Genomic DNA, 115,343 nt, shown 5'->3' with positions numbered 1-115,343 from the left:
TTATTTTGGAGGATCAGAAGGTAGAGCTGGAGACGGCGAAGCCACTGGATGTGTACTTCGTAGCTCTCGGTGAGGAAGCTGATATCGAAATCTCTAAGCAGCTATATATTCTGCGCAGCCAAGGGTTCTCAGCAGAACGTGACTACCTGGGCCGGAAAATGAAGGCACAGATGAAATCCGCAGACCGTATGTCGGCACGTTATACTGCGATTCTTGGCGAAGATGAGCTGAAGAATGGTGTAATTACCGTGAAGTCGATGAATACAGGGGAGCAGCGCACTGTGAAGCTGGATGAGCTGGGTCAGGCACTAGTTTAGACCATCTGACTAACGTCTTATGGTGACTGTATAGAGAAAGATTAAAATTGTATTTTTAACCATGAAGGGGAATGATAAATTATGCAAAGAAGTCATCAGTGTGGACAATTAACACCAGAACATATTGGACAGACGGTAACCTTGAACGGATGGGTGCAGACTCGCCGTGACCTTGGGGGCGTACTATTTATTGATCTGCGTGACAGAAGCGGTATTGTACAAGTTGTATTTAACCCAGACTACTCTGGCGAAGCCTTACAAATTGCTGATAAGGTTCGTAGTGAATACGTCCTGGCTGTTAAAGGTAAAGTTGTTAAACGTGATGAGGAAACCATTAACCGCAACCTGCCAACAGGTGAAATTGAAGTGCAAATTACGGATATTGAAGTGCTGAATGCAGCTAAGACACCTCCGTTCTTCATCGAAGATGGTGTGGAAGTAGACGAGTCTCTGCGTCTCAAATATCGCTATTTGGACCTTCGTCGTCCGGAGATGCAAAGAACCTTGCTGCTTCGCTCGAAAGCTTCTAAGATTTTCCGTGATTTCCTTGACAGTGAAGGATTCATCGACGTAGAAACACCGATCCTAACTAAGAGCTCACCAGAAGGCGCGCGTGATTATCTGGTACCAAGCCGTGTGCATGAAGGCGAATTCTTCGCATTGCCGCAATCTCCACAAATCTACAAGCAATTGTTGATGGTCGGCGGCGTTGAGCGCTATTACCAAATTGCTCGTTGTTTCCGTGATGAAGATTTGCGTGCTGACCGTCAGCCTGAATTCACTCAAGTCGACATTGAGACTTCATTCCTGTCACAAGATGAATTGCTTGGTATGATGGAGAAGCTGATGCAGCGTCTGTTCAAGGAAACTGTAGGAGCAGATATTGAGCTTCCGTTCCAACGGTTGACTTATGCTGATGCTATGGGCAAATACGGTTCTGACAAACCTGATCTGCGTTTTGGATTAGAGCTTGTAGAAATGAACGATATTGTTGCTACTAGCGGTGTTAAGGTATTCGCTTCTGTAATCGAAAAAGGCGGCGAAGTGAAATGTCTAAATGCTAAAGGCTGTGGCACTTGGACTCGTAAAGAAATCGATGACCTTGGACCATATGCTGCTCGCTATGGCGCGAAAGGCTTGGCATGGATTCAAGTGAAAGACGGCGAATTCAAAGGGCCGATTGTGAAATTCTTCTCCGAAGAAGAAATTGCGGCTGTGAAGGACCGTACAGGCGCTGAAGAAGGCGACCTTCTCCTCTTCTCCGCTGATAATAAAAAGGTTGTAGCAGACGTTCTAGGCGCCCTTCGTGTTAAAATTGGACGTCAGCTCGGTCTGATTGACGATAACGTGTTCAAGTTCGCTTGGGTTACAGACTTCCCACTCCTTGGATATGACGAAGATCAGAAACGTTATGTAGCAGAACACCATCCGTTCACTCGTCCACGTGAAGAGGATCTGCATCTATTTGACACTGATCCAGGTGCGATCCGTGCACAAGCTTATGACATCGTTCTGAACGGTTATGAAGTAGGCGGAGGCTCCATGCGGATTTACAAACGCGAAGTACAGGAGAAAATGTTCGAAGCCCTTGGATTTACGAAAGAGGTTGCTTATGAGAAGTTCGGCTACCTGATGGATGCGTTCGAATATGGTACACCTCCACACGGTGGTATCGCTTTTGGTTTAGATCGTCTAGTTATGCTACTGTCCGGTCGTACAAATCTGCGTGAAACCATCGCTTTCCCGAAAACGGCAAGTGCAACAGACCTACTTATGGACGCACCTTCGCCAGTAGATGGTTCACAATTGGAGCAGCTGCACATTAAGCTGGCACTTAAACCGAAGAAAGAAAAAGAATAATTAACTAATCGAAGCGGGCGAGGCAGATTTCTGCTTCGCCAAAGCTTTTGAAGGAGGCTGAACCTCATGCTACATCAGTTCTCACGCACGGAACTGGCGATCGGACCGGAAGGTCTGGAAATAATGAAGAACAGCACGGTAGCGGTGCTTGGCATCGGCGGTGTTGGCGGTATAGCAGTTGAGGCTTTGGCGCGTACCGGCATCGGCAGACTGATTCTGATAGATAAGGACACTGTAGACATCACCAATGTAAACCGCCAGATTCATGCACTCACAACTACGGTTGGGCAGAAGAAGGCTGAACTGATGGTAGACCGTGTGAAGCTGATCAATCCGGAATGCGAAGCGATTGCGCTCAACATGTTCTATACGGAAGAAACCTATGAGGAATTGTTCAAATTAAAACCTGATTATGTACTTGATGCTTCGGATACGATTATTTATAAGGTTCACATAATCAAAGAATGTCTGTCCCGTGGAATTCCAATGATCTCAAGCATGGGCGCTGCCAACAAAATGGATCCTACAAGATTCCAGGTAGCGGACATCTCCAAGACAACTTATGATCCTATTGCGCGTGTCATTCGTCAGAAGCTGCGTAAGGAAGGAATTAAGAAAGGCGTGAAGGTGGTTTTCTCTACGGAGCCGCCAATGAAGCCACGTCAGGATGTTACGGATAAGATCGTTCCGGAGAATGCGCCGGATCGACGTAAAGCGAAACAACCACCAGCTAGTAACGCCTTCGTTCCGCCGGTAGCAGGCCTGATCATGGTCAGTGTTGCCGTGCGTGATTTGCTTGAGGCTGGAGGCGTCAGCGTGTAAGTAAATCGCTGAGCTGAAGCTGTTTCAATTATAGCGATAGTAGTAGTAAAATGGACCAAAAGGGCGACCAGCTGAAATCCAGTTGCGTACGCCCTTTTGTTGTGGTTAACAGGCGGGTCTGAAAGATGCAGACCACAAATAGGCATAATAGTTGAACCGGGATGAACCGTTGATTATAAGCCTTATTATCCGGGTAATATCCGCCTGCGGAACTTAATATCAGTGGAGGTTTTTGTACATGAAATCAAATTTTTGGCGAAATAGTGTAGGGCTTGCACCTGAGAATGACTGGAAACGAGAGTGGGCTGCAGGGATCCTTTCGTATTTTGCTTCGGTATACATTGTAATGGTGAATGCGACCATTCTTCATGACGCGGGTATGCCGCTTAGACCAGCAATGGTGGCTACACTATTGACTGCTATTACAGGCTGTCTACTGATGGCCTTCGGTGGGAAGACACCAATCATCGTGGTACCAGGGATGGGGATAAACGCATTTTTCACATACACACTTGTACATTCAATGAATTTAGGTTGGAGAGAGGCGCTTACTGTAGTTGTAATAACCGGTGTGTTATTCGCTATCGTGGCCTTCACATCGCTCTATCGTATTCTAAGTGAGGCGATTCCTCAAAACCTACAGCATGCCATTACAGTCGGGATAGGGCTTTTTCTGACCTTTATAGGACTGCAAAAAAGCGGGATTGTGATTGCGCATCAGACCACGTTTGTTGCTATAGGACATTTTAGCGATCCAGCAGTTATCACTTCCTGTGTAACCTTGTTACTCGCTTTAGTACTGTTTATCCGCGGGACCAACGGTGGTTTGCTTATAAGTATGCTGGTTGGTACAGGTCTAGCCTACTTGCTGGGAGCGGCTCACGCGCCTGAGAAGCAGGCATCCGGTCATGTATTTACGGGTTATGAAAGCTTATTTCTGGGAATGGACTGGAGCGGCATAGTGAGCCTTGTGTTCTGGATTGCTGTTTTCTTACTGCTCTTAATTGTTGTGTTTGAAAATATTGGGCTAGTCGCCTCACAGACTATGATGGCAGGGCGTCCTGAGCGCTTCAAGAGTAGCTTACGAGCACTCTCTATTGCGAATATCGCTGCAGGTCTCTTCGGAAGCAGTCCTGTAGTAGCCGCTGCGGAATCTAATGCAGGTATTGCTGCAGGTGGACGTTCGGGACTGACCTCACTCGTGGCAGGGCTGCTGTTCGGGGCGACATTCCTGTTCCTCCCTCTTCTCTCCTACATTCCAGACAGTGCTATCGCTCCGATCTTGATTGTAATCGGTGGGCTTATGGTACAGAATGTGCGTGAAATGGACTTGGGAGATTTAACAGAGCTCTTTCCTTCTTTCCTAATCATGGTCATGATTCCATTCACCTATAGCATCGTAGATGGTATGGCTTTTGGATTTATTACTTATCCGATCGTGAAGCTTGCGGTGGGCAAAGGCAAGGAAGTACCTCCTGCGCTGTATGGGATTGCGGGCTTATTTGTAGCTAACTTTATTTTGCAAGCTGTGCTGTAGTCATATGTTCGCTTGAAAGATTTGGTATTTTAGTGCTGATTATGCTACAATGGGTATCCTTTTTGCGTGAGAAGAGGGAATGAGGAGAATGAAAATTTAAGCTCGATAAACTTTTAGGAGGTAACTGAAATTGGAAGACAACTTTCAAAGTGCCTATCAAGAGGAAGAAGACAGGCTGAATCAAGCGCTTACTGAGATTGACACCTTACTGGAGAAACTTAACCAGACTCCGGTGTACACGGGACATGATTATACGGAACAGGTGTTAGAAGCGAACCGTGATCAGAAGCGCAAAGATCTTGCCAAGCTTCGGCAGGAGCCTTATTTCGGACGGCTTGATTTTCAGGGCAATGATGAGAAGCAGCGGAAGGCACTCTATATAGGCAAAATCGGCGTAGACCGCGAGCAGGTAAGCGACCGTCCGCTAGTCATCGACTGGCGCGCACCGGTAGCAAGCCTGTTCTATTCGTTTACCGGTGGTACGGAGCCTGCCTCCTATGAAGCTCCCGAGGGGCTGATAGAAGGACTAGTATACCTCAAGCGCAACGTGGTGATCCGGAAGCAGATTCTGGAGCGGGTCGCAGATACGTACAACCGGGAGAGTGACGCACCTGTGGTGTCAGATGAGTTTCTCGTCTATCGCCTGGGTGAGAACAAAGATAATCGTCTCCGCGATATCGTATCGACCATTCAGGAGGAACAGGACAAGATTATCCGGGCCGCCAAAAATACAGCATTGATCATACAGGGCGTAGCGGGAAGTGGTAAAACTACAGTTGCACTACACCGTTTAGCTTTTCTGCTGTATCAATACAAAGATCAGGTCTCTGCAGAAAAAATGATTATTTTTGCACCGAACCGAATGTTTCTGGATTATATTTCGGATGTGCTGCCTGAACTTGGTGTAGGAAATATTGCTCAGAGCACCTTCCCGGATTGGGCTGCAAATGTACTAGGTCTGGAGCTTCCAGAGCAAGATGCTACGGAGACGATGAACCGTTGGTTCGAAACTCCGGGCGGTATGCCTGTGATTACAGAAGAGACACCTGGACGCTTCAAGGGTTCTACGGTGTTGATGGGAATAATAGAGTCCAGCATCAAGCTATTGGAAAGCAGCTCGGTACCTGAGGGTGATTTTATCCCATGGGAAGGTGCTGTACTGCGCCGCTCCATGATCTTGCGCTGGCATAATGAGGAGTACGCTCCTTATCCGCCAGCGAAGCGTAAGGAACGTGTAATGGCACGGATACATCGCTGGATTGAGATGGAGCTGAAGAAAAGTCCTTCAGCTGCAGCTATGAAGGATCGCAAGAAAAAAGGTGCTGCACGAGAAAAAGCATACAGTGCAAAATGGCCTAAGTATGATCCGCTGACGATCTACAAGCAAATCTTTCGTGCGGCTAAAGTCCCGGAAGATTGGCCGGTGGATCCACCTGAGAATATTCCAGCAGCTGTGCTGAAGGAAACGGCAAAAGAGCTGAAAAAAGGGATTATACGTGAAGAGGATTTACCACCTCTGTTATATATTTATTATCTTTTGAATGGGAACGAAGGCGGCGCTCGTTTTGATCATGTGGTGATCGATGAAGCCCAGGATTTCTCCCCCTTCCAAATTGCCGTGCTGGATTTATACGTGCGTGGACATTCCTTTACCATTCTAGGCGATCTGTCGCAGGGTATACACGCTTATAAAGGCGTACACGCATGGGAAGAGATGCAGACCTTATTTGCCCCTGAGAACACGGCTTACCATGCGTTGACACGCAGCTATCGTTCAACCATGGAAATTATAGACTTCGCTAATGGAATTCTATCCTCGGGAGTAGAAAGTTCGTTGTTGGCTGTTCCTGTCTTTCGTAGTGGGGACCCTGTTCGGATGATCGCCTACGGAGAAATAGTAGGAGAACGGGAAGCTGAAGGAAATGCTCGTTTGAGCACTATACAATCGGCACTGAAGTCCCTGTCTGGAAGGGAATATCGTACGGTGGCTGTGCTGACACGTAGTCTACGTGAAGCCACAGAGCTGTACGCTGAACTGGAGCGGCATTTTGAAGATATTCATCTGATCGACGGTAGCATGACGCAATATCAGGGTGGATTATCGGTACTACCTGTGTATTTATCTAAAGGTTTGGAATTTGATGCGGTCATCTTAGCAGATGCCGATCAAGACCATTACGGAGCAACAGCATGGGATGCGAAGCTGATGTATGTAGGCTGTACACGAGCGCTTCACGAGCTGTGGTTACTCCATAATGGGGAAATGCCTTCCTATGTGCAAACGGCGGCTGAAAGCGATTCTGAGGGGAACTAAGACTGGTGGAGAACAGTTATAACTGTTTTTGAACTTGTAACTCCCCTACGGATATGGCTTAATAATAAGTGTCCGGCCGGGCAAGAACACTTCTGGAAGGAGGCTGAGTGAAATGATTTCAGTATACGAGGTGGTTTCCGTCTAAGACGGAAACCCGCTTAAAGCGAGGAGGCCGTAAGGCCTCCTTATTTCAAAACATGAGATATATGTACCGATTATCCATTAGGATTACGAAATGTGAATTAGAATGTAGACGCTACCAAGAGGTTTTTATATAATGAAATTACGGATTTTTCCAAATATGAGGAGAAGAAAGGAGGCAGGTGACGTGGAAATTACTTTATCAGTAGTTGACGGACGCATAGGAACACACCTGTTGAAGGAGGAAATGCAAGTTGAGTTATGTAAATGGGAAGGATGTGCTCCCCCCTGGCTTGCTCAAAGAGCTTCAGGGATACATCCAAGGTGAACTGCTCTACATCCCGAAGAAAACGGAAGAGCGGGTTAGATGGGGCGAGAACAGCGGTTCGAGGAAAGAGATAGCAAACCGCAATGAGGAAATTTTCAGTTGTCATCGAAAAGGCGATTCCGTAGCAGAGCTTCAGAAGAAGTATCATCTGTCGGAAGAGAGCATTCGAAAAATCATATCAAAAATGCGGCTGGCAATAAATTGCTAGCGTACAATTCAAGCATAAACGCCTTTGGCGTCCCTATAAGGACGGTAAGCGTTTATGCGAGAAATAATAAGGATAAAGTATAGCGTGGAACCTATACTTTCGTATATTTTGAAAAAAGAGCATGGCTCCCGCCTTTCTAAGACGAGATCATGCTCTTTTTATTTTTTTGTGAAAAATAAGTCTATGGTATGATAATGGGAGATGTACATTGGCTTTTATAAGAATATAGCAAGGAAGTGGAGTTATGGATTTATTTTCTATGGGAGAGGACAACGGGAGCGGACGGTTGCTTGCGGACCGAATGAGACCGGAGAATCTGGATGAATATATTGGTCAAGAACATATCATAGGCCGGGGAAAGCTGTTGCGAAGAGCGATCGAGGCAGACCAGGTCTCTTCGATTTTGCTCTATGGACCTCCTGGATGTGGCAAAACAACATTAGCTCATATCATTTCTCATCACACACAAGGTGAATTCGTACGCCTGAATGCGGTGGAGGCTTCTGTGAAGGATGTACGGGAGGTCATTGAACGAGCTCAAAATAATAAAACACTTTACGGTTCTAAGACGATTCTTTTTCTGGACGAGGTGCATCGGTTTAACAGTTCACGTCAGGACGCGCTATTGCCAGCAGTAGAAAAAGGTACCATTACATTTATTGGCGCAACTACGGAGAATCCGTTCCATTACGTTAACGGAGCACTTATGAGCCGTTCTACCTTGTTTCAGCTAGAGGCGCTAACGAGTGAACACAGTCTGGTCGCGATGCGCAGAGCTTTAGCAGACAAGGATAGAGGGCTTGGATTCATGGAGCTTCAGGTCGATGAAGAAGCATTGCTGCATATTGCTACCATGGCTAATGGAGATATCAGGCGGGCTTTAAATGCTCTGGAACTAGCAGCGTTAACTACTGCTCCGGAGGTAGACGGGAGTGTGCATATCACGCTGGAGGTGGCGGAAGAGTCGATTCGGCGCCCCATTGTGAAGGCAGATGAATCGACGCAGTATGATGTTCTATCTGCTTTTCACAAAAGCATTCGAGGTTCTAGTGATGCTGCCTTGTTCTGGTTTCTGTATGCGGTAGAGAAATTGGGGATGGACCCGATGACTTTTATTCGTCGACTAATTGCAGCGAGCAGTGAGGATATTGGCTTAGCTAATCCCCAGGCTATGGTCCAAGCGGTGAGTGCGCTTGAAGCCTATAGAAATAACGGTTGGCCAGAAGCGAAGCTGAACATTGCGCAAGCCATTCTTTTCGCGGTGGAGAGTCCGAAGTCTAATGCCGTCTATACTGCTATTTCAAATGCAATGGCGAGTATGGATGAGATTAAATCCGCTGAGGTACCGCTACATTTACGTGATACACACTATAAAGGTGCTACTGCACTAGGGCATGAAGGGTATCAATATCCGCACAATTTTCCTGGGCATTATGTGAAGCAGGAGTATCTGCCTAAGGAGATTTCTCAGCGTGTCTTTTATCAAGCGACCGAGCAAGGGAATGAAATTAAAATCCGTCACAACCAACGACTCCGACGAGAACAATAGTCCACCAGTGACTGTAGTATCTTCCATTTTAATGCTAATAAGCAAATAAATCTAATGTAACACAAAAAAATATTTTTTCCAAAAAAAGGCGGCCTAGAGCCGTTTTTTTTGTTGTCTGCGTTACTTTTAATCACATGAACGAATTTTTTTATAGGAAAAGATTGATAATTTACCATAAGTTAATTAAAATGAACTACAAAGTTACGGAGAAACAAGTTTTAATTCCGATGGAAGTACTTGTACTATTCTTAATGGTGTTAATAATCATAACAGTCAATGTTTGATATGTTTCATGAAAAGAATGCTGTTATATCAAAATTTACATAATATTTCATTGGGTAAATTTTGAAACTTTTGCCGTTAGGGGGATTAATTTGAGCGAAGAATTACTAGAAATCAAGAATTTGTCCACATCGTTCAGAATCGTAGATGACTATTATGCTGCAGTAGACGATGTTACCCTGTCCGTTCGCAAAAATGAGATTCTTGCCATTGTTGGAGAATCCGGCTCAGGAAAAAGTGCGCTCGCCTTTTCAATTATGGGATTGCACACAAGGGCCAAAATAGACGGACAAATCAAATACAAAGGTCAGGATATCGTTACTATGTCTCCTGCTGCACTCAACAAGCTGCGCGGTCAAGAAATGTCTATGATTTTTCAAGATCCTTTATCCGCATTAAATCCACTCATGATTATCGGTTCACAGATTGAAGAAGTACTCATCCTACATGATTCCAAGCTTTCGAAGAAGCAAAGAAAAGAGAAGGTCATTGATCTTTTGACCAAGGTTGGAATCTCCCGTCCCGAACATACATATCAGCAGTATCCCCACGAATTATCTGGTGGAATGAGGCAGAGGGTTGTGATTGCTATTGCGATTGCCAACGGCCCCAAGCTTTTGATCGCCGATGAGCCGACTACGGCACTAGATGTAACCATCCAATTGCAAATTCTTGAACTTATAAAAAAATTAAAAAACGATATGCAAGCAGGCATTATCTTAATTACCCATGATCTAGGGGTTGTGAGTGAAATGGCTGACCGGGTTGCGGTAATGTACGCCGGGCAAATCGTAGAAATCGCAGATATTTATACATTAACGTCTAATCCAAAGCATCCGTATACAAGATCCTTGTTGAACTCCATTCCAACCGTTAAAGAAGAGAAGTCTAGACTTCATGTGATTCAGGGAATTGTCCCACCATTACAGAATCTTCCGCGTAAAGGATGCCGTTTCGCGGCCCGAACACCTTGGATTCCGGAATGGGAGCATGAGGAAAATCCGCAGCTGCATGAAGTAGCCCCAGGGCATTTTGTTCGCTGCACCTGCCATAATAACTTTCATTTCCCGGATACTAACGAGGAGGCAATCTACAATGGGACTTCTTGAGGTTAAAAATTTAGCAGTTCATTTTCCAATCCACGGCGGCGTTTTTCGAAGGGAAATTGGCGTAGTCAAGGCAGTTGATAATGTTAGTTTTACTATTGAAGCAGGCAAAACTTACGGTTTGGTTGGTGAATCCGGATCAGGTAAGACGACTACTGGTCGTGGAATCATTGGACTCAATTCTATTACTAGCGGCAGTGTGATTTTTGAAGGACAGGATTTGGCTTCAAAGGGTGTACGTAAGCAAAAAAATATCCGCAAGGACATTCAGATGATCTTTCAGGATCCGTACTCTTCCTTGAATCCAAAGAAACGTGTGCTGGATATTATTGCTGAACCCTTACGTAATTTCGAAAAGATGTCTCCGGGCGAAGAAAAAAGACGTGTGCAGGAATTGCTTTTGCAGGTTGGATTAAGTCCTGAAAATATTCTTAAATATCCGCATGAATTCTCAGGCGGTCAGCGGCAGCGGATCGGTATTGCAAGAGCTATTGCGCTCAAACCGAAGTTGATTATTGCGGATGAACCTGTCTCTGCGCTGGATGTTTCCGTACAGGCACAGGTGCTCAATTTTATGCAGGATATTCAAAAAGAACTGAATCTTACGTTTCTGTTCATCAGTCATGATCTCGGAATCATTAGGCATATGTGTGATCACATTGGGATTATGTATAAAGGACGTCATGTGGAGCAAGGGACTGCTAAAGATATTTTTGACAATCCTCGCCATATTTATACCAAACGTCTAATTGCTGCCATTCCTGATATTGATCCTAAGCAAAGAGAGAAGCAGACGGAGTTTAGAAAATCAGTAAGTCTGGAATATGAACAAGCGCACCGGAATTATTTTGATGAACAAGGCATGCCTTATCCATTGAAATCCATTTCCGAGACTCATCTGGTAGCCTTGCCTGAGAAAGGTTGAGAATATGTGGAAGATTATTGTTCGTAGAATTCTTATTATGATTCCTCAAATATTTCTATTAAGTATTCTTGTTTTTCTAATGGCGAAGGCGATGCCGGGAGATGCGTTATCAGGGATGCTTGATCCAAATATTGATCCTGCGGCCATCGATGCGATGAGAGAAAAGCTAGGCTTAAATGATCCGTGGTACATCCAGTACTGGGATTGGATCACTAAAGCGATTCAAGGTGATTTTGGTCAATCCTTCCGTTTCAAAATGCCTGTATCAGAGCTTATCGGTCAACGCCTCATGAATACACTTTGGCTGGCGATTGTCACGCTGATCCTTACATACCTTATTGCTATTCCACTTGGTATTACTAGCGGTCGTTATAACGATTCATGGCTGGATCGCCTCATTACTGGATACACCTATATTGGCTTTGCCGCACCATTGTTTATTTTCGCTCTCTTAATGGTATGGCTCTTCGGATTTCATCTTCATTGGTTTCCTACTAGCGGTAGTGTTAGTCCTGGAGAAGTTCCGGGTACGCTAAGCCACTTCTGGAGTAAGTTATACCATTTGCTACTCCCTGCTTTATCAATGGCGCTGATTGCAACGGTAGGAACGGTACAATATTTGCGAAATGAGATTATTGATACGAAGCAAAAGGATTTCATCCTCACCGCAAGAGCAAAAGGTGCTTCAGAGTCGCGCGTCTATAATCGACATATATTGAGAAATTCCTTACTGCCAATTGCTGCATTTTTCGGATATGAGATTACTGGACTGATCGGCGGAACGGTGTTCGTTGAAAGTATCTTTAGTTATCCGGGTATGGGTATGTTGTTCCTCAGCTCGATAACGATCCGGGATTTCAGCGTAGTAACGGCCCTAGTTCTTCTGTATGGGGTTGCTGCCATCGTCGGTGCGTTGTTATCAGACATTATCTTAAGTATCGTAGATCCGCGTATCCGGATTAAATAAGAAGATGAACACTTTGAGGTGAATGAAATGGCAAAGACAAGCGCAGAGATAGCTCTGCTGCAGGAAACAGATAAAAGTCCATCAGGCTTCAGAATTGTTTGGCGAGAGATTATCCGGGATAAATTGGCTTTGGTCTCACTGGTTTTCCTATTTGCGATTATCGCCGCTGTTTATGGGATTTCCTTATTTTTAGATCAAAAAGAAATTGTTACGGTTGACTTGTTCGCCCTTTATGAGAAGCCTTCGGCTGTACACTGGCTAGGGACCGATTATGGAGGACGGGATGTATTCGGTCAATTAATTATAGGCACACGAAATTCCATGTCGATTGCTTTTATGGTTACTTTTTTTACGGGAGTCATCGGTATTCTAGTAGGTTTGATCTCAGGTTACTTTGGTGGAACGATAGATAATATTTCGATGCGTGTTGTAGATTTCTTCATGATTTTGCCTTTTATAATGATTGTTATAGCTTTTGTGAGTGCAGTTCCTAAATACAATACGTTAACCTTCTCCTTTATCATGACTGCCTTTCTATGGATGGGGATTGCCAGGTTAATTCGTTCCAAGACGTTACAAGAGAAGGAACTGGATTACGTTCAGGCATCTAAGACCCTAGGTTCCTCCAATCTTAAAATAATGTTCACACAAGTGCTGCCGAACTTAAGCTCAATCATTATCGTCACGATGACTTTAAATTTGGCAGCTAATATTGGATTGGAATCAGGCCTATCCTTTCTAGGTTTTGGTTTTCCAGAAAGTACACCCAGTCTGGGTACTCTTGTAAGCTATGCGAGAAATCCGCAAACGCTTGAGTTCAGATGGTGGATCTGGTTACCCGCATCACTGCTGATCTTGGTACTGATGTTGAGTATAAATAATGTGGGTCAAGCGCTCAAACGTGCGACCGACGCAAGACAAAGAAAAGGATAATAAGGGAGGAAATGATTAAATGAGAAAAGCCATTCGTTCAAAAGCTTTACTAGTTTCATTAATGTTAGTAATGTTGTTCGCTCTTGCGGCTTGCGGCTCCAAGAACAACAACGGAGCGGCTGAGTCAACAGCAGCACCAAGTGCCAGTGCTCCTGCGGAAACCGCAGAAGCGACGGCAGCACCTGAAGCAGAAGACGGACTTTATAACATTAAGGATTTCAGTAACATTAAGACTAATCAAGGTGAAGCTATTGATGGCGGAACAATTACTTTTGGACTCGTTTCCGACAGTCCGTTTGAAGGTACCTTGAACTTGAACTTCTATTCTGGAGCTCCAGATTCTGAAGTGCTGAATTGGTTCGATGAAGGCTTGTTAACTTGGGACAAAGACTATGTGTACACGAATGATGGTGCAGCAACTTATGAAGTAGCAGAAGATGGACGGACCTTTACCTTTACAATTCGCGACAATGTGAACTGGCAGGATGGAAAGCCAGTGACAGCAGAAGATTGGCTGTTCGCGCATGAGGTTATTGGTAATCCGAAATATGATGGTCCACGTTACGGCTCTGACTTTACGAATATTGAAGGTATGGAAGAATACCACTCCGGAAAAGCAAAGACCATTTCTGGTATTAAAGTTCTGGGTGAGAAGAAGCTGCAAATTACTTATCTTAAATCTTCCCCTTCCCTGTTAACGGGTGGCATATGGATTTATCCATTAGCTAAACATATCTTTGGTGGTATGGATGTTGCCAAAATCTCCTCATCCCCTGAAGTTCGTCAAAAGCCAATTGGCTTCGGAGCTTTTAAAGTGGAAAGTATCGTTCCTGGTGAGTCTGTAGTATTCGTTAAGAATGAAGATTACTGGCGCGGCGCACCTAAATTGGATAAAGTAATTTTGAAGGTAATCAACCCTACGACTGTTGTGCAAGAACTGAAGTCTGGTGGAGTTGACTTGGTGGATGCCTTCCCTATCGATCAATTCCCAGATAATGCAAAAATGTCAAATGTCGAGTATCTCGGTGCTGTTGACCGTGCATATACGTATATTGGATTTAAGCTAGGTAAATGGGATGCAGAGAAAAAAGTCGTTGCTACCGATCCTAAAGCTAAAATGGCGGATGTGAACCTGCGTAAAGCTATGTGGGCTGCTGTAGACAATGATACAGTGGGTAAGAAATTCTATAGTGGTCTTCGCTGGAATGCAACAACTTTAATTCCACCTTCCCATCCGGAATTCCATGATGCTTCTAATCCAGGTGTACCTTATGATCCAGAAGCTGCTAAGAAGATCTTGGATGACGCTGGTTACAAACTTAACGGTGAATTTAGAACGAATCCGGATGGCAGTGAGCTGAAGATTAATTTCATCTCGATGACAGGATCGGACATTGCAGAACCATTGGCTCAATATTATGTACAATCCTGGAAAGCGATTGGTCTGAATGTGAATTTGGAGATGGTAGAATTTAATACGTTCTATGATCGTGTTGGACAAAATGGTGAGGATGATCCTTCTGTGGATGTTTACCAAGGTGCTTGGACTGTAGGGATTGATGTTGACCCAACAGGTCTTTATGGTAAAGACGCGATCTTTAACTTCCCGCGTTACTCGAGTGCAGAGAATGATCGTTTGCTCACCGAAGGAGTCTCCGAGGATGCATTCGATGTAAATAAACGTAAAGAGATCTATAAAGAATGGCAACAGTTTATGGTTAACGAGATTCCTGTATTCCCTACGCTTTATCGTGCGGCCCTAGTTCCGGTCAACAACCGTATACTGAATTATGGAATTGGTGATGGAACTGGACTTTACTATAATGACATTGCAGTTTCTGCGGATAAAGCTGCAGTAGCTCAGTAAATAGAAACAACACAGAACAGCAGTTCAGGGAGAGTTTCCTGAACTGCTATTTGTTTGATTCTATTTGAATCGCTCATTTGGTTATTATTCGCTTCAAAGTGGTTAGTTGTATTTCATGCAACTAAAACCTAAATTTTAGAGCTAAGAATGTAATATAACTGTACTTCATACATCTATTTTCCGGATGTGAAGATAAATAAGGGTTATCGGGGATTTTAACTGTACATACTACAACTAAATCGAAAAGGGATTCTGAACACAAGAAATAGCTGTATAAAATACAGCTATTTCTTGTGTTTTCGTATATTAGAGTTAATGTTGTAAGTTATAGAATACACTTAAACTTGCGCTGAAGGAACAACCTTCTCGGCATATTCTATCGTTCCGCCACCGAGACATTGCTCACCGAGATAGAAGACAACGGCTTGGCCAGGTGTTATCGCTTTTTGTGGAACATCAAAGTCTACGTTTATCGTTCCGTCTTCCCGTGCTGTAAGGGTCACGCCCTGATCAGGCTGGCGATAGCGGAATTTGGCGGTGCATTTTAGCGGCTCAAGACCTAGCTCTTGCCCGTTAATCCAGTTTACACCGGAGGCAATCAGACTAGTGGAGTACAGGCTGTGGTGCTTGTCTCCTTGAACTACATAAAGAATGTTGCGGCTAAGATCTTTTTCGGCTACAAACCAAGGTTCACCGTTACCGGAGCCACCAATGCCAAGGCCTTGGCGTTGACCCAATGTATAGTACATAAGTCCATCGTGGCGGCCTTTGATTTCTCCAGTTGTTATATCTACCATATCACCCGATTGTGCTGGAAGATACTGGCTGAGGAATTCGCGGAAGTTACGCTCACCGATGAAGCAAACGCCTGTGCTATCTTTTTTCTTGGCAGTATAGAGTCCGGCTTCTTCGGCAATTCTCCGAACTTCCGGTTTCGGAAGATGACCAATCGGGAACATTGCTTTAGAGAGTTGATACTGTCCCAGCGCATTCAAGAAATAGGTCTGGTCTTTATTGTTATCTACACCGCGGAGTAGCTTATACACACCATCTTCTTCTATAACACGTGCATAATGTCCAGTCGCTACATAATCGGCGCCAAGCTGAAGGGCTTTGTTCAGGAACTCTCCGAACTTGATCTCTCGGTTGCACATGACGTCTGGATTCGGCGTCCGGCCGGCCTTATATTCATCGAGGAAATAAGAAAATACTTTGTCGAAGTATTCCTTCTCGAAATTAACGGTATAGTAAGGAATATCAATCTGCTCGCATACGCGGCGAACATCCTCTGCATCGCTTTCGGCCGTACATACTCCGAATTCGTCGGTATCGTCCCAATTTTTCATGAAGATGCCGATGACGTCATAGCCCTGCTGCTTGAGCAGAAGCGCCGTGACGGAGGAATCGACCCCTCCGGACATGCCGACGACGACACGGGTGTCTTGTTTTGCTTTTGTCATCGTAATCACCATTTCTGTACCCAAAATACCGGTCATTCATGGAACACCCGGCTCAAAATGTATTATAACATACCTGTCTACTGTAAAGCCTAAAATAAGAGGCTGAGAATAGAAAAATGTCCACCAGGGGTGAACATTCTTGCAAAATGTTTCGTTTGCCATTTCATTTGTGACTTCGAATATGATAACATAAACTAAGAGTAATCATCGGAATACCTTGATATGACAAACGCATGACTTACCGAATCAATAGTATACAATAACTAGACACTAAACCGAAAGAGGTGCCCCTTTGAAAATATCAACCAAAGGACGTTACGGACTAACAATTATGATGGAGCTTGCACTGAAATTTGGTGAAGGACCGACCTCACTTAAGAGTATCGCTGAGAAAAATGGACTTTCTGAACACTATCTGGAGCAGCTAATTGCTCCTCTGCGTAACGCAGGACTGGTAAAAAGTATTCGTGGTGCATACGGTGGATACATTTTATCACGTGAGGCTAGTGCTATCACAGCGGGTGACATCATTCGTGTGCTAGAGGGCCCAATTTCTCCAGTAGATTTTACTGAAGAAGATGATGCAGCAAAACGCGATTTATGGCTGCGTATTCGCGATAGCATCGCCGACGTACTAGATTCCACGACTCTTCATGACTTGATTAATTATAAAGAAGAGAGCTTGGCGGACAACTATATGTTCTACATATAGTTAATGTATTTGGAATAAAAAACTTAAAGTTATAGCATTATCGATGTTTAAGCCCCCTTTTTGGGGGCTTTTTTAATGGGAAAATCACATTCAGAGTAATCAATGAAGCTTGGCTTCTTGATTACCGGGAGAATGGTCAAGGTTAGTCTCGCTACGCAAAAAAAGGATGCCCTATATTCGCTCGGCATCCTTTTAATTAATCATCAGAAGTTTATTAATAGCTTATTGATTATCACCAAACCAGATGTTCTCTGTACCGGTCCGCGTGTCCGTCCATACGCTCACTAGACGGCCTGTTTGGGGGACAATGGCATTGCCGATGTAGTCCCCAATTAGGGGAATACCGGTGACGTCAAAGGAAGTTGTCGTTATACGGGTGTTTGTAAACGTCATCCCCCCATCTCTAGATGTAGCTAGATAAACATCAAGGTTGAGGGGATTGACTCGATTAGTGTAATAGGTAACGAATATTGCACCATCCGCAGGGGATACGGTGATGGCTGGGAAAAAGTTTTGGGAGCCCACCGGACTACCTGTAATGGATATTGGTGCCCCCCAATCCACACCGAAATTGGTGGAAGTGGCAAGAAAAATATCGGAATAACCTTCTCGAAAATCTTGCCATACAGCATAGACATTACCTCGCGTCGTCGGTGCATTAGAAATATCTGCTGCGAGGGAAGGGTATGTCAGACATCTAAATGTATATCCCGGCAATGGATCTGGTGGGACTACAACGCTGGCGACCATGGTTTCAGGAGTAAAAGTGACCCCACCGTCTGAGGATGTGCGAATTTTAAGATCAGTATTACCGGGAGGCTGATTGATCCATCCCACGATAACAATCCCATTTAATGTAATCGCTATACCGGGGAATTCTTCGAATTCTTCGACCGAAGACAGCAGGGAGGGGCTGGAATAGGTATTACCGTTATCTAGGGAACGATTGAAGAATATCGTATTTCCCGGTATGAATTGTGTGTTGTAATCATGCGTATAACCAGTATATACATTTCCAAAAAAAGGACTTGATCCAGCTTTGTCGGTGACAACGACCACCTGATCATCATTTACAAACTGCCCAAACCCTTGATTCACGATGACTGGCGGTCCGAATGAAGAAGCATTGTCGGCAGATGTATAGGATACGATCGACCCGCTGAGACCGTCTGAATCGAAGGCGTGGGCTAATACTACGAAAGTGGTCGGAAAAATATAATCAATATGTGGTGCTTCGATGCCTGCAAATCCTGTCGGTAACGGCAATAACGTTGTTGTCCAAGTGGCACCTGCGTCAATAGATTTGTATAAACCTATATTAGGAGGGCCTGATCGAAGATCTACAGCTACGGCAACCATAACTGAAGGATTAAGCCAATTTACCGCGATAGTGGGCTCAAACTGAACGCTTGCGCTCGGCGAAATTTGAATATTAGCCATGCTAAGCTCCTTTCGTCATAGAGTTTTCGTTACTTACGGGTTCAGCTGAGCTATGAAAGTAAGTTCGGATTGCAGCACTCTTTGATGGGGGATGACGTTTCCTGACGAATCCGTTCCGAACACCGTGATAATCGTGTCTGCCGGTGCGTTTCCAGTTACGAGAAATTGGACTTCATAAGCTGAATTGCCTGCGATATTAAAACTGAGAAACTGGCTGGTGTTCGCATTAACATTTAATGAGTTGGAGTAGACTAAACCTTTACTAACCAAGGTATTCCATACGTAAACGTGATAGACTACGTTAGATGAAAAACTAAGGTTGTCATTATCGATATTAATGACCACGTTGGATGCTGGGGTAGTACCTGTGTTCGTAATGATGCCTGTTGTTGTTGCCATGAGCTTCACCTCTTTATTAGTTTGCTATATATATATGAATTGAGATTCATTGTGTTTGGACAAGGGAATCAGAAAAATCGCGGAAATTGGAAATATGAGAGGTATGCTATTATTCCATGAATCTCCCCTTCCTCTTGCCTCGCAACTTACAAATTAATCCTGAATAAATTGATAGAAAATGAGGGGAGGAGTGATGGAAATGGCTTTTACAACAGGTCTTATTACTAATACGAGAGCTACTGGTACTGCAGCAAGTAATGTAGTGGTCAGCGTTCGCAACACAAGTAACGCGAGTGCAATGATGATCGTCGAAGTTTTCGGCGTTCCATATTCAACGCTTGCACTAACACCACTGTATGTCACAGGTTATTATGTTCCAGCAATGAGTTCTGATGTCAGAGAGTTCTTCATTGCAGGGAATGTCGCTTACGAGGTTCAGGTAAGTAGTCCTTATCCATTGGCTAATGTGGTGTGCTCCATGTACGGATTGGATGAGTTCGGAAATCTTGTTACAGAACAGAGAGTGCTTCAATCTGAATTAACGGAGATTACCGCACTTTCTTTACCTGTATAACAGTATTTTGGGGAAATCAAGAAGCAACCACCGATGAGAATTGGGTGGTTGCTTCTTTTTTAGGCGCAATAAATCCTCTTAGAGGCATTCACACAGGCACAAAGGTGGAATTTAAATATACTAATTTTATACTCCAATGTAGAGAGAGGTAAAAATCATGGCGGATGTAGGAGTAGTTATGCCTTTGTATACCCAAAAGCCGGAATTCCTCCGGCAAGCTCTGGAGTCTGTTCTGCGCCAAACCTTCACCGAATTTCGACTGATCATTGTAATTGATGGTGCACCAGATATGGAACCGCTTGTGAGATCAATAATTGCTGAGGATCCAAGGGTAACTATTATCTCTTATGTACAGAACAGGGGTATTGCACATGCGCTGAATACGGGCTTTGATCTTTTATTTAGCGAACCGAGTATTCAGTATTTGAGCTGGGTCTCCAGCGATAATGTTTATGAACCCCGTTTTCTCGAAATCCTTCGAGGGGCACTTGTGAAGGGGCCGCAGGAGCTAGGAATCGTGTACAGTTCTTTTCAAAGTATAGATAACGAGGGAAACCTACTTCATAACGAGCATCAGCTAGCTACTCAGCGAAATTACCAGTCACAGCCCAAAGAGAGATTGCTGGATTACTCGCTTATTGGTGTTTCTTTCATGTACAAATCGCAGGTTGCGAAGCTTGTTGGGGGGTACGGAATGGAGCCGGTGGAGGATTATGATTACTGGCTGAGACTTGCTGAACATTGTGATATTCGCTTTATCCCCGTGGAGCTGGTGAATTATCGTGTGGACTCTACCTTTAGTGTATCTGCACAGTTACATTCCACTGAAAATCATCGGAGATGGAGATATACGTACCACTTGACCCGCCATCAGGCGCGATTCCGTAGAGGGATTCGTCCTATGATTACCGTTTTATATCCTGTAGTAAATGCTGGTGCGGAGGAAATAGCGAGGATAGAGAATTTGTATGAACAGACGTATAGCAATTATGAGTGTCGGGTGCTGGATTTATCACTTACGGGTCAACCATCTGTTCTAATAGGTTCAATCCCTCATCCTGCAACAGAGTTTGTTTACATGCCAGGAGTTGTGGAGTCGCACGCGATTTGTGGAGCGCTAGAGCACTTGGCCACTCCCTACACGATAGTTTTAGGTCCCAAGATTTTCATTGGAGCACTCGATATTGAATACATGCTGGAGGCTTTGATTACTACCGGTGGAGACACGATCTCCAATTATTATACAGATGATCATAGCTTGATTGGATTCCGGCATAGACATGTCCCATCGACTAAAAATCACTACTATAATGAGCTGTTTCGAAGCACAGACTTGTATGATTTGTTGAAGATCTATTTTTCCTAAAATAATATGTGAATGAGTGATCGTAATGAAGATTTTGTTCACCTTCTTCAACCCGAGCGGCGGCATGCAGACCCTGAACCGAGTGCGCTGCCAAGCATTACATGATCGCGGTGTAGAGTGTCATTTGTTGTACACACACCCTGGAAAAGGGCAGCAAAATATCCCTAATATTCAAACCTATATTACCAATAATGATGACGAGATCAGGGGACTGCTCACTCGGGAAGCTTTTGACTTGATTGTAGTGTGTACGGATATTTACTTAGCGGAGAGGTTTAGAGGGTTTGGTTACAAGGGGCCGCTTGTTTTTGAGGTGCAGGGATTGGGGACCTTAGATGAAGCGGAGCAAGTTATTAGTAATTTTAATGAGCGGATTCACAAGCTAACCGATGCACTGCTCTATCCAGAAACCACTCATTTGCAGACGCTTTTTAAAGGTGGATTTCCATCTGTTAGTCAATATTGCTTTGACAATCCGATCGATTGCGATCAGTTTGGATATACCAATTATCCCGCAAAAAGCTTTCCCATCCTCGGCTGGGTGGGACGAATTCAAACGAATAAGAACTGGAGAGAATTTCTACAAATCGGACAACGGCTGCTGGCGATCCATCCCGAGTTTTATTTATGGATTTTTCAGGACGATACTTTGTTTGAGCCGGAGCAAAAAGAGAGCTTCGAACAATTTGTAGCCGAGACAGGGATTTCCTCACGTTTGATTTCGCATTCCAATGTTCCTCACGGGCAAATGGCAGATTATATGAGCATTATTGGTGACTCGGGTGGACTGCTATGTTCAACCTCTATTCTCGAGGGGTTTGGGTACGCAGTAGCCGAGGCGATGTTGTGTCGTTGTCCTGTTCTTACTACGGATTCGGATGGCATTCGGAGACTTGTCATTAATAATCATACTGGAAAAATATACACAAGAGGGCAGCTGGATGAAGCTGTGAATGCTGCTTTATCTTTAATGCATGATCCAGCACTGCGGGACAGAATTAGGATGAATGGCGAATGGCATATCCGAAACAATCTTTCCTCCAGGCTGTATGCGGATAGATTTCTCCAGATGTCTCATCAATTGATGAGACGCCGGTCTAAGATCGAGCGTCGATGGTCTTAACTCTGCGGTTATGCCGCAGGGTTAAGATGTTTTTTTAAATATAAGAATTTATATGCTTACGTTATAAATTATCCTTCTATTTCTGCGCCTCTTCAATTAATTCCTTTGCATCATTCCTAACATTTCCGACAGCCATGGAAACTGGATAGGCTCGCATTAGTTGTTGATCATACGGTTTCAGGAGCTTTATTAGAGAGGTAGTGTCCTGATTGCCCCGATCCAGCCACTCTGTCTCATCCTCAGGCTTCAAAATAACCGGCATGCGATTATGGATTTCAGCCATAAGCTCGTTCGGAGTAGTCGTTATAATCGTGCAGGTACTTAGTTTATTACCCTCAGGGTCCATCCAAATATCATATAATCCGGCCATAGAGAAAATACCTCCATCGCGCATCACGATCCGCATGGGTTGTTTGCTGCTGCCCTGCACCTTCCATTCGTAGAAGCCGTCAGATGGGATGATGCAGCGGCGTGAGCTTACTAAGCGCTTGAAAGAAGGTTTCTCCAGCAGCGATTCTGCCCGGGCATTGATCATTTTATTGCCGATTTTGTCATCCTTTGCCCATGAAGGAACAAGGCCCCAACGCAGATCCCCAAGCTTATTGCTGGAACCTGTATTAATGACTGCCGGAATTTGCTGCATGGGCGCGGCGTTATATTTAGGGGCATAGTGGATAATGGTTGAATCATTCGCAAAATATCTGACCATCAACTCTTCCATAGTGACGGTTATTGTATAGCGTCCGCACATTATTTACACTCCCCAGTCAGTAGATTAGAAGTTCACTCCGTTTACAGCTTAATTTCATCATGTTATGCTCGGAATATTTCTTATTATAAACGAAGCGGAATGAATGAAGAAAGAGGTGCTCATTGGTGATTTTGGTAAGCTCTTGTCTAGCTGGCATGAAGGTGAGATATAATGGTACGGATTGTTTGGATGAGAAAATTCAGAAGCTTTTGAATGATAATCAAGCTATTGCTGTGTGTCCAGAGTTGCTGGGAGGATTCTCAACGCCTAGAGAACCAGCCGAAATCATTGGTGGGAATGGCGAGGATGTGCTGGCAGGGACGGCTAAAGTAGTGGATCGATCAGGTACAGATGTTACAGATATGTATTTAAAGGGTGCTTATATCACGCTTGCAAAAGCCCAAGAGGTATCAGCTACGATGGTAGTGCTTAAAGAAAACAGTCCTTCTTGCGGCAGCAGTATGATTTATAATGGGGAATTCAAAGGGAAGAAAATAGCCGGAAATGGCGTTACTACAGCTTTACTTAGAAAAAATGGCATTGAGGTAACCTCTGAAGAGAACTGGCTACTATAATCCTAGCTTCATAGGGAAATGATTACAATATTGTGTTCTTTCGCTTGTGGAAAACTCACTTCTCGCGCGGTATAATTTAATAGTTCCAAGTATAAACGCCTTCGGCGTCCTTTTTAGGACGGTTAGCGTTTAAGCGAGAAATATAAGGATAATGTATAATGTGAAACTTATACCTTCTTATATTTTTAGAAGAACTAGTTTCCTATACTCTAGAAGCGGAGAAATGAATATGAAATCCATCTATTTGGACCACGCCGCATCAACCCCGGTTCATCCCGAGGTGGCTAAGGTCATGCTGAATATAATGACAGAACAATACGGAAATGCATCGAGTGTACATCAGTTCGGGCGTTCAGCTAAAAGAATATTGAACGAGGCGCGCGATAATATCGCCGCCTTTTTGGGCTGTTCACCTGACGAGTGGGTGTTCACTGGAGGCGGCACCGAGAGCGACAATTTAGCGCTCTATGGAGCAGCAGCTGCAGTTTCCCATAAAGGAAAACATATTATCACCACCCAGATCGAGCATCATGCAGTGTTACATACCTGCGAAGAGCTAGAGAAGGAAGGCTTCAAAGTTACCTATCTCCCTGTGGATTCGACGGGCAGGGTATCTGTTACAGACGTAGAGGCTGCATTGCAGGAAGACACGGTGTTGATCAGCGTAATGTATGCCAATAATGAAGTCGGCACCGTTCAGCCTATCCAGGAGATTGGTCAGCTTGCTAGAGAACGGGGAATTCTGTTCCATGTAGATGCTGTACAAGCTCTAGGTGCACTCCCTATTACACTCCGAGAGCTTCCAGTAGATTACATGAGCTTTACTGCTCATAAGATCAATGGGCCTCAAGGGATCGGTGGTTTATACGTTCGAAGCGGAGCGCCACTGCATCCAAGACTTCATGGCGGCCTTCAGGAGCGCGGCAGACGTGCCGGAACAGAGAATCTAGCCGGAGCAGCTGGGTTTGCCAAAGCCGTTGAAATAGCGGTTAATGGGCTGTCAGAACGTCAACAGAATATGAAGCTCCTACGCAGTAGACTGCTCGAGGAGCTGGATACTCTGATTGGACGGGAGCGTTACTCGCTTAACGGTAATACCGAGGAGTTTTTGCCTAGTATTCTGAATTTGAGCTTCCCAGGGGCTGGGACAGATGTTATGCTGATGAACCTGGATATGGAGGGGATTGCGGCAGCAAGTGGTTCGGCTTGCACCTCAGGATCCCTGGAAATATCTCATGTTCTGAAAGCAATGGGACTTCCCCAAAATATTTTAGAGTCTGCGATTCGATTTAGTATCGGTTTGGGTAATACTACTGAAGAAATCGAGTACGTTGCTCGAAAAGTTGAAACCATTTTGAATCGCCTACGTAAATGAGACTAGTTACTCTAGGTTTCGATCTGTATCGGGGCGATTCGGGCTTTTGGCTTTCTGAGAACTCGTAAGTACACTCAAAGTGAGGGGACCGAGGCAGCCATGAGACTACAAGATCTGATCGGCTTGGCTGTATTTGAAGTTGAAGAGGGGAATGAAATCGGCAAGATTGTCGATATTCTACTCGATTCAAACTGGAATATTACGGGTATTGAACTGGAAAGCAAATCTTTTTTTGGTGGCCATGTGAAATTTGTGGCATGGAAAGATATTGTGGCCTACGGCGAGGATGCTGTCATGATTCGTAGTAAAGAGTCGATTGATAAGACAGATGCCGATCATATACCTTGTACTTTTCTATTAGGAAAGAACAAACTTAAGGATTTGAAAGTACTGACTACAACTGGAACTATACTTGGACGAATATCGGATGTTTATTTTGACCAAAAGTTGGGAAACACAATAGGAGCGCTGGAAATCAGTGACGGGCTTGTGACTGATTTGATCGAAGGCCGCAAATGGCTGCCTTGTTCTGATGAGATGTCCATTGGTGAGAATGCTTTAATGGTTCCTGCAATGAGCGAAGAACGGCTACAAAAAGCCATTAATATTGTTAACGGATAGGTGGAATGTATTATATGAAGTGTCCAAATTGTAACTCCAAAGATATCGGAAAGATTGGTTCCCACCAGTTCTATTGCTGGGGCTGTTTCATTGAATTGACGGTAAACGGCGAGAAAATGTCGGTGTATCAAGTTGAAGAAGATGGCACACTCAGCTCGCTGGACGATCTCTTCTCCGGGGATGATATGACTCAGGATTTCCCGCAAATTCATGCGTCGTCTTAACTATGAATCTTGCTTTGTAAGCAAGAATGATCTATGTACTTAAAGCGTCAATCTCCTTTCAGTTGAAATCAGCTGCAGGGTTATTGGCGCTTTTTTTGGGGCTCCCCGCAAAGTACCTGATTCAGCATCGAAGCAAAAGCCTTACTTTGTGGGGTTATTTTGGGGGTTCCCCGGAAAGCATCGAAGCAAAGGCCTCACTTTGTGGGGTTATTTTGTGTGCTTGATGGTTATTTTGCTGCGGCCATACATATACTTATTTACGAAGCTAGTCCAGGCTACAGTCGCAGGAGGGTACACTCATGGAGCAATGGTCCCAAAGTAAGTGGTTCCGCTGGATGATCGGAGTGCTGCTCTCCCTGATCATTTTGTATTTTGTTTGGTTGCTTCGTCCGATGCTGCAGGGGATATTTGTATTTTTGAAGGCAATCCTCGCTCCATTTCTGGCAGCTATGATTATTTCCTACGTATTGAATCCCGTCGTTAGTATGCTGGCCGGACGGAAGATGCCGCGTAGTGTAGCTGTTCTACTAATATATGCAGTATTCCTAACGGCGATTGCAGTGATCGCAATTAACCTTATCCCAATGTTTATCGAGCAGCTTGAAGAGTTGAATGAACATTTGCCAGAGATGACGCTGCAAGCCCAGGGGCTGATGCGACATATGAATTCTAGACTAATCCCGCCCGGGGTCGAGATGGGGATGAACAACTGGTTTTTCCAATTGGAAAGTCGTCTCGCCGAAGGGATTTCTAATTTTCTCGATAATATAGGGACAACGATTAATGTGCTATTCAATGCTTTCATCGTACCGTTTCTAGTGTTCTATATTCTGAAGGATTTTGATGTGTTTGAGCGGACGGTGGTGTCTTGTCTGCCCCGCGCACGCCGTAAGTCTATTGTAACTTTGTTAAAAGATATCGATGATGCACTCGGCAACTACATTCGTGGACAGTTTCTGGTCTGCATTATTATAGGTGTGCTTGCTTATATCGGTTATGCCATCATCGGAATGCCGTATGCTTTACTGTTTGCGAGTGTTGTGGCAGTGTTCAATATTGTTCCGTATATGGGTCCCTTTTTGGGGGCTGCACCAGCCATTGTAATGGCTTCGACTGTTTCTTTTCGTTTAGTGCTGTTGGTTGCAGTGGTTAACACAGTGTGCCAAATCGTGGAAAGTAACATTATTTCACCACAGGTGGTGGGAAAGAAGCTGCATTTGCATCCGCTGCTCATTATTTTTGCGCTTCTGGTTGGCGGTGAATTGGCGGGAATGATCGGACTTATCCTTGCTGTACCGTTCTTCGCGGCTGCAAAAGTCGTTATTCAACACTTTATGACGTATTTAATCAAACGAAAGCCCGTGTAAATAGGGTAAAACATTGACTATAGTCAACAGTTTTGTATATAATGTTGGGGAATATTACTGATGAACAGTCGGTATATATAGTTGATCGATGATGAGGAGTATTAATTCTATACCGTTATTGCAGAGAGCCGGCACTAAGGTGCGAGCCGGTTAACGGAACGGAGTGAACTCACCTCGGAGTAACGGCGCAAGTTTCAGGATATCCACTAGACATAATGGATGTCCTAGGTGAACCGCCGTCGCCTCACCCCCGCTAAAGGGTGCAAAGTGAGTGGCAGAATAAAGTATATTCAGCCGCTAACTAGGGTGGTACCACGGGAATTATAACCTCTCGTCCCTAGCGATAATACGCTAGGGATGGGAGGTTTTTTTGTAAATATAAGAGGGTATAGGTTTCACGAAATACTTCATGTCTTATATTTCTCGCATAAACGCTTGTCGTCCTTATAAGGATGCCGATGGCAGTTTATGCTTGGTTAAGAAATCTAAGTAGTAACACTCCAAGGAGGAGCAGACAATGAGCGACAATCAAACAAACAGTATACCTGCCGGCGGTTACCGGGCGCAGGCTATTGAGCCCAAGTGGCAAAAGTTCTGGGATGAGAACAAAAGTTTTAAGACAGGTGAAGATCCAACCAAACCGAATTTCTATGCACTGGATATGTTCCCGTACCCTTCAGGTGCAGGACTGCACGTAGGTCATCCAGAAGGCTACACAGCAACGGATATCGTATCCCGTTACAAACGGATGCGTGGTTTTAACGTGCTGCACCCAATGGGCTGGGATGCTTTTGGACTTCCTGCAGAGCAGTATGCAATGGATACAGGTCAGCATCCACGTGATTTTACAGATAAGAACATCGATAATTTCCGTCGTCAGATCAAATCGCTGGGTTTCTCCTACGACTGGGATCGCGAGATCAGCACTACAGATCCAGATTATTACAAATGGACGCAGTGGATTTTCATCCAGTTGTACAACAAAGGCTTGGCTTATGTAGCAGAAGTACCTGTTAACTGGTGTGAAGCCTTGGGTACAGTGCTTGCCAACGAAGAAGTTATCGATGGTAAAAGTGAGCGCGGAGGACATCCGGTTGTTCGCAAACCGATGCGTCAGTGGATTCTGAGAATTACTGAGTACGCTGAGCGTCTGCTTGAAGATCTGGAAGAGCTGGATTGGTCTGAGAGCATCAAGGATATGCAGCGTAACTGGATCGGCAAATCCACAGGTGCAGAAGTGAACTTTGAAATTGAAGGTCACGACGCTAGCCTGACAGTGTTTACAACACGTCCAGATACATTGTTCGGAGCAAGCTACTGCGTATTGGCACCAGAGCATGAATTGGTTGATGTTATTACAACAGAAGCACAACGTGCAGCGATTGCAGAATATCGTGTGAAAGCTTCTCATAAGAGTGATCTGGAGCGTACAGATTTGGCTAAAGAAAAGAGCGGTGTATTCACGGGTGCGTATGCAATTAATCCTGTGAATGGCGCCAAGGCACCGATCTGGATAGCAGATTATGTACTTGCCGGATATGGAACGGGTGCGATCATGGCGGTTCCAGGTCACGATACGCGCGACTGGGAATTTGCTAAACAATTCGGCCTGAATATCGTGGAAGTCGTACAAGGTGGCAACGTTGAAGAAGAGGCGTATTCCGGAGACGGACCGCATGTCAATTCTGATTTCTTGAATGGACTTAAGAATGAAGAAGCGATTGCGAAGATGATTGCTTGGCTGGAAGAGAAGGGCGTAGGTAAAGGTAAAGTAACCTATCGTCTGCGTGATTGGCTGTTCAGCCGTCAACGCTACTGGGGAGAGCCGATTCCAATTCTGCATTTGGAAGACGGTACAATGAAGACTGTTCCGGTTGATCAGCTGCCGCTGGTACTGCCTGATGTAGATGCGATTAAACCATCGGGTACTGGGGAGTCTCCACTTGCGAATGTAACAGAGTGGGTGGAAACGATCGATCCTGAGACTGGTATGAAGGCTCGCCGTGAAACCAACACCATGCCGCAATGGGCGGGCAGCTGCTGGTACTACCTGCGTTATATTGATCCGAAAAACGATCAAGAGCTGTGCTCCCCTGAGAAGCAAAAAGCATGGCTTCCAGTGGATCTGTACATTGGCGGAGCGGAGCATGCCGTACTTCACTTGCTCTATGCACGTTTCTGGCACAAGGTGCTTTATGATATCGGCGTAGTGGAAACGAAAGAACCGTTCCATAAGCTGGTTAACCAAGGCATGATTCTTGGAAATAATAATGAAAAAATGAGTAAATCACGCGGAAATGTCATCAACCCAGATGAAATTGTTGAAGCTTTCGGTGCAGATACACTGCGTGTCTATGAAATGTTTATGGGCCCTCTGGAAGCAACCAAACCTTGGAATGAAAAGGGTGTTGAAGGGGTTCACCGGTTCTTGTCCCGTGTATGGCGCCTGTTCGTGAATGAGGAAGGTAAGCTCAATGCTAAAATCACAGCAGATGGCGGTACGGAAGAGTTCAAACGTACTTGGCACAAAACGATTAAGAAAGTCACTGAGGATTTCGAACATCTGCGTTTCAATACGGCGATTAGCCAGTTGATGATTTTCATTAACGATGCCTACAAGCAAGAAACCTTGTCCCATGAAGCTGCCGAACACTTTGTGCAAATGTTGTCACCACTGGCGCCGCATATTGCTGAAGAGCTGTGGCAACTGCTTGGTCATGAAGGAAGCATCAGCTACGTGGCTTGGCCAACTTATGATGAAGCATGGACAGTCGATGCTGAGGTTGAAATCGTTATTCAAGTTAATGGTAAAATCGTACAACGCGCCCTGATTCCGCTGGATATGGGTCAGGAAGAAATGCAAGCTCATGCGCTGTCACTTCCTAATGTGAGTGCAGCTGTAGAAGGTAAAACCGTACGCAAGATTATTGCGGTTCCTGGCAAACTTGTAAATATTGTAGTGGGTTAAGCGAAGAACGCAATTCTGCCCGCAGCATCGGAGAAATCCGTGCTGCGGGCTTTGTTGTTCTAACGTTCTTTAGGACCCTGATTAATAGTGTCGTGTCCGAATAGCTCATCAAGCTTAATAACATCCTCATCATATTTATCATGCGTTGTCGTGATGAGGCGTTCAAATACACCATCTAGACTGGTACGTAAGTGGTTTAACGCTTCTGCGGTAATGCCACCGCGAACAGCGACCCGTTCTTGAAGCTCTTGCGGGGTAAACTCCCCTTCTGTCAGTAATTTGCCTGTTCCAAGCAGCATTTCACCAGCGAGTCGGCTGATTAATGTCTCTTCAATTCCAGTGGCCTCAACGGCTGCTTCTATCCAGCGCTCAATGAAATAGCTTAAGAACGCAGGTCCACAGCTGGAGAAATCAGAAGCGATTCGGGTATGTGCTTCTTGGATTTCTAAGGGAACACCTATGAAAGACAATAGCTGTAGCAGTACAAGCCTGTCTTCTTTATTAAGCCTGCTGCCAAATATGCACAGTGAAGTCCCACTCTTGACGCAGTGCGTAATGCTTGGGATGATCTTGGCAATTTTGGACGGCAAAGCGGATTCCAGATGATGCAATTGAACTGGACTTGTAATGGATACGACAATTTGCTCACTCCGGAGACATGAGCCGATCTCATCTGTTAATGTTTTAAATTCAAGTGGCTTTACGCATAAAAAAACGATATCACTTCCTAACGCTGTCTCCCTATTGCTTCCGCAAATGGAAATGCCGGGGTGACGCTTCTCAAGCTCCAGCAGCTTATTCAGGCTGCGGTTGCTGGCAAGCACATCACACGGTTCTAGCGCTCCGGAAGAAAGAAAGGCGTCGATCAGCAGGCTGCCCATGCTGCCTGTTCCGATAAATCCTACTTTCACCTGTGGTTCCTCCTTTCTAGCATTGCTTTTTACTAACTGACATGAATTCTCTTCGTTATATGTATGCAGGATAGCCTTGGACAAATGACAGGTTTTGTATGAATTATTAAAGGGAATTCCAATTAAAGGAATGTATGAAGATTCACAAAAAAGTATAGGACGAATTTTCGTGAGGGGGAGCGCATTTTGAATAAAGGGAATATAGTGCTCGGAGTGGTTGTAGCTCTACTGGGTGGTGGGTTGCTATGGTCTGCAGGGAGCAAGGGGGATTCCGGCATTGCCGGATGGGAAACCTTGAATGGAAGCATGGAACAAGCGATTGGAGTCGCTGAGCCAGATGAAGCTTCGGCTACAGAGGGCAAAGTGGGAGGCCAGCAGACGAAGGTAAATAAGCAAAGTGCTGGGAAAGTTACAGTGGGAGCCGAAGCTACTGGGAAGACTGATGCTTCTGGGAAAAATGATAGTGCTGGAAAGGCTGAAGTTAGTGATAAGTCTGATGCTGCTCAGAAGGTGAAGGATACTGCACAAGTAGATCATACTGTCCCGACTCCAGTAGATGAAAAAGGGACAACAGTTACTGGAGAGAATGCTTTGGAGGCGCTTGAAGTTACCACGTCAGTCGTTTCACAGGATGGTAAAATAAATGTGAACACTGCGGGTGCTAAGGAGCTGATGGATCTTCCGGGCATCGGAGAGAAGAAGGCCCAGACTATAATCGAATACCGCAACCGTGAAGGGGCTTTTCGTAGTCTGTCAGATTTGGGGAAGGTGAAGGGGATCGGGCCCAAAATGCTGGAAAAGCTAAAGCCTTTAGTAATATTTTGAAGATAAAAGGGTATTGAAGGTACTGTTGAATGTGCTACAACCGTTGTCCTAGTGAATACTTGCGGGGATGTGCTACAATAGTTAACAACTATTTAGAAGGATATGGAGATTGATTATGACTGCTGCTTATCGTAAAGACTGGGATACTTATTTCATGGACATTGCCTGCATGGTCTCAACTCGTTCACGCTGTAATCGCCGGCATGTGGGTGCTGTGCTGGTACAAGGCAAGAAGTTGCTAGGAACAGCGTACAACGGGGCGCCAATGGGCGTACCTGATTGTTCAGAGGCAGGCTGTATGCTCTCGGAGCAATATGAAATGGAAATCGTGGATGGCGTAGAGACAATGGTGAAGAAACAGCGCTGTATTCGCACGATTCATGCGGAACAGAATCTTTTGCTATTTACAGACCGAATCGATCGGGAAGGTAGTACCGTCTATGTGACAGATGAGCCTTGCTGGACCTGCGCCAATATGCTGGCGAACAGTGGTATCGTGGAAATCGTGTATTACCGACCTTACCGTAAGGATATGGAAAAGGTTGAAGCGATGATGGCTGCCAAGGGTATCATATTTCGTCAATTGGAGAACTATGAGCCGCCAAGTGAAACGATGATCAAAGTATCGGAATAGCTGATCTGTATAACACCAATTTAATAAGATGGCTTGAGGAAGAACCTCTCGTGCGCTTTTATGGCGTATGCAGAGGTTCTTTTTTTGTATCCAGTATTGTGAAAGGGGGATGGGCACGTGAAGGAAAGACCCTTGTTAAGCTTTACGGTATGTTGGGTGGCTGGAAGCGCAGCGGCTTGCTTAAGCTCAGTGAACGGACTGCTGTTAGCATGGGCTGGATTAATACTTTTATTGGTGAGTCTGAGGGTGTGGGGAACAGTAAGTTGGAAATACATAGCCGTGTTGTGTTTATCCATTTCTTTAGCGGCTGGATATTGGGAGTGGAACGAAGCTCGCAATATTAGCGGAATGCCTGAAGCGCTGGGTAGCACGATTGCAGAGCTGAATGGGAGCCCCGTGGAAGCTAGAGGCACGATCATTTCTGTCGTGGAACGGGATGGGGATCGGGTTGATTTTACAATGAAGCTCTCATTTATGAACTTGCTTGCAGTAGGGGATGAAAAAGCATCTGATCCTGTGGAAGAGCAGGGTGAAAAGGTGGAGGGTGAGTTAATAGCGGTGCAGATCAAACTTCTGGCTGAGCAAGAAATTGCTGTCGCTGCGGAGTGGCGAAGAGGGGATGAGGTGCTGCTTAATGGCGTGCTGGAAGAGCCGGCAGTAGCGCGTAATTTTGGAGGCTTCGATTATCGTGCTTATTTACATACGAAGAAGATTCATTGGCTATTGAAGGGGCAGGGAGCGGAAAATGTAAGGGTAACCGTGCCAGATTCATGGAGTCCGTTAACGATTTTTCGCTTAAATGACAGCGCGCGAACGGCCCTTGGGGCGGAGCTGGACCATCTTTTTCAAGGACGCCACTCTGGGTACATGAAGGGCTTAATCATTGGGATGCAGGATGATCTCGATCCGGATACCTTTAAGCAGTTCTCCCAGCTCGGTTTGACGCATATTCTCGCTATTTCAGGTATGCATGTAGCGGTGTATGTAGGCGTTCTTTTATTTCTGTTCAGACGCTTACGCCTGACAAAAGAGACCGCACTAACGCTCACTTTCATACTCGTTCCGGTATACGTCCTCTTGTCTGGTGCGGGTCCGTCCATTGTGCGTGCGGGGTTGATGAGTATGATTGCCTTGCTCGCTGCAAGAGTTGGAATGTTGAAGGATGGACTGAATATTTTGGCGGCATCGGCACTGGTTATGTTGATCTGGAATCCTTATATGCTGCTCAGTGTCAGCTTCCAGCTGTCTTTTCTGGTGACCCTGGGTTTGATGGTCTACGTTCCGCTTATGAATCCTCTTTTGAGCATACTGCCACGCTGGCTTAAAGGTGCGGTCTCGGTGACGTTAGTGGCCCAAATAGTTTCTTTCCCGCTCACGATTTATTATTTTAATCAGTTTTCGCTACTGTCCTTTGTCGCCAATTTGGTCTTTGTACCTTTTATTACCTTTGTAGTATTGCCGCTAGGGACGCTTGCGCTACTGCTTGGACGACTGTGGGAAGATGCTGCAAAAGTACTGGCACATGTTACGGAGCTGTTGAATAACTTTACTTTTTACGCTGTGGAGTGGATCAATGAATTTACTGGTGGAGTACTGATTTGGGGCTCGCCTTCACTGCTGTGGATCGGGGTGTACTATGTTTTGTTGTATGGTCTGCTGTATGTTGCCAAGCTAGGAAAGGAAGCTCGTTCTGCACCTCAATATATGGAGGATGAGACGAGACCTTTAGCGGAGGCTGGTTTATCTGTGAACAGTCACGGTGGGTTTGGGAGAGTGGGGAATGCACAGCTTGCTGTTGGTGCTTCTAAGGTTGGACGCTGGAGCGGAGCGATTGTTCTACTATTGGCGGTTGGACTGGGGATGTTGCTGTATAGGGGTTATCAGTCGGATGGTCAAGCTGGTAGAGGTACAATTAGTTATCTGGATATTGGACAAGGCGACAGCATTCTCATCACTACACCGAGCGGAGCACATATTCTAGTGGACGGTGGTGGAACCTTAAACTTTGGTCAAAAAGAAGAGTGGCGCGTTCGCCGAAGTCCGTTCGAGGTTGGCGCTAAAGTGCTGGTGCCTCTGCTGAAAAAACGTGGTATCCACCGTTTAGATGCGATTATTTTGACACATGGAGATCAGGATCATGCCGGAGGACTCCAAGCCGTGTTGGAAGAGATTCCGGTTTCGGCGTTGCTTTTTAATGGAACGTTAGTTGATCGCGAGTTTTATATGGGGATGATGAGGACTGCGCTAGAGAGGGATGTTCAGTTGTATGCTGTGCATCAAGGAATGACCCTTTCCCCGGATGATCAGACGGAGCTGTCCTTTTTATGGCCGGAGGGAAGGGATGGAGAAGCGTCGGGTACTCCTTATCAGAATGGCATTCCTCTACTGGAAGACCAGAACCACGATTCGGTAGCTTTTCGCTTAGAGATGAATGGTAGAAACTTTCTATTCACCGGAGATATGGATCTGGAAGCCGAGGAGGAGATTGTAGAGCAGGCCAAGCAAAAGGGGATCAGCGCTGGACCTTTCATTGATGTGCTGAAGGTGGCTCATCATGGGAGCAAGACATCCTCTGGCGAAGCTTGGCTTGACTTCTGGCAGCCTGCAGCAGCGGTGATTTCTGCGGGTGTCAATAATCTGTATGGTCACCCGAAAGCTGAGGTGTTGGAGCGATTGGAAGATCACCATGCAACTATATTCCGGACGGATCAGCAGGGGGAGATACAAATGCGGGTGCGGGCTGAGGGGATTGAAGTGCGATATAAGTTGGTGGAGGCATTGCAATTTGTGCAATAGAACGCAATCCAAGATAGCTGGATCTTCATTTTGTTGCACTTTGTACACTCAAAATGAGGGAAAACGCCTATTTCTCTGAATTTTAATAGTATCTATTGCATGAAGTGCAACAGAATCTCTTTATGGGGTTGGAAAATCAAGTTCTATTGCACGAAATGCAATAGAAAGCTATTTACAGATATATTCAGCTCTCCAATCCGACACGCGAGCACCACTGATGACGTTTAAGCGTTCATCGGTGGTGCTTTTTAAAAGACAGATATAGAGATTATGCTGTTAAGTAATATATGACCTAATTATTTATTTTAAAGGGAACTTTTTCAAGTTTGGAAAGTCTTATTAGGCAAGGGGTGAGACGAAACATGCTAAGCGAAGATATGCCATATGCAGAAGCGTATGCGTCCGAAATGACCTTGCGGGAAATGATGGAGGAGTATGGCTCGGATGTGTGGAATTATGCTTTTTTCTTAACTAGAAGCCGTGAGCAAGCGAATGATATTAGCCAAGAAGTGTTTTTGAAGGCATATAAAAATGTGGGGAAGTACCGGGGACAATCGTCGATGAAAACTTGGCTACTCACGATTACTAGAAATACAGCCTTTAGTTGGAGTAAAAATAGCTTTTGGCGCAGATTCATACCATTTGGAGATCAACCTGTTACTGTAAATGCTCCGTCTGCGGAAAGAGAAGCGCTCGGAAATCAGTATGCGAACCGAATCTGGGAAATGATTATGAACCTACCAGATAAGAACAGAGAGGTGCTTGTACTGGATATTCAGCATGGACTATCGATTGCCGAAATGTCTGATTTGCTGAATATAGCTCAGGGGACTGTGAAATCTCGACTCGCGCGAGCGAGGGAGAAGGTTAAGCAAGCCATCCAGAAGGAGGAGAGAGAATGAGAGGCAAAGCTGATGACAGTAACCCGGTGATGATCGGACAGAATGATTGGTATGCGCAAGCAGGCAAAAAACCTTTTATTGAAGATGGCTTTACACCTGAGCTGATGATTCAGATCGAACAGGCTGCTACGCTTAAAAATAAAAATCACAGACGTTATCGAATAAACAAAAGTTTGCTACTGACCAGTGTGGCTATGATTTTGTTGATAGGTGCACTTAACTTGCCTATAGGTGCATGGAAGAGTCATGGTCCAGTCCAATCTTCATCGGTGCAGTCACAAGCCGCAGCGATACTGCCTTCTTCTACTCCTGTTACTAATGACAAAGCGTCAGAGCCTCCGACAAGCCCAGCAGAGTTTGAGATTAGCGGTAAGAAATACTACATGCCTTTGCCAATGAGCAGAGATAAGACTAAAGCATATGCCGTGGAGACAACAGCGGGAATCCTTTGGTCGCCGCCACCCCCGATGGTTGACTACAAGAAGCCAAAGTACACACATCCTACAGAGCCGTTCACCCTTTACCTGAGCTCGAAGGACCAGACGGAGCTATCGGCTTCTTCGGCTACTAGGATATATACTTTTCCTCTTTATGCGGGAGGGGCAAGTACCTATCAATATTTGAGTGGGGTTTTTGGAGCGGGAGAATATGTCCTGTTAACTTCTTACAAAAAGACTCTTGGTGTAGGTATGTATGAGGATGGTGAATTTTCAATGCTTAATGTTAAAAAAGCAGCGGCAGGGGAAACTGTGGTACCGATCACGCTTAAATCCTTTGATGATACACTATTAGATTACAAGTCAATCATTGCTGTTGATAAGGAGCATGAGCAGCTCGTACTTAGTTACTTAGAATATGCAGGGGATAAAAAGTACAAAGAGAAAACCGTACTTTATGATATGGAGACCATGAGCATTCCAACATCTGCTATAGCAATTGGGTTTAAAGAGATTAAGGGAGAAACACTAATCATGGATTATAAAGTGGGCGGGGAACAACGTAAAGCGGATATTCTTATGAAAGCTGGATTGGGGTGGCTGGATGAGAATTGGGCTTTTTTATCGGAAGAGCGACAAAATAAGCTTTATATGGATTTTATGAACAATACTCCTTAGTAGATAATTCACCCAATAAAAGCTATACTTTTTGATAAAGTAATTTTCTTTTGAGAAGAGTGGAGCCGAAGTGATGAAGAAGTTAACAATTGATGATGTGGCTCAAAAAGCGGGAGTGTCGAAGAGTACGGTCTCCCAATTTTTGAACAAACGTTTTAAATATATGAGTGAAGCGACGAAGAATCGGATTGAGGCTGTGATTGAGGAGCTCAATTATCAACCGAATGGACTTGCGCGCAGTTTGAAACAGAATCGGACGCATATGGTCGGAATCATCGTTGCTAATATCGATTATTCGCTGTCTATTCAATGTATCCGGGCGATCGAGAACGAGCTGCAGCAACACGGAATCCAAGTAATCATATGCAATGCCGATGAGAATGCGGAAAAAGAAAGCAAGTACGTCGAAACCTTAGTTGCCCGCCAGGTGGACGGTTTGATTATTTTTCCTACGGGGAACGATTCATCTGCTTACAGCCGACTGGTTGAGGCCGATTTTCCGCTAGTGTTTATGGATCGTCTGGTAGATGGAATCACTACGCAGAGCTTGTTGCTCGACAATGAAATGGCGGCCAAGATAGGTGTGGGACAGCTGACACAGCAGGGCCATGAGCGAATTGCTCTGGTCACCCTGCCGCTAGGGGAACATGCTATTACCCCTCGTAAAGAGCGGATCAGTGGTTATAAAAAGGCGATGGAAGAAGCGGGCCTAACGCTGAGTGAGGAGTATATTTGTAGTGTGCCAAAAGAAGAATTAGCTGCAGGACTGAAGCGCCTTTTAGCGTTGCCGCACCCTCCGACAGCGCTATTGGCTACGAATGATATCACGCTAGCGGAGATCCTGAAATATGCGAATCGAAATGCCATCGCTATTCCGGAACAATTGTCTGTCATCGGTATAGATGATGCGGAGTTCGCGCAAATTTATAATCCGGTCATTACAACGATTCGTCAGCCTGCTTACGAAATGGGCATGCAAGCTGCTAAGATTATACTCTCTTCTATCGAGGATAAAGGCGCTTCTGTTCCTATCACTTATCGTTTTCCGCCGACCCTGCAACAAGGACAGTCTGTGAAGTCTTATAAATAAGTATAGGCTATAAAAATACAAAGAAATGCCGTTCCACAGTTCAACTGTGAGACGGCATTTTTTAATGAATATACTCAAATCTATGTGCTTAAACCTCCTGCTGCATAAACTTTGCAAGCTCCTCACGGGTCGGGAGTCCATCCATATCGCCAGGTGACATGACGGCTAACGCACCGATCGCATTGCCACGTTTGACGGCCTCAGCAATCGGAAGCTTTTCCAGCATCGCACTGATTACACCAACGGCAAACCCATCACCTGCACCTACGGTATCAACGACCTGCTCTACCTTAAACCCGTCTACATAATCTTCTCCTTCAGCGGATTTATAGTAAGCGCCTTCAGGCCCGAGCTTGATGACGACTAAGCTGACGCCACGCGCCAGATAATAGTCCGCAATCTCTTCTGGCGTACTTAGACCTGTAAGAATCTTGCCTTCACCGAGTCCTGGAAGGAACCAATCACAGCGTGTAGCCAGATCATTGATCGTCTTCACCATTGTTTCTGTATCCGGCCATAAGCTAGGGCGCAGATTTGGATCGAGAGAGACCGTCTTTCCTTGTCGCTTCATAAACTCCATAGCATGAACAGAGAATTCATGACAGCTCTTGGATAAGGCGGCGGAGATACTTGTTACGTGTAAATGTCCTGCAGCATTAAAGTATGCCTCGTCAAAATCAACCAGACTAAGCTTGGAGGCTGCGGAATTTTTGCGGAAGTATTCGACTTTAGGATCGCCTGTAAAAACCTTTGATTTGATTAACATACCCGTTGAATTTTCTTTAGTAAAAGTAATGTTGGTGGTATCAATGTTCTCTTTCTTCATTGCTTGAGCAATGAAATGACCAAAGTTATCTTCGCCAAGCTTCGTAACATAACCTGTAGGATGATTTAAGCGCGATAAGCCTGTAGCAACATTGCTCTCGGCACCTGCCAACGCTTTGGAGAACGAAAATACTTCATGCAGGGGACCCGTTTCATTCGCATAAAACATCGCCATCGGCTCCCCGAAAGTGACGGCATCCAACTGTTTACTCATTTGAGTTCCTCCTAGGGTAATGAATTTATCCCAGTATAATGATGTATAATTTGAAATTATCACATAAATCGGTTTTGTACAATAAAAGAATGATTTTTAATCCAAAAGGTGTTTTGGATAAAAGAAAACAAATGACTAATAATTCCTTATAAAACAAGGGTTTATTGGTCATTTCGATAAATTTATATCTCTAAATCCATAAAAAAGTATTGACTGTTAACTGTATTGTTATTACTATCTGATTATAGATTATATCGTTTTGATTAGTAAATTTAATAAAAAAGTTTATCTAAATTAGTATTTCATATTCATCTATGATCGTACCAAGAGAAAGGGAGTCTACTGATGAAGAAAATGAAAGTATTGCAGAATGTGGCGTCGGTTGGAGTTGTAGCCGTTATTCGTGCTGATAGTGCTGAGGAAGCTTTTAAAATGTCCGTTGCTTGTATCGAAGGCGGTTTGAATAATATTGAGGTAACTTTTACTACTCCGGATGCGGATGTGGCGATTAAACGATTGGTAGCGGAGTACGGAGAGCGCGCAGTGATTGGAGCAGGAACTGTACTTGATCCATTAACGGCGAGAATAGCCATTCTTGCAGGCTCGGAATTTGTGGTCAGTCCCTCTTTTGATGCAGAGACAGCTAAAATGTGTAATCTTTATGGTATTCCGTACATGCCTGGCTGCATGACATTAAATGAAATGAAGGAAGCATTGAAGTTTGGTGTGGATGTGCTTAAGCTGTTCCCTGGCAGTGCGTTTGGTCCGGATTATGTGAAAGCGGTTAAAGGCCCTATGCCGCATGTGAACATTATGCCAACAGGTGGCGTGGATCTGAATAATATGGGAAAATGGATTGCCAACGGCTGTATTGCAGTAGGTATCGGGGGTAATTTGACTGCACCTGCGAAGGATGGTCGATACGATCAGATTACCGATCTTGCAGCTCAGTATGTGGCAAAATTTAAAGAGGTAAAAGGTATTTAATTCTGTTTTTCTTAATTCGAATAGATAGATTTATTGAAGGTTGTATAGCTGACGCATGTCAGCCGTACAACCTTTTTTATATACATATTTTCCGACATTCAGATTTTCTTACATTATATGTATTCATAAAGTATAGAATGAGGACAAAGGCAATAAACTATAAAGTAGAAGAGTTATGATGATTGACTGACGTCTACGAATTGGAATGGTTTATTATCGGACCGGGAGTGAGTATATGCCTGCTTATCATGATAAAAAGCTGTATCTTGCAGCTGATGAAGAGGATGCGGAATACGTAGAAATTGCGTCGGCATTTCATGGTTGTAAGGTGACGGAAGGCCAGATCTATAGATTAGAGAGGAATTACAATAACCCTCATATTTTTGAGAATGGAGAGGCGTATGTTGTGGATGATGAAACTAGGGACAACTACGCAGTGTTCATGCTCTGCAAGATTGTGTTATATAAATAGAGTTATGTGCTCGATACTAAGGTTATTTCTTGTTTACTGACGGCTTCTTTTCCGACAGGAGGATAAGCCGTTTCTTTTGGAAATGGGGGATATTTCTTACCTAAACGCTTGCCGGCCTTATTGGGATGCCGAAGGCGTTTATACTTGTGTCATTTTTGTTATAAAGTTATTCAAAAGAGTATTTGAATGATTGAAGTTTCCCCTGTATGCTTAGTAGGAATTATTGGCTGCGAAATGCTATGAAATGTGCGATAGCACTTTATAAAAGATGGCTTAACATGACGTTCTAAGAAAAGTTTGGTATTCTAAAAATATTAATTACAGGGTTGCAACAAATTCGCAGTCTTGCGCGTCAGTAAGATTGCATAGAGAGGGGGAACCTTCGTGGTGGAGCAGGGACTCATCAGAGCCGCTCAAGCGGGCGATCGCGACGCTCTAATCACCCTATTGCGAGAAATTGAAGGGCATGTATATAAAACCGCCTTCTACATTTTGCATAATGAACAAGATGCGCTGGATGCATCTCAGGAGGCCTTGATCCGGGTTTATACCAAAATCGGTTCATATGAGGAAAAGGCCCAGTTCAAAACGTGGGTTCAGCGAATCGTTACCAATATTTGCATTGATAAATTCAGAAGAACTAAACCTACAGTTTCTATTGATGAGCATGAAATGGTGTTTCAGGATAAACACAATGTGGAACGTGAGGTTCTATCCTCTTATTTAGCTGAGGATATACGTGAAGCGATTGATCAATTGCCCGAGCATCATCGGACAGTCATCGTCCTGCGCTATTTACAAGATTTTTCTTACAACGAGATTGCAGACTGCCTGGATTTGCCTTTGAATACAGTGAAATCATATCTGTTTAGGGCCAGACAGCAGCTGCAGAATAGACTTCAGGAGTACCAGAAAGGTGGTGTATCGGGATGAAATGCGCGGAGGTGATGGAATGGATGCACCGCTATATAGACCAAGACTTGAGCCAAGATGAGATTGTTGAGATGTTCCGTCATATCGATAATTGTCCTTCCTGCGCGGAAGTCTTTGAGCGGCTGACACTTCTCTCCAAAGAATTGGAGCAGTTGCCAGACGTGAAACCCCCGTTTAGTCTGGTTGACTCTATTTTACCTCAGCTTGCAGAATTGGATCGAAGCAGTCGTGAACAAAGCGCTGTGAGAACCGAGGAACCAGTTGTAGTTCCATTTTCACGAGAAAGCTCCCGCGGTAAACCTTCCAAGGGAACCTCTATAGCAGCACGGACAGGCATTGGAGCTATCGCAGCTGCCGTAATATTAGGGATCGCTATTTTTAATATGCCGGATAAAATGCCTGGGGCAGAGGTAGAACAAATGATGCAGGATAGTAGTAAAGCGACCAGCGATAGTGCTAATAATATGGCTATTGATTCGCAAGCCTCTACTTCTGCTGAATCATATGAGGCTGCGCCTGCTAATAGCGGAACGGATTCGGGGGCTCTACCAGCTGCTCCTGATGTGAATGAAGATAACGCTGCATTAGATAGAGCGATGGGGCCGGTAGACCCTGCGTCGATGCCGACTTCTCCAACAGAAACTAATGCTGGATCTGGAGGACGGTCGATACCAGAACCAACAAATAATGTGAAGCCCAATCCTACGGAGAAGATTATGACGCCGAAGCCGGATACTGTAACGAAAGTTCAAACTCCGGATACTAGTGCTGGCGGTAATAATCAGTCCAAAGCTGATAAGAAGGATCAACCTGCTTCTATAGATAAAGGGATCGCAGCTGATTCAGCGACATCTACGGAGGAATCATTAAAGACTTCTGATGACTTCGGAATGGGCGTTATGGGTTTTAACATTTCTAATGATTCTAATGATTCTAATGTACAGACTTGGACTTCCCCTGATGGGCATTATGCCATTGAGTTTGCTGGATTACAGCTTGTTATTTATAAGAATTCACCCGAAGGTTCAGTGGAAGATAGGATAGCAGTGACTTCTTATCCATTAGAAGGAAATTGGATTTCTGGAGAATGGTCGGCGGATAGCTCGCAGTTCACGTATGTGACGGAGAAGGATGGTGTGAATACCACTAAGGTGTACACTGTACAGGAAGCAGCAGCTTCTTCAACGCCGGTTACATCACCTGGGGCGACACCATCGAAGACTCCATCTTCAACGTCAACAAATTAAATTGAGGCTGGAACATTTTTCGAAGTTTCAGAATATACTATAGCAACCGGACAGGAACTAGAAAGTATAGGATTTGAAGAACATCGGTATGACCGTCGGATGGGAAGTTTCTAGGGCTTCTCACTCCGGCGTTTATATAGATGCGCCGCTTAAACGGAGGGGCTTTGGCCATGGCTGCCAGAGTTTCTCCGTTTTTGCATGTGCATTTATGTCGTTTTTTTTGCTACAATAGGAATCTGGGTAAATTGGGCTAGATGAATGGAAAAGGAAGTGGCGGAATGGATGCCAAAACGGCGATAAAAGAAATCAAACAAGGGAAAATCTCACCGCTGTACCTTTTGTACGGCAGTGAAAAATTTCGAATGAATGAATTCGCGGCAATGCTGGAAGACCAGCTGATTGCCAAAGAGGATCGCGATTTTGCGGTTATTCCCTTTGATCTCTCTGAGACGCCGGTGCAGGCTGTGGTAGAAGAAGCTGAGACTGTACCTTTTATGGTAGAACGTAAATTATTGCTGGTGCGGGACGCATCGTTATTTACAGCGGGAAAAGAAAATGCCAAACTTGAGCATCGTATAGATATTTTAAGTGATTATTTGCAGCATCCTGTAGATTTCAGTGTGATCGTCTTTATGGTGAATAGTGACAAGCTGGACGAGCGTAAGAAAATTGTGAAGACTGTTAAAACGGCGGGTACGGTATTAGCTTTCAACCCGCTAGGGGCAGAAGAACTGCTGCGCTGGGTAGAGAAAGGGATTCGTGAGCGGGGTTGTACGATGGCACCTGGCACCGCAGAGATTCTTATCACTAATGCTGGGACAGGTTTGCAGGGCTTATCCGCGGAAATGGACAAGCTATGTTTGTTCGCTGGTAAGGGCGGAACCGTAGACGCAGAAGCAGTAGAGAGTCTGGTGCATCGCGGAACGGAACAAAATGTGTTTACGCTTGTAGAGGATATCGCTAATCTGCGTCTAGATAAGGCGCTTGATACGCTGTATGAGCTGTTGAAGCAGCGAGAAGAACCCATTAAGATTGCTGCGCTGGTTGCGCGGCAGTTCCGAATTATTTTACAGGTGAAGGATTTATCAGCACATAGTTATTCGCAAGGTCAGATTGCCTCTCAGATTGGACTTCATCCTTATGCAGTAAAGCTTGCAGGGGAGCAGGCCCACAAGTTCTCAAGTGAACGTCTGCGGCAAATTTTAAGTGCACTAGCTGATCTGGATTATAAGATGAAGACAGGAGCTATAGATAAAGTGCTTGGTCTGGAGTTGTTTATGTTGCGGCTAGGTACTTGAACAAAGCAGTGGAAAAAGTATATGGAGATGATCCATCTATGAAAAATGCCTAATCGGAATGAAAGTAACTTATTCAAAAGAGAAAAGTTGATCGTTTAAGAAAACTACCTTTCTAAGGTGGTTTTTTTTCATTCAACTAACGTCTAAAGGAAACTATTACTTATATTTATAGAATAGTAGGCACAAAAAAACCCAACCGTATGAAACATAGCGGTCAGGTTCTTCAATTGCTCATTATGAATGTCGTCTTAGGCTTGAGCCTTAAGAGCGTTCAATTTCTTCGCCAAGCGGGATTTTTTGCGGGCAGCCGCATTTTTATGAACCAGACCTTTAGTTACGGCCTTGTCCAGCTTTTTGGAAGCAGCTTGGAAAGCAGCTTGAGCAGTTTCAACTTCCGTACCTGTCAGTGCTACATCAGCAGTTTTCACAGCTGTACGAAGCGCGGATTTTTGGGAAGCGTTCAGTGCACGGCGTTTTTCGTTCGTGTTTACGCGTTTAACCGCGGATTTAATATTTGGCATTGCATTCACCTCCTGTAAGACATTCGAAATCATTATCAAATGATTCACAACTTAAAATAGTTTAGCATGACCGGTAGTAAAAAGCAATACTTAAAGCTTTCAAATTAAACCATTTTAACCTGCATAAACAAGGGCTTTCTCTCGCACACTATCGACAAAAGAGCATAGGCAGAAGCTTGCAATTTGAGTTTTTGTTAGAAGTAACTCAAAGAAGTGTCTACTCACAAAACTAAGTATCGCTTCCGATGTGAGTTTTGTCCGAAGTAATTCAATGGAGCGATACTAACAAAACTTTTAGGAGGCTGGAACAATGGAACCGGATCTGCAGCTATATTCGGTACGCACGGACTTGGCGTTAGAGGCAAAGGAAATGGCTCAAGGGCCACAAAGGACGCCAATCCCTGGTGTAAACGAAGAAGTGGAAGAGTCTGATGGGATAAAAGTTACCCGGCTTGGTGTGGCTAACGCTGCCGGATCACAGGCGATAGGTCGCGCGATTGGAAATTATGTCACGCTTGAGGTACCAGCATTGCGCAACGGAGATACTGGCTTGCAGCAAAAAGTAGCTGAAGTCTTTGCTCGCGAATTCGAGGACTTCCTGACTAGGATTGGGATTGGTAAGGATGCATCTGTACTAATTGTTGGATTGGGGAACTGGAATGTGACTCCAGATTCATTGGGGCCGCTGGTGGTGGAGAATGCGCTCATTACTCGGCAATTTTATGAGCTCGTGCCGGATCAGGTCTCTCCAGGCTACCGTAAGGTAAGTGCTATTGCTCCCGGGGTGTTAGGGTTGACCGGTATCGAGTCGAGTGAGGTTGTACAGGGGATCGTGGATCGTACAAAGCCGGATCTTATTATTGCCATTGATGCGCTGGCATCCCGTTCGCTGGAACGGATCAATACGACGATTCAAATTGCCGACATCGGTATCCACCCCGGTTCGGGGATTGGCAATAAACGGCGCGGATTGACGCAGGAAATTCTGGGTGTTCCTTGTATTGCTATCGGTGTTCCTACAGTTTGCTATGCTTCGACCATTGTAAATAATGTACTGGAGATGATGAAGAATCATTTCGGGCAAGGAGCTGGTCACACCAAGGAAATTATGGGGATGCTAGACGATATTTCTGAGCAGGAACGATTGTCATTAGTGAAGGAAGTACTTGAGCCACTAGGACATGATTTGATCGTTACACCTAAGGAAATCGATGAATTTATTGAAGGCATCGCCAATATTGTAGCCAGTGGTCTGAACGCGGCCCTGCATGATGCGGTCGATCCTGAGAATGTCGGCGCTTATACCCACTAATTGAATCATAGCTAGCACAAGTCCGGCGGGATGCTGATGTACAGTATCTCGCCGGACTCTATGTCTATTCTCTCATTTAGGGTTCTACTATTTCTCTTTCGCTCATAGATTTGGAGTATAAGAGATTACAGAGGGCTGGAGGAGGACATAAATATAATGAATAAAAAATGGTTTCAGCTTTGGAACATCGGCCGTTTACGTGGAAGAGTGCTGGATGCTTTATCGCTGGGAAGAACGATGCTGCTGTTGGCCGGAGGTTCGCTAGTATTTTTCATGCTGCTTGGCGCTGGTGGATTGGCCGGACAGAAGTTGAACTCTTCACCCATTCCATCTATGAAGGGGCTTGCGGCCTCCCTATCGAGTGGATTTTTCATGGAGCTGTTGGGGATGGAGGTCCCCCATTTACCGCAAGGGAAAGAGCCTTCCGCTTTTTCAGGTGAAAAAGTAACTTCCTTTGTATTTCAATTGCTGACCAGTGTGAACCCAAGTGATCCGAAGAGTCTTGTTTCTCGTGAAGTGCCAGGCTTGGCAGCGGATGATCCATTTCTTTTGCGAAAAGGCTCGGGTGGCTCTACAGGAGCTCCTGTTGATTATCATCCGGGAACGGATGAACTGGCTGAAGGTGGAGGGGAAGAGGTTGATCCATCGGTTCCAAACGAAGTGGACAAGCCCGAAGATACTCCAGCACAGCAGCCTGAAGCGACAATAGCTCCGTCTCCTGAGCCATCAGGAGCTGCGGGAGGTACGGATAAGAGTGATCCGCAAAGCGAGACAGATAATACCAAGGACACCTCAGTTAAACGGATCCTTATCTATCATTCACATCCTCGGGAGGCCTATAACCCTCTACTAGGAGTAGCGAACGAAAATCCAAGCTCTGCGGTTTCAACTAAAAATGTAATGCTGGTAGGATCATATATTACGAAAAGATTGGAACAACGCGGGATTGGTACAGTTCATGCCAAAGAAGATTTTCTAACAAAAATTGCCGACTATAACTGGAATTTTTCCTACAAATACTCTCGAATGCTGGTTAAATCTGCAATGAGCTCAAACCAAGAAATGAGTGAACTTATCGACATTCACCGCGACTCGCAGCGTCATGGCAAAACAACTGCAGTGATTGATGGGAAAAGTTACGCTCAGGTGTATTTTATCATTGGACATGCGAATAAAGATTGGAAGAAGAACGAAGAGTTTGCGAACAAGATCCATCAAACGATTGAGAAGGGCTACCCAGGAATATCTCGCGGGATATGGGGAAAAGCTGCGGGTAAAGGAAACAACGGAGAGTACAATCAAACCCTCTCGCCTAACAGTGTTTTGATTGAAGTGGGCGGTATTGATAATACAGCAGAGGAATTAAAGCGTACGGCTGATATTTTGGCAGACGCTATTGCGGATGTGTACTGGAGCAGTCATGACTCGGAGAAGGTAAACGCTGCTGGCAAGGCGACGAATCCCACAACCCAAGAGAGCAAGGGACAAACCAATGCTACAGCACCTCAAAAGTCGGACGGAGCTTCTTAACCTTTAGGCATTCATTAGAGTAACAGCCTAATTACCAAGTATTTAAAAAAGGAGTGGCTTACATGTCTCGTTTCGGTAAAAAACTGGTTATGGTCGGTATTTGGGCAGGGGTCGGTATACTGTTAGGTATGCAGTTTAGTGGCAGCGGAGGGGCAACTGTCTCTAAGCTGCTGCCAGGCTGGACTGATCTATCGACTACGCCAACCAGCCAAGTGACGGGCATGCAATCACAGCCGATTAAGAATGGGGTTACACAAGGTGGGCAGACTTATGTGTATGTTCCGATGGTGATCGACCCTCTCACAGGTGCATATACGCCTGTTTCTCCATTGCCTCAGAATAGCAATCCTGCGCCAACTACAGATCTTCCTCAGAAGGTGGTAGATGGGTATAATACGAAAACTCCAGAGCAGATTTTGATTCCTGAGGAACAAAAGCCGACAGTCGATGTGATAGCGGATAAAACGGCAGGCCTTCTGCAGCAGGCTTCTCAGAAGGGCATACGCTGGGTAGTCTCATTGTTCGATTCGGCGGAAGAATCACAATGATTTCAGGAGAAACAGTTATTTCACGGGTACGTGAATAGCTGTTTCTTCTGTTTTACGTAAGGGCGGGATTGATGGAGTAAGCTTGTACTGTTATAATAAGTGGATTAATATCAGGCTGTCTGTGGGGGTAAGGAATGACTGACGTTCAGAAAAGACAACAACAAATTCGCAATTTCTCGATTATTGCACATATAGACCATGGTAAATCGACACTAGCTGACCGCATTTTGGAATACACGGGGGCACTAACCACGCGTGAAATGCAGGAACAGGTACTCGATCAGATGGATCTGGAGCGCGAACGTGGTATCACAATAAAGCTGCAAGCCGTGCGTTTAACCTATCGTGCAGACGATGGTGTAGAGTATTATCTCAATTTGATTGATACACCGGGACACGTCGATTTCACCTATGAAGTTTCCCGCAGTCTTGCAGCATGTGAAGGCGCACTGCTGGTTGTGGATGCGGCTCAAGGAATTGAAGCGCAGACACTGGCCAATGTGTATTTAGCACTGGATAATAACCTTGAAATCCTACCTGTGCTCAACAAAATTGATTTGCCAAACGCTGACCCTGACCGGGTAAAGCAGGAGATTGAGGATGTTATCGGGCTGGATACCAGTGAAGCGGTTATGGCATCTGCCAAAGCCGGTATCGGGATCAAGGAAATTCTGGAGCAGGTGGTGAAGCAGGTTCCTGCGCCATCCGGTAATTCAGAAGAGCCGCTTAAAGCGTTGATTTTTGACTCTCATTACGATCCTTACAAAGGCGTTATCGTCTATGTGCGCGTAATGGACGGTAAAATCCGTGCGGGATCGAAGATTAAGATGATGGCAACTGAGAAGACTTTCGAGGTCATTGAAGTTGGCGCATTTATGCCGCGTATGACCATTGTCGATGAATTGAACATCGGGGATGTTGGATTTATCGTAGCTGGGATCAAGCATGTTGGAGATACCCGTGTCGGTGATACTGTCACTGACGCAAAGAATCCTACTGCTGAGCCGCTTCCAGGTTACCGTAAGATCAACCCGATGGTATATTGCGGGTTGTATCCAATTGAGACCTCCGATTATAACGATCTTCGTGAGGCATTGGAGAAGCTCCAGCTTAATGATGCTTCGCTAAGCTTTGAGCCGGAAAGCTCGAGCGCGCTTGGATTTGGTTTCCGTTGCGGATTCCTTGGACTCTTGCATATGGAGATCATTCAAGAGCGGATTGAGCGCGAGTTCAATTTGCCGCTAATTACAACAGCACCGAGTGTTATTTATCGAATTATGCTGACCAATGGCGAAATGATTCAAATCGACAACCCGTCACATTATCCGGAAATCGGAACGATTGACTACATTGAAGAGCCATATGTTAAAGCAGCGATCATTGTGCCTAACGACTTCGTAGGTACTGTAATGGAGCTGTGCCAGAACAAACGCGGCGAGTTCGTAAATATGGAATATCTAGATACTAATCGTGTAACGATTACGTACGAGATTCCGCTGTCAGAGATCGTTTATGATTTCTTTGATCAGTTGAAATCCGGTACGAAAGGATATGCTTCTTACGACTATGAAATTTGCGGATACCGTCGTTCGAATCTGGTCAAGATGGATATCTTGCTTAACAATGAGCAGGTCGATGCCTTGTCCTTTATCGTTCACCGTGATCGTGCATACAACCGCGGTCGTATCATTTGTGAGAAACTACGTGGGATTATCCCTCGTCAAATGTTCGAAGTGCCGATTCAAGCCTCTGTGGGTACGAAGGTGGTTGCGCGTGAAACCGTTAAGGCGATGCGCAAAAACGTACTTGCAAAATGTTACGGCGGTGATATTTCGCGTAAGCGGAAGCTGCTAGAGAAACAAAAAGAAGGTAAGAAACGCATGAAGCAAGTAGGTAGCGTAGAGGTACCACAAGAAGCATTCATGGCAGTACTGAAGATCGACGAGTAGAAATTAGGTAGAGCCGGGAGAATATCCCGGCTCTATTTTTTTGCGCAGGAGAAGATTACAATAGGGTGGAAGGATTGTAAGCACATACACTGTAAGGGGAGTCCTCTTTTGAAACGATTATATTTGAAACTTACGCCAAGTACCTTTAAGAATCGGATTTTGTTAGCTTTCTTACTGTTGGTACTAACACCCATTGCCATGCTCGTACTGTATAACTTCAAAGAGACAGAACAAATGCTGCAGGATAATGCGGAAACGAAGAACATAGAGCAGCTTATTGGGATTAAGAATGGTTTTGTTGATCTCATGAGTCTCGTTATGAAAACAGGGTCATTACTCGAACAAGATACAACGATTTTATCGATAATGAAGAATCCCGAGCAATCTGATGAAATCACGAGAAAAAAGCTCGTTGAAAACAAGTTTGGAGCGATTGAAAATACATTCTTCATGAGTGGAGCGACGGTGTATTATACTTTAATCGACCTTCATGGAAACGCATACACTTCCTTTATGCCGAGGGAAACCTTGAGCTACGACGAAATCCAATCGGAAGATTGGGTTCAAGTATTGAAGCGAGAAGGAGCGAATCGATATATATGGAATCCGAATGACAAGAACAATGTGGTCCGGGAAAGTACAACAAGTAAGAAAATGCTTAGCCTCTATGAGGTTATGCGTGATAATGGTTTTAACATTTATGCCTATGCAAGACTAAGTATCGATTATGAGGAGTGGTTTACTAGATCAACGTTAGGGAGTAAGCAGGAAGGGGCTTTTTTTCTGCTCGATGCCTCAGGGAGAATGATGCTTAATCCGGATAAGGATGAGACCTTTTCTCCAGATATTGCGCAGAGTATTGTGAAGAGTGACCACCAACGGCAGACAGAGCGTGCTGCATCCATCATCGATCCGAAGGAGAAAAGCTTATACACATACAGCTACATCGAAGAGTTGAATGGTTATGTCGTTAAAAAGGTACAGCTAGCACAGCTATTTCTTGAGGTGTATAAGCAGAAGCAACGATTTTTTGCTGTATTTGGAGTCATACTCCTGCTATTTGTTCTATTAACTTATTTTATATCATCGACGATTACAGTGCCGCTAAAGAAGCTGCAGAAGAAGATGGAGATGACCGCTAAAACGAATCTCAAAATGAAATTACCCGAGCAAGGGCGGGGAGAGATTCTTGCACTGACTCAGAGTTTCAATATAATGATCCATGATTTAAATGAACTGTTGCAGCGTCTTCAGCTTGAAGAAAAACAGAAGCAATTCGTTCGATTTCAGGTGTTACTTTCGCAGATGAATCCACATTTCCTACTAAATACATTGAATACGATAAAGAGCATCGCCTTAGATAAAGATGATGATGAAATTTATGAAATTTGTGTTGCGCTAGGCAAAATATTGGAAACAACATTAAATACTGAAGTGGATTTGATTCTGTTAAAGGATGAGATTGTACTAATTGAATCTTACATGGAGATTCAGCGGCAACGCTTCGGACATGGGATTGAGATTCAATATGATATCAACGAGGAACTACAATACGCATTAATCCCTAAATTCTGTCTTCAGCCCTTAATTGAAAATAGCTTGATTCACGGCTTCGGTCAGTCTGTGAAACAAGGGAGAATTGATATTTCCGCTAAGGTGACTGGACAGCAACTATATCTGCAGGTTAAAGATAACGGCATGGGGATAGATAGAGCACAGCTGAATAAGACTGCACGGAAACGACAAGGAATCGGTGTTCAGAATATTAGGGAGAGCTTAGAGCTGTTGTTCAAGAATCAACGGACAGGCATGGACATTGTATCATCAGACACAGGAACTGAAGTGATTATCCATTTTCCACTTCTTATTTCAAAACCTTACGATGGAGGTAAGCTCACATGTGGAGAACGTTAATTGTGGATGATGAACAACCCGCGGTTAAAAGTATACGGAAGTTATTCTTAAAGGCTGGAATCCCTTTTGAAATTATAGGTGAGGCGGAGAATGGAGAAGTAGGCTTGCAAATGATTCGTGAGCTTCATCCTGATGTGGTAGTGACGGATATCAATATGCCAGTGATGGATGGGGTGAAGCTCCTTCAAGTTGCGCGAGAGGAAGGCTTCGACTGCCGATTTGTAATGTTGACCGCATTGAGTGAATTTGAATACGCTCGGCAAGCACTAGTATTTGGAGCTTCGGACTACATTCTGAAGCTATCTTTAGATCTCCAAGGTTTGAAGCAGACCATGGGTAAGGTTCATGCCGAGCTGGAGCGAATGGTGAAGATGAAGAAGGCCGATAAATGGTTTCCTGAGAAGCAACAAACGGGACCGACAGATCATGTGGAGATGAACAAAATAATTGCTTATATTGAAGAGCATTATTCTGAGGACATCTCGCTTAAATCCATGTCAGAGTTGATACGAATGGATGCCAGCTATATAAGTGACTTATTCAAGAAAAAGACAGGGAAAACTTTGACGAATTATATTCAAGAGCGGCGTATTCAGGCTGGAAAAATGCTGCTTGCAGAGACGAAGCTAACGATTAGTGAGATTGGGCAGCAGGTGGGCTTTGAGAACGATAATTATTTTATTAAAATTTTCAAAAAGTGGTGTGGCGTCACGCCAAATGAATTTCGCAAAGAACCAAAAAACGTTCTATAGTTTCCCAAATGTAGTTCATCCCCCAGAATCCGCTCTGATGATAAAGTTATAGACGTAGAGCACAACACATAATCCTTCCAAGGGGGAAGATATCGATGAAGAAAAAGTGGTATCCTGCAGTGCTTTCTGTCTTATTAGCAGGTACGATGCTGGCTGGTTGTGGTACTAGTGGAAGTAATGATGCGCAGGGCAGTGCAAATGGACAAAAAGCAAAGGAGAAAATAAAGCTTACGATGTGGGGGGCAGTTCCTGCAGAAGCCGGGCCTCAAGCTGTAATTGATAACTGGAATAAAGATAATCCGGACATTCAAGTCGAGTATATCCGTAATGTAAATGACGATGCTGGAAACTTAAAGCTGGATACTGCCTTGATGACCAATCAAAACATAGACCTTTTCATGAACTACGATCTTGCTCATTTACAGAAACGTATGGATGCAGGCGTTGCCTTGGATCTAAGCACGAAAACAGATTATGATATCGACAGCCAGATCGGCGAAGACGCAGCAATGTGGAAAATCAATGATAAGTACTATGGGATTCCTACAAAGAAAAACATGGCGTTTGTATGGTTGAACAAAGATATGCTGGATGCAGCAGGATTACCGATTCCTGCGGTGGACTGGACCTGGTCAGATCTTGAGGAGTATGCGAAGAAGCTAACGAAGCCTGGTGTGTACGGATTATTGCAGGCAGATTCCTCCTTCCCAACAACGATGGACGGTACGCTTGCTGGAATGGGTGTGAAACAGGCGGATGGTACTTCAAACTTTGGGAATGATCTATGGAAAGAACACCTGGAAATATTGCATAACATGATGTTCGTGGACAAATCCACACCGGAATATGGCGAGCAACTGACCAGTAAAATGCCAGTTGACACCATGTTCCTGCAAGGCAAAGCGGCAATGCTGGCAGCAGGTGAGTTTATTTTCCGAAATGCGAACAACTTGAAAGACTATCCGCATGATTTCAAAACCGCGTTCGCCGCTATTCCAAAAGTGAATAAAGATCAAAAGGATTATAAATATTCGGGCGGTGTGGGTGACATGCTTGCTCTTAATGCGAAATCCAAGAACCTGGATGCAGCTTGGGAGTTCGCAAAATGGTATGCGGATGGCGGTATGCTGCCAATGGCAAGCGGGGGTCGTATTCCAGCCTCTAAGAGTGTAGATAGTAAGGAAGCAATGAGCCTTCTCATGAAGGGTGTGGAAGACAAATATGATACAGATTCAATGAATAAAATTGTATTCGGCAAATTCCCGTCCTTCCAGCTAAATGTAACTCAACAAGCCATTGATGCACGTAAAGAAGAGTATGAAAAATACTTCTTAAATAAGCAAGATATTGAAACCACGATGAAGAATATGCAAACCCGTTCGCAAGAGTTATTGAAATAATGAAATAGTTAGCACAAAAGAGAAGGAGGAAGATTTCTTCGTTCTTCTCTTTCGTGTACCCATTTTTCAGCATACGAAAGGCGGCGATACCGTGAAGCGGAGAAGCTGGATGGACAGACAAGGCTGGATCGGCATGACCTTTATTCTTCCGAATATGATTGGTATTCTCTTATTCTTTATTATTCCTGCAATCTATTCCTTTGTCCTCATGTTTACGAATTATCAATTTTCAAATCCGAATTGGCAATTTACTGGGCTGGATAATCTCAAACGATTGTTCCATGACGATAATTTCTATGCCTCGATCAAATATACGGTGATATTCCTGATATCGGTTCCAGTATCGATGGTGCTCGCATTTATTGTAGCGCTATTTCTAAACCGCAGTGTGTATCTTAAAGGCGTATTACGTGGAATGTTCTTCCTACCGTATATCTCCAGTGGAGTAGCCGTTGCATTTGTCTGGATGCTGCTATTTCAGCCTTCACAGGGACCCATCAATGAAATGCTTCGCTGGATTGGCATAACATCGCCGCCAGGATGGTTTGCGGATACGGAAACCGCAATGTATGCCATTGATATCGTACAAATCTGGCTGATGCTTGGCTACAATATGATCATATATTTAGCTGCATTACAGGAAATTTCGACAGAACAGCTGGAGGCTGCCCGGATCGATGGTGCAAGCACATTCAAAACAACATGGAAAATTGTATGGCCTCTTGTTAGTCCCACAACTTTCTTATTAATGATTACCGGATTAATTATGACGATGAAATCGTTCTCGATTATTCAAGCCATTACGGCTGGAGGTCCTAGCGGAAGTACGACGGTCTTATCACTATTCGTTTATAAAACAGCATTCAGTTATTACGATATGGGATACGCTTCAGCCATTTCATGGTTCTTGTTCGCCGTCATTCTCGTCATTACAGTCATTCAGTGGATCGGCCAAAAGCGCTGGGTTCATTACTAAATGATCCCACAAAGTGAAGCTTTGCGGGGGGCCCCGAAACCATAATTTAAAGGAGCAGGCGGTATGAATGAAAAAGCAGGAAACATGAAGGTGAAACTGCCAGTAACGATCATCATGTTTGTTCTAGGACTATTTATGATTGTGCCTTTCCTATGGATGCTCAGTACATCCTTTCAGACACCTGCCGAGGTGTTTAATAAATGGCTGCCTTCATCTCTCAACTGGAGCAATCATATTCGGGTGTGGACAGGAAGTCATGATTTTGTTCCGTATTATTTAAATTCACTTAAGATTTCGATTATTGGAACTGTGGGGGCGGTGTTTCTATCTGCCCTTGCCGCTTACGGATTTTCACGTACTTCGTTCAAAGGTCGAGATGGACTATTTGTCATATATCTATCTATGATGATGGTTCCACCTCAGGTACTTTTTGTTCCAAAGTTTATCATGTTTAACTGGGTTGGAATTTACAATACGCATTGGGCGCTGATCCTACCCGCCATGTTCTCAATCTTCGGTGTATTTATGCTTCGGCAGTTCTTTATGAGCATCCCCAAGGAAATTACGGAATCTGCTTTTTTGGATGGGGCGGGGCATTATAAGATATTTTTCCGCTTAATTCTGCCATTAGCGAAGCCAGCAATAGCAACGTTTGCTATTCTCGATTTCTCCTGGCAATGGAATGATTATGAGAATGCGCTTGTATTCTTGCAAAGCCCTAAACTATATACCATTCCGCTTGGATTGCAGAATTTTATTCTTGAGAACAATGTGGACTACAACGGGATGATGGCTGCTTCATCGGCTGCGATTATTCCAATGATTATTATCTTCTTTGTGGGTCAGAAATACATTATTCAAGGGATTTCAAGTTCGGCTGTGAAAGGCTAACTATAGGAGGGGTACTAACATGAGAACAGAAACGGTTAAATCCGATGTAACAGTGGTCGGTGGTGGACTTGCAGGAATGAACGCGGCGATCGCTGCAGCGCGCCTAGGGTTAAAGGTAGCACTAGTGCAGAATCGTCCTGTACTTGGTGGTAACTCGAGTTCAGAGGTTCGGGTATGGGTATGTGGTGCAACAGGACATGGTGTAAATCGATATGCACGTGAGACAGGCATTATGGGTGAGTTATTCATCGAGAATCAATACCGGAACCCGGAGGGAAATCCATACTTATGGGATCTAACCTTACTCGAAGCCGTGAAGGCAGAGTCGAATATCAGCCTGTTCCTAAATACCGATGTACGCGAAGTGGAAGCGGAAGGTGAGGCAGAGGATCGGACGATTCGCAGTGTGATTGGTTGGATGATGGGATCTGAGCGGTTGATTACGTTCAAGAGTGAGGCGTTCATCGATTGCACGGGCGATGGTTTGGTTGGCTTCCTGGCAGGAGCTGATTTCCGATTAGGACGTGAAGCCCGCCATGAATTTAATGAGGAATGGGCACCTGAAGTGCCTGATAACATTACATTAGGCAGTACATTATTGTTTTATACACAGGATACAGGAAAACCGGTACGTTATGTTGCTCCATCGTTCGCGAAGGATATTACAACAACGTCGATTCCGATCCGTCGGGTCATTCGGAGTGGAGATTCAGGCTGTCACTACTGGTGGATTGAATGGGGCGGTGAGCTTGATACAGTGGATGAGAATGAACGTATACGTGATGAGCTATCCTCTGTTATTTATGGGATTTGGGATTACATTAAAAACTCAGGTCATTTTGATGCCGAAAATATGACGCTGGAGTGGGTTGGCTCAATTCCGGGTAAACGTGAATACAGACGGTTTGTTGGCGATACGATCTTAACGCAAAATGATATTCTTGCGCAGCGTGAATTTGAAGACCGGATTGGATTCGGAGGATGGTCGATTGATCTGCATCCACCGCAAGGGATGTACGCAGAAGAGAGCGGCTCGAAACATCTGCATGCGGATGGGATTTATCATATTCCATTTAGTTCGCTCTATTCGAAGAATGTGCGAAATCTACTCTTCGCGGGTCGGAATATCAGCGCATCTCATGTGGCTTTTGGAACAACACGCGTCATGGCAACCTGTGCGATCATGGGTGAAGCGGCTGGAGCAGGTGCAGCATTATCCGTCATCAAAGGTGTAACCCCTCGTGAAATTCGCAAGCAGCATATGCATGAATTGCAACAGGTGATGTTAAAGCAAGATGCTTCGATTATTGGATTGCGCAACGAAGATCCGCTAGACCTCGCGAGAAATAGTGAGATTCATGCGTCTAGCACGATGAAAGGCATATTACTGGATCGTCCAGCTGAAGCTTATGAGCTTTCTCATGACGTAGGAATTTTGTTTCCGGTTGAAGGAAATATCCTAGGGTTGAAGCTGCTTGTGTCAGCAAGTACTCAGTCAGAGTTGACCGTTGAGCTATGGACGACAGGGCGTGCGGAAAATTATGTTCCAGCAGAGTCTAGACAGGTTGATGTTGTTATAGTACAAGCTGGAGAGCAGCAATGGATTGATGTTCCGGTACAAGAGGAGCAGTGGAGTTCAATCGGCGAATGTAATATCTTCGCTATTATTCGAGCTAATGAGCATATTCAATTGCATATTTCAGAAACCCCAATCACAGGTGTTATTACATTTGAGAGAGGCGTTAAACCTGTAGTTGATTCAGCGCTGGAGGATCATCAGCCAGATCAGCCGGTGATGGAGTGGAGCATGAAACAGCTTGTTCGCAGGCATTTCTGCTTTGCGGTAGAAACATCCGCATATGCTGCATCCAAAGTCACTGACGGGTATGTTCGACCTTTTGCAGGGCCACATAGCTGGGTTTCTGAACCAATGACTGCTGGTAGAACGGAGTGGGTAGAGGCGCGTCTCCCAGATGCTGCTTTAGTCTCTGAAATTCATTTTACCTTTAACGATGATGTTAATGAGGATCTTATCAACCTACATCACCATGAAACGCCATTTCTAGTGATTCCTGAACTAGTAAAGGCTTACGATGTAGAGTTACTCATTGATGGCGTGTGGCAAGTCATGTTCCGCGTCAAAGACAATCATCGCCGGAAGAACGTACATCGTTTAGAGAAGCCTGTCCTTACGGATGCTGTTCGGATCGTTGTTCATGAAACCAACGGAGGAGAACGTGCAGAACTCGTGGAAATGCGGATATATTAAGAAGAAACGGCTTAGCCGTCCTTATAGGGATGTTATCCGTTTCTGCGAGAAATACAAAATATATAGGATAACGTAAAACTTATACTTTTTTGTATTTTAAAATAGAGATCATTTATAAATGATCGCCCTTGGAGGGAAGCCGTCAGGCTTCCCTTTTCTTGTTTTTTAGATTACACTAGTCAAACGATATTTTTATATAAAGGAGACAGCTAATGACCACGAATACTAATGGCCGTCCCCCTGAGGCCGTATACATTCATATTCCTTTTTGTACCAATAAGTGCTTTTATTGTGATTTTAATTCCTACGTTCTCAAGGATCAGCCGGTTATGGATTATCTCCAAGCCTTGGATCGAGAAATGGAGCTGACCGTCAAGAACACTCCACCGGGAGTTATCAAAACGATCTTTGTCGGCGGTGGTACCCCAACAGTACTGAAGCCGGATGAGATGGCTTATTTTCTAAAATCAGTTCGGACACATTTCCCAAACTGGGATAAAGATATCGAGTTCTCTATGGAAGCAAATCCGGGAACTACGGATATAGATAAGTTGACGGTTATGAAAGAAGGCGGCGTGAATCGGGTGAGCTTTGGTGTTCAGGCGTTTCAGAACGAACTCCTTACGGGTATTGGCCGGATTCATAATGTTGACGATGTATACCGCAGCTTGGAAAATGCTCGTGCAGTTGGTCTTAACAACCTGTCGGTTGACCTTATGTTTGGTTTGCCGAACCAAACTGTAGAGATGCTGGGCGAAAGTATTCGTAAGGCCTTGGAGCTTGATTTACCCCACTATTCTATTTACAGCTTGAAGGTGGAGGAGAACACTCTTTTTCACACCCTATTTAATAAGAACAAACTTCCTCTTCCTAATGAAGAAGATGAACTGCAAATGTACCTCTTGTTGATGTCATCTATGAAGGAAGCGGGCTATAACCAATACGAAATCAGTAACTTCGCAAAACCAGGTATGGAGAGTCGTCACAATATCACTTACTGGCGTAATGAAGATTATTATGGTCTCGGGGCAGGTGCACATGGATATGTGGGGCGCCAGCGTCATATTAATGTTAAGGGTGTAAATCCTTATGTTGAAGCTACACGTAAAGGGTTGCCTCGATTAGACGCATACCCAATCACTGAAGCAGAAGCGATGGAGGACTTTATGATGGTTGGCTTACGTATGCATGAAGGCGTCTCTAATGAGGCTTTTCAAGCGCAATTTGGGCGTTCGATAGAGGATGTATTTGCGAAATCCTTGCATAAGATGCTGCATGCGGGTCTACTTGAGCACGAAGAGGGGACTTACCGACTCAGCAAGCAAGGGATCCTTTTCGGGAACGATGTTTTCGCGGAATTTGTAGGCGCACTGACAGAAGTTTAATTTTAAAATACCCCTTGAATTGTAATTCACTCTGTTGTATATTTATTCATATTATCAACAGAGGGGTGAATTAAAGTGCTTGCCAAGACGGAAATGATCCGCCATTCGTCTCCAGCAGGAGACGCACAGGTGATTTGCAGAAATGCTGTGATAGAAGATGTTGAACCGTTGTATCTGATGATAGAAGAATACGCACAGCGCGGGATCATGTTGCCCCGTTCCAGGCAGGCGCTGACACGCCAGATCGATCAATTCGTTGTTGCAGAAATTGGCGGCAGATTCGTTGGCTGTGGGTCACTCTTCAGACTCGGGAATGATCTTGTAGAGATTCGCTCGATCGGTCTGAATGACGAAGGTAAGGGCAAAGGTGTAGGCTCAATGATTTTAGAGAAGTTGGTTGAGGAAGCCAGAAACCAGAAAATCCCTAAGGTCATGGCATTAACCTACGCCGTAGATTTCTTTCTTAGAAACGGATTCGAAGTCGTTGAGAAAGAGATTTTTCCCGAAAAGGTATGGACAGATTGCGTGAATTGTAAAAAGCAGCATGCCTGCGATGAAATAGCAGTACTTAAGATGCTGAACTGACTTGACAATGTCAATGTCAGTTTGGTATTTTTGTATTAGTGGTTAGCACTCATCTGAGTCGAGTGCTAACGAATCGGAGCCAACAGCCGATAGGAGGGGATAACATGTTAACTGATCGCCAGAGAATGATACTAAATGCAATTGTAGATGATTATATTTCATCGGCAGAACCAGTAGGATCTCGCAGCATTTCTAAACGGGGTGATGTAGGGTACAGCCCTGCAACTATTCGAAATGAAATGGCTGACCTAGAGGATTTGGGTTATCTCGAGCAGCCTCATACATCGGCGGGGAGAATACCTTCCCATAAAGGATACCGATATTATGTGGATCATTTGGTACCGTGGAATTCCGCCGAAACGGCAGAGATGGGCACGATCCGCGCTTTTTTTGCCGAGAAGCTGAATGCGATGGAGCAGGTAATCCAACATGCGGCGATGATTCTTTCCAATATGACGAATTACACTTCCATCCTTCTGGGACCGGAGGTTTTTCATACATCATTGCGTCATTTTCAGTTGTTACCACTAGATGATAAAACCGCTGTAGCGATTATTGTTACAAGTACGGGTCAAGTTGAGAACCGTACGGTGAACATTCCGCCGGAGATATCCGTTTCCGAGATGGAGAAAGTGGTTAACCTACTGAATAGTAAGCTGGTCAATGTACCACTCTATAAGCTGAAGACTCGGCTGTATTCCGAGCTTGGCGAGGAAATGCAGCGTCACATCTCACATTATGAAGAATTAATGCAAGTGCTAGACATTGCGCTGGAAAGTGATCAAGAGCAGCGTATCTATCTTAGTGGAGCGACGAATATGCTTACACAGCCTGAGTTCAAGGATGTTGACAAGGTGAAAAGCATTCTTGATCTGCTGGAAGAGACGCCTACATTGCTCAAAATGCTGGCCCCTACAACTGGCGGCACTGGTATCCAGGTCCGAATAGGGACGGAGAACAATCATGAAGCGTTCGCTAACTGCAGTCTGATCACCGCCACTTATTCTCTTGATGGGCAGGCACTGGGGAGCATTGGTATCCTTGGTCCGACACGAATGGAATATGCAAGAGTGATGGGGATCTTGGGCATTTTATCCCGAGATTTGACAGCGATGCTGGCACACTGGTATAAGTGAACAGAGTCAACATTGATTACGTGAATGATTTTAATGAATGATTTTAAGGAGGTGAAGACAACTTGAAAAAGGAACAAGTTCAAGATGCTAATGAATTCAAAGATGAATTGATAAATGAGGAACCTGAGGCTGATGTAGCTTCGGAAACCGACTCATTTACGGCAGAAGAAATTAGTGAAGGTGCTTCAGACACAGGTTCGGAGGTAAAACGTCTGCAGGATCTCGCTGATGAATATCAAGGACGTGCGCTGCGTGCGCAGGCTGATTTCGATAACTTCCGTCGTCGTACTCAGAAGGAGAAAGAAGAGTTGGCTCAATATGCCACCTCCAAGCTCGTGACTGAATTGCTTTCAGTACTGGACAATTTTGAGCGTGCTTTAGTGACTACTCCTAGCAGCCCAGAATCCGAAGCTTTCGTGAAGGGTGTTAATATGATTTTCCGTCAGCTAGATGGGGTATTGAAGTCCGAGGGACTTACGGCTATGGAAACAGTAGGACAGCCTTTTAATCCTGAATACCATCAGGCTATTATGCAGGTGGAGAGCGAGGAGTACGAAGAGGGTATCGTAACGGAAGAGGTCCAAAAGGGATACCTCCTGAAAGATAAAGTCCTTCGTCCTGCTATGGTCAAAGTCAGCATGTAATCTGTATATATAGGACGGGCAGTATCTGTCCACCATGTACCAATCGAATTTTTTAAATATTTTATTATTTTAATGAGCGAATGCTCCATATACCTTTAGAGGAGGCAAATTATTGTGAGTAAAGTTATCGGTATTGACTTAGGAACCACGAACTCTTGCGTTGCCGTAATGGAAGGCGGCGAAGCCGTTGTAATTCCAAACCCAGAGGGCGCACGTACAACCCCTTCGGTGGTAGGTTTTAAGAAAGACGGCGAGCGTATCGTCGGTGAAACAGCTAAACGCCAAGCAATTACTAACCCTGATCGTACGATCAGCTCTGTTAAACGTCACATGGGTACTAACCATAAAGAAAGCATCGATGGTAAAGACTACTCCCCACAAGAAATTTCAGCAATGATTCTTCAAAAGCTGAAATCCGATGCAGAAGCATATCTTGGCCAAACTGTTACTCAAGCAGTTATCACAGTTCCTGCTTATTTCAATGACAGCCAACGTCAAGCTACTAAAGATGCAGGTAAAATTGCAGGCTTGGAAGTTTTGCGTATTGTGAATGAGCCAACAGCTGCAGCTTTGGCATATGGTCTGGAGAAATCCGAAGATCAAACTATCCTTGTCTATGACCTTGGTGGCGGTACGTTCGACGTATCTATCCTTGAACTGGGCGATGGATTCTTTGAAGTAAAAGCTACAAGCGGCGACAACAAACTTGGTGGCGATGACTTTGACCAAGTGGTTATGGATCATCTGGTATCCGAATTTAAGAAAGAGCAAGGCATTGATCTGAGCAAAGATAAATCTGCTGTACAACGTTTGAAAGATGCAGCTGAAAAAGCGAAGAAAGAATTGTCGGGCGTACTGACAACTACTATTTCTCTTCCGTTCATCACTGTAGTTGACGGAGTACCTCAGCATTTGGAGATCAACTTGACTCGTGCGAAGTTTGATGAGCTTACTGCTGGTCTAGTAGAACGTACTTTGGGACCAACTCGTCAAGCATTGTCTGATGCTGGTATGACGCCTGCAGACCTTACCAGAATCGTTCTGGTTGGTGGTTCTACACGTATTCCTGCTGTACAAGATGCAATTAAGAAGCTTACAGGTAAAGATCCACACAAAGGTGTGAATCCGGATGAAGTTGTTGCTCTTGGTGCTGCTGTTCAAGCGGGTGTATTGACTGGTGATGTTAAGGACGTTGTATTGCTCGACGTAACTCCGCTTTCCCTCGGTATCGAAACTGCAGGTGGCGTGTTCACGAAAATGATCGAGCGTAACACTACAATTCCTACAAGTAAATCCCAAGTATTCTCGACCTTTGCTGACAACCAACCTAGCGTTGAGATTCACGTGCTACAAGGTGAGCGCCAAATGGCGAATGGCAACAAAACATTGGGACGCTTCATGCTGAACGAGATTCCACCAGCACCACGTGGCGTACCACAAATCGAAGTTTCTTTCGATATTGATGCCAACGGTATCGTGAATGTGTCTGCAACTGATAAAGGCACTAACAAGAGCCAAAAGATCACTATCACTTCTTCCAGCGGTCTGAGCGACGCAGAAGTAGAACAAATGATGAAGGATGCCGAGCTTCATGCTGAGGAAGACCGTAAGCGTAAAGAATTGGTAGAAGCGAAGAACAGCGCTGACCAACTCGTATATTCCACTGAGAAAGTGATCAAAGATCTTGGTGATAAAGCTGATGCTTCCGAAGTTGAAAAAGCAAACGAAGCTAAAGATAAAGTGAAAGCAGCACTTGAAACTGACAATCTTGAAGAAATCAATGCAGCTACAGAAGCATTGACTGAGATTGTACAACAGTTGTCCATGAAGCTGTACGAACAAGCTGCTCAAGCAGAGCAAGGTGCTGAAGGTGGCGCTGGAGCTGCTGAAGGCGCTCCTAAGAAAGACAATGTAGTTGACGCTGATTACGAGGTTGTTGACGAAGATAAGAATCAAGGGTAACCTTAAACGATAAGTGTATAGGGCGTAACTGATAAATTCTTATATAGTTAAGAAGGGAAGGTCAAAACCGGGTCATCCCGTGTTTTGACTTTCCTTTTGTAATATCAGTTTGCACACTCTTCGCGAATGCGCCTTCTGATATTGTAAGAATAAACATCTGCTGGAACTGGATGGTCAGATCCTGGGGTTTTATCGTATAATGGTTTCTTTGGCAGGTAATTAGGAATTTGAGTATGTAATGTACGGAGGTGAAAGCAGTGGCAGATAAACGCGATTATTATGAAGTGCTTGGCCTCAGTAGAGATGCTTCAGACGACGAGGTGAAGAAAGCGTACCGGAAATTGGCGCGCCAATATCACCCAGACGTGAATAAAGCAGATGACGCTGAAGCTAAGTTTAAAGAAGTAAAAGAAGCTTACGATGTTCTTAGCGACGGACAACAGCGAGCTAGATATGACCAATATGGCCATATTGATCCTAACCAAGGTATGGGCGGCTTCGGAGGCGGCGGTGGCGACTTCGGAGGATTAGGCGATATCTTTGATATGTTCTTTGGCGGCGGCGGACGTCGTGATCCTAACGCACCACAGCGTGGTGGGGATTTGCAGTATACGATGACCATTGAATTCAAGGAAGCGGTATTCGGTAAAGAAACTGATATCACTATTCCACGTACGGAAACTTGCGATACCTGCTACGGCTCCGGGGCTAAACCGGGTACTAAACCAGAGAATTGTTCCACTTGTCATGGTAGTGGGCAACAGGAATTCGTACAGAATACACCACTTGGACAGATGCGTAATCGTCGTCCATGTTCGCATTGCAGTGGTACAGGTAAGATTATTAAGGAAAAATGTACGACTTGTAGCGGACAGGGTAAAGTTAAGAAGCAGCGTAAGATTCATGTACGCATCCCTGCCGGTGTCGATGACGGTGCGCAGCTGCGCATGACTGGCGAAGGCGAGGGCGGCTTACGCGGTGGTCCTGCTGGAGACTTGTATATTGTCATCCGTGTCAAATCGCATGATTTCTTCGTACGTGAGAACGATGATATTATGTGCGAGGTTCCACTTACATTTGCACAGGCTGCACTTGGCGATGAGATTGAGATTCCTACCTTAACGGAAAAAGTGAAGCTGAAGATTCCTGCGGGAACGCAGACCGGTACTTTCTTCCGCCTTAAAGGTAAAGGTGTTCCACGTCTACGTGGATCTGGCCAAGGTGACCAGCATGTTAGAGTCATTGTTGTGACACCTAGCAAGCTGAATGATGAGCAAAAAGATTTGTTGCGACAGTTCGCCTCTCTAAATGGAGAAAACACACATGAGCATGAGCAATCTTTCTTTGATCGTGTGAAGCGTGCGTTCCGCGGGGACTGATATTTCTAACTTCATTAATTGAGTAAATAAATAATACAGCAGAGCAGCGATCCTCCCGTTATTTGGGATCGCTGCTCTGCTTTTTTGATTTAAGGCAGTTTGCTCATGTCGACTGTTAGTAGGGACAAGCTAGCCAATCTCATGCGGTGCTTTTCATGCCAATAGCGACTATGGGGTCCGTTAGCATGCCAAATATCGCATAATCCAGCGTTTAAGGTCATCTGAGTCCGATGACTGCCTCGGAAACGCAAATGTGACTTATAGACGAAAAAGCCCCAGCAGTCATTGGCTGCTGGGGCTTTCTTTTAAAGTGAAGCTAGATGTTGTTCGAAGAACGTAGGTCCTCAAGCACACGGCTCAGAATTGTTGCTGCTTGTGCACGAGTCAATGTACCTTGTGGATTGAAGCTGTCCGCAGTAACACCTTTGAGATAACCTTTGGTTACAGCATAGGCTACAGCGTTGCGTGCCTCCGCAGCGATGTTATCGGCATCCTTAAAGCTTAAAGGTGTCTTGGCTACTGTAAGATCAGCACCAAGAGCCTTAGCGATGATAAGAGCTGCTTCCTCGCGAGTCAGCACATCACGAGATCCACTTTCTTTGATGCGAGTACTCCAAGTGTCACCTTTTCCAAGTAGACGGTCGAAGAGCGTTAGAAGCTCTGCCTGATTTAAAGTGTCAGCAGGCTTAAAGCTGCCATCGGCTCCTTTGCCGGCAATGATACCATGTGAAGCAAGGACTTCGATATCGGTTTGAGCCCAGTGTGTGCCAATATCTTTAAAGCTTATTTTTCGGGATGCTGCACTGTAAGAACCGTCACCAGTAACGTTAAACTGTAGAATCCCTTCTTTAGAGATAGAACCAGGTTGTAGATAGGACCATTTATGATCCTTTGATTCTACATAAGCGGCAGTCTTTCGTGCATCATGAAGACTGCTGGCTTTTAGATTAAGCTGAAGGATGATCGGCTTTCCGGTTGTCCAACCATTTTTGATTGTGAGAATGGAAGAACCGATATTTATTGCTGCTGAGCTACCTGCTAAAACTGCTGTGTTGCCTGCATCTGTCAGGCTAATCGTAAGGGTCAAGCCGTTGCTGTTGATGAAATCCGGAAGAGTCGCCGCTGGAATAAGTACATTGAACCCACTACCGTTTAGGCGGAGTGCATACTCTGATTTCTTTAACTGCTCGGCTTGGGCCGGTGTAAGAGAAATAACAACTTGGCTATATTTATTGAAGCTTACATCGCTAAGATCAAGAACAGAAGTTTTATCTTTTGCATTCTGGATCGAATTGGCTAATGCAGTGTCTAAGATGTTGAACACCGCTGAAGGCTTGCCACCTGCTGGATCTGCAGTCTCTACTAGCTTCCCAGATTTCAATGCGATTCCAGAAGCAGGAGCACTGGTTGCTGTAGGTACATACGAATCAGGTGATGGAGTTGGTGTTGGCTTCGGTGTTTCAGGTGTATTAACAGTTACGCTTACCGTTCTCACACCAGATGGGATTGTTGATGTTGTAGCATCATTCCAGATCTGCACATCATACAGCTCGAGGGAATATGCTCCTTCTACTGTAGGTTTGAAGGTTATTTTGCCTAGTGAGCCAGAGCCGTGATAAGCGCCACCTGACAGATTGACGCTATACTGTGTCAGTTTGCGGCCGTCTTCTAGATCATAGGTTTGTGAGAATTCTGTAAGTGGAACACCAGAGAAATTCTCCTCTTGATACGTAGCCAGTTGTACGCTTGGCTGGATCGCCGGTGTTTCGAGAGAATCATCGTAAATGACAGCGAATGAAGCCCCATAGACGCCATAAACCTCATCTGTCACGGAATACCCAAGATCAACGGTTACCGGTTGTCCCACATCAATGGTGGCTGCAGATAGAGACGGAGTTACATTGAAAATACCATCTCCTGTGCTATAAAGCAGTCGCTGAGCATAATCATCGTCGTCCGCGCCGTTACCTACTTTATCAACCACATAGATTTTGTACTCATTAAGCCCCTCGTTAACAGGAACGTCAATGGAAAAAGCACCGTTATTTGCAATCACACCGCCAAATTTATAAGTATTCCCATCATAATGTTTACCTTCGGCGTACACGGTAAACCAGTTTCCAATAGGTTGTGTATTAGAAATATAATAGGCCATTAGGTCATCATCAATAAAACCGCTGATTTGAGCCGCACCAGGATCAGTTGGCGCTTCACGTTCATACTCCTCAAGTGTGATGCCGGAAACTAATGGCTTCTCGGTATCAATTGTGAACTCGGTCTTTTGATTCTCGAGCAGTTGCCCATTAGGAAGCACAGGAGTGATGTAGTAATGACCATCTGCTAAAGTGGACTTGGTGGAGGTCTCCAGGTCTGTTAACGTTCCATCCCAATTTGTAATCTCGTACACGCCACGATAGACCTTTTCATCGATAGAATAAACTTCACCTAAAACTGTCGCAGGAGCATCTATTGGAGAGGCTACGAAACTTATGCCATCCAGTTCTTCATTGACAGAGAAGGTAAAGGTGGTGTCGTCTGAGCGTCCATCCCCATTAGGAGAAATCTGTGGACTTTCAAAAGAAAGCTGATTAACAGGCTCTAAATTGAATTTATCGCCAACAAGTGCATTAAAGGGAAGACGAAGAGTTTCTGTATCAGAGGTTAGGAACAGGATGCCTTCATATGCTCCCTCTTTTGCAGTGTCAGAAACCTTCAGTGTAAATTGTGCATAATGATCTACACCTGAGGTAATACTTTTTGGTGCAATATTAATACTAATGTCACCAGGCGCTTCTGTAAGCCATTCGGTGGACAGCGTGTAGGTTGATCCAATCCCTTTAAAGTCCTCTACATAAACTGATTTTGTTACGCTAGCCCCTTTTGGGAGCAGGCCAAAGGACAAGGAACCTGTGTAATAAGGGATTTCTACAGTACCTGGAAGACCACTAATTAAGCTCTCCCCGACTTTAGCAATAGATTCAGCTTTAGCTGATTTCTCCAAATTAATTAATCCGGCACCTTGTTGATATAGTGAGTAAGGATTCCCATCACGGTTAAAGATAGGATCAGCATTGTTCATTAGCAGTGCTTTAATTTCATTTGGCTTAAGATCAGAGTTTTCACTCAGTAGCAAAGCTACAGCTCCTACAACATGTGGGGTTGCCATGCTGGTGCCGCTTTTTAAGCCATAAGCGTGTTCGTAATCCCCACTCCAGCTAGGAATTGTGGAGTTGATATTTACTCCAGGAGCTACAACATCAGGTTTGATTAGATAATCCGGCATCCCCGGGCCCATAGAGCTGAAGTTTGCTAACTGATTTACTTCAAGCCCTATATAGTAACTGATAATATCTTTAGCAGCATCCAATTGAGCTTTTATCTTTTTCCCATCTGCTTGAGTAATTCCGTAGGTAGGAATGTAAATCCCGGGCGCACCAAGGGTGGGACTGATTTCACCAGCAGCATTATTAGCAATTAGGACAAGCTTGGCTCCAGCTGCTTTGGCATTTAGAGATTTATCTCCGAAACTCAGCACACCTCGATCGACAAGGACTACCTTATCTTTGACGTCCAAATTTGTGTAATCGGAAGTACCTCCAAGACCAGCGTAAACGATCTTACTGCCAGCTATATTATCAACTAAGTCTGGGGAGTAAGTTGCTAAGGTCCCTGGAATTTTTTTAACATCTCCAATATCAAAGAATGGGGTATTCACTGGGGTAGTAGAAGCACCTACACTAAGTGCGAGTTGAGATCCAGCAGGTTCGCCCAATGTTCCTACATCCGGTCCAGCGTTACCGGCGGCAACAACAACATTCACGCCCGACTTTATGGCGTTGTCTATCGCGATTGAACTTGCGGAATAGCTTTGGTTGACATCAGAGCCCAGGGAGAGGTTAATTATATCGGCTCCATCAGCGACCGCTTTCTCAATACCCGCGATTACAACCGCTGTTGGACCGGAACCGTAAGGGCCAAGTACGCGATACGCGTACAAATCCACCTCAGGTGCAACATCCAATATTGTACCGGCTACATGAGTGCCATGCGAGGTTTCATATGGGCTACCATTTTTTGGAGGGAAGTTGGCATCAGGAGGTGTTTCTGACGGATCATTATCCTGATCATAGGCATCGTAACCGCCCTTATAATTATTCTTTAATAAAGGGTGCTCTTTATCGATGCCGGTATCTACAACCGCTACCTGTACCCCTTCTCCTGTGTAACCTAATGCATGTAGTGTATCCGCACCTATAAGATTGCCACTGTCCGAATAAGAACGTGTAACAGGCAAAGTCGCTACCTCAACACTGTCTGCTAACGCATGTACTTCATCATTTGGATAAACAGCTGCAACGCCCGGAAGCTCTAACAGCTTGTTTACTTGATTGGCTGGCAGAGTAATGGAATATCCGTTAAAAATTTCACTGTATTCAAAACCGATGTCGGCATCGATTTTCTGCGCTGAGGAAATAAAGCTTTTATGCTCCGAGATAATTTTACTGCGTTGTAAGGAGACTGAGGATCGTAAAGAAGAAGTTTTAGCCTCATTTTCATACACACTGACTGGTTTATTAGTTAATTCCACGATCACGGATACTGGTGCTGAACCTTTGAGCACACCCGCGTAGTTATGAGGGGTCACACTTTGAGACTGTACATTATTAGCTAGGTTAGTTGATGTTTCAAGGGATGAGTTCGCAAATGCAGCGGATGGAAAAAGGACAGAAACAGCCAGTCCGAAGCTCGCCGCCCCAATACCAAATTTTTGAATAGAGTGTTTAAAGGTACGTTTCAAATAAGTTCATCCTCCCAAATGAATTTTTATATTGCAGTGTGTATCTGTAGTTCTCCTCCTCAGCGTAAAATGTAAAAAATTATGAAAATTAAATTTATTCTACAGCTATAACTTCAAATCGAATATACATCTTTAGCACTATATTGCAGGGAAGCGTCGAGGAAAATGTCGAATTCCCAGTAAATAAGTGGAGTATGAGAAAAAAAGGGCATAAAAGAAGTGAAATGAAGACAATATAAAGGAATGCAACAGATATCTGAATTTCAAGCGAGAGCGGGGATAAGATGTCGGAAAGATCTATTTTGGCTTATTTTAAAAGTCCTGAAGAAGCGGAGGGTGTTGCTCGTAAGCTCCGTGCACTTCGGGCCATTGAAATTTCCGTTGATCGCTTCAGTAGATATGGAGGCACGAGCTTTAGCTCAGGGGTAAACCCAGTGACAGGCAATGTTGCCAGAATGGACTCCATGACTGCTGAGCGTGCACACACAGGCATACTAGCTGCTGCTGATACCAGCGCCAGTGGGATGAGTCATGGCGGAGATGGAGGACCGACGGGTAGAGATATTTTACTTACGGTGATCTTGAATTCGGAGTCCCATGATCAAGCATTACGCTTAATTGAAGAAGCAGGCGGGATGATTTGAATAATAATTTTCTTAATAAGAAGGGAGATGATCGATACTATGGATAGAGAGAACTCGCAAATATTCTCAAAGACCGAGAAGATGAAAATGCTGTACGAGGCGAAGGCAGAGGACGTAGAGTTTTCAGCAGCGGAGGCAGATCTGGAGGATATCGAAGCCCAGGCCCGGGCTCTAGAAGCAGACAAACGTCAGCTGCATGAAATTATGAAAAAAGAATAGATGCTAAAAGCTAAGGCAGATACCTCACAATGTGGGGTATTTTTGCGTTCTGATGTGTATAATTAGGAGAATAGCCCAAGCAGGGGGGAGAATATGGACAACGTTATTTTATGGATAGGTTTAGCACTACTTATCGCATTCTTAACTTTTATGAATCAGAAGCAACTGTACTCTTCAAAAGTAAAACAGGCCTACCGTGAGCTGCGGGAGCTGACTGAAAAAGTTCGGCTGGAACGATCTGAGGCAAGCGATTTATACCGTTGGGAAGTAGAATTAGCCGAGATGGAGAAACACCCGAACGAACTTAATAAACTGGATGCTGAGATTGGGGTTCGCCAGGCGTTTGTGATGTATTTGGAAAGACATAGTCCTCTGGATGCAAGACTTCCAAGTTTAAAGGAGGCTGCGTCCTATCAGAAGGATTCGGTATGGGGAATTAAGATCGGAGATTACGGATCCAAGAAATAAGGAAATGTACATATAAGAGGCTATGTTTGCTGGACCGTTTGGTATGTGCATTTTGCAAGAGACAAATTAGTATTAATAGGAACTTGCTTCGAACCCTGGCTGGAATTACGGCTGGGGTTTTTGTGGTTAAAAATAATTACGGAAAAACTCCCTGTATTTTTCTCCAGACGCCTAAAAATGTGAGCCTTTAGGGAGAATCTCCCACAAATAACTCTTAAAACTAGAAAAAGACTTGATTTTATAAGATTATAGGGAGCATTTCCCTAAAAAAGAGATAAATCTTCGATATTCGTGTATTTATAGGGAGGTTTTCCCTAATTATCATCACTTAAAAGTATTTCAGGGATCAATCTATTAGAAATGAGCAATACTCGCTCGCCATCGGCCTTTTTTAACAACGAATTTTAATAAATTTAATAAGAATCATGTATTTCTCTCTGCGCAATAAGAGCGTATAATTGTTCAGATATACTTCATGATGACGCGACGAGTAACTTATAGATATCCAGGAGGAATTATTATATGGGAATGGTACACTCTCAGGGAGTTACCGATGAGCTTGTTGTCCGATCTTTAGAAAAAAATTTAGCGATTATAAGGTTTGATCTTGAGCGACGAGTGGCTTATGTGAATGACGTTTTTGCTAGTTCGATGGGGTATAACAAAGAAGAGATGTATGGTATGCATCATAAAGAGTTTTGCTTTCCTCACTTTGTAAATAGCCCGGGCTATGAGCTGTTCTGGCAGGATCTTTTTTCAGGAAAAAGTGTTCAGGATAAGATCGAACGAATGGATGCAAAAGGAAATGCGGTATGGCTGGAAGCTACATATATGCCTGTCTTTGATGAAAATAATGAACAGGTCATTGGCGTATCTAAGATAGCGACTAATATCACGGATCGACAAAATAACATGAGTGTTGTGGTACAGCGGATGCAAGAGATGTCGGACAGCTTAAATCATAGAGCAGAGAAAGGCATTGAACGTAGTCAAGAACTATTGCTGAGTATCGATAAAATAGCCGAAGTATCCATTGAAAATACACAGACTCTAGCTAATCTGGAGACACAAGCGGTATCAATTCAGGGAATTGTACAAACTATTCGTAATATTGCTTCGCAAACGCAACTGTTAGCGCTTAACGCAGCAATTGAAGCGGCACATGCCGGGGAGTTTGGACGTGGTTTTGACGTGGTTGCAAAAGAAGTTAGGAAGCTATCTTCCATGGTGCAGGATTCGATCATTCAAGTGAAAGATAGTGTGGATGCCATTACGCTGGAAATCAATAAGATCTCCAAAGGAACAAACCAGGTGCAAGAAAATATAGAAGCTAGTCAACAGCAGATTCAAATAGCCTTAGATGATTTCAATAATATTTCTTCCTCAGCCCAGGATTTAGATACACAAGCACGAGAGGTTATGAATATCATTTAATTTCTGTATGCTGTTAGCGTGAATATAAAGGAAAGCCAGTTCTCAGATTTATGGGGAGTGGCTTTTTGTGTTGCGAGTATAATTGCTATCTTTCATCTGTTATTACTAGCATCTATAGTTTATGCTCAGAAAAACGAACCTTTTCCAGAGATTGGTTGTCATATAGATATCACGGATAAGAAAGGAGGGAGAAAGATTTGCAGACTAATCGGGAATTATTCGAAGCCTACAACAAGGATGTATATCGGACCTGCTACTATATGGTGCATGACGCGGCGGATGCGGAGGACTTGACGCAGGATGTGTTCATTACCGTATTTCACACGAATCGTGAGAACGTAGAGCATTTGAAGGCTTGGATTATGAAAATAACAGTCAACCATTGCCTGAATCATTTGAAACGGAAGCGTACTTTACAACAAAAAATATCAGATAATCTTTATTTATTTAAGAAGTCTCCTGAAATCCCTGTAGAACGATTGATTGAGCAGCGGGAGACGACAATGGAATGGGCGAAATATTTGAGCCAGCTCCCAGTCAAACTTCGGATGGTGATTACGCTTAGGTACATGCATGATTTCAGCTTGGCTGAAGTATCGGACCTGCTATCCATCCCGCTCGGGACGACCAAATCAAGGCTGCATAAAGGGCTAAAGGTATTGCGGAGAATTTTGCTGGAGGCTGGGGTTCAAATTGAACGGAAAGAGGGCGAATCTTATGAAAAAGTTGGAGAATATGCTGGAGCATCAGTTAAATGAGGGTCAAAGTGTAACATATCCTGATTTTGAGCGCATGTGGGAGAGAATTGAACATAAAAATACAACATCTTTTCACACTCGGATGAGCAGTGGTAGCCAGAAACAGGGGAGAAACTGGAGCAAAATAGCACTTGTTTCATCGTTTTCATTACTTCTAGCGGCGGCGCCAGTATATGCGGCAGTTCATTATAATTGGGATACAATGCTCCGTGAAAAAGGTGGTATTCAGGCGGCACTGGCACAAAACCTCGGTCAAAAGCTGGATCAATCGGTGACAAAGGACGGAGTGACGCTAAAGCTACATACCGCCATCGTGGATGAGAATCGAACGGTCATCTTATTCACATTGGATGTTGGACAACGACAGGACAGTGAAACTTGGCGTGTGACTGAGATGACCCTGAAAGGTACTGAGGGGAGAAATAGTTCTGGAGAGTACAATTATCTGAACTGGGACGAAAAGAACCGAATTTATAACGGTTATTTCGAAAGTGAATGGACACCAGAGAAGGACACCGTGAATGTTCAGCTAGTTACAAATGATATTCAAGCTTTTAGTGAACAGTCGTTAGATTTGCCGCTGGATATTCACTCGACGGAGACACAGAGCTTCCCTATTGGACAGGAGGGGATGCGCAGCATAGAGGTGAAGCCGTTTACCCAAGGTCAAGAGAAAATGTTATTCTCTTCAGCGATCATTTTTGATCAGCCAGAAGCAAAAGAATGGGCCTATCCAAATATTGTCGGGTACAAAAATGGAACGCTCATAAATTCGCTGCCTGGAGGTACTTTCGGTACACCAGGAGAAAAAGGGGAGTATACAGCGCAGCAATACTTTAAGGCGGAGGATGTTTCCGGTGGTCAAACGACTTATCAGCTGCAATATATGAAGAAAGAAAAAGATGTTAATGGACCACTTTCATTCGATCTTCAATTAAGTAAAAAGCAGATGGAGAGCGGGACGATAAAAACCAGTCTAAATCTGCCGCTCGAGGCAGGTGAGACTGATTACACGCTGGAGAATATGGTTGTGTCGCCTACTCAAATTCGAGTCACAGTTAGAAGTAAGGATATAGACAATGGCTTCCCTTATAAAAAGTATGCTCTTGAAGTAGCAGGCAAGACGCTTGAGGGGAATTTATGGAGATCTCCAGAGGGTGAGCCGGAGCTGACAGTGCTTCGTTTCGAACGGCCAGTCGACCTTGAAATCACGAAAGAGACTCCGATTACCTTTGTAGCTAAATATAAGGTGACTCAGCATGGCAGCTATAAAATTACCAATAATAATGATGACAAAATACCGCTTCTTTTAACGAACATCTCTCAAAAGAAACAGACGATTATCCAGCAACTCAACGGGTATCCGGTGAAGTGGACATACTATATGCAGGGATCCGATCTTTATGTAGACACTGGAAGTGAAGATGCTCGCTTCGGTGGAATTAACCAGACACATATTGGGTTGGGTAAGGAGCGCATCCTAGGTAAACCGCTAACCGTCAATTTCGCGGGGGATGGAAACAACAAGGCCATTGATGTGTATAAGGATTTTAAAGGTACAGAAGCTACTATCTATATGTTCTACTATACAACTGATGATCCGGATAAAGAAACGAGAGTGCAGATCCAGTTATAAGAGTTAGAAGAAGCATAATTAAAGGAAATAGAATAACTTTTTTAGGGGATGAACCTTGTGTTCTTCCCTTTTTTTCGTATACAGTGAGTAGACGTTGTAAAGGTTTAGCTATGAATAATTAAAGGGGGGGAAATGATGGAAGTCACTCGCTGTGCTTGGGTCAATGATGATCCTCTATATATTGCCTATCATGATGAAGAGTGGGGAAAGCCTCTGTATGGTGACCAAAAGCTGTTTGAATTGCTTATGCTGGAAGGGATGCAGGCAGGGCTGAGCTGGTACACGGTACTAAAAAAACGGGCGCGTTTCAGAGAGGTATTTGACGGATTTGATCCGAATAAGATTGTCCATTATGATGAAGCCAAAATGGCAGAGCTAATGAGTGATCCAGGGATTATTAGAAATCGATTGAAAATTGATGCTATCATTCGTAATGCGGGTGTGTATTTGCAAATTTGCGAGGAATATGGCAGCTTTGCAGAGTATCTCTGGAGCTTTGTCGGAGGTGTGCCAACTATTAATCATTGGAAGACTCGTGCAGATGTACCTGCTTCGACGGCTCAGTCTGATGAGATGAGTAAGGCATTAAAGAAGAAAGGCATGAAGTTTGTGGGTACTACAATATGTTATGCTTTTATGCAGGCATCGGGGATGGTGGATGATCATTCGCTCAACTGCTTTTGTAGGCGTAAAGAGGACGTCGCAGGTCGTTGAGCTGTAGTTTGGCGTTACACCAATAAGAAATGTTATACTATGAAGCGAATGCTTTCGAAGCGAGTTTTGCACGAAGTAAACCAATGAAGCAAATGCTCACAAAACTTTTAGGAGGATTACATAAAGATGTTATGGCATGAAGTGACGATACATACAACAGAAGAAGCACAGGAAATGATTTCGAATTTTTTATATGAAGCTGGTGCGGGTGGGGTTTCTATCGAGGAATCCGGCACACTGAATAAAGAACGGGATACACGTTACGGTGAATTGTACGACCAACCTTTGAATGATATTCCTGAAGGGGAAGCGGTCATAAAAGGGTATTATGCCGATTCCACAGATATGGATGCTGTTATAGAAGAATTGACTCCACGGGTAGCCGAATTGCATGAGTACGGGATTGATCCAGGCAAAGCGTTGATTTCTTGGAAGACTGTGGATGAAGACGAATGGGCGCATGCTTGGAAGCAATATTTCAAACCGCTACGCGTATCCAAACGTCTTACCATTAAACCAACCTGGGAGGAATATACGCCTGAGAGTCCAGATGAAGCCATCATTGAGATCGACCCTGGGATGGCATTTGGTACTGGGACTCACCCTACAACAGCTCTGTGCCTCCGTGCACTTGAAAAGAATATTAGCGGCGGTGAAGAAGTTATCGATGTCGGCACCGGTTCAGGAATTCTGGCTGTAGGTGCGATGCTGCTAGGTGCAAAATCCGTATTGGCCTTAGATTTAGATCCGGTGGCTGTGGAAAGTGCACGGGAAAATGTAGCCCTTAACAAGCTTGAATCATCCATAACGGTAAAAGAGAGCGATCTTCTATCGCTGCTGGGCGGGGAAGGCGTAGCTGATACAGCGGCTGGAGAGATGTGGCCATCCGCTAGACCTGGTCACTCACTAGAAGGAGCCGTTCCTGCTAAGCAAGAGCAAGAAGGCAGCCTTGGCGTGACATTGCCTGTACAAATTGTAGTTGCGAATATTTTGGCGGAAATCATCGTATTGTTTACGGATGATGTGTACCGCGCGCTTCAGCCTGGAGGCCTCTACATTACCTCAGGTATATATAAAGATAAAGAAGGACTTGTAGCGAACGCGCTGAAAGCTTCTGGTTTTGAGATTATTGAAATATCCCGTGAGGAAGATTGGGTGGCGTTTACAGCCGGAAAGAGGTAAAGATGGATATATTACAAAATATAATTCGAGTAGATTTAGATCAGCTTCCTTTCCTGCTCATTACAATTTTAATTGCTTTTACAGTACATGAATTCAGTCATGCTTATTTCGCGAATAAGTTCGGTGACCCAACAGCAAGATTACTTGGCCGTATGACGCTTAATCCTGCTGTTCATTTCGATTTCTTTGGTATTTTGCTGCTGCTTGTTGCTGGCTTCGGTTGGGCACGTCCAGTTCCGGTAAACCGCGATAACTTTAGTCGTCCTCGTCTCATGGGAGTCATCGTGTCAGCTGCGGGACCAATCAGTAACCTGCTCTTAGGAATTATTGGTGCTATAATATACGGTGCACTTGCGGCAACTGGAGTTTTGGAGACGATCTCGAATGATCGCGTGCTTGAGGCTGTAAATCGGTTCTTTGGCGCTTTCATTCAATGGAATTTCTTCTTGTTTCTATTCAACCTTATTCCGCTACCGCCACTGGATGGTTATCGGATTGTGGAAGATATCGCCCCACGTTCGATCCGCGGCAAATTACAGCAATTTGAACAATGGGCTGTATTTCTCTTTTTATTGATATTGTTTATTCCCGGTCTACGGACGTATACGATTGACCCACTTGCCACGTGGGCTAGTGAAATGTCGATAACCTTTGTACAGCTGTCTCTAAGAATTTTTGGCAGCTAAGGCAAGGGATGAAGTCTGTTCAACCTTTGTCAAACATTGTATTATGTAATTTGATCAAAATTTGATCGTTAATTTTCGTCTGACCAAGCCTTATATTTCTTGAAGAAACGGGTGACGTTCTTATAAGGGCGACTAAGCCGTTTCTTCAAATATATGAAAGTATAAGTATCACTCTATACTTTATGACTTATATTTTTCGATTAAACGCTTACCGTCCTTATAAGGACGCCGAAGGCGTTTATACTTGTTACTGAATTTATGAACAGGATGATGATGAGATGCAGCGATATTTCGTTACACCGGAGCAGTTTGGTGCGGATACCGTGAGAATTGATGGGGAAGACGCCCGTCATATCGCTAAAGTGATGCGTGGTAAGGCAGGGGACAAGCTTATTGTTAGCGATGGTGTTTCCCGTGAGGCATTAGTAGAGATTGCGCAGATTGAAATTGGGGAAGTCACTGTGAACATTTTGGAGTCCCTGGAGATGACGCATGAACCTCGAATTAAAATTACAGTCGCTCAGAGCTTGCCTAAAGCCGATAAGATGGAAACTGTCATTCAGAAGTGTACAGAGATTGGTGCTGTAGGCTTTGTTCCTTTTCTGTCAGAACGCACAATAGTGCAATACGACGAGCGTAAAGAAAGCAAACGACTGGATCGCTGGCGTAAAATTTGTAAGGAAGCTGCCGAACAGGCTCATCGGAACATCGTTCCGTCTGTAGGGTCACCGTTGTCCTGGAAGCAGCTTTTGCAGACTTTTAGTGAGTATGATGCTGTTTATTTCTGTTATGAAAAAGAGGAAGGCTTACAGCTTCGAAGCAGCGTCGCTCCATGGTTAGCATCGCTTTCGCCGCAGTCTGGCGGGAAAGTTATGGTTGTGGTAGGTCCTGAAGGAGGTTTTACTCCGGAGGAATGCCTCAAGGCAGAAGAAGCCGGTGCAGTATCCGTAGGACTAGGACGGCGAATTCTGCGCTGTGAGACAGCGGGCATGGTTGCCGCTGCTTGTATATTATATGAATCTGGAGAAATGGGAGGAGCTTAAGAGATGCCATCCGTAGCGTTTTATACTTTAGGTTGTAAAGTGAATTTCTATGATACCGAAGCCATTTGGCAGCTATTTAAAAATGAAGGTTACGAGCAGGTTGATTTCGAGGGTCCCGCCGATGTATATCTGATTAATACTTGTACAGTAACTAACACAGGTGACAAAAAAAGCCGTCAAATGATCCGACGTGCCGTGCGCCGTAATCCAGAGGCCATCGTAGCCGTAACAGGCTGCTACGCACAAACCTCTCCTGGGGAGATTCTAGATATTCCTGGAGTTGACCTTGTCATCGGTAACCAGGACCGCGATCAGATCATGACACATGTGAAGAATATTGAAGCCTCACGTCAGCCGGTCAATGCTGTGCGTAATATTATGAAGACACGTGAGTTCGAAGAGATGGATGTGCCAGGCTTTGCGGATCGGACGCGTGCTTTTATGAAGATTCAGGATGGTTGTAACAACTTCTGCACCTTCTGCATCATTCCATGGTCGCGTGGACTTTCCCGCAGTCGTGATCCAAAAAGCATCGTAGCTCAAGCGCATCAATTGGTAGAAGCAGGGTATAAGGAGTTTGTACTAACGGGTATTCATACTGGTGGTTACGGTGATGATCTTGATAATTACCGTCTAGCCGATTTACTGTGGGATCTAGATAAGGTAGATGGTCTGGAACGAGTGCGTATCAGTTCTATCGAAGCTAGTCAGATTGATGAGAAGCTGCTTGAGGTGCTGAACCGTTCCTCCAAAATGTGCCGTCATCTGCATATTCCGTTACAAGCCGGTCATAATGATGTGCTGAAAGCGATGCGCCGTAAATATACGACAGAAGAGTATTACGCCAAAATGCAATTGATCCGCCAGGCGATGCCAGATGTCGGGATTACCACTGACGTTATCGTTGGATTCCCGGGTGAGACCGATGAGATGTTCCGTGCCGGATACGATTTCATGAAGGCTGTAAATTACTCGGAGATGCATGTATTCCCTTATTCCAAGCGGACAGGTACTCCTGCAGCGCGGATGGAGAATCAGATCGATGAGGAGATCAAAAATTTACGCGTGCAGGAGCTGATTGATCTATCCGAAGAAATGCAATTAGCATATGCCCGTAAGTTTGTAGGACAGACGCTAAGTGTGATTCCGGAAAGATCCGCTAAAGGAGCTCCGGGCCGCAATATCCAGCATGGATTCAGCGACAACTATTTGCAGGTCTTCTTTGATGGAGAGGATTCACTTCAAGGAGAACTTTGTGAGGTGAAGATCACCGAAGCTGGTGTGAACGAATGCCGAGGCGAATTGGTCGGGGTTAGTCAGAGCGGTCTTAAGCTGGCTGTTCGTTAAGGAATAGACGTTAGTTAAAAGACAGCAAAGGAGCAATTCTCCCGTTAATGGAGAGTTGCTCCTTTGTGTGTTTGGCGTTAGCTGAGAAATGCAACCGCATAGCAGAGGAATAGCTGCTACATGGGAGAGGTATAGCTCTCTCCTATCTTGCGGTTTTCTATGGAGATACCAGCATACTTTTTAGTCATTTGAGCATACTTTCGGACTCCAGGGACAATATTCTTGGAAAAGTGGTACATATATTAGCAGTGATTTTGTAAAGAAGCCCAAAACAACGCCCATATCGCCCAGAAGGCGCGAAAGGTGAAAAAGAGGGGTATAAATCCCCCAGATATCGCCCGGAAGGCGTGAAACGTGAGAAAGAGGGGTATAAATCCCCCAGATATCGTCCGGAAGGTGTGAAACGTGAGAAAGAGGGGTATAAATCCCCCAGATATCGCCCGAAAGGCGCGAAACGTGAGAAAGAGGGGTATAAATCCCCCGATATCGCTGAGAAGGTGGTGCGGAGCGCCTGAAAGAGAAGCTCTTGCTTACAATCACTATAAATGACTTGTACTAAGTCATCTTTTTAACTCTTTTATGGACGAAACTGGCATGATGAATCCTGATTGTTACGCAGAAATAATGCAGCTATTCCTGATAACGAATTCTTACGAGTAGCGCCAAGAAGTGGTCAGATAAGAGACGGGGGGAGCAGCAGCCACGGTAACTCATTGCTTTTGGGGTCCCCTGCATGATCAAAAAAACATCCGCAGGATCATGATCGAAACAATCCCAACCAGTACAGTTCCTAGCAAACTCCGGGTCTTAATAGCGATCCAAAAAGTAGGGATTGCCGCAAAAAGCTCAACGTTATTAGCAATAGGCGAGAATTTTCCATCATTTAAGAGGATCTCCTGACCTATTAGTGCCGCCATAGCAGAGATAGGAACATAATTTAACCAGCGCATTCCCCATTCAGGCAATTCGAATCGGCTTAGAATCATTAATGGAACCACCCTTGGTATGAAGGTTACCAAAGCCGCCCCTAGAATAATCAAAAATACATCCCATCTCACTTCCATTTTTCAAGCACCATCCCTACTGTTGACGCAATGACCGTTGCAATAATGACACCCACACTACCGGAGAATACGAAGGAGCTAGCTACAGCGATGATTACTGCTAGGATTGCGACAACTAAATCAAGTTTTATTTTATTACGATCAATCATGGAAATAACAAGGATGCCAATGAACATGGCAGGTAAAGCAAACTGTAGACCGAATTGATCTGGATCAGAAATCCACTGTGCCAAAAAAGCTCCTGCTATATTCGCAATAAACCAATTTAAATAGGCAGTGAGATTAAGGCCATGCATCCATTTTTCACTGATTTTTTGCTTATTCACTGTTTGATTAATAGCAACTCCAAAGGTCTCATCTGTCAGCAGGGTTCCAACCAGCATGTTTCTCAGTGGGGTGAGATGCCGGAAATAAGGTGACAGAGCTGCACTAAGCAAAATATGACGAAGATTCACGATAAATATCGTAACGATAATAGCAACAGGTGAGCTGCTTACAGCTAACATTCCAGCAGCTATCCTCCTCTTTTGGAGTAGGGATTGTCTCTAGTTGAAAGTTCTCTAAACTCATCATAGCCCCCTTGGTTCAAAAAAAGAATGTAGTAGCTAGCATATTACTTCCTAATATATTGATCAACCTATCACCTGATTATCTAGTCTGAAAGTCCTGAATTTGGCTTTATGGAGTTATAGGGTAAACACTTGGTGTACAATTGTCGATATAAGTAAAAGAGTGTGGGGATAAACCACCAAACGACATTATAACCTAAGGGAGAGAACAAATGACTGTGTACAGGAAAATGACGAAAATGCTCCTCATCATGATATTGTTAGCTACTGCGGTTTTTCCGGTAAGTGTCTTTGCAGCTGCCGGCGATATCAACTCGATTGAGTTTGAAAGCTCAGCCAAAGTGCAGCTTACGGTTGGACAAACGCCAAAGCAACTGAAGGTATATGCGAATGTGGAAGGGTCCTCCTCCAAAAGAGATGTGACCGGTGCAGTGGTATGGAATTCTTCTAACACTAACGCTGTAAAAGTAGTAAATGGCTTATTGACTCCAATAGATAGCGGAAAGGCTATTATTACAGCTACTTATAATCATGCACTCGCTACTATAGAAGTAGAGGTTTCACATCCGATCAAAGAATTGAAGCTTGAATATAGCTCCGAAGGGAACTATAAATTGGGTGACGAAGAGGATAAACTGTTGGTCAAAGCCAATGCGATTGGTGGCGAAACAGCGACTTCTGCCAAGGATGTAACGGCTGATACCACTTGGAGCAGCTCCAATACAAGCGTATTGACGATTGCAGAAGGTAAAATCACACTGGCGGGTGAAGGTACCTCAACCATTACTGCCAAATACAAGGATCTAACAGCAACCTTTAAAGCTGTAGTCAAATTGCCTTATTCTGAAATTGAGCTTAAAAATGATAAGGGTATCGTAATTAAGGAAATTGAAATGCTCGTTGGCGATAATCCGGTGAAAGTAGCTGCGTTTACCAAAGAGACTACAAAGACGACCGCAAATGATATTTCAGAGAAAGCGGAATGGTCATCTTCTAATACAAGTGTCGCTACTGTAGACAAGGGAGAAATCAAAGTACTGTCCGCAGGAAAAGCTGTAATTACAGTATCTTATCTGGGGATTACACAAACTGTGGATGTATATGTACGTGCTCCTTACGAGGCGTTATTGCTTACTCCATCAGGCGATCAATTCTTGTTTATGGGTGAGAGCTTGAACGTTAAAGCAGAAGTTAGAGATGCTGCGAATTCCACTCCGAATGTATCCAGTAGTGCAGTATGGAGTTCGGACAACCAACTCGCGGCGACGGTTACTGCGGGTACTGATGCTGCAGCGATCACCGCAAAAGCAGTGGGAACATCGGTTATTAAAGCAGAGTACAGAGGGATTAATAAAAGCTTTAAGTTGACGGTATATCCTACGATTACTGAGTTGGAAGCTGATAAAAAGGAACTGGACATGTACACAGAGGATTCCGTTAGTTTGCCAAAGGTCAACGGAACTAAGCTAGATGGAACGAAACTGGATCTCAGTCAAGAAATCGAGTGGACTTCTGCCAACGATGAGATCGCCACCATCAAAGATGGCAAGCTCGTTGCTGAAAAGGCTGGTACTGTTAATATTGTCGGCAAAATAAAATCAGAGAATCCTACCTCCTCCAAAGCGGCTATCCGGGAAAAAAGTGTTGTAGTGAGTGTTACAGTTAAAGATAAGGTTCATATTTTGCTCGGACCAGAGGAAAACGTTGTGATTGTTACTGGTGAAGAGAAGGCTGTTCCTGAAGTCAAAGCTGTGATGGAAAATGGGAATGAACTCGATGCTACAAGTACTATGGAATGGGAGATTACCGGTACGAATGCAATTATCAAGACAACCTCTTCCGGCAAGGTAATCAAAGGTCTGGTGAAGGGTTCTGCCACTTTAAAGGGAACCTACGCTAATAAGACTATTAGTATCCCGGTTACTATTGAACAAAAGGTTACTAAAATTGTTGTAGAACCGAATGCGATTGAATTGAATATTAAAGGTTCTAAATCCATAAAGGTAACGGCTTACTACTCTAATGGTAAGACGGGGAATATCTCCAGCAGCATGAATTGGGAGTCCTCGAATGAAGCAGTTGCCACGGTTAAAAGTACATCTGTTAAAGCCATAACAGAAGGAACTGCGACGTTATCAGGTTCTTACCAAGGGCTCGCTGCTAGTGTCAAAATTAATGTAGTTCCTAAGCTAATGAAGTTGACTGTCAACGAGAATAGACTGAAGATGGCTCCAGGAGCTGTTCAGAATGCAGTTGTGATTGCGCAGTATGATACAGGGAAGACCGCTATTGTTACTGGAAGTGCGGCGTGGACTAGCTCTAAGCCTTCTGTAGCTAGAGTATCTGCTAGCGGCCAGATTGTAGCTGTGAGCAAAGGAACGGCATCCATTAAAGGAAAGATTGGCACCAAGACAGTGACGGTAACCGTTACTGTGAAATAGATAAAACAAATCATATAATAACTCTATAAGTGGTCTGGGTCTGCAAAGCCAACATTAATGTTGCTTTGCAGATTTTTTTATTTTAATCTATATTAATTCCGACTATTCCGATGTATAATTACATAAAATAAAAGAGAAGCGTTGGGGGAGATGAAAATATGGCAAAACAAAAGGTGTTATCGATTAAGACGATTGTTGCGATTGGTATCGGTTCTGCTTTATTCGTTATTTTGGGCAGGTTCGGTTCGATTCCATCCGGAATTCCAAACACTAACATTGAGACTACATACGCTTTACTGGCATTGTTCGCACTGTTGTACGGTCCGTTTGCCGGATTACTCATTGGCCTGATCGGACATACACTAAAGGATGCGATTTTTTATGGTTCCCCTTGGTTCAGTTGGGTGATCGCTTCTGGAATTGTTGGGCTCGTTGTTGGTCTGCTTGTGGCTAGAATTGGGATTCATGACGGGGAGTTCGGGCGAAAGGAACTGATTCGTTTTAATCTGGCCCAGATTGTAGCAAACGCAATCGCCTGGTTCTTAGTAGCACCTGTACTGGATATTCTAATCTATGCAGAACCAGCGAATAAAGTATTCACACAAGGACTTATCGCCGGAGCATCCAATATAGTCACTGTAGCAGTGATTGGCTCACTACTCGCAATTGCATATGCAAAGACAAGAACGAAGCAAGGCAGCTTGACCAGAGAAGCCTGAGTAGCATATAATCCAAACCAAAAGCCGGTGGAGATCACCGGCTTTTTTATGGCTGTAAAACATATAATGGAAGTGAAATTCTTCAAACGAAGCTAAGAGGAAGGTCAAGGATGAAAAAAGCAGTGATTGAATTTAAGGATTTTAGTTTTCAATATCGAGCACAGCAGGAGCCTACACTCACAGATATCAACTTAACGATTGCCGAAGGGGAGAAGGTACTTATTGTGGGACCCTCTGGTTCTGGAAAAAGTACACTGGCTCATTGTATAAACGGACTCATCCCTTTTGCCTATAAAGGTGAAATGTCTGGGTCATTGCGAATTATGGGTCTGGAGCAGAAAGAACTTAGTATTGCGGCATTGTCGGATCAGGTCGGGACTGTACTACAAGACCCGGATGGACAATTTGTTGGATTAACGGTTGGTGAGGATATCGCCTTCAGTCTGGAGAATCACGCGGTTCAACAGGCCGAAATGATAGAAAAGGTAGTGGCTGCGGCAACAGCCGTGGATATCCACGAATATTTGGGAGCGTCACCTCAGGAATTGTCAGGTGGTCAGAAGCAGAAAACAACCTTAGCTGGTGTTCTAGTTGGTGATGTGGACATCCTGTTGTTTGATGAGCCTTTGGCAAACTTAGATCCATATACCGGCACAAAAGCGATTGAGCTTATTGACCGAGTGCAAAAAGAGACCGGTAAAACGGTTATTATTATCGAGCACAGACTCGAGGAAGTACTTCACCGTGCGGTGGACCGCATTATTGTGATCCATGACGGACGCATTGCGGCGGATATGCCAGCCGCTGAGCTATTAAGCACTCGCTTACTTTCAGAAGTAGGTATTCGGGAACCTCTCTATTTAACGGCTTTAAAGTATGCAGGATGTACGATTGCATCAGATATGAATCCACAGCATATAGATGAAATTCGGCTGGACTCTTGCTCCAGCAAGCTTGAGTACTGGTATGATAATAATAATTCGCAGCAGGATAAACGTGAGAGTCTACCTATCCTTGAGTTACATGATGTTTCATTCGGTTATGAGAAGAGCAGACCAGTACTTCATAAACTTAACCTTCTTATTCATAAAGGAGAAATGGTCTGTATAGCTGGGAGAAATGGTGCCGGGAAATCCACGGTATCTAAGCTTATCTGTGGCTTTTATAAGCCCACTTCCGGTTCGATATTGATGAACGGAAGGGATATTGCCAAGGATACGATTAAGGAGCGGGCAGAGCGGATCGGTTTCGTGATGCAGAATCCTAATCATATGATTTCTAAGACGCTTTTATATGATGAGGTTGCGCTAGGCCTTAAATTACGAGGGGTGTCCGAGGAGATTATTCGTGAGCGAGTGCATCATGTTTTGAAAATATGCGGTCTATACGCTTTTCGTAGCTGGCCCATCTCTGCGCTCAGCTACGGTCAGAAGAAACGTGTGACTATTGCATCTATTATGGTCCTGGAGCCGGAAGTGATCATATTAGATGAGCCGACTGCAGCACAGGATTATAGGCACTACAACGAAATGATGGAATTTCTTTTGATGCTTCGGGAACAGGGAATGACGGTCATTATGATTACGCATGATATGCATCTTATGCTGGAGTATGCCGATAGAGCTGTAGTGTTGTCTGATGGTGTTAAGCTTGCTGATGATAGCCCTGAGCGAGTATTAACCAATATAGAAGTAGTGAAGAATGCTAATTTGAAAGAGACCTCACTATTTACATTGGCTATGAAGGTCCAATTGGATCAGCCAGAAGAGTTCGTAAGAAGATTTATTGCATGCGACAGGAGGAGCCGGGGCGGATGAAGGCCACAATGTTAACTTTTACGAAGCAAGATTCACCTATTCACCGTCTTACAGGCGCTACTAAGCTGATTTTATTTATAGTGTGGTCTGTGACAGGGATGATTACATATGATACAAGATGTTTAATAGTGATGCTATTATTTAGTTTGATTGCCTTTAGAGTCTCTAAAGTTCAATTTCAGGATTATGCTTTCGTACTATATTTTATCCTGATCTTCTTTGTGCTTAATCATATAGCTATCTTTATTTTTTCTCCTTTGGAAGGTGTAAAGGTTTACGGTTCACGTCATGATATTGTTCATCTTGTAGGTCGGTATACCGTTACATATGAGCAGCTATTCTATCAATTAAATATTGCCCTTAAGTATGCAGTAGTCATTCCCATGGCACTGTTGTTCCTTCTAACGACAAATCCTAGTGAGTTCGCAGCGTCTTTAAACCGGATTGGTGTGAATTATAAAATTGCATATTCTGTATCACTTGCGCTGCGGTACATTCCGGATATCCAAAGAGATTATGAGAATATATCGTTCTCTGCTCAGGCACGGGGAATAGACATCTCTCGAAAAGAAAAGCTGCCTAAGCGGCTTAAAAATATCATTTCGATTCTAATGCCCTTGATTCTGACTAGCATTGAGCGAATTGAGAATATTAGTACGGCTATGGAGTTACGTGGCTTCGGAACTAATAGAAAACGGACTTGGTACAGCAGACGTCCGTTCTCAAGAAATGACTATATTGCTTTAATCTTATTCGCTCTGATCGCAATATCTTCGACGGTAATCACTTTTTACGATGGATCGCGGTTTTATAATATTTTCGATTGAAGTATAATAGTACAGTTGTGGAAAGTTTGGGATCAGGCGTTACAGTATATTGTTACGATTGAAGACGTTTCTCCAGTCTTGACCATACAGGCAGGTAACATAATGGCAGTGCGATTAGCGAGCATACTACATTAAAAATAGTCTGTGCATGGGCGATTTGTGAGGCGGCTCCTCCGCCAATCCATGCAGCAGTTGCTTGTAGGGGCCCAATAAGAGGTAGGAACAGTAGCGCACCGCCTACATTGAGCGCAACATGCGACCAAGCGACGAAGACGCCGGAAGATGAGCCGCCGATGGAAGCAATGACTGCCGTGACGCAGGTACCGACATTAGCACCGAGCACGATGGCTATGCCGAGCTCTGGCGGCATGGCACCCGAGGCGGCAATACCCATGGCCATGGCTATAACTGCTGCGCTGCTATGTAACAGGGCAGTTAAGCAGGCACCTGCGGCGAGTCCCCATAGGGCACTTGTGGCGGCATGATTCAGGAACCAGAGGAATAGGCCACTCTCTTGAAGAGTTCCGCCGATGGATTGCATGACTGCGATTCCCCATAAGACTAGGGCGAATCCTGATACAGCCAGGCTGATGAATTGCAGCGGCTCTGATATTTTCCGGCACAGTGCTACCGCCCGTGACGTATGTGGTAACTCGCCTGCTATAACCGCAGCTGCCCACAGACTCAGCGAGGCAGCCAGCAATGGAGAGGCCATGGAATTGATCTGAAGTCCGATCAGTTCTGTGGTCAAAGTAGTGCCGATGTTGCTACCTAAGATAATGCCTAGTGTACGAGCATAGGTGAGCAGGCCGGCATTCACCATACCGATCGTTAGCACGGTTACAGCCGTGCTGCTCTGAAGCAGGGCCGACAGCAAGCTACTGGCAATCATTCCTTTGATTGGTGTAGAGGTAGCCTTATTAAGGCTTCTAGTCATCAGAGGGCCTGCGAGCTTGGACAAGGCTGTTTCCATTAGCTTCATGCCAGCCAGAAAGATAATAAGACCATATATGATAGGGAAAAGCAGTTCACGGAACATAGGGCATACTCCTTTGGACGAGGGTTGTACACCAATATATGAAAGTAACAAGTAGGACATGTATAAAATCATTTTTAGAGAAACAGGGAGTTGAAGTCATTGGCATCGGTTATTTTAGAACGCAATCGCAAAAAAAGATTAGAACAGGGCCATCCATGGGTCTACGCAGGTGAAGTTGCATCAGTTGAAGGAAACCCAGAAGCAGGGGGATTAGTAGATGTCCTAAATCATCAAGGCCGTTTTTTGGCCGTGGGCTATTACAATCCAGCATCGCAAATCAGGGTGAGAATTGTATCGCAGGGACCACTGGCGATCATGGATACAGCTTTTTTCGTAGAACGGTTTACGAATTGTCTGCACCATAGAGAACGTTTCCTCCCTGGGGCAGATGCATATCGTTTGGTTTATGGTGAGGCGGACTTTTTGCCAGGGCTTATTGTGGATCGGTTCGGGGATATTCTGGTTGTGCAACTCCTTACACTCGGAATGGACAAGCGCCGTACAGAGATTGTTGAAGCACTTGTACAGGTTATGGCACCGCGTGGTATTTATGAACGCAGTGATGTTAGCGTGCGCGAACTGGAAGGGATGGAGCAAACTACAGGTGTGCTGTACGGGGAATGCCCACGTCATGTTACCGTAAGTGAGAATGGCCTTAAGCTGGTAGTAGATATCGAAGAGGGCCAAAAGACAGGCTACTTCTTTGATCAGCGTGAGAATAGAGCATCTATTGCCCCACTCATGAAGGGCTGGGGTGGACGAAGTGGCATTACGCTGCAAGAAATCGAAGCAGAAGATGGCTCGTTACAAACTTTGCCGGTAAACAAGAGTGGTAAACACGTAACCTTCCCTTATTGGGATGGTGCTACAGTGCTGGAATGTTTCTCGCACACAGGCAGCTTCACTCTGCATGCTTGCAAGTATGGTGCGAAAAAAGTAACCTGCCTTGACGTTTCCGCTCATGCCATAGAGAGTGCCAAAGTCAATGTGGAGCTGAATGGTTTTAGTGATCGAGTGGAATTTGTAGTGGATGATGCTTTTGCCTACCTGCGCAATCAGGTAAAAGGTCTGGAGGAACGTTCGGAGCGGGCGACGATTGCAAGCGGAACGGAATCAACAGTAGCGTCTACAAATGCTAAATCCGGAGGCAAAACAACCAAAACGGATACCTCCAAACCGATGACAGCAGGTGGAGGTAAAACTTGGGATGTAGTTATCCTAGACCCTCCAGCGTTTGCGAAAACTAAAAGTGCAGTAGCAGGTGCTTGCCGTGGTTACAAGGATATTAATCTACACGGCATGAAGCTGGTGAACGAAGGCGGATATTTGGTTACTGCAAGTTGTTCTTACCACATGCAGCCGGATCTATTCCTTGAGACAATTGCCGACGCAGCTAAAGATGCAGGTAAAGTATTGAGACTTGTGGAATGGCGTGCAGCAGGCAAAGACCATCCGCAGATTCTAGGCGTTAACGAAGGACACTATCTGAAGTTTGCGATTTTTGAAGTGCGGAGTAAGAAATAAGCTGGCTGTTCATATAGACAATGGATGTTGATCCGTAAAAGGAATCTTTAAACAAGGATTCCTTTTACGGATTTTTTGCTATGTTCTGAAAAAAGTTGAAATCGGGATTTACAAGATTGTTATTGTAAATCATTAGAAAATACTAGCAAACGCATGTTCTGATTTGTGCAGTTATGCTATACTGAGGGGACGAGGAACGACTGAACTTTTTCATTTGAACATTATCAAACGGTGAGTATTTCACCTTGTATCTTATACATTTTCTCCGCTACGGAAGGAGTCTATCATTTATGTCGGTAACCTTTTTACTAGGCCGCTCTGGTAGTGGCAAGACAACAAAAATATGGGAGTCTATTTCTTCTTCATTAGAGAAGGAGCCTCTTGGCGCGCCGATCATTATTCTTGTACCGGAACAAGGTTCCTTTGGAGCAGAACGGGGGCTTTTGACCGTAGGGAATGTGAAGGGAAGCATTCGGGCGCAGACACTGAGCTTTTCTCGGCTTGCCTATCGAGTGAAACAGGAAACTGGAGGCAGCGCTAGTCTGCCGATCAGTGAAGAAGGTAAAAAGATGTTGATTTACAAAATCATCAGTCGCCGTAAAGAGGAACTGAAATTATTCGGTGCCTCTGCAGACAGACCGGGTTTTGTCGAACGGTTGAATCAACTGCATACGGAGATGAAGCGTTGCTGCTTGGCTTCCTCTGATTTAGAGGAGCAGTTATCCGCAATGCGAGGCGCTATTGCAAGAAGTCCTATTCTTGAAGGCAAGCTGGATGATTTACAGCTGGTATTTAGCGATTTAGAGAAGGAAATGTCACGCCTCTATATCGACGAAGAGGATCGTTTAGCGGAACTAGCTGAGCATATTACTGATTCCTCTTACATTCGCGGGGCGGAGATTTGGGTAGATGGGTTCCACGGCTTTACCCCACAGGAATTCGTAGTGCTTCGAGAATTGATGCAGCAAGCATCGAAGCTGACCGTGTCCCTTACACTTGATCGTTCGTATCCCTATGGAGATCAGTTGAATGAGCTTGAATTGTTTCACCCAACTGCGGTTACTTACATTAAACTGCGTGGAATAGCTGAAGAGCTGGGCATTGATGTGTGGGACGAGCTTCTGGAGCCAGCGGTTCTTCCGCGTTTTGAAGAAAGTCCTGTTCTTGCTCATCTCGAAAGGGGATATGACCGCCGAAAGGTCTGGATGGGTGCAGATGAACTGGCAAATGAAGCGATATCTATAGGCGCAGCAGTTTCTCACAGAGCAGAGGTTGAGGGAGCACTGCGTGAAATGATCAGACTGGCGCGAGATGAAGGTGCAAAATATGGTGAAATGGCCGTATTGATGCGTAATATTGGAGATTACGAGCAACTGATTAAACCGTTGTTCCAAGATTACGGAGTACCTTTTTTTCTGGACCAGAAGGTAAATGAGCTGCACCATCCATTGGTAGAGTTTGTACGCTCCGCATTGGATGTGGTGCGTCGACGCTGGCGCTTCGAGGATGTATTCCGCTGTGTAAAGACAGAGCTTTTGCTACCGCTGGACGGTAGTATTACGCGTGAGGATATGGACGCCTTAGAGAATTATGTGCTGGCTTGTGGGATTCAAGGGTATCGTTGGACGGATGGCCGTTCATGGAAAGGGATTCCTAGCTTGTCGCTGGAAGGCGGCAGACAGATGGATGAAGAACTGCTTGCTACAATGGAGCGATGCCGTGCTAGTATAACGGGACCTCTATTTGCTTTTGAGAAACGGATACAGAAGAGTAGAAGCGGCCTTGAACTATGTACCGCAGTGTACAGGCTGCTTGATGAGACGGATGTTGCCCGAAAGCTGGAGAAACTTAGTGTCGGTGCTATGGAGAAGGGGCAACCCGAGAAGGCTAGAGAACATAGTCAGCTGTGGGGTGCAGTGCTTGATCTGCTAGATCAGATCGTCGAGATGATGGGCAACGAGAGACTTGAATTTGATGTGTTCACCGGAGTCCTAGAGACAGGACTTGCTGAGCTTAAGATGGGACTTGTTCCTCCCGCGCTCGATCAAGTACTGGTTGGTAACATGGATCGGACTCGACCAACGGGAGTTAAATACGCTTTTTTGCTTGGATTTAATGAAGGTGTTGTGCCTGCGCAGTTTAAGGAAGATGGAATTCTCTCGGAAGGCGAACGCTCTGTGCTTGAGAACGCCGGTATGGAGCTTGCTCCTGGTGCTTCTCGTAAGCTGCTGGACGAGCGGTTTTTGATCTATAATGCGCTAACGACAGGAAGTCGAAAGCTCTGGATTAGCTACGCCACTGCTGATGATGAGGGCAAGGCGCTTCTTCCCTCTGAGGTAATCCGTCATTTGCATAGAATGTTCCCAAGTGTTCATGAGCACAGCTTGGCAGCACTTCCACCTGCAGGACTACTAGAAGAAGTCAGAGATTCCATTCACCTCGGTTACATTGGTCATCCAGAACAGAGTCTTCGTGCATTGATTATGCAGCTACGCCAGTGGCGCCAGGGGACGGAGATACCTGAATTATGGTGGGATGTGTATAACTGGTTCGCTGCTGATGATATTCGTAGTCTCGAATTGAAACGTCTGCTCAGTTCATTGTTCTACCGTAACGTGGGAACGAAGCTAAAACGTGGAACAAGCCTTAGATTGTACGGTGGATCGACACTGCGAGGCAGTGTGTCCCGGATGGAGAAGTTTGTTGCTTGTTCCTTCTCCCATTTTGCATCTTACGGACTTAGACTGAAGGAACGCCAGCTATATAAGCTGCAAGCACCTGATATTGGACAACTGTTCCATGCTGCGTTAAGTGACATGGCGGTAAGACTGAAAGAAGAGGGCCGCGGCTGGGGAAGCTTGTCTCCAGAGGAATGTCGGCGTGAGGCAAGTGAGACGGTAGAACGTTTATCGCCGATGCTGCAGGGTGAAATTCTGATGAGCTCTAAACGTTACGGATACATCTCACGCAAGCTGAAAAATATTGTTGGACGTGCTTCTGTAATTCTGGGCGAGCATGCCCGCCGAGGCAGCTTTGAGCCGGTAGGGCTGGAGCTGGATTTTGGACCGGATAAGGAGTTGCCTCCTTTAAGAATTACGCTGCCGAATGGCTGTGTGATGGAGGTTGTTGGACGGATTGACCGTGTAGACATGGCCCGAGGAGAGAATGGAATTCTTCTGCGGGTGATTGACTATAAATCGAGTCAAAAAGACCTCAAGCTGCACGAGGTGTACTATGGATTATCGCTACAGATGCTGACCTATCTGGATGTGCTGCTTACGTACTCGGAGCAATGGCTCGGGCAACCGGCGCTTCCAGCAGGAACACTGTATTTTCACGTACATGACCCACTGTTAACCTCATCTAACGGGATGAACAAGGAACAGGCAGAACAAGAATTGCTGAAACGCTTCAAGATGAAAGGACTGCTTACAGCAGACCGCGAGGTAGTATCCCTGATGGATACGACTTTAGACAAAGGGTATTCTTCTATCGTGCCTGTAGCAGTAAAAGCTGATGGCAGTTTTTATAGTAGTGCTTCTGTAGCTACACCAGAGCAATGGGGACACTTATTATCATCCGTTCGGGGAACGATCTCGGATATCGGGACACGCATTACGGAAGGTGATGTGGCGATTGAGCCATACCGGATTGGGCAAGAGACAGCCTGCACATTCTGTTCCTTTAGACCCGTCTGCCAGTTCGATGAAGCCGTGGAAGGCAATGGCTACAACAATCTGGGTAAGCCAGGGAAGGACGTTATTTGGGATCTGCTGTCCCGCAAAGGAGGAACTACACCGTGAGTATGAAGTCTGAAATAGAAGCGAAACCGGAAGGAAGCATATGGAGTGATGACCAGTGGCGCGCCATCGCTGAGAGCGGTGATGATATTCTCGTTGCCGCGGCGGCAGGTTCCGGTAAGACAGCGGTACTTGTAGAACGGATTATTCGCAAAATCAGCAAGGAAGAGAATGGCTTTAGCGTAGATAGATTGCTAGTAGCTACGTTTACCAAAGCTGCTGCTGCCGAGATGCGCCAGCGGATTAGGGAAGCACTAGATCGGGAGCTTGAGGAGAATGGAGAGAATGACCATTTACGCCGTCAGCTGTCGTTGCTCGGGAAAGCCTCGATTACAACACTACACTCCTTCTGTCTGGAAGTGATCCGGCGTTATTATCAGATTATTCCTATAGATCCTGGTTTCCGTATCCTGAACGAACATGAAGCAGAGATGATGCGGCAGGAGCTGCTTCAAGAGCTGCTGGAGGAAAAATACGGTGAAGTAGGTGAAGATGGCGCGGATAGTGTATTTGTACAGCTTGCTGACTGGTTCAGTGGTGAACGAAGCGATGATGCGGTACATGCGCTCATACAGCGACTGCATGATTATGCCCGCAGCCATCCTTGGCCAGAGCAGTGGCTTCGTGATACCGCAGCTGATTTCTCATTACCAGACACAGATAGCTTAGGTCGAACTCCTTGGGTGCTAAGTATTCTTGAAGAAGCGAAGCTGACCCTTGCGGGTGCAGCCAGTCAGCTTATCCAAGGCCGGGAGATCGCGCTACAGCCGGGTGGTCCGGCGCCTTATGCCGAGAATTTGACGACTGACCTTGAGATGGTAAATGCATTGCAGGAGGCTGTGAATGAACGGCCATGGGCAGATTTATATGATATTTTCATGGAAGTATACTTTGGAAAATTGAAAGCTTGTAAGAAGGATTCGACAGATCCTGGACTGCAGGAAATGGTTAAAGAACTGCGCGATAGTGTGAAGAAGAGTATTTTAGATCTTCAGAAGGCATTGTTTGGCCGTCCTGCAGATGTTTTTTTGAGAGAACTGAACGAGGCGGCTCCTCTTATGGCAGAGCTTGCTGAGACGGTGATAGCGTTCGGTGAACGTTATCGAATCGAAAAAGCAGGACGGGGTCTCGTCGACTTTAGTGATTTGGAGCATTATTGTCTGCAAATTTTGCGCCATCATGATTCTCTACCAGGCCATTCCCTGCCTTCTGATGCAGCGATGGAGTACCGTGCCCAATTCGATGAGGTCCTGTTAGATGAATATCAGGATACGAATAGTGTGCAAGAAGAGATTGTGCGGCTTATCTCCCGCGAAACACCTGGTAACCGATTTATGGTCGGAGATATGAAGCAAAGTATTTATCGGTTCCGCCTGGCAGAGCCGGGGCTGTTTCTGGATAAATACCGTAGCTTTGGCTCTAAGAATGCCGGAGGTGGCAGTAATACAGTTGGCGAATCCGAGTTAAGCGAGTTATCTGAGAAGCCTAATGAATCGTCCGGCGGTTCGGTTATCGATCTAGCCCGTAATTTCCGTAGTCGTATGGAGGTTGTCAATGCCGTAAATATGATTTTTCGGCAGATTATGAACGAGACAGTGGCGGAGATTAATTATGACGAGCGTGCTGAGCTTGTGTATGGAGCGAATTTCCCGGGTGCAGCAGAGAAGGGGCCAGATACTTTTTTTGCACCAGAGCTATTATTGATCGATCGCGGAGCGGCAGCAGGTAAATTAGAAGAGACTGAGGACGGTGAGACTCCACTTCAGGAAAGTGAAGCTATTGAAAGTGAGACTGCGCAACTGGAAGCACGGGCGATTGCTCGCCGCATTTTACAGATGACTGGCCTGAATGGCGGAGCTCCGCTGCTGATTTATGATAAAGGACTTAAGATTATGCGCCCAGTGATTTATGGTGATATCGTGATTTTGCTTCGTTCGGCGAGAATATGGACCCCTTTAATTATTGAAGAGCTTCGGATGGAGGGAATCCCTGCTTACGGGGATCTGAATAAAGGCTATTTTGAAGCTACAGAAGTAGAAATTGCACTCTCACTCTTAAAAATAGTCGATAATCCTCAGCAGGATATTCCACTCGCTGGTGTGCTTCGTTCACCTGTTGTTGGTTTAACTGAAGAGGAACTGGCTAAAGTTCGGATGTACAGCCATGGTTCTTTCTATCGTGCTGTACAAATGGCAGCAAACATGCAAGATGCAAACGAAGCTGAGGAAGAATACGATCTTTTCTCGGCTCATGTGATAGAAACAGCAAGTGCAGCGGAAGAGAAAGTTACCTCAGATAATAATGATGAAGTCATTAATGAGGTGGAATCTGGAAGTGGAGCTTTACCGCAAATCAGCCTAAAGCTGAAGCAAAAGCTTAAGAATTTTCTAGAACGGCTTGAAAGCTGGAGAGATGCGGCTAGACAAGGCAGTCTCAGTGAGCTGATCTGGCGTATTTATGGTGAGAGCGGCTATCTGGAATGGGTTGGAGGCTTGCCTGGAGGCTCACAGCGACAGAACAATCTTAAAGCTTTGTATGATCGGGCTGTTCAATTTGAGAATGATACTGCGGCGCGTGGGTTGTTCCGTTTTCTGGTGTTCATTTCACGGCTTCGTGAGAATGGCGGAGATCTTGGTGTAGCTGGTAGTGGCGGTGAAGAGGGCAATGGGGTCAGAATTATGACCATCCATAAATCCAAAGGCTTGGAATTCCCTGTTGTTTTTATAGCGGGCATGGCGAAGCAGTTTAATCGACAGGATTTGCATTCTCCTTTCCTGATGCACAAAGAGCTTGGCTTCGGGCCACGTTTTGTGGAGCGGGAAACACGGGTCAGCTACCCAACGCTTCCTTATTTGGCTATTAATCGTCGTACACGACTTGAATTATTGGCTGAGGAAATGCGGGTATTATATGTAGCTTTAACTCGTCCGAGAGATAAGATGATTCTAGTCGGTACCGTAAGAGATTTACCACGGAAAATTGCTAGCTGGAGCAGTGTGCAGAATCGGGATGAGCTACTGCTTGCTGATCATTTACTAGCCCGGGGTCGCAGCTATCTGGACTGGGTTGGACCGGCATTGATCCGGCATCCGGCGGCGGCTATTCTTCGGAAGCTAGGCGGCTCTGAAGGTACCGTCTCGACAGTGCTTCACAGCGATGTCTCGAACTGGAGCATCAGTGTGCAGAATGCTTCCGAACTGAATTCCGGGGCGTTCCTTCCTTCGGATGACTCAGAGGACAAAGCAGAAGAACGTCAATCTGTACTCAAGGCGCTGCAAAAAGGTGAATCTGTAAGCGTCTATGGATCAGTGAATAGCGATGAAATTGCTAGAAGACTAGAATGGCCTTATCCGTTTGCGGCTGCCTCTGGTATTCCGGCCAAAACCTCTGTTACAGAGTTAAAATCTTTGTTGTCGATGCAGGACCAGCCTTCTTATGATCTTCTAGAGGAAGGTGGCTATCCTGTCACCTCAACAGAAAACAATAAACGCACAGATGTGGCAGGAGCAGACAGTCTGCACTTGCGGCGTCCGAAATTTATGGAAAAGCGCAGTCTAACCCCAGCGGAGCGCGGGACAGCCTTCCATACGGTTATGCAGCATATTCCGCTGGAGGGTTCTGTTGATCCTAAAGTTGTGGAAGAAACATTAGCCCGTTTGCAGAGATTAGCTATTCTTACTGCTGAGCAGGTGGAGGCGGTAGCCCCTGATCAGATAGAGACTTTTTATGCGAATGAACTTGGTCGTAGATTAATAGATTCTTCTTGGAAGCTTAGAGAAATGCCATTCAGTTATATGCTTCCCGCAGGCGAGGCTTATATAGGGCTCCATTATATGAATAAAGCCGTCTCAGAGCTAAGCCATGGAAATAATAATGAAGGCTTTAGTGAAGGAGTGCTGATCCAAGGGGTGATTGACTGCCTGTTCCGCGAGGAGGACCGGATTATTTTGTTAGACTATAAGACGGACTCTGTTTTAGAACATCAGGGTGGGTTAGAAGCGCTTAAGGAAAAATATCGTTTTCAGCTAGAGTTATACAGCAAGGCATTACATGATATTTTGGGAGAACCGATCAGCGAGATTTGGCTGTACTTTTTTGACGGCGGACATGCTGTGAAATTATAAATCTATTCATTACCGCATAGGAGCGGGGAAAGAGGACGAAGATGCGGATATTGCACACGGGAGATTGGCACCTCGGCCGAACGCTGGAAGGAAGAAGCCGGCAGAAGGAGCAAGAGCAGTTCATAGATGAATTGGTGGAGATCGCCGATTTTCATAAAGTGGATTTGATAATGATGGCGGGAGATGTGTACGATTCCGTTAATCCACCAGCGGCTTCAGAACAACTATTCTATGAGGCTGCCGCAAGGCTGACTTCAGGGGGCAGGCCCCTTGTTGTGATCGCCGGAAATCATGATCAACCGGAGCGCGTATCTTCAGTTTCACCGCTTGTACTAAGGCAGGGGATTACATTAGTGGGGCTTCCTACCTCAGAGCCAGTGACTGTTCATGCTGCACGCACGGGTGAGATCGCCAAAATCGCAGCTCTTCCTTATCCCTCCGAGGCGCGTCTCGGTGAACTGCTTGCAGGAGATAGCGGAGAAGAGGAGCTTCGACTGGCTTATAGTGCACGGGTTGGCAAGCTCATGCAGCTGTTGGGACGGGAATTCACGCCGCAGACTGTAAATTTGGCGATGAGCCATATTTATGTGCTTGGTGGTGTGGAAAGTGATTCGGAACGTCCAATTCAAGTGGGCGGAGCGTATACCGTTGATCCTTCTGCTTTGGCTTGTGGAGCGCAATATACTGCACTAGGTCATCTTCATCGCGCACAACGTGTCAAAGGGGAAGGAATGATCCGTTACAGCGGATCTCCGCTGGCATACAGTTTTTCTGAAGCAGGACAGGCTAAATCGGTGACGCTGATTGATGTTGCGCCGGGTGGCGAGCCAACCTTTGAAGAGATTTATCTTCGCTGTGGGCGTCCGCTTGTAAGATGGAGCTCCACTGGTGGATTGCAGGAGGTATATAACTGGCTGGATGAAGGTAGAGATGCTTCTGCTTTTATAGATTTGGAGATTCGGCTTAGTGAAGCCATGTCGATGAATGATATTCAGCGCCTGCGCAAATCACGCGAGGGGATCATTCATATTCGTCCAATCTACCCGCAAATGGAGATGGAGCTCGAACAAACTGCCCGTTCACGAATGCCGGTGCAAGAATTGTTCCGTAAATTCTATCAGCGTCAGACAGGTGGAGCAGAACCGGAGGATAGCTTGATAGAGCTGTTCTTACAGCTAACCGAAGAAGAACGGCGTCAGCCGGAGGAAGGAGAGGAGAACTAAGGTGAAGCCTATTCTATTAAAAGTAGCAGGATTACAGAGTTATAGAGAAATGCAAGAAATAGATTTTGAAAGTCTGTGTGAGACGGGTCTGTTTGGGATTTTTGGACCTACGGGCAGCGGCAAGTCTAGCTTGCTGGATGCTATTACTTTGGCGATGTACGGGAAAGTGGAACGTGCCGTTAATGGAACACAGGGGATTATGAACCACTCTGAAGATTCACTCAGCGTGGCGTTTACCTTTGAGCTCACTTCTTCCGTGGGGGCACATCGTTATCGTGTTGAAAGGAAGTTCAAGCGGACTGGTGAACAAACTGTCAGCAACACGATTAGCCGTTTCATTGAAATCACACCTGACGGTGATAATGTTATGGCGGATAAGCTCGCAGATGTTACACGCTGTGTGGAGGAGCATATCGGTCTAAAAATGGATGACTTCACGCGAGCGGTTGTATTGCCGCAGGGGAAATTTGCCGAATTCTTATCACTTCGTGGCGTAGATCGTCGGCAAATGCTGCAACGCCTGTTCCATCTGGAACAGTATGGCGATCAGCTTGCGATTAAGCTTAGTCGCCGGGTGAAGGAGAATGAGGCTGCGCTCCGCGCGCTGGAAGCGGAGCAGCAGGGTCTTGGCAGCGCAGGCAAAGGGGATGTAGAGGCAGCGGCGGAGCGCCTCGAGCAGGCCACCCTTTATGCTGCGGAATGCCGCCGCAAACTGGAGGCGGCGCTGCAGGTCTCGGAGCGTTTCGCGCGTATACGCGAGCTCCAAGAGGAACGGACCCGCCGCGAGTTGCAGCGGCAGGGGCTGCTCGCCAAGGAGGAGGAGATTCTCCTCCTTGAACAGAAGCTCGGCCAAGCTGACGAGGCCGAGGCAAGGCTTCCCGCGCTGAAAGCATGGCGCAGCGCGGAAGAAGCCTTTAAGAGCCGATTGGCCCGCGCGGAGGGCCAAGAGGTGCTGGCCGCCGCTGCCGAGCAGGAGGCGGCGCGTGCCGCTGCCGTCGCGGCTGCTGCGCAGGCCGCGCTTGCGGCGGAAGAGCCGGCCCTCCGGGAGAGGGCCGACATCTACCGCCGCGCGCTCGAGCTCGAGTCCGAGCTCGGCGGCCTGCGGCGCGAACTCGCGGCTCTGCGCGAGCGCCGCGAAGAGGCCTCCCGCAAGCTGGCGGAGCTGCGGGAGGGCATGGCCCGGGAGCGTGAGCTTTTGGCCAAGGGCCAAAAGCGCCAGCAAGAGCTGCAGCAGAGCTTGCAGCCGCTCGGTGTCCGCTCCCAGGAGCGGCAGTCTCTGCAAGAAGCGATGCAGAGACTGCAAGGGCTGCACTCCGCCGAATCCCAGTGGGATAAGGCGGAGAAGGAGCGCCGCGAGCGTGCCGCTGCACTCGCGGCTGCGCAGGCGCGACTCGCGGAGGCCGAGGGCCGTCGTGAGCTGCAGGAAGCTGCTCGCGGGCAACTGATCCGCGAGGCGGCGCTGCATCAAGAGAAGCTGCTGGCGACAGAAGAAGCTGCGCGCGCCGCAGCGGAGCGCCTGGAGCAACATGTCAGCACTTTGGAAGCGGCTATGAAGGATCAAGAGCTTCACAGATTATCGTTAGCACTAGCTAAGGAGCTGGAAGAAGGACAACCCTGCCCTGTATGCGGCAGCGAGCATCATCCTTCACCTGCATTATTGCAGGATAGCTTAGAGCAACAAGAACTGGAAATGAAGCTTCAGCAAGTCCGAACATTGTCTAGACGGGCTTTGGAAGCTCGTCATCTGTTCCGTGGTCTTCGTGAACAGGATCAAGTATGGCTGGAGCAGGTATTTGGAAATGAAGTCATCGAAGCGGCAAATCACCCTGCAGCTGCAGGTTCAGAAGTAAGTAGTGCAGTTACTTCCACCGATTTAATCATTCCAGATGAAAAAGCCTTGGCAGAACTTGAAGCTGCACATTTGGGATTAAAAGGACAGTCAGGTGAAGTACGCCGAACTGCGGTACAGTGGCAGCAATCGATGCAGGAGGTCCAGCAGCTGTGCCTCAAAGAAGCGGCAGCTGTCGCAGGTGAACGGAGCTGGGTAGAAGGAATTGCTGCCAAAGCTGAGGAACTCAGCACCCAGCTAACGGCTCTACGGCAGAACTGGACACAGCAGTTCCCGGATCTGGCACCTGGAGAAGTGGAACAAGCTTACCGTGATCTGTTAGCTAAGGATGCACAAGCTGAAGAAATTAGATCTCGACTTGATATCAGTGTCAAGTTTCTGGAGGAGAAAAGTGCTTCAGTACAGAACCTTCAAGAGACCATAACGGGGCTGGATAAAGAGCTGGCTCAGTGGATCACACAGATCGAAGGCAAGGAAGAATTGCAGCGTGAAAAAGAACAGCGTCTACTGGAGTGGACGAATGGTCGTGCTGCTGCTCCTCTTCTAGCGGAATGTGAAGGACGTCTGCAGGAATTGTTAACTGCTCTGGAGACAAGCAAGCAGTCACATCTCGCAGCGGCGGAGAAGGCTCAGCATGAGGTTAAGGAAGCAGCGATAACTCGCCAGGCTGCGGAATCTGCGCGTGAACATTACGTAGCAGCTACCAGTCATTGGGAACAAAGCTTGGCTTCTTCACCGTTTAGTTCAGCCACTGAGGTTGAAGGAGCAGCGCTCACATCCGAAGCAAGGGAAATGGCTTATTCCCGCGTACGTGCTCATCGTGCCGAAGAAGCTGAGGTCTCGTTGCAACTGCGTAATATTGAAGAGAAGCTTGACGGAGCCAGCTTAAGTGAAGAAGAATGGCAAGAAAGTCAGGGGATCTTAAGAGAAAGCAAGGCTGAGGATGAAGTATCTCTTCAGTCAAGAGCACGTGCAGAGCGTGATCTGGAGGACCTGCGGCATCGACATATTCGCTGGATGGAGCTCGAAGCTAAGCGGATTGAGCACGCTTCTATGCAAGATCAACTCTCCAAACTACAGACGGTCTTACGTGGGAACGCCTTTGTTGAGTACATTGCTGAGGAACAATTGATGCAGGTGTGTCAGTCCGCTTCCCAGCGGCTTCGATTCCTGAGTAAGCAGCGTTATGCATTGGAGGTTGATTCGGGTGGCGGCTTTGTGATCCGTGATGACGGGAACGGCGGGGTGAGAAGACCTGTCTCAACCCTGTCTGGCGGAGAGACCTTCCTAACATCCCTTTCGCTGGCACTTGCTCTTTCAGCTCAGATCCAGCTGCGTGGGCAATATCCGTTGCAATTTTTCTTCCTAGATGAAGGGTTTGGTACTCTCGACCCAGAGCTGCTGGATACAGTGATTACTTCACTTGAAAGGTTGCATAATGACCAGCTGTCTGTCGGTATTATCAGCCACGTTCCAGAGCTTCGTGCAAGGTTGCCGCGCAAGCTGGTGGTAGTTCCTGCTGAACAAGGTGGAGGGGGATCGCGTATCCTTTTGGAAAAAATGTGAAGCATTTTAAACTGTGTGATCGATATCACAGATACAGCATCAACGCGCTGTTATAATACAGCTAAGCCGACATTACTTTAGAAACACCTCGGCGGACGTATGACCGGGAATGTACTCCTTTTCATACGTCCGCCGCCGAATCAGCTTTATAAGCTGTGAAGGGTGTTTCTCTTTTTTTTGCCTTTTTAGGCCCTACGGGTATTTATATAGCTCAACTTCATTTGTAAACGGATTTCATTCTGTAATAGATACAGTTTTAGAGTGTGGATGTTGAATCTTCTAGCGTCTTTCGTAATTGGTGATTATCCTGTATGATTATCTTATGATGAAGTGGAATTTAACCAATTTTTAGGAGGCAAGCACTCTATGGAGACCGTTTTTAGCAAAATTATTGAGGGTACTATTCCTTCCAAAAAAGTATTTGAGAACGAACGTATTCTTGCATTCTACGACATCGAGCCGGCTGCACCGGTACATGTGTTGATCATTCCAAAGAAGTTTATTGCTTCCATGAATGATGTCACACCTGAGGATCTTCCGCTAATTGCAGAAATTCACAGTGTAGCGCAACAGATCGCTATCGACCTTGGGATTGCCGAATCTGGTTATCGTTTGATCAATAATTGTGGTCCAGATAGTGGACAAGCTGTGCCTCATCTTCATTATCACTTGCTTGGTGGGGCCAAGCTGGGAGCTCTCATAGGAAACTCAGCTTCTCACGCATAGTACAATCATTAAATGTTGAAGAACTTGCCAGAAAAAAAGAATAACACGAAGGTTGACACCCTATTTCCGTTTGACCTATAATGGAATTTGATAAACCGTGTTATGCTCTTGGACGGTATGGTCGGAGGGAGGGGAAACTGTGTCTGAAACGAAAGTTCGCAAAAACGAGACAATTGATGCTGCACTTCGTCGCTTTAAACGTTCCATCGCAAAAGATGGTGTCTTGGCTGAGGTGAAGAAACGCAAACATTACGAAAAGCCAAGCGTTAAGAAAAAGCTGAAGTCTGAGGCTGCTCGTAAGAGAAAGTTTTAGGAGGATTACCCACGCATGAATCTTAGCGAGAGATTGAACGAAGATATGAAGCAAGCGATGAAGAGTAAGGACAAGTTCACGCTCTCCACGATTCGAATGGTTCGTTCTACAATAAAGTATCTTGAAATAGATTTGAAGAGAACATTGGACGACAACGAAGTGCTTGATATCCTTAGTCGTGAAATCAAACAGCGCAAAGATGCCCTCCAAGAATTTGAATCAGCGGGTCGCGACGAGCTTGCCGCGAGTACGAAGGCAGAAATCGAGATTATTATTAAGTATCTTCCCGAGCAACTTTCCGAAGAAGAAATTAAAGCAATTGTACAGCAGACCATCCAGGAAACCGGTGCTTCTTCGAAAAGCGAAATGGGTAAGGTCATGAGCGCACTGATGCCTAAGGTCAAAGGTCGCGCCGATGGTAAACTCGTGAACCAAGCGGTTCAGCAATTTCTGCAATAATATAGCGCCAGCACCCCTTGTAAAAGGGGTGCTTTTCTTTGTTTTGAAACGTAATTACGCTTACAACGTAATAAAGTTTATGTGTCCCGGGTCAAGTTGAAGAAGGGAGGTAAAAACATTGAAAAGATTACGGAAAATTATGTTAGCCAGCATTCCAGTTGTTTTACTGCTACTGCTCTTAACGCCGTTTATCCCGAATGTCAGCGCTGATGTAACAGTACCAAAAGCACCGAATGCTGCGAATGGTGAGATGAAGAAAGGCCCTGTGTTTATTATTCCGGTTGATCAGAAAATTGAAAGAGGTCTGCAAAGCTTTTTGGAAAGAGGGTTCGCAGAAGCTGCTAATTATGGAGCGGTTCTAATTGTACTGGAGGTGGATACACCGGGTGGACTGGTGAGTTCAGCAGAACAGATTGGGACGATGGTAAGAGATAGTGACATACCTACGGCTGCTTTTATTAAAGGTGATGCCGCTTCCGCAGGCAGTTACATAGCACTTAACGCAGGTGCAATCATCATGAAGCCGGGCAGCATGATCGGTTCTGCATCTCTAGTAGATAGTAGCGGCCAGAAAGTAGACGACGCGAAGATGGTCTCCTACTGGAAATCAAAAATGATTGGAGCCGCTGCTCTAAATGAGCGTGATCCTGATATTGCTGCGGGAATGGTCGATAGTAATTTGGTTGTGGATAAGCCAGATCTTGGCGTATCTAAAGCGCAGGGTGAAATTATTGCCTTGTCTAGTGACGAAGCTTTAAAAGCTGGTTATGCTGATCAAATTACAACCACTCCAGAAGAGGCGATTACTTGGTTAGGTTATACTACAGATGACATTTTTCGTGTGGAGCATACGGGTGCCGAGAAAATGTCGCAATTTCTGACGAATCCGATTATTATGACGATTTTGCTATTCATCGGGATCACAGGCATTGTGATTGAGTTGATCGTTCCGGGCTTCGGTGCACCTGGGATTATTGGGACATTAGCCTTTGTTTTATATTTTTTCGGAAATTCTGTAGCAGGGTTTGCCGGATCAGAGACTTGGCTTTTGTTCATAATCGGACTTGTCATGCTTGTGTTGGAGCTATTCGTGCCGAGCTTTGGGATATTGGGGATACTTGGTTCCGTGAGCCTTGTGGCAGGTGTCGTACGCGCAGCATACAGCTTCACACATGCATTGTTTAGTCTCGGTATCGCATTCGCGGCTGCAACAGTAGTCATTGTGATTGTGGCTGTCGCCTTTAAAGAACGTGGAATTTGGAATAGGTTTATTTTAAAGGATACGCTCTCTAAAGATCAGGGATTTGTACCTGTTGAAGAGAAGTTAAGCTTAGTTGGAGCTATAGGAAACAGTATTACTCCACTTCGTCCATCCGGAACGGCTATGATTGGCGGCGAGCGAGTAGATGTCGTTACTGAAGGCAGCTTTATTAGTGTTAATGCACCGGTCTCTGTTGTAAAAGTTGAGGGCGGACGGATTGTAGTGAAGGAAATTAAGGAATAAGGTAAAAGATAAAAGGTATGGCGAATAGTAGCTCCACAATAATTTACTGGAGGTTGTAAAGTTATGGAAGCATCTTTAATTACTTTTTTGTTGATTGCGGTAGTCGTAGTCATTTTGTTGAGTGTCTTTTTAAGCTTCTTCCCGGTCATGCTCTGGATTTCTGCACTGGCGTCAGGGGTTAGGATTAGTATTATTACCCTAGTAGCGATGAGGCTGCGTCGTGTAACACCAAGTCGAATCGTTAATCCAATGATTAAAGCGACTAAGGCAGGTCTTGGGCTGAATATTAATCAACTGGAGAGCCACTATCTCGCAGGTGGTAACGTAGACCGGGTGGTTAATGCGCTTATTGCAGCACAACGTGCAGATATTCCTTTGGAATTTACACGCGCAGCGGCTATTGATCTTGCAGGACGCGATGTGCTTCAGGCTGTGCAAATGAGCGTTAACCCTCGTGTAATTGAAACACCAGTTGTTGCGGCTGTCGCTAAAAACGGGATTGAAGTTAAGGTAAAAGCACGTGTAACTGTACGTGCCAATATCGATCGTCTCGTGGGTGGTGCGGGTGAAGAAACAATCATTGCCCGTGTTGGTGAAGGGATTGTAACGACAGTAGGTTCAAGTGATTCACATAAAGATGTCTTGGAAAACCCGGATTTGATTTCTCGGACGGTATTGTCGAAAGGTCTGGATTCAGGTACTGCTTTTGAGATCCTCTCTATTGATATTGCGGATATCGATGTAGGCAAGAACATCGGTGCGTATCTTCAAACCGAACAAGCAGAAGCGGATAAACGTATTGCACAAGCTAAGGCAGAAGAACGCAGAGCAATGGCTGTCGCTCATGAGCAAGAGATGAAAGCACGTGTAGTTGAGATGAAGGCGCTGGTTGTGGAAGCTGAATCTCAGGTGCCTATGGCGATGGCTGAGGCACTCAGAAATGGTCAAATCGGTGTGATGGACTACATGAACATCAAAAATATCGAGGCAGATACCCAAATGCGCGGTTCCCTCGGCAAAATGAATGATCAGGACGATAATAACCGTCCTAACAATAATAAATAAAAGGGGATGTGAATCTCCATGAGCTGGATCTATATTGTTGCGGTTATTATCTTCGCGATTGTATCCAATGTGAACAAAGCTACGAAGAACAAACCCAAAGGTACTACACGCGGAGGGATGCCGACCTTTGGCGGAGGAGACGGGAATCCTCTCCACCGTAATAAGGATGTAGACGGGAACAGAGATCAGCCAGAACAGTCTGGTAGCGGGTTTCCTGCTCCTATTACTACATCCTCCCGTGAGTATGACGCATCACCTGCCTTTCCAGAGCCTGCGTACATCCCGACACCAGATTATTCTACTGGAGAAGGTATGTCTTTGGAGCATGCTGATGACGGAGTTGAGTTACGCACACAAAGAATGCAGGAAGAGGTGCGGCGTCTTCAATCTGCTTTTGATGGAATAGCGGGAGCAGATCCCAGGTCGAAGAAGACGAAGAGTTCATCCCCTGATACAGATGTTCAGTCAAATAGAACAGGGAATAGGGATGAGCTGCGTAATGGTGTGGTTTGGGCGGAGATTCTAGGACCTCCGCGTGCTCGCCAGCCGCATTCCTCCCGAAGATCGTAATTTTCGGTCAAGTAAACAATTAAGCCTTAGCTTTCTTATCTTAACGATAGGAAAGCTGAGGCTTTTTTTATGTTTTTTATACTTGAAAGGTGCTCCTTTATGAGTTCTTCTCATAAACAAAAGCGTTGCCGCATAAGGTGTACAGAAGGCAGGAAGGGGGAGCGTCTACTTATGACCCGTATTGGCCGCAGGCTGCGGGGATGGACAAACGGGGTGTTGGATTTACCACAGGACTTACTACAGGAAATGCCCCGGATCACCCTGATCGGCAATAAGGAACTGTATATCGAGAATCATCGCGGCGTGCTGCATTTTTCCTCAGGCCAGCTTAAGCTCGCGTTAGCTAAAGGATCGCTTGAAATCACAGGCGAGGATCTTGTCATTCGCAATATTCTTGGTCAGGAGCTGGCAGTAGAAGGCATTATCGGAGAGATCAGATATAAAGAAAGCGAGGGGAAATCATGAAGGAACCACCTCTTTCATCACTGCGGGGATTCGTTACACTGCATGTGACGGGGCCTCAGGTGGAGAGATTCATTAATGTCATTTCTGAAGCAGGTATAGTGATTTGGGATGTGAGGCCCGCTGAGGGCGGCGCTTCCCTTAAGCTGCTTCTGAATGATTTTTATGTCCTCCGTCCAATTTTAAAGAAGACAGGCTGTCGGATGCATGTTACAGGAAGAAGCGGACTGCCTTTTTTGATGGCGCGGCTTTGGAAACGTAAATTTTTTGGCATGGGAATATTGATATTCGGGATTATGCTCTTTATGTTATCTACGATGGTATGGAGCATTAGAGTCGAGGGGAATGAAAAAATTGCCTCCGAGGATATATTGGCAGCTGCTCGCCAGGAGGGGGTGTATCCTTTTCAATGGATATGGCGTCTGGATGAGCCGGACAAGCTCTCTAAGGGGCTCCTGGCCCAATTACCCGGCGTTTCATGGATAGGGGTGCAGCGGACGGGGACGAGCATTAAAATTCAGGTGGTAGAATCTAAACAGCCGGATATCAAACCTCTGCTTAGTCAGCGGCATTTGATTAGCAGAACAGATGCGGTGGTAACTGAAATATATGCGGAGCAGGGCAGACCGGTTGTGGCGCGTAACTCACGGGTTAAAAAAGGGGATATCCTGATCTCGGGTGCTTTAGGCGACGAAGAGAATGTACAGTACGTGGTGGCTAAAGGTGAGGTTAAGGGTCTAGTGTGGCATGAATACAATATAGAGGTGCCTCTTACAACAACAAATAGCTCATATACAGGGGAGCGTAAGGACCGAACCTATCTGGTGCTTGGTAAATGGGCTATCCAGCTATGGGGTTATGGCGATTCTCCTTTTGAGAAATCACGAACACTTACTGAGCATGATCCGCTGTCCTGGCGGTCCATTAAGCTGCCGCTGGGCCTAATGACTGAGAAAGAAATGGAGATTAGTGAAACAAGTGAGACATTAACTCCAGAGGCTGGATTTGAAAAGGGAATAGAGCGAGCGAAGAATGATATTTTGGCGCGTTATGGCGTTGATAGCGTCATCAAAAGTCAAAAAGTTTTGCATGAGAAGAAAGAGAATGGTAAAGTTTATATGAAAGTGATCTTTGAAGTAGAAGAAAAAATTTCCGAAGAACTGCCAATAGTAAACAATTGAGGAGAATGAGGCTACTTGTCAGAACAGACTGCAAGCATTCGTATTACTTTGCAAAATGCGGGAGAAGCGCAATCGCTGTTCGGCCCGCAAGATGGATTTCTAAAAATCATCGAGAGTGAAATTCCTGCTATTATTGATTCCCGTGAAGCAGAGTTAACGATACGTGGTGCGGAGCGGGAAGTAGACATGCTGGGACAATTGTTTAATGTGTTGCTGTCCCTCATTCGGAGCGGTTACATACTTACTGAACGTGATGTGCAGTACGCTGTGGAGCTGGCGAAAGACTTTCGAGTCGATCAATTGCTCGATTTGTTCAAGGGAGAAATTACAACAACTTTTCGTGGAAAGCCTATCCGTGTCAAAACGATTGGCCAGAAGCATTATGTGACAACGATCAAGAAGCGTGATATTGTATTCGGAATCGGTCCTGCAGGAACGGGTAAGACCTACTTGGCGGTAGTGCTTGCAGTTACGGCACTAAAAGAAGGTTCTGTTAAGCGTATCATTCTTACGCGCCCAGCAGTAGAAGCAGGAGAGAGTCTAGGGTTCCTCCCAGGGGATTTGCAAGAAAAGGTAGATCCATACCTCCGTCCGTTATATGATGCCTTATACGACGTTATGGGGCCCGATCAGGTGGCTAAGGCACTTGAACGGGGATTGATTGAAATTGCTCCGCTCGCTTATATGCGTGGTCGTACGCTGGATGATTCATTTATTATTTTGGATGAAGCCCAGAATACAACGCCTGAGCAAATGAAAATGTTTTTAACTCGACTCGGCTTCGGCTCCAAAATGGTGATTACGGGTGACGTTACCCAGATTGACCTGCCTCGCGGCAAGAAATCCGGTTTGATTGAGGCTAAAGCGATTTTATCCGGCATAGAAGAACTCGGTTTTGTTTATTTTGCGGAGCAGGATGTAGTACGGCATTCCCTGGTGCAGAAAATTATCGTTGCCTATGACCGCTCTGCCGAAAACCTCCAATAAAGGGGATTGTCTTCATGGCTTCAAAGCAACCATCTAAATTAAGCGGATTTGTATATACGAACAACGGATGGAAGTATAGCGCGGCGACACGCTATGCTCTTTTCCTGTTACTCGGACTTGTGTTCTACTTCAGTCTGTCGCCCGATCTACTACCTAAGCGGTACGATATTAAAGAGAATACGCTCAGCGCGAAGGAGATAACAGCGCCTAAGCAAATTTTGGACAAGAAGGCAACACTAAAGGCGGCGGAAGAAGCGGCCGAAGGTGTATCTCCAAAGTATAAAATCATCCCGATGAGGGCCGATAATCTTGTGACATCGCTGCTGGACCGGATTGATCGCCTGAATCAGGATGATTTGATTTCGCAAAGCGATAAGACTGAGATTTATCGTGATGAGATCCCGCAGAGAGCCAATGATTTTATTTTGAATTTCATAGCCTCAAATCGGGGTGGAGGCACTTATTCCGATCATCTTTTGGAGGAAATGCAATCTGTCATAAAAGAGCAGACCTATGTCATTCCAGATGAAACTTACATTAAGATTCCGCGACTGACCTCTCAGGACATTATCGAAATGAAGCCTGTTGCTCGTGATATTGTGACTAGGCTGATGAACGATCAGATCACAGATGCCCAGACTGCGCGCGCCAAAGTGGCGGAGCAGGTCAGTATCAGTTCTCTGAGTCAGCGTACGGCACGTGAGGTTGTGCAAGAGTTAGTCCGACTCGTTATTACAAGCAATAAGTTCTATGACGAAGATGCAACGAAGGAAGCGAAAGTACAGGCTCGTGAGAACACACCTGATGTGTTTATTGAGCAAGGGGAGGTTCTTGTCGCTAAAGGGCAAAAAATCACCCCTGAGCTGTACGCCCTATTGGATGAGAATGGCCTGCTAAGCAATGAGGTCAACTATTGGCCTCAGGTTGGATTGCTATTACTTGCTACCATGCTATCTGCGGGTCTGATGGTGTTTATCCGTTACTCTGGCGGAACTGCGGGCTTCAAGTATAATAATTCCCAGTTATTAATGCTGGTGCTTGTGTTTGTTATTACGATCATCTCCATGCGGTTGACCGCAATTTTGCAGACGGATGTCCATTCCTATCTCGGGTATCTGGCTCCAGTAGCCATTGGTGCTATGCTGATTACCATGCTTCTGGATATGACATTAGCGTATTTCTGTTCTATTCTGATCAGTATACTCGCCAGTATCATTTTGAATGTTCAGCAGAATTCGGTGTTTGATTTTACCTTTGGCTTCTTTTCAATTGTTGTTTGTTATGTAGCTATTTTTGCCACTCATCGTGCAGGCCAGCGTTCCACATTATTAAAAGGCGGGATTATGGTATCCCTTTTTGGCTGTGTGACCGTCTTTATGCTGACCCTCTTAGCTGGTGGTGAATGGAAAGATGTAAGCACGCTGTATGCCGTTGGTTTTGCTTTTGCGAGTGGGCTTTTGACTGCAGTGCTTGTGATTGGTCTGATGCCTTTCTTTGAAGCTACCTTTGGTATTCTATCTGCCCTGAAGCTGGTAGAGTTGTCTAATCCGAACCATCCCTTATTGCGCAAGCTTCTTACGGAAACACCAGGAACCTATCACCATAGCGTAATGGTAGGTAACTTGTCAGAAGCGGCCGCAGAAGCGATTGGAGCAGATGGTCTATTGTGCCGGGTAGGATCGTATTATCATGATATTGGTAAAACAAAACGTCCGTTTTATTTTATTGAAAATCAGAATAATATGGAAAACCCACATGATTCTATTGAACCGAAGCTTAGTAAATCTATCATTGTAGCTCACGCCCGCGATGGGGTGGAGATGCAACGAGAATATAAGCTGCCCAAACCGATTCGTGATATTGCTGAGCAGCATCATGGGACGACGTTCCTGCATTATTTTTACCATAAAGCCCTGAAGCTGGCGGAAGAAAAAGGTGTAGAGCCTGATTTTACCGAGGAAGATTTCCGTTATCCTGGCCCGAAAGCCCAGTCGAAGGAATCGGCTGTTGTAGGAATTGCCGACAGTGTTGAAGCTGCGGTGCGATCCTTGCGCAAACCAACCGTCCTTCAGGTGGAAACGATGATTGAGAAAATTATTAAAAGTCGACTGGATGATCATCAGTTTGACGAATGTGATTTAACGATTAAAGAATTGGACATTATTGCACGGACGCTGAAAGAAACGGTCATGGGGATTTTCCATTCACGGATCGAATACCCAGAAGATGTGCGTAAGCCGAAAAAAGAGGAAGGGGCAGCTAACCCATGAGTTTGGAGATCGTTTGGGATAACGAGCAAGAAGAATACGAGATAAAGGACGATCTCATAGCACTGCTGGAGAGCATTTTGCAAAAAGCAGGTGAAGCGGAAGGGATTGATCAGGGAGAGGTTGCGCTTACTTTTGTCGATAACACTCGTATTCATGAGTTGAACTTGGAATACCGGGGAATTGACCGTCCGACGGACGTACTTTCTTTTGCGATGAATGAAAGCGGAGAGGACGAGCTGGACATTATATACGAAGTAGAAGAAGGCGAAGCGCTGGAAGATGTTCCGGATGTACTGGGAGATATCATCATTTCCGTAACTCGTGCTCAGGAGCAAGCGCAGGAATATGGTCATTCGCTGGAGCGTGAGCTTGGTTTCCTCTTTGTGCACGGATTTCTGCATTTGTTAGGATATGATCATCAGGATGAAGCTTCAGAGGCTGAAATGATGTCTAAACAAGAGAAAGTACTAGCTCAGGTTGGGTTGACTCGCTAATGGTGAAGAACACGGCGGTAGGACATAAGAAGTTCTGGCACTCTTTTCGGTTTGCATCGCAAGGTATCGTGTCGGCATTCAAATCCGAGCTTAACATGAAGGTGCATTGCTGTTTGGCTGTGGTTGTACTTGTTGCCGCTGCCGTGTTCAGACTTCCGCTGGCCAGTTGGATGTTGCTGCTCTTCTCCATCACGCTTGTCTTAACCGCCGAGTTGCTCAATACAGCAATTGAAGCGACGGTAGACTTGATCTCGCCGGAGATTCACCCACTGGCTAAGAGAGCAAAAGATACCGCCGCAGGAGCTGTGCTTCTTACGGCGGTGTTTGCTGTCTTAGTCGGGGTCTATGTTTTTTACCACCCGGTGATGGACTGGATTACCGGACTTATGTCATAATCAGGTTACAATTCAGGGGAGAGGCGGACCCGCGTTTTGCGATTCCGCCTCTTTGGTTACTGGATGTTTAGGAAGCAAGTTTTGTACGAAGAAAATTCAATGAAGTATTGCTAACAAAACAAAGTGGATGCTTTCGAAGCAAGTTTTGTACGAAGTGATTCCACGATGTAGCGCTAACAAAACTTTAGGAGGACCCAAATATGGATTCCGCTCTTCTTATGCAAGAAGCGATTAAAGCACGTGCTAAGGCATATATTCCTTACTCCCGATTCGGAGTTGGAGCCGCCCTTCTTGATCAGGATGGTCATATTCATCACGGATGTAATGTAGAAAATGCTGCTTTTGGCCCAACCAATTGTGCAGAGCGCACCGCGTTATTCCGTGCCATCGCTGACGGTCATGCTATCGGTTCTTTCAAGGCAATTGCCGTTGTTGCCGATTCCGATGGCCCCGTATCTCCTTGTGGTGTATGCCGCCAAGTTCTAATTGAGTTGTGTTCACCCGACATGAAGGTTATCCTTGGAAACATGAAGGGCGATATTGTTGAAACGACGGTGGGAGAATTACTTCCCGGCGCTTTTGGTCCCGTAGATCTGAAGCAAGGACAAGCTCCAGAGTAAAATGAGAGTTTGATTTAATGCCTATTTAAAGGAAAATCAGGTATAGTTAGACGAAGGTTGCTACTTTAATTGCACAATGTACAGTTAAATGCTACTCTTTCGCACAAAAATGAATTTAGTTGCAGATAGTGCAATTAAATTTATGATATAGTCCATATTTGGCTCTTAAGACAGGATTTAATTGCACAGAATACAACTAAAACACCAAAAGCATAACTCAAACTCAAATTAGTTGTACAAATACAATTAAAAGTGTGCGCTAACAATCAAGTTAGGCTAAAATCGTGCAAATTATGTGTTGTTAGAGTAACATTACGAGGTAAGCGCCGCGGCGAAGCCGCTAGCGATTCTTTGCACATCGTAACTTGAAACCCTGCCTGTAAGCTGCATCTCAGTAATCTTTATCCAAGGTGAGCTTAATGCGAACCGTGTGAATAAGCGATAGTGAAGCGTGTCCCCGATAGGGGACGAAAGCGCTCATGCACGACCGTTTCTAATCCCGCCGAACGTTGCAGGTACGCCTATTTCCGGGTGTCCAGAGGGCCGGGGCCCTTGGGGTCCCCCTTGGCTAAGGGGGATTTAGGGGGATCGAAAAAGATCTTGGAAGATTTTTGAACATGAATTTAGAAGGAAAGTATGGAAGGAAGATAATATGAAATTCAAATCAGGCTTTGTCGCAATTATCGGCAGACCGAACGTAGGCAAATCGACACTCATGAACCAGGTTATTGGACAGAAGATTGCAATCATGTCGGATAAGCCACAGACCACTAGAAACAAAATCCATGGGGTCTATACAACGAATAATTCGCAAATCGTGTTCCTGGATACACCAGGTATTCATAAAAGACAGTCCAAGCTAGGCGACTACATGAACCAAACTGCAATGAGCACGCTGGGTGAAGTTGAGGCTGTGCTGTTCCTTGTGGATGCTGCAGATGGTTTGGGCGGTGGAGACCGATACATTGCTGAGCAATTAAACGGACTTAAGACGCCAGTTATTCTTGTACTCAACAAGATCGATAAAATAGAGCCGGAAGCATTGCTCCCACTTATGGCTCAGTACAACAAGCTGCATAACTTTGCTGAAATCATTCCAATTTCTGCTAAGATGGGTAGCAATGTTAACACGCTGTTAGAGCAAGTCGCTAAGTATTTACCAGAAGGTCCGCAATACTACCCGGAAGATCAAATTACGGATCACCCTGAGCAATTTGTGTGCGCAGAACTAATTCGTGAGAAGATTCTGCATTTGACGCGCGAAGAAGTACCGCATTCCATTGCTGTGGCTAT

General features: G+C 45.2%; 93 protein-coding genes and 1 pseudogene (2 of these 94 running past the window's edge). 83 read left to right on the top strand and 11 right to left on the bottom strand.

The window, feature by feature from the left end; all coding sequences use genetic code 11:
- The 12 genes from hisS to MKX41_RS18050 all read left to right on the top strand — a co-directional run.
- A protein-coding gene (gene hisS / locus MKX41_RS18105) for a histidine--tRNA ligase (protein ID WP_042191091.1) crosses the window boundary here: on the top strand, positions 1-317 show its end. It extends 937 nt beyond the left edge of the window; 317 of the gene's 1,254 nt are visible here — the last part of the coding sequence; its start codon lies beyond the left edge, outside the window; the stop codon is at positions 315-317.
- 81 nt (positions 318-398) lie between these two features.
- Positions 399-2,177, top strand: coding sequence for an aspartate--tRNA ligase (gene aspS, locus MKX41_RS18100; RefSeq protein ID WP_340972365.1), 1,779 nt, complete (start codon positions 399-401; stop codon positions 2,175-2,177).
- A 66-nt stretch (positions 2,178-2,243) separates the two neighbouring features.
- A complete protein-coding gene (locus MKX41_RS18095; RefSeq protein ID WP_042191088.1) occupies positions 2,244-2,999 on the top strand; it encodes a tRNA threonylcarbamoyladenosine dehydratase in 756 nt (251 codons plus the stop codon).
- A 238-nt stretch (positions 3,000-3,237) separates the two neighbouring features.
- Entirely contained in the window at positions 3,238-4,536 is a 1,299-nt protein-coding gene (locus MKX41_RS18090) for an NCS2 family permease (protein ID WP_042191085.1), read from the top strand.
- Between the two features lie 130 nt (positions 4,537-4,666).
- On the top strand, positions 4,667-6,850 hold the full coding sequence (locus MKX41_RS18085) for a HelD family protein (RefSeq protein ID WP_340972360.1): 2,184 nt from the start codon (positions 4,667-4,669) through the stop codon (positions 6,848-6,850).
- Between the two features lie 395 nt (positions 6,851-7,245).
- Entirely contained in the window at positions 7,246-7,527 is a 282-nt protein-coding gene (locus MKX41_RS18080; RefSeq protein ID WP_042191081.1) for a CD3324 family protein, read from the top strand.
- A 244-nt stretch (positions 7,528-7,771) separates the two neighbouring features.
- Positions 7,772-9,076 carry a replication-associated recombination protein A gene (locus tag MKX41_RS18075; protein ID WP_076284834.1) on the top strand — a complete coding sequence of 435 codons (1,305 nt, stop codon included), beginning with the start codon at positions 7,772-7,774 and terminating at the stop codon, positions 9,074-9,076.
- A 374-nt stretch (positions 9,077-9,450) separates the two neighbouring features.
- On the top strand, positions 9,451-10,467 hold the full coding sequence (locus MKX41_RS18070; protein WP_042191077.1) for an ABC transporter ATP-binding protein: 1,017 nt from the start codon (positions 9,451-9,453) through the stop codon (positions 10,465-10,467).
- A complete protein-coding gene (locus tag MKX41_RS18065) occupies positions 10,454-11,389 on the top strand; it encodes an ABC transporter ATP-binding protein (RefSeq protein ID WP_076284832.1) in 936 nt (311 codons plus the stop codon). The genes MKX41_RS18070 and MKX41_RS18065 overlap by 14 nt, the downstream gene beginning before the upstream one ends.
- A gap of 4 nt (positions 11,390-11,393) precedes the next feature.
- Positions 11,394-12,356, top strand: coding sequence for an oligopeptide ABC transporter permease (gene opp4B, locus MKX41_RS18060; RefSeq protein ID WP_076284831.1), 963 nt, complete (start codon positions 11,394-11,396; stop codon positions 12,354-12,356).
- A 27-nt stretch (positions 12,357-12,383) separates the two neighbouring features.
- Positions 12,384-13,289 carry an ABC transporter permease gene (locus MKX41_RS18055; protein WP_076284830.1) on the top strand — a complete coding sequence of 302 codons (906 nt, stop codon included), beginning with the start codon at positions 12,384-12,386 and terminating at the stop codon, positions 13,287-13,289.
- A 19-nt stretch (positions 13,290-13,308) separates the two neighbouring features.
- Entirely contained in the window at positions 13,309-15,156 is a 1,848-nt protein-coding gene (locus tag MKX41_RS18050; protein ID WP_076284829.1) for an oligopeptide ABC transporter substrate-binding protein, read from the top strand.
- A gap of 338 nt (positions 15,157-15,494) precedes the next feature.
- On the opposite strand, the gene mnmA is transcribed toward MKX41_RS18050, so the two are convergent.
- Positions 15,495-16,616, bottom strand: a complete 1,122-nt coding sequence (mnmA, locus tag MKX41_RS18045) for a tRNA 2-thiouridine(34) synthase MnmA (RefSeq protein WP_340974977.1) — start codon at positions 16,614-16,616, stop codon at positions 15,495-15,497.
- A 292-nt stretch (positions 16,617-16,908) separates the two neighbouring features.
- Here mnmA and cymR point away from each other — a divergent pair, with 292 nt between their 5' ends.
- Positions 16,909-17,328, top strand: coding sequence for a cysteine metabolism transcriptional regulator CymR (cymR, locus tag MKX41_RS18040; RefSeq protein WP_042191066.1), 420 nt, complete (start codon positions 16,909-16,911; stop codon positions 17,326-17,328).
- A gap of 222 nt (positions 17,329-17,550) precedes the next feature.
- Here cymR and MKX41_RS18035 read toward each other — a convergent pair whose 3' ends face one another.
- Positions 17,551-18,768 (bottom strand): sialidase family protein, encoded by a 1,218-nt coding sequence (locus tag MKX41_RS18035; protein WP_076284828.1) that lies wholly within the window; start codon positions 18,766-18,768, stop codon positions 17,551-17,553.
- Between the two features lie 33 nt (positions 18,769-18,801).
- Positions 18,802-19,167 carry a hypothetical protein gene (locus MKX41_RS18030; RefSeq protein ID WP_042191062.1) on the bottom strand — a complete coding sequence of 122 codons (366 nt, stop codon included), beginning with the start codon at positions 19,165-19,167 and terminating at the stop codon, positions 18,802-18,804.
- A gap of 199 nt (positions 19,168-19,366) precedes the next feature.
- Between MKX41_RS18030 and MKX41_RS18025 the strand changes: the two genes are divergently transcribed.
- From MKX41_RS18025 to MKX41_RS18015, 3 genes are all read left to right on the top strand, one after another.
- Positions 19,367-19,741 carry a hypothetical protein gene (locus tag MKX41_RS18025; protein ID WP_042191060.1) on the top strand — a complete coding sequence of 125 codons (375 nt, stop codon included), beginning with the start codon at positions 19,367-19,369 and terminating at the stop codon, positions 19,739-19,741.
- Positions 19,742-19,898: 157 nt separating this feature from the next.
- Positions 19,899-21,107: a glycosyltransferase family 2 protein gene (locus MKX41_RS18020; RefSeq protein ID WP_076284827.1), complete on the top strand. Its 1,209-nt coding sequence runs from the start codon at positions 19,899-19,901 to the stop codon at positions 21,105-21,107.
- A gap of 25 nt (positions 21,108-21,132) precedes the next feature.
- Positions 21,133-22,230: a glycosyltransferase family 4 protein gene (locus tag MKX41_RS18015; protein WP_340972351.1), complete on the top strand. Its 1,098-nt coding sequence runs from the start codon at positions 21,133-21,135 to the stop codon at positions 22,228-22,230.
- Positions 22,231-22,306: 76 nt separating this feature from the next.
- Here the strand turns inward: MKX41_RS18015 and MKX41_RS18010 are convergent, their stop codons facing one another.
- Positions 22,307-22,981, bottom strand: a complete 675-nt coding sequence (locus MKX41_RS18010) for an SOS response-associated peptidase (protein ID WP_340972348.1) — start codon at positions 22,979-22,981, stop codon at positions 22,307-22,309.
- A gap of 125 nt (positions 22,982-23,106) precedes the next feature.
- On the opposite strand from MKX41_RS18010, the gene MKX41_RS18005 reads away from it, so the two are divergent.
- The 6 genes from MKX41_RS18005 (at position 23,107) to leuS (ending at position 30,111) form a co-directional block, all read left to right on the top strand.
- Positions 23,107-23,556 carry a DUF523 domain-containing protein gene (locus MKX41_RS18005; protein ID WP_076299720.1) on the top strand — a complete coding sequence of 150 codons (450 nt, stop codon included), beginning with the start codon at positions 23,107-23,109 and terminating at the stop codon, positions 23,554-23,556.
- Positions 23,557-23,785: 229 nt separating this feature from the next.
- A complete protein-coding gene (locus MKX41_RS18000; RefSeq protein ID WP_340972346.1) occupies positions 23,786-24,931 on the top strand; it encodes a cysteine desulfurase family protein in 1,146 nt (381 codons plus the stop codon).
- A gap of 99 nt (positions 24,932-25,030) precedes the next feature.
- A complete protein-coding gene (locus tag MKX41_RS17995) occupies positions 25,031-25,552 on the top strand; it encodes a PRC-barrel domain-containing protein (protein ID WP_042191050.1) in 522 nt (173 codons plus the stop codon).
- A 14-nt stretch (positions 25,553-25,566) separates the two neighbouring features.
- Positions 25,567-25,776, top strand: coding sequence for a hypothetical protein (locus MKX41_RS17990; protein WP_036677557.1), 210 nt, complete (start codon positions 25,567-25,569; stop codon positions 25,774-25,776).
- Positions 25,777-26,075: 299 nt separating this feature from the next.
- Positions 26,076-27,143: an AI-2E family transporter gene (locus tag MKX41_RS17985; protein WP_042191048.1), complete on the top strand. Its 1,068-nt coding sequence runs from the start codon at positions 26,076-26,078 to the stop codon at positions 27,141-27,143.
- 517 nt (positions 27,144-27,660) lie between these two features.
- Positions 27,661-30,111, top strand: coding sequence for a leucine--tRNA ligase (leuS, locus tag MKX41_RS17980; RefSeq protein WP_340972342.1), 2,451 nt, complete (start codon positions 27,661-27,663; stop codon positions 30,109-30,111).
- A gap of 59 nt (positions 30,112-30,170) precedes the next feature.
- Here the strand turns inward: leuS and comER are convergent, their stop codons facing one another.
- Positions 30,171-31,022, bottom strand: a complete 852-nt coding sequence (gene comER, locus MKX41_RS17975; protein ID WP_076284823.1) for a late competence protein ComER — start codon at positions 31,020-31,022, stop codon at positions 30,171-30,173.
- Between the two features lie 186 nt (positions 31,023-31,208).
- Here comER and MKX41_RS17970 point away from each other — a divergent pair, with 186 nt between their 5' ends.
- The 6 genes from MKX41_RS17970 (at position 31,209) to MKX41_RS17945 (ending at position 38,384) form a co-directional block, all read left to right on the top strand.
- Positions 31,209-31,847 (top strand): helix-hairpin-helix domain-containing protein, encoded by a 639-nt coding sequence (locus tag MKX41_RS17970; RefSeq protein ID WP_340972340.1) that lies wholly within the window; start codon positions 31,209-31,211, stop codon positions 31,845-31,847.
- 115 nt (positions 31,848-31,962) lie between these two features.
- Entirely contained in the window at positions 31,963-32,481 is a 519-nt protein-coding gene (locus MKX41_RS17965; protein ID WP_042191041.1) for a deoxycytidylate deaminase, read from the top strand.
- Between the two features lie 117 nt (positions 32,482-32,598).
- Entirely contained in the window at positions 32,599-35,277 is a 2,679-nt protein-coding gene (locus tag MKX41_RS17960) for a ComEC/Rec2 family competence protein (protein WP_340972337.1), read from the top strand.
- A gap of 362 nt (positions 35,278-35,639) precedes the next feature.
- Positions 35,640-36,179, top strand: coding sequence for an RNA polymerase sigma factor (locus MKX41_RS17955; RefSeq protein ID WP_042191039.1), 540 nt, complete (start codon positions 35,640-35,642; stop codon positions 36,177-36,179).
- Positions 36,176-37,294, top strand: a complete 1,119-nt coding sequence (locus MKX41_RS17950; protein ID WP_340972334.1) for a hypothetical protein — start codon at positions 36,176-36,178, stop codon at positions 37,292-37,294. The genes MKX41_RS17955 and MKX41_RS17950 overlap by 4 nt, the downstream gene beginning before the upstream one ends.
- A 73-nt stretch (positions 37,295-37,367) precedes the next feature.
- Complete coding sequence (locus MKX41_RS17945; RefSeq protein WP_340972331.1) at positions 37,368-38,384, top strand: LacI family DNA-binding transcriptional regulator; 1,017 nt, start codon at positions 37,368-37,370, stop codon at positions 38,382-38,384.
- A gap of 88 nt (positions 38,385-38,472) precedes the next feature.
- Here MKX41_RS17945 and MKX41_RS17940 read toward each other — a convergent pair whose 3' ends face one another.
- Positions 38,473-39,423: a sugar kinase gene (locus MKX41_RS17940; RefSeq protein ID WP_340972328.1), complete on the bottom strand. Its 951-nt coding sequence runs from the start codon at positions 39,421-39,423 to the stop codon at positions 38,473-38,475.
- Positions 39,424-39,768: 345 nt separating this feature from the next.
- On the opposite strand from MKX41_RS17940, the gene MKX41_RS17935 reads away from it, so the two are divergent.
- The 5 genes from MKX41_RS17935 to holA all read left to right on the top strand — a co-directional run bounded on the left by MKX41_RS17935 (position 39,769) and on the right by holA (position 44,360).
- On the top strand, positions 39,769-40,410 hold the full coding sequence (locus MKX41_RS17935) for a bifunctional 2-keto-4-hydroxyglutarate aldolase/2-keto-3-deoxy-6-phosphogluconate aldolase (RefSeq protein WP_340972325.1): 642 nt from the start codon (positions 39,769-39,771) through the stop codon (positions 40,408-40,410).
- A gap of 235 nt (positions 40,411-40,645) precedes the next feature.
- A complete protein-coding gene (locus MKX41_RS17930) occupies positions 40,646-40,882 on the top strand; it encodes a hypothetical protein (protein WP_042191032.1) in 237 nt (78 codons plus the stop codon).
- Between the two features lie 384 nt (positions 40,883-41,266).
- A complete protein-coding gene (locus MKX41_RS17925) occupies positions 41,267-41,815 on the top strand; it encodes an RNA polymerase sigma factor (protein ID WP_036677530.1) in 549 nt (182 codons plus the stop codon).
- The gene (locus MKX41_RS17920) at positions 41,812-43,062 is read left to right on the top strand and encodes an anti-sigma factor family protein (protein WP_340972321.1); all 1,251 of its coding nucleotides are present in this window, start codon (positions 41,812-41,814) and stop codon (positions 43,060-43,062) included. Before MKX41_RS17925 ends, MKX41_RS17920 begins: the two co-directional genes overlap by 4 nt.
- A 278-nt stretch (positions 43,063-43,340) precedes the next feature.
- The gene (gene holA / locus MKX41_RS17915) at positions 43,341-44,360 is read left to right on the top strand and encodes a DNA polymerase III subunit delta (RefSeq protein ID WP_340972318.1); all 1,020 of its coding nucleotides are present in this window, start codon (positions 43,341-43,343) and stop codon (positions 44,358-44,360) included.
- Positions 44,361-44,608: 248 nt separating this feature from the next.
- On the opposite strand, the gene rpsT is transcribed toward holA, so the two are convergent.
- The gene (rpsT, locus tag MKX41_RS17910; RefSeq protein WP_042130412.1) at positions 44,609-44,881 is read right to left on the bottom strand and encodes a 30S ribosomal protein S20; all 273 of its coding nucleotides are present in this window, start codon (positions 44,879-44,881) and stop codon (positions 44,609-44,611) included.
- 310 nt (positions 44,882-45,191) lie between these two features.
- On the opposite strand from rpsT, the gene gpr reads away from it, so the two are divergent.
- From gpr to dnaJ, 16 genes are all read left to right on the top strand, one after another.
- Positions 45,192-46,193, top strand: coding sequence for a GPR endopeptidase (gene gpr, locus MKX41_RS17905; protein ID WP_042191024.1), 1,002 nt, complete (start codon positions 45,192-45,194; stop codon positions 46,191-46,193).
- Positions 46,194-46,349: 156 nt separating this feature from the next.
- Positions 46,350-47,723: a stage II sporulation protein P gene (locus MKX41_RS17900; protein ID WP_340972312.1), complete on the top strand. Its 1,374-nt coding sequence runs from the start codon at positions 46,350-46,352 to the stop codon at positions 47,721-47,723.
- 62 nt (positions 47,724-47,785) lie between these two features.
- Positions 47,786-48,271, top strand: a complete 486-nt coding sequence (locus tag MKX41_RS17895) for a hypothetical protein (protein ID WP_149647636.1) — start codon at positions 47,786-47,788, stop codon at positions 48,269-48,271.
- 134 nt (positions 48,272-48,405) lie between these two features.
- Positions 48,406-50,220: a translation elongation factor 4 gene (lepA, locus tag MKX41_RS17890; protein ID WP_036677511.1), complete on the top strand. Its 1,815-nt coding sequence runs from the start codon at positions 48,406-48,408 to the stop codon at positions 50,218-50,220.
- A gap of 108 nt (positions 50,221-50,328) precedes the next feature.
- Positions 50,329-52,134 (top strand): cache domain-containing sensor histidine kinase, encoded by a 1,806-nt coding sequence (locus tag MKX41_RS17885; RefSeq protein ID WP_340972309.1) that lies wholly within the window; start codon positions 50,329-50,331, stop codon positions 52,132-52,134.
- Positions 52,119-52,886: a response regulator transcription factor gene (locus MKX41_RS17880; RefSeq protein ID WP_340972305.1), complete on the top strand. Its 768-nt coding sequence runs from the start codon at positions 52,119-52,121 to the stop codon at positions 52,884-52,886. The genes MKX41_RS17885 and MKX41_RS17880 overlap by 16 nt, the downstream gene beginning before the upstream one ends.
- Positions 52,887-52,981: 95 nt before the next feature.
- Positions 52,982-54,286 carry an ABC transporter substrate-binding protein gene (locus MKX41_RS17875; RefSeq protein WP_149647634.1) on the top strand — a complete coding sequence of 435 codons (1,305 nt, stop codon included), beginning with the start codon at positions 52,982-52,984 and terminating at the stop codon, positions 54,284-54,286.
- Between the two features lie 91 nt (positions 54,287-54,377).
- Positions 54,378-55,262 carry a carbohydrate ABC transporter permease gene (locus MKX41_RS17870; protein WP_231573337.1) on the top strand — a complete coding sequence of 295 codons (885 nt, stop codon included), beginning with the start codon at positions 54,378-54,380 and terminating at the stop codon, positions 55,260-55,262.
- Positions 55,263-55,325: 63 nt separating this feature from the next.
- The gene (locus MKX41_RS17865; RefSeq protein WP_076284811.1) at positions 55,326-56,153 is read left to right on the top strand and encodes a carbohydrate ABC transporter permease; all 828 of its coding nucleotides are present in this window, start codon (positions 55,326-55,328) and stop codon (positions 56,151-56,153) included.
- A 19-nt stretch (positions 56,154-56,172) separates the two neighbouring features.
- Complete coding sequence (locus MKX41_RS17860) at positions 56,173-58,422, top strand: FAD-dependent oxidoreductase (protein WP_340972294.1); 2,250 nt, start codon at positions 56,173-56,175, stop codon at positions 58,420-58,422.
- A gap of 212 nt (positions 58,423-58,634) precedes the next feature.
- Positions 58,635-59,807, top strand: coding sequence for a radical SAM family heme chaperone HemW (hemW, locus tag MKX41_RS17855; protein ID WP_076299681.1), 1,173 nt, complete (start codon positions 58,635-58,637; stop codon positions 59,805-59,807).
- Positions 59,808-59,900: 93 nt separating this feature from the next.
- Positions 59,901-60,392 (top strand): N-acetyltransferase, encoded by a 492-nt coding sequence (locus MKX41_RS17850; RefSeq protein WP_042194380.1) that lies wholly within the window; start codon positions 59,901-59,903, stop codon positions 60,390-60,392.
- Positions 60,393-60,496: 104 nt separating this feature from the next.
- Positions 60,497-61,528 (top strand): heat-inducible transcriptional repressor HrcA, encoded by a 1,032-nt coding sequence (hrcA, locus tag MKX41_RS17845; protein ID WP_042191003.1) that lies wholly within the window; start codon positions 60,497-60,499, stop codon positions 61,526-61,528.
- Between the two features lie 62 nt (positions 61,529-61,590).
- Positions 61,591-62,172, top strand: a complete 582-nt coding sequence (gene grpE, locus MKX41_RS17840; protein WP_076284809.1) for a nucleotide exchange factor GrpE — start codon at positions 61,591-61,593, stop codon at positions 62,170-62,172.
- Between the two features lie 114 nt (positions 62,173-62,286).
- A complete protein-coding gene (gene dnaK, locus MKX41_RS17835; RefSeq protein WP_042190999.1) occupies positions 62,287-64,134 on the top strand; it encodes a molecular chaperone DnaK in 1,848 nt (615 codons plus the stop codon).
- A gap of 257 nt (positions 64,135-64,391) precedes the next feature.
- A complete protein-coding gene (dnaJ, locus tag MKX41_RS17830; protein WP_340972286.1) occupies positions 64,392-65,513 on the top strand; it encodes a molecular chaperone DnaJ in 1,122 nt (373 codons plus the stop codon).
- A gap of 316 nt (positions 65,514-65,829) precedes the next feature.
- On the opposite strand, the gene MKX41_RS17825 is transcribed toward dnaJ, so the two are convergent.
- Positions 65,830-70,311, bottom strand: a complete 4,482-nt coding sequence (locus tag MKX41_RS17825; RefSeq protein WP_340972283.1) for a S8 family serine peptidase — start codon at positions 70,309-70,311, stop codon at positions 65,830-65,832.
- Positions 70,312-70,595: 284 nt separating this feature from the next.
- Here MKX41_RS17825 and MKX41_RS17820 point away from each other — a divergent pair, with 284 nt between their 5' ends.
- From MKX41_RS17820 to mtaB, 11 genes are all read left to right on the top strand, one after another.
- Positions 70,596-70,955 carry a hypothetical protein gene (locus tag MKX41_RS17820; RefSeq protein WP_042190997.1) on the top strand — a complete coding sequence of 120 codons (360 nt, stop codon included), beginning with the start codon at positions 70,596-70,598 and terminating at the stop codon, positions 70,953-70,955.
- 39 nt (positions 70,956-70,994) lie between these two features.
- Positions 70,995-71,174, top strand: a complete 180-nt coding sequence (locus MKX41_RS17815) for a YfhD family protein (RefSeq protein ID WP_042130382.1) — start codon at positions 70,995-70,997, stop codon at positions 71,172-71,174.
- Positions 71,175-71,267: 93 nt separating this feature from the next.
- Positions 71,268-71,642, top strand: a complete 375-nt coding sequence (locus MKX41_RS17810; RefSeq protein ID WP_340972278.1) for a hypothetical protein — start codon at positions 71,268-71,270, stop codon at positions 71,640-71,642.
- A gap of 522 nt (positions 71,643-72,164) precedes the next feature.
- Entirely contained in the window at positions 72,165-73,076 is a 912-nt protein-coding gene (locus MKX41_RS17805) for a methyl-accepting chemotaxis protein (RefSeq protein WP_076284805.1), read from the top strand.
- Between the two features lie 197 nt (positions 73,077-73,273).
- Complete coding sequence (locus MKX41_RS17800) at positions 73,274-73,834, top strand: RNA polymerase sigma factor (RefSeq protein WP_076284804.1); 561 nt, start codon at positions 73,274-73,276, stop codon at positions 73,832-73,834.
- A complete protein-coding gene (locus MKX41_RS17795) occupies positions 73,794-75,470 on the top strand; it encodes a DUF4179 domain-containing protein (RefSeq protein WP_340972274.1) in 1,677 nt (558 codons plus the stop codon). The genes MKX41_RS17800 and MKX41_RS17795 overlap by 41 nt, the downstream gene beginning before the upstream one ends.
- Positions 75,471-75,605: 135 nt before the next feature.
- On the top strand, positions 75,606-76,184 hold the full coding sequence (locus tag MKX41_RS17790; RefSeq protein ID WP_042190988.1) for a DNA-3-methyladenine glycosylase I: 579 nt from the start codon (positions 75,606-75,608) through the stop codon (positions 76,182-76,184).
- A 126-nt stretch (positions 76,185-76,310) separates the two neighbouring features.
- Positions 76,311-77,366, top strand: a complete 1,056-nt coding sequence (gene prmA / locus MKX41_RS17785; protein ID WP_076299675.1) for a 50S ribosomal protein L11 methyltransferase — start codon at positions 76,311-76,313, stop codon at positions 77,364-77,366.
- A gap of 2 nt (positions 77,367-77,368) precedes the next feature.
- Complete coding sequence (locus tag MKX41_RS17780; protein ID WP_076284800.1) at positions 77,369-78,052, top strand: site-2 protease family protein; 684 nt, start codon at positions 77,369-77,371, stop codon at positions 78,050-78,052.
- 278 nt (positions 78,053-78,330) lie between these two features.
- Positions 78,331-79,095: an RsmE family RNA methyltransferase gene (locus MKX41_RS17775; RefSeq protein ID WP_042190982.1), complete on the top strand. Its 765-nt coding sequence runs from the start codon at positions 78,331-78,333 to the stop codon at positions 79,093-79,095.
- A gap of 3 nt (positions 79,096-79,098) precedes the next feature.
- The gene (gene mtaB, locus MKX41_RS17770; RefSeq protein WP_340972269.1) at positions 79,099-80,442 is read left to right on the top strand and encodes a tRNA (N(6)-L-threonylcarbamoyladenosine(37)-C(2))-methylthiotransferase MtaB; all 1,344 of its coding nucleotides are present in this window, start codon (positions 79,099-79,101) and stop codon (positions 80,440-80,442) included.
- Positions 80,443-81,179: 737 nt separating this feature from the next.
- Here mtaB and MKX41_RS17765 read toward each other — a convergent pair.
- Both MKX41_RS17765 and MKX41_RS17760 read right to left on the bottom strand, forming a co-directional pair.
- Positions 81,180-81,506 (bottom strand): AzlD domain-containing protein, encoded by a 327-nt coding sequence (locus MKX41_RS17765; protein ID WP_339798048.1) that lies wholly within the window; start codon positions 81,504-81,506, stop codon positions 81,180-81,182.
- A pseudogene (locus tag MKX41_RS17760) lies at positions 81,497-82,024 on the bottom strand (AzlC family ABC transporter permease); the annotation flags it as partial. The pseudogene MKX41_RS17760 and the gene MKX41_RS17765, both read right to left, overlap by 10 nt.
- 263 nt (positions 82,025-82,287) lie before the next feature.
- On the opposite strand from MKX41_RS17760, the gene MKX41_RS17755 reads away from it, so the two are divergent.
- The 4 genes from MKX41_RS17755 (at position 82,288) to MKX41_RS17740 (ending at position 87,879) form a co-directional block, all read left to right on the top strand.
- Positions 82,288-84,516, top strand: a complete 2,229-nt coding sequence (locus MKX41_RS17755; protein WP_340972265.1) for a hypothetical protein — start codon at positions 82,288-82,290, stop codon at positions 84,514-84,516.
- Between the two features lie 158 nt (positions 84,517-84,674).
- A complete protein-coding gene (locus MKX41_RS17750) occupies positions 84,675-85,235 on the top strand; it encodes an ECF-type riboflavin transporter substrate-binding protein (protein WP_042190972.1) in 561 nt (186 codons plus the stop codon).
- Between the two features lie 110 nt (positions 85,236-85,345).
- Complete coding sequence (locus tag MKX41_RS17745) at positions 85,346-87,052, top strand: ABC transporter ATP-binding protein (protein ID WP_340972262.1); 1,707 nt, start codon at positions 85,346-85,348, stop codon at positions 87,050-87,052.
- The gene (locus MKX41_RS17740) at positions 87,049-87,879 is read left to right on the top strand and encodes an energy-coupling factor transporter transmembrane component T family protein (protein ID WP_340972259.1); all 831 of its coding nucleotides are present in this window, start codon (positions 87,049-87,051) and stop codon (positions 87,877-87,879) included. Before MKX41_RS17745 ends, MKX41_RS17740 begins: the two co-directional genes overlap by 4 nt.
- A gap of 52 nt (positions 87,880-87,931) precedes the next feature.
- Here MKX41_RS17740 and MKX41_RS17735 read toward each other — a convergent pair whose 3' ends face one another.
- Positions 87,932-88,918, bottom strand: a complete 987-nt coding sequence (locus MKX41_RS17735) for a Na/Pi cotransporter family protein (protein WP_076284792.1) — start codon at positions 88,916-88,918, stop codon at positions 87,932-87,934.
- Between the two features lie 99 nt (positions 88,919-89,017).
- Here MKX41_RS17735 and MKX41_RS17730 point away from each other — a divergent pair, with 99 nt between their 5' ends.
- The 19 genes from MKX41_RS17730 to era all read left to right on the top strand — a co-directional run.
- A complete protein-coding gene (locus MKX41_RS17730; RefSeq protein WP_340972257.1) occupies positions 89,018-90,442 on the top strand; it encodes a class I SAM-dependent rRNA methyltransferase in 1,425 nt (474 codons plus the stop codon).
- A 290-nt stretch (positions 90,443-90,732) separates the two neighbouring features.
- A complete protein-coding gene (addB, locus tag MKX41_RS17725) occupies positions 90,733-94,245 on the top strand; it encodes a helicase-exonuclease AddAB subunit AddB (RefSeq protein ID WP_340972254.1) in 3,513 nt (1,170 codons plus the stop codon).
- Between the two features lie 2 nt (positions 94,246-94,247).
- Complete coding sequence (gene addA, locus MKX41_RS17720; RefSeq protein WP_340974974.1) at positions 94,248-98,366, top strand: helicase-exonuclease AddAB subunit AddA; 4,119 nt, start codon at positions 94,248-94,250, stop codon at positions 98,364-98,366.
- Between the two features lie 41 nt (positions 98,367-98,407).
- Complete coding sequence (locus MKX41_RS17715; protein ID WP_339266598.1) at positions 98,408-99,589, top strand: exonuclease SbcCD subunit D; 1,182 nt, start codon at positions 98,408-98,410, stop codon at positions 99,587-99,589.
- 1 nt (position 99,590) lies between these two features.
- Entirely contained in the window at positions 99,591-103,004 is a 3,414-nt protein-coding gene (locus MKX41_RS17710) for an AAA family ATPase (protein WP_340972251.1), read from the top strand.
- Between the two features lie 366 nt (positions 103,005-103,370).
- Positions 103,371-103,730 carry a histidine triad nucleotide-binding protein gene (locus MKX41_RS17705; RefSeq protein ID WP_340972248.1) on the top strand — a complete coding sequence of 120 codons (360 nt, stop codon included), beginning with the start codon at positions 103,371-103,373 and terminating at the stop codon, positions 103,728-103,730.
- Positions 103,731-103,869: 139 nt separating this feature from the next.
- A complete protein-coding gene (rpsU, locus tag MKX41_RS17700; protein ID WP_036657994.1) occupies positions 103,870-104,043 on the top strand; it encodes a 30S ribosomal protein S21 in 174 nt (57 codons plus the stop codon).
- 15 nt (positions 104,044-104,058) lie between these two features.
- Entirely contained in the window at positions 104,059-104,502 is a 444-nt protein-coding gene (locus tag MKX41_RS17695) for a GatB/YqeY domain-containing protein (RefSeq protein WP_042190953.1), read from the top strand.
- 139 nt (positions 104,503-104,641) lie between these two features.
- Positions 104,642-106,006: an NfeD family protein gene (locus MKX41_RS17690; protein ID WP_076284868.1), complete on the top strand. Its 1,365-nt coding sequence runs from the start codon at positions 104,642-104,644 to the stop codon at positions 106,004-106,006.
- A gap of 63 nt (positions 106,007-106,069) precedes the next feature.
- On the top strand, positions 106,070-107,071 hold the full coding sequence (gene floA / locus MKX41_RS17685) for a flotillin-like protein FloA (RefSeq protein WP_042190951.1): 1,002 nt from the start codon (positions 106,070-106,072) through the stop codon (positions 107,069-107,071).
- Between the two features lie 18 nt (positions 107,072-107,089).
- Entirely contained in the window at positions 107,090-107,641 is a 552-nt protein-coding gene (locus MKX41_RS17680; RefSeq protein ID WP_340972241.1) for a hypothetical protein, read from the top strand.
- A 171-nt stretch (positions 107,642-107,812) separates the two neighbouring features.
- Positions 107,813-108,106: a sporulation protein YqfC gene (yqfC, locus tag MKX41_RS17675; protein ID WP_060621997.1), complete on the top strand. Its 294-nt coding sequence runs from the start codon at positions 107,813-107,815 to the stop codon at positions 108,104-108,106.
- Positions 108,103-109,284 (top strand): sporulation protein YqfD, encoded by a 1,182-nt coding sequence (gene yqfD, locus MKX41_RS17670; protein WP_042190946.1) that lies wholly within the window; start codon positions 108,103-108,105, stop codon positions 109,282-109,284. Before yqfC ends, yqfD begins: the two co-directional genes overlap by 4 nt.
- 15 nt (positions 109,285-109,299) lie before the next feature.
- Positions 109,300-110,271 carry a PhoH family protein gene (locus MKX41_RS17665; protein WP_042190944.1) on the top strand — a complete coding sequence of 324 codons (972 nt, stop codon included), beginning with the start codon at positions 109,300-109,302 and terminating at the stop codon, positions 110,269-110,271.
- Between the two features lie 14 nt (positions 110,272-110,285).
- Positions 110,286-112,541, top strand: a complete 2,256-nt coding sequence (locus MKX41_RS17660; protein WP_076299663.1) for an HD family phosphohydrolase — start codon at positions 110,286-110,288, stop codon at positions 112,539-112,541.
- Complete coding sequence (ybeY, locus tag MKX41_RS17655) at positions 112,538-113,035, top strand: rRNA maturation RNase YbeY (protein WP_076117315.1); 498 nt, start codon at positions 112,538-112,540, stop codon at positions 113,033-113,035. The genes MKX41_RS17660 and ybeY overlap by 4 nt, the downstream gene beginning before the upstream one ends.
- Positions 113,035-113,430 carry a diacylglycerol kinase family protein gene (locus MKX41_RS17650; RefSeq protein ID WP_042190936.1) on the top strand — a complete coding sequence of 132 codons (396 nt, stop codon included), beginning with the start codon at positions 113,035-113,037 and terminating at the stop codon, positions 113,428-113,430. The genes ybeY and MKX41_RS17650 overlap by 1 nt, the downstream gene beginning before the upstream one ends.
- 200 nt (positions 113,431-113,630) lie before the next feature.
- Positions 113,631-114,050 carry a cytidine deaminase gene (locus MKX41_RS17645; RefSeq protein WP_149647613.1) on the top strand — a complete coding sequence of 140 codons (420 nt, stop codon included), beginning with the start codon at positions 113,631-113,633 and terminating at the stop codon, positions 114,048-114,050.
- Positions 114,051-114,702: 652 nt separating this feature from the next.
- On the top strand, positions 114,703-115,343 hold the 5' portion of the coding sequence (gene era / locus MKX41_RS17640) for a GTPase Era (protein WP_042190933.1). Its footprint extends 253 nt past the window's final position; only the first 641 of its 894 coding nucleotides appear in the window; its start codon is at positions 114,703-114,705; its stop codon lies beyond the right edge, outside the window.

This window comes from Paenibacillus sp. FSL R5-0475 (genome assembly GCF_038004585.1).
Lineage (GTDB): Bacteria > Bacillota > Bacilli > Paenibacillales > Paenibacillaceae > Paenibacillus_AQ.
The sequence above is the reverse complement of the archived record's forward strand: the minus strand, read 5'-3'. Positions and strand labels throughout refer to the sequence as shown.

What these genes read in the sequence shown, in the direction of transcription:
- aspS (WP_340972365.1), top strand. Translation starts at nt 399, where the DNA reads ATGCAAAGAAGTCATCAGTGTGGACAATTAACACCAGAACATATTGGA.
- MKX41_RS18095 (WP_042191088.1), top strand. Translation starts at nt 2,244, where the DNA reads ATGCTACATCAGTTCTCACGCACGGAACTGGCGATCGGACCGGAAGGT.
- MKX41_RS18090 (WP_042191085.1), top strand. Translation starts at nt 3,238, where the DNA reads ATGAAATCAAATTTTTGGCGAAATAGTGTAGGGCTTGCACCTGAGAAT.
- MKX41_RS18075 (WP_076284834.1), top strand. Translation starts at nt 7,772, where the DNA reads ATGGATTTATTTTCTATGGGAGAGGACAACGGGAGCGGACGGTTGCTT.
- MKX41_RS18065 (WP_076284832.1), top strand. Translation starts at nt 10,454, where the DNA reads ATGGGACTTCTTGAGGTTAAAAATTTAGCAGTTCATTTTCCAATCCAC.
- opp4B (WP_076284831.1), top strand. Translation starts at nt 11,394, where the DNA reads ATGTGGAAGATTATTGTTCGTAGAATTCTTATTATGATTCCTCAAATA.
- MKX41_RS18055 (WP_076284830.1), top strand. Translation starts at nt 12,384, where the DNA reads ATGGCAAAGACAAGCGCAGAGATAGCTCTGCTGCAGGAAACAGATAAA.
- MKX41_RS18050 (WP_076284829.1), top strand. Translation starts at nt 13,309, where the DNA reads ATGAGAAAAGCCATTCGTTCAAAAGCTTTACTAGTTTCATTAATGTTA.
- mnmA (WP_340974977.1), bottom strand. Translation starts at nt 16,616, where the DNA reads ATGACAAAAGCAAAACAAGACACCCGTGTCGTCGTCGGCATGTCCGGA.
- MKX41_RS18035 (WP_076284828.1), bottom strand. Translation starts at nt 18,768, where the DNA reads ATGGCTAATATTCAAATTTCGCCGAGCGCAAGCGTTCAGTTTGAGCCC.
- MKX41_RS18030 (WP_042191062.1), bottom strand. Translation starts at nt 19,167, where the DNA reads ATGGCAACAACAACAGGCATCATTACGAACACAGGTACTACCCCAGCA.
- MKX41_RS18025 (WP_042191060.1), top strand. Translation starts at nt 19,367, where the DNA reads ATGGCTTTTACAACAGGTCTTATTACTAATACGAGAGCTACTGGTACT.
- MKX41_RS18020 (WP_076284827.1), top strand. Translation starts at nt 19,899, where the DNA reads ATGGCGGATGTAGGAGTAGTTATGCCTTTGTATACCCAAAAGCCGGAA.
- MKX41_RS18015 (WP_340972351.1), top strand. Translation starts at nt 21,133, where the DNA reads ATGAAGATTTTGTTCACCTTCTTCAACCCGAGCGGCGGCATGCAGACC.
- MKX41_RS18010 (WP_340972348.1), bottom strand. Translation starts at nt 22,981, where the DNA reads ATGTGCGGACGCTATACAATAACCGTCACTATGGAAGAGTTGATGGTC.
- MKX41_RS18000 (WP_340972346.1), top strand. Translation starts at nt 23,786, where the DNA reads ATGAAATCCATCTATTTGGACCACGCCGCATCAACCCCGGTTCATCCC.
- MKX41_RS17995 (WP_042191050.1), top strand. Translation starts at nt 25,031, where the DNA reads ATGAGACTACAAGATCTGATCGGCTTGGCTGTATTTGAAGTTGAAGAG.
- MKX41_RS17990 (WP_036677557.1), top strand. Translation starts at nt 25,567, where the DNA reads ATGAAGTGTCCAAATTGTAACTCCAAAGATATCGGAAAGATTGGTTCC.
- MKX41_RS17985 (WP_042191048.1), top strand. Translation starts at nt 26,076, where the DNA reads ATGGAGCAATGGTCCCAAAGTAAGTGGTTCCGCTGGATGATCGGAGTG.
- leuS (WP_340972342.1), top strand. Translation starts at nt 27,661, where the DNA reads ATGAGCGACAATCAAACAAACAGTATACCTGCCGGCGGTTACCGGGCG.
- MKX41_RS17965 (WP_042191041.1), top strand. Translation starts at nt 31,963, where the DNA reads ATGACTGCTGCTTATCGTAAAGACTGGGATACTTATTTCATGGACATT.
- MKX41_RS17955 (WP_042191039.1), top strand. Translation starts at nt 35,640, where the DNA reads ATGCTAAGCGAAGATATGCCATATGCAGAAGCGTATGCGTCCGAAATG.
- MKX41_RS17950 (WP_340972334.1), top strand. Translation starts at nt 36,176, where the DNA reads ATGAGAGGCAAAGCTGATGACAGTAACCCGGTGATGATCGGACAGAAT.
- MKX41_RS17945 (WP_340972331.1), top strand. Translation starts at nt 37,368, where the DNA reads ATGAAGAAGTTAACAATTGATGATGTGGCTCAAAAAGCGGGAGTGTCG.
- MKX41_RS17940 (WP_340972328.1), bottom strand. Translation starts at nt 39,423, where the DNA reads ATGAGTAAACAGTTGGATGCCGTCACTTTCGGGGAGCCGATGGCGATG.
- MKX41_RS17935 (WP_340972325.1), top strand. Translation starts at nt 39,769, where the DNA reads ATGAAGAAAATGAAAGTATTGCAGAATGTGGCGTCGGTTGGAGTTGTA.
- MKX41_RS17930 (WP_042191032.1), top strand. Translation starts at nt 40,646, where the DNA reads ATGCCTGCTTATCATGATAAAAAGCTGTATCTTGCAGCTGATGAAGAG.
- MKX41_RS17920 (WP_340972321.1), top strand. Translation starts at nt 41,812, where the DNA reads ATGAAATGCGCGGAGGTGATGGAATGGATGCACCGCTATATAGACCAA.
- holA (WP_340972318.1), top strand. Translation starts at nt 43,341, where the DNA reads ATGGATGCCAAAACGGCGATAAAAGAAATCAAACAAGGGAAAATCTCA.
- rpsT (WP_042130412.1), bottom strand. Translation starts at nt 44,881, where the DNA reads ATGCCAAATATTAAATCCGCGGTTAAACGCGTAAACACGAACGAAAAA.
- gpr (WP_042191024.1), top strand. Translation starts at nt 45,192, where the DNA reads ATGGAACCGGATCTGCAGCTATATTCGGTACGCACGGACTTGGCGTTA.
- MKX41_RS17900 (WP_340972312.1), top strand. Translation starts at nt 46,350, where the DNA reads ATGAATAAAAAATGGTTTCAGCTTTGGAACATCGGCCGTTTACGTGGA.
- MKX41_RS17895 (WP_149647636.1), top strand. Translation starts at nt 47,786, where the DNA reads ATGTCTCGTTTCGGTAAAAAACTGGTTATGGTCGGTATTTGGGCAGGG.
- lepA (WP_036677511.1), top strand. Translation starts at nt 48,406, where the DNA reads ATGACTGACGTTCAGAAAAGACAACAACAAATTCGCAATTTCTCGATT.
- MKX41_RS17880 (WP_340972305.1), top strand. Translation starts at nt 52,119, where the DNA reads ATGTGGAGAACGTTAATTGTGGATGATGAACAACCCGCGGTTAAAAGT.
- MKX41_RS17875 (WP_149647634.1), top strand. Translation starts at nt 52,982, where the DNA reads ATGAAGAAAAAGTGGTATCCTGCAGTGCTTTCTGTCTTATTAGCAGGT.
- MKX41_RS17865 (WP_076284811.1), top strand. Translation starts at nt 55,326, where the DNA reads ATGAATGAAAAAGCAGGAAACATGAAGGTGAAACTGCCAGTAACGATC.
- MKX41_RS17860 (WP_340972294.1), top strand. Translation starts at nt 56,173, where the DNA reads ATGAGAACAGAAACGGTTAAATCCGATGTAACAGTGGTCGGTGGTGGA.
- hemW (WP_076299681.1), top strand. Translation starts at nt 58,635, where the DNA reads ATGACCACGAATACTAATGGCCGTCCCCCTGAGGCCGTATACATTCAT.
- MKX41_RS17850 (WP_042194380.1), top strand. Translation starts at nt 59,901, where the DNA reads ATGATCCGCCATTCGTCTCCAGCAGGAGACGCACAGGTGATTTGCAGA.
- hrcA (WP_042191003.1), top strand. Translation starts at nt 60,497, where the DNA reads ATGTTAACTGATCGCCAGAGAATGATACTAAATGCAATTGTAGATGAT.
- MKX41_RS17820 (WP_042190997.1), top strand. Translation starts at nt 70,596, where the DNA reads ATGTCGGAAAGATCTATTTTGGCTTATTTTAAAAGTCCTGAAGAAGCG.
- MKX41_RS17815 (WP_042130382.1), top strand. Translation starts at nt 70,995, where the DNA reads ATGGATAGAGAGAACTCGCAAATATTCTCAAAGACCGAGAAGATGAAA.
- MKX41_RS17810 (WP_340972278.1), top strand. Translation starts at nt 71,268, where the DNA reads ATGGACAACGTTATTTTATGGATAGGTTTAGCACTACTTATCGCATTC.
- MKX41_RS17805 (WP_076284805.1), top strand. Translation starts at nt 72,165, where the DNA reads ATGGGAATGGTACACTCTCAGGGAGTTACCGATGAGCTTGTTGTCCGA.
- MKX41_RS17795 (WP_340972274.1), top strand. Translation starts at nt 73,794, where the DNA reads ATGAAAAAGTTGGAGAATATGCTGGAGCATCAGTTAAATGAGGGTCAA.
- MKX41_RS17790 (WP_042190988.1), top strand. Translation starts at nt 75,606, where the DNA reads ATGGAAGTCACTCGCTGTGCTTGGGTCAATGATGATCCTCTATATATT.
- prmA (WP_076299675.1), top strand. Translation starts at nt 76,311, where the DNA reads ATGTTATGGCATGAAGTGACGATACATACAACAGAAGAAGCACAGGAA.
- MKX41_RS17780 (WP_076284800.1), top strand. Translation starts at nt 77,369, where the DNA reads ATGGATATATTACAAAATATAATTCGAGTAGATTTAGATCAGCTTCCT.
- MKX41_RS17775 (WP_042190982.1), top strand. Translation starts at nt 78,331, where the DNA reads ATGCAGCGATATTTCGTTACACCGGAGCAGTTTGGTGCGGATACCGTG.
- mtaB (WP_340972269.1), top strand. Translation starts at nt 79,099, where the DNA reads ATGCCATCCGTAGCGTTTTATACTTTAGGTTGTAAAGTGAATTTCTAT.
- MKX41_RS17765 (WP_339798048.1), bottom strand. Translation starts at nt 81,506, where the DNA reads ATGGAAGTGAGATGGGATGTATTTTTGATTATTCTAGGGGCGGCTTTG.
- MKX41_RS17755 (WP_340972265.1), top strand. Translation starts at nt 82,288, where the DNA reads ATGACTGTGTACAGGAAAATGACGAAAATGCTCCTCATCATGATATTG.
- MKX41_RS17750 (WP_042190972.1), top strand. Translation starts at nt 84,675, where the DNA reads ATGGCAAAACAAAAGGTGTTATCGATTAAGACGATTGTTGCGATTGGT.
- MKX41_RS17745 (WP_340972262.1), top strand. Translation starts at nt 85,346, where the DNA reads ATGAAAAAAGCAGTGATTGAATTTAAGGATTTTAGTTTTCAATATCGA.
- MKX41_RS17740 (WP_340972259.1), top strand. Translation starts at nt 87,049, where the DNA reads ATGAAGGCCACAATGTTAACTTTTACGAAGCAAGATTCACCTATTCAC.
- MKX41_RS17735 (WP_076284792.1), bottom strand. Translation starts at nt 88,918, where the DNA reads ATGTTCCGTGAACTGCTTTTCCCTATCATATATGGTCTTATTATCTTT.
- addB (WP_340972254.1), top strand. Translation starts at nt 90,733, where the DNA reads ATGTCGGTAACCTTTTTACTAGGCCGCTCTGGTAGTGGCAAGACAACA.
- addA (WP_340974974.1), top strand. Translation starts at nt 94,248, where the DNA reads ATGAAGTCTGAAATAGAAGCGAAACCGGAAGGAAGCATATGGAGTGAT.
- MKX41_RS17715 (WP_339266598.1), top strand. Translation starts at nt 98,408, where the DNA reads ATGCGGATATTGCACACGGGAGATTGGCACCTCGGCCGAACGCTGGAA.
- MKX41_RS17705 (WP_340972248.1), top strand. Translation starts at nt 103,371, where the DNA reads ATGGAGACCGTTTTTAGCAAAATTATTGAGGGTACTATTCCTTCCAAA.
- MKX41_RS17695 (WP_042190953.1), top strand. Translation starts at nt 104,059, where the DNA reads ATGAATCTTAGCGAGAGATTGAACGAAGATATGAAGCAAGCGATGAAG.
- MKX41_RS17690 (WP_076284868.1), top strand. Translation starts at nt 104,642, where the DNA reads ATGTTAGCCAGCATTCCAGTTGTTTTACTGCTACTGCTCTTAACGCCG.
- floA (WP_042190951.1), top strand. Translation starts at nt 106,070, where the DNA reads ATGGAAGCATCTTTAATTACTTTTTTGTTGATTGCGGTAGTCGTAGTC.
- MKX41_RS17680 (WP_340972241.1), top strand. Translation starts at nt 107,090, where the DNA reads ATGAGCTGGATCTATATTGTTGCGGTTATTATCTTCGCGATTGTATCC.
- yqfC (WP_060621997.1), top strand. Translation starts at nt 107,813, where the DNA reads ATGACCCGTATTGGCCGCAGGCTGCGGGGATGGACAAACGGGGTGTTG.
- yqfD (WP_042190946.1), top strand. Translation starts at nt 108,103, where the DNA reads ATGAAGGAACCACCTCTTTCATCACTGCGGGGATTCGTTACACTGCAT.
- MKX41_RS17660 (WP_076299663.1), top strand. Translation starts at nt 110,286, where the DNA reads ATGGCTTCAAAGCAACCATCTAAATTAAGCGGATTTGTATATACGAAC.
- ybeY (WP_076117315.1), top strand. Translation starts at nt 112,538, where the DNA reads ATGAGTTTGGAGATCGTTTGGGATAACGAGCAAGAAGAATACGAGATA.
- MKX41_RS17650 (WP_042190936.1), top strand. Translation starts at nt 113,035, where the DNA reads ATGGTGAAGAACACGGCGGTAGGACATAAGAAGTTCTGGCACTCTTTT.
- MKX41_RS17645 (WP_149647613.1), top strand. Translation starts at nt 113,631, where the DNA reads ATGGATTCCGCTCTTCTTATGCAAGAAGCGATTAAAGCACGTGCTAAG.